The sequence below is a fragment of the Homoserinibacter sp. YIM 151385 genome (assembly GCF_027912415.1).
In the GTDB taxonomy this organism is placed as follows: Bacteria; Actinomycetota; Actinomycetes; order Actinomycetales; family Microbacteriaceae; genus Schumannella.
The window spans coordinates 1,350,903-1,462,790 of record NZ_CP115175.1 but is presented as its reverse complement, the minus strand read 5'-3'; the positions used below and the strand labels follow the sequence as shown (position 1 = coordinate 1,462,790).

Sequence of the window (111,888 nt, the reverse complement as noted above, 5' to 3'; positions counted from 1 at the left end):
CATCACGCCGAGCGGCACGCCGAACGCGACGGCGATGAGCATCGCCATGACGGCGAGCTGCAGGCTCACCGGGAAGCGCACCGCGAGCTGTTCGCCGATCTGCTGCGGCCTCGTGAGCGAGCTGCCGAAGTCGCCGGTGACCGCGCCGCCGATCCATTCGAGGTACTGCGTGTACCAGGGGCGGTCGAGGCCGAGCTGCTGACGGATCGCCTCGAGCACGGCCGGGTCGGGGTTGTCGACCTGGACGAAGTTCAGGGCGGGGTCGCCGGGGATCAGGCGGACCATTCCGAAGGCGAGCAGCGACAGCGCGAAGAGCACGATCGCGGCGGCGAGCAGCCGGCCGCCGAGATACCGCGTCACCGCGTGCCCGTCAGCCGCTGGCACGGCCGCTGGTGGAAGCCGGTTCGGGGGGTCATGGCCTCAGTCTGCGGCTCACGTCACGGCCGTCCCAGGACCAGTCGGCCGACGACCTCGGTGGGCCAGGAGTAACGTGATGTTAACGGGCTCGTTGCAATCGAGGAGGCGCGGGCCGGTCGAAGATCGCGAGGATGTCGGCGGCGTGTTGCGCGAGCGCGCGGCCGAGCTCGAACTTCTCGACGAGCGGGCTCGGAACGTCGCTGGCGAGGGAATCGATGAGCTGGTCGTCGGCGAACAGGTCCGCGAGGCGGGTGTGCTGTCACTCGGTGCGCAGCTCGGCGTCGGCGCGAAGGGTCCGGTGCCCTTCGTGAGGCGGTTCGCCCCTCCCGCGCCGTCCGAGATCGTCGTTCCCGAGATCTCACCGTGGTGCGCGTCTGCCGGGCCTCTGCGCTCGTCGGTACCGCGGGCGACGTCGAACGTGGGCCCGGTGGGGCTCGAACCCACGACCCGCGGATTAAAAGTCCAATGGATGGGGTTTGGGATATCCGCGCAAGGGGCGAAGTGCCCCGCATTCACGGCGATCGTGGGTGCGCTGTGATCACGTCGGATGGCGTGTGATAACGCTGAATTGTGGGCAAAATGTGGGCACGAGCGGCCGCGCTCGTCGCTACTCCAGCAGGCGCCATTCCCGGCGACGAGACTCGTTGAGGTAGCTCTCGATCCACTCGCGGTACTGCTTGTCGATTTCGGCCGGACGGTAGCTAGGACGGCGCTTCGACTCGTGCGTGGCAGCATCCGCTGCACGCTTGAACGCGCTCCACGATGCGTGCGCGTGGACGACGAGCTCGACGGCGCGATCGACCTGCGCGGGCGTCCAGCCGCTCGGGCCGGCACCGGTCGCGAGGTAGAGCCGGTCCACGGTGCCGTGGAATCCCCAGATCGACATGTACTCGATCGAGCCCATCAGGTTGATCACACGTGTCTGGATGTCACGGTCGGGATCGGCGGCGATCCTGATCGACCTGCCGAAACTCATGATGTGGTCAATCTCAACCAACTGGTGATGTGCGTCAGCTCTGATCCTCGATCACCATGTCGAGCCCGTGGTCGGGGTGGTAGCCCCACGACGCGTCGAAGTCGCCCCAATCGCCGGTCTGGCGTCCATCCAGTGCGCGGGTGGCCTCGACCCTCGACTTGATGGCGTCGGTCATCTTGAGTTGCGTGAACATGCACTCGGCGTCCGAGTAGGCGATCCCAGTCGAATCGTCATTGCCCTTGGTGTCGAGCGTGAGCGACATTCCTCCATCCCCGACCTCGACCCCGCTCGCCGTCGATCTCCCGTCCATATTCACCAGGCCGCAACGCCGCCCCGCTTGCTCGATTGCTGTGACACCGCCAGCATCGGCTTCGCTCGACGTAGCCGTGTCATCTCCGGGGCCTCCGGCGGTAGCCAATGCGGCGACGGATCCGCCGAGCAACCCTCCGAGCACGAAGGCGCCGATCGTGATCATCAGCCACGTGCGGTGCGACGGCGACGGGCGCGAGGAAACAGGGCTTCCCCCCGAAATCGCATTTGGAGCGGCTGTGTCTTGTGTGCCCTCGGGCTGCTCGACGTCAGTCATTTCGTTTGTCGGCCCTACGGCGAGAGTAGGTGCTGGTGCTGGTGCTGATGCTGGTGCCGGTGCCGGAGGCGTGAGCATCTCGTCTTGGAATCGATCGGTCCACTGCTCACCGTTCCACCAACGACCGCGGCCCCCGTTAGTCGAGTCGGGGTAGAAGCCTGCTGGCGGATTGGTCACGATGCCTCCTGTGTCGTCCGAATTCTAGGGATCAGTTGCCTGCACCTGACAGTCCCTCGAAAACGTCACGTGGGCCGGAGGGCCACAATGCGGATGGTGTCCGGGGGTCTCGCCGGTATCGATAGCCGTTGCTCCTATCTACAGTCGTGCTGCTCGAGCAAGAAGCTGGAGATTCTGCTGGCCCAGAAGGCGCTCCTGGGCATCGAGGAGACCCCACGCGGCGTGCCTGGGGTCCTGCAGCTGATCGCGCAGGGCTCTCAGCCGCTTTCGGTCGTTGGTCGACAGGTCGTAGTCGAGCGCCGACGCATCGCCGACTGCGGCGAACAGCGTCGCGGCATCCTGGAGATGACGTTCGGGATTGCGGTTGTCGACGATCCAGGCCGCGCCCTTCGCGACGAGCGCGCCGAGCACGTTGGGAACGCCGATCGAGCAGTTCGTGTCATCGGCGAACTCGAGCCGCCAGAGCTCACGCCGGTTGATGGCCTGCTGACCGGCAGGAGCGCGGAAGGCTGGACGCCCGGCAAGCCGCGTGCGGACATGAGAGGGCAGATGATCGGCGACCATGACGTCCACGACTCGAGCGTCCGGATGCCGGAAGCGGTAGGCCGTCGTGTACTCGCTCGCCAGTTCGAAGCCCATCGACGTCAGCCCTGCGGAAACCTCGGTCAGATTCAGGCGGGATGCCAGCACGTCGACCAGGACGTCGGCGTCGGTTGTGGGTCTCGGCGAGGTCAGGCCGGCGGCGCGTGCATGCGCGTAGACCATCAGTCCGCCCACCAGCGTGAGCGAGTGAGAGAGCCCCGCCGCGTGCAGTTCCACGACGCTCCGCCACGCGGGCAACGTCTCGTCACCCGTGAGGCGGACTACGCGATCGGGCTCAGCCATGCGGCTCTCATCTCTTCGAGCGCGACGGCTCCGGCCGCGCGTTCACGGGCATCCGCCGAGATGGCGAGATCGGCGGCCACAACCGAAGCGGGGACCTTCTCGCCTGCAGCCGCGGCGGGCATCGTGTTGGCGAACAGGAAGACGTTGCCGACAGTGTCGGGCACCAGGAAGTTGTCTGCCGCCCAGCCGTCGACCGTCGTTCCGCGTGGCACGTAGCCGTAGAGGCGGCCCTGATCGGGGAGTAGCTCGGTGAAGAGAGTCTCCGTAGCTGATCGTCCTGTGAGCAGGAGGTTCTTGCGGGCCTTCTCGAGGTTGGCCGCGCGGTACCGCCGGATTTTCGTCCGTCCGGCCACCTCCCGCGCCAGCACCTCAGACGATCCGTCACGGATGCGACGCTTCAGTCGCGTTCGTGTGCTCTCGGAGATCCAGTCGACCCGTTGGCCATTGAGGATGAAGAGCAGCGCCCAAGCACCATCGGGGGTGAGGCCGCGCGCCGTGCGTCGGCTGCGCCCGAACGCTTCCGCGCTGTCGACGTCGACCAGCCACTCGCCACTGTCGGTGCGGCGAGCGCTGATCAGGCCATCGGCGACGATCTGATTGGCGCGCCGTTGAGTGACGCCGAGCCGCTTCGCCAGCACGGCGACGGACATGTCGGTCACGTCATACTCCTTCTAGATCTAGAAACAGTGTGACATGCGAACTGGATCACGGCTAGAGTGCAGCGCCGAAGTACTGGCCGGCCGAGACGACGCCGGTCTGGTCTCCAGTTCCGTCTCTTACCCCTTCGTCGGTCGCGAATACTCAAACGAAGGGTTTGTGGTGGTTCTACGCTGCATTTCCGCCGCTGCCGGCCTACGGCCGCTTCCCAACCTCCCGCACTCAACGTTCCTTATGAGTGAGGGAGGTTGGGAAGTAAAGCAGCGGCGGAAATGCAGGGCAAAAGGTGGGATGCAGGAGGAAACAAGGGCATGCGCTCTCGATCGGACCTGAAGCAAAGGATGACTGTCGCCAGCAGTGAATAGCGTTTCAGGATGGCGACGCCGCACGTTCACAAAGACCGGAAGAAGCTCTCTGACCGAGTCGAAGCCTTTGCTGACTCGAGTCTCGCGCAACAGCGGTTGGCTCTCGCGGAACTGCGCGTCGAGTCGGCTGACCGCGACGGGCCGACGTACCTGACGATCGTCGCGATCGTCGTCCCGGTCGCGCTAGTTCTGAGTCCAGTGACTCCAATCGAGGGCAATCCGTGGGGTGCGGCTCTCGTCATTGGTATCGCCGGTATCCCATTCGCCATCGCGCTATTCGTCGCAGAGCGCGTGCTGTCTCGATCGCAGAGGACTGCGTTGATGTGGTTGCGCGCCTATGAGGACGAGCTGGCAAGGCGCCAGCTGATGCGAGGGAGCAGCGGCCGGAAGTGGCGCAGAAGTCACTAGACACTGCACTCCGACGAAGCGAATCGCGTGCTCCGAGAGTCTCGGCGGGCATCCCTCGTAGGCGGGCTACCTTGCGACGATTGACACTCCTATGCTGAACGAGACTCACCTGGGAGGGCTCTTGGCGCGACGCCGCGGCTTCTTTGCCGAACTTCAACACCAGTCTCAGCTCGCTGCAAGAGAGGCCGAGCGCAGACAACGCGCGGCGGCCACCGCAGTAAGACAAGCGGAGGCCGCTCGTCGAGCAGAGCAGCGTGCATATCAGGCGGCCGTTCGAGCGTCGGATGTCGATCGAAGGCGCCTCGAACGAGAGGCGCAGGCCGCTCATGTCGATGCGATGCAGGCTGAAGTCGAAGATCGCAATGCCGAGCTCGCCGACAACTACGCCGAGCTCGAGGGGCTGCTGGCCGCGACCCTCGACGTCGACGACTACGTCGATCTCGAGCAATTGAAGCGCCGGGCTGAACACCCGCCGTTCCCGCGATGGGATCTCGAGACGCCAACTCCTCCGCCCGGTCTGGTGCCGCGTCATCCGGAGCCGGTTCGATGGGCGCCCGCTCCGGTCACCGGGCTCTTCAATCGCCAGAAGAAGATTCAGGAGGCGGCAGCTCAAGCCGAGGCCGACTTCCTTCGCGCACATGAGGAGTGGTGGCGCAACGACCAGCAGTATCCCGCCTACGTCGAGTCCCTGCATCGCGCCCATGTCGACGCGGAGGCTCTGAGGGAGAGGACGCTAGCTGAGGAGCGGGCGAAGTATCAGGCAGCGTGCGACGTTCGTGACCGCGAGGTAGCTGAGCACAATGCCCAAGTCGATCGCTTCATCGCGAACCTCGGATATGGCGACGTCGAGGCAGTCCAGGATTACGTATCCATCGTGCTCGCGAACTCCGTGTATCCGGAAGGGTTTCCGGTCGAGTACGACGCCGGTTTCGACGCCACGACGGCCGAACTGAAGTTGCAGGTCGAGATTCCAGCACCGTCGGATGTTCCGAAGATCAAGTCCTGGCGATATGTGAAGGCTTCCGACGAGATCGTCTCGACCGACCTGTCGGCTCGGGATATGAAGGCGCGGTACGCGAGCATTGTCAATCAGGTGGCGTTGCGAACGCTCCACGAGGTGTTCGAGGCAGACCGGCGGCAGATCGTGAAGTCCATGTCGATCGAGGTCGGCGTGCGAACCAATGACCCCGCAACTGGCCAGACGAGGTTCATTCCGTTCGTCGCGGTGAGCACCGCGCGCGAGACGTTCGTCGCGATCAACCTCTCCGGGATTGTGCCGTCGGCAACCCTCGAGCATCTCGGCGCTGCTACGTCCAAGAACCCATTCGAGCTCGTGGCTGCCAACGGATCTGGAGTCCGCAGAGCCTGATGTCGGATGAGTGGACGTTCAACCCGCCTCCTGGATGGCCGACGCCGCCTCCCGGATGGAAGCCGCCTCTTGGATGGGTGCCGGACCCGTCCTGGCCGTCACCGCCAGACGACTGGTCGCTTTGGCTGCCGGCCGATGCCCCCGTGTCGGCTCCTGAGTCAGCACGATCGGCGATCGACAACCCCGCAAACGCAGGGAATCCTGCCCGCGAGGTTGCCCCAGTGCCAGGAGACACTGACGACGCGCCGCCCGTAGCTCCTGCGTTGACCGAGAACGACAAGATCCGAGCGCTAGAAGCTGAGGTGGCTTCTTTGCGCTCGCAGCTGAGTCAGGCGCCGGCTGCAGAGCCCGCTGCTGTCCCGCTCGACGACGACCGTGTCCTTCAAGACATGGGCATCTACCGCTATCACCACCCGCTCGAGAACGCTGCCGCTTTTCGCGAACGACTCGTAGACCTGCAGTCCAGGATCGTTGAGGTCGCGAAGAGTGGGCGGGCGATCGTCGCGTCGAACCGATTCACTTTCGACAACTCCCTCGCGAAGGGACGAAAGATGTCGGATGACCTCGGGCGCCTGATGTTGCGCGCCTACAACTCAGAGGCGGACAACAGCATCCGGTCGCTGAGGGCAGGCAATGCTCTGACAGCAAAGAGTCGTCTGGAGCGGACGCGGGTCGCGATCGCGAAGCTCGGCGCGATGATGGAGATGCGCATCAGTGACGACTTCCATCATTTGCGGATCGAGGAGATCGAGCTCACCTCCGACTGGCTCATGATGAAGCAAGAGGAGCGAGAAGCGGAACGCGAGCAGCGCGCTCAGCTTCGCGAAGAGAAGCGCGTTCAGAAGGAGCTCGAGGAGCAGCGCGAGAAGCTCGATAAGGAGCGCGGCCATGTCGAGAATGCTCTGGCCGCGGTCAGGGCTGCTGGGGGCGATGCGGCGGACCTCGAGGCAAGGCTCGCGGAGATCGACAGCGCTATCGAGGCCAACGACTATCGCGCCGCAAACATCCGGGCCGGTTACGTGTACGTCATCTCCAACAGGGGCGCCTTCGGCGACCAGGTGGTGAAAATCGGGCTGACGCGCAGGCTCGAGCCGAAGGAGCGCGTGTACGAGCTCGGCGGAGCCTCGGTGCCGTTCCGCTTCGATATCCACACTCTTTTCTTCTCGGAGGACGCCGTAACCCTCGAGAACGAACTCCACAAACATTTCGCTGCCCGCGCCCTAAACCAGGCGAACCCGCGCAAGGAGTTCTTCTTCGCGACTCCCGCCGAAGTCCGTGAAGTTCTCGCGGCCAAGGTCGGCAATTTGCTGGAGTTCACTGAGCACGCGGAGGCCGTCGAATACTTGCAGTCGATCGGCAACTGGCCCGCCGATCGGCGGTGAGTGCTCGCGAGGTCGGAGGTCCCTAGTGAGATAGGCCTCGGGAGGGATCGTTCATGGGAAGCATCACGCCATACGAGACCGGATCCGGCCGTCGATACAGAGTCCGCTACCGGCTGCCGAACCGCTCGCAGACCGACAAGCGCGGCTTCCGCACGAAGCGCGAGGCCGAACTCTTCCTCGCATCCGTCGAAGTCTCGAAGGCGCGCGGCGAGTTCGTCGCGGCGAGCCAGTCGCGGATACTGCTCGCCGAGTGGGCCGAAACGTGGCTCGCGAATCAGGTGCAGCTGAAGCCCTCGACGCGCGCCGGCTACGAGTCGATCATGCGCCACGCGATCCTCCCGCGATGGGGCAACGTGCCGCTCGCCGGACTCACGCACGCTGACATCCAGAACTGGCTGACCGAGGTCTCGACGAAGCTGTCGGCCGGCACGACGCGCAGCTACCACCGCGTGATGAGCATGATCCTGAAGTACGCGGTCCGCGACGGACGGCTCAGCCGCAACCCCGCGGATGGCGTCAAGCTCCCGCGCGCATCGTCCGCGACCGTTGCGGCTACCTCACGCACGAGCAGGTGCACGAGCTCGCCGGCTTCGCGGAGCGGGACGGCACCGTCATCCTCTTCCTTGCCTACACCGGACTCCGGTGGGGCGAGATGGCGGCGCTGCGGGTCATGGACCTCGACATGCTTCGCCGACGCGTCAACGTTGATCAGGCGGTCACAGAGGTCGGTCGCGAGCTGGTCTACGGGACGCCGAAGAACCACAGCCGGCGGAGTGTGCCGTTCCCGACCTTCCTCGCGGAACCGCTCGCAGAACTCTGCGTCGGCAAAGGGCCCAAGCATTTCGTGTTCACGGCACCGATGGGCGGTGCGCTTCGCAATCGGAACTGGCGAGCTCGGACCTTCGACCCGGCGCTGAAGCAGCTGCTTGACGAATATCCGAGCCTCGATCCACTGACGCCTCACGATCTGCGACACACCGCCGCGAGCCTCGCGATCTCGGCGGGTGCGAACGTCAAGGCAGTGCAGAAGATGCTCGGGCACGCTTCTGCAGCAATGACCTTACTTGTCTACGCAGACCTATTCGACGACGACCTTGACGCCGTGGGCGAGGCTCTCAGTCGCAATGGCAATCCCACTTTGTTCAACCAGACTCGCCACGTGCCACGTTCGCCCGGCTCTCCTGGCGCACTCGCATGGGAGGAGCCAAGGTGAGAACGCACGACTCATAATCGTGAGGTCGCGGGTTCGAGTCCCGCCTCAGCTACTTACGGCCTGATCAGAGTTTTCCTTGGTCGGGCCGTCTTGCTTTCGGGACGCGTGGCCACGCCGTGGCCACATTTCAACGTGTACACGACTCGATTTCCGGTTTTCGGACGTCCGCCGAGATGGACCAGCCCAGCAAATCATTGGGTTCGGTCTCCCCGGCACCTCGTTGGGGGCAGACACGTATGGGTAAGGATTTCGAACGCACCGTCGGTGTCGTGAGCTGCTTCTATCGTGCTGCTAACACGAGGAGGGCGGAGCATGACTAACCAACCTGTTGCGGTGTCCAAGCTGAGCGAGGGCGACTCGCGCGAGTCGCAGAACACGCGCGCCGTGAAATGGTTGCTCGAGCAGCCGGGCGGCCCGGTCACAGTGGTCACTCCACGCAAAGACATCCCTAGCCCGGTGATCGAGGCGCTCGTGGGTCGGGCCGGGGTGTCCCATCATTCGTGGAAGGGGTTCAGCGCGGGGTCGTTTCGCGGCGAGCGGGTTCTCTACGCGTGGCCCGACCGAGAGCATCTCAACGATGTGTGGCAATCCGAAGCTGACGCGGTCGCAGTCATCGAATGGAGCGAACGAGAAACCGCCGAGTGGATCGAGGACGTCAGCCCGTTCCAACTACTCTCCGGCACCACCGTCCCACCCACCAAGAAGGAACGAAAGCCCTTGGAGCCTCTTCCGAATGGCGTAGATGCGATCCTCGAGCACATCGCCGCCTGGGCAGCCGGCTACGACTCCGGGTTGAAATGGAACGAAGAGGACAAGCTCAAGGCGGACATGATGAACCGTCCCGCTCGCTGGGCGGCCATCACCGTTGAGCAGGTTCGCGCCAAGTGTCGGGCTCTGGGGATACGTCCCGCGGACGTCGACACGATCGCCGGATATCTTCAGCGTCGAAAAGACGGACGACGCTTTATTGTCCGTAGTTCCTACCGCACGTTCACGTTCGATTGAGCCATCGACGTGGACGCTGCGCTGCACATCGGCTTCGCTACGACCGGAGCCACTCTCCTCGTCACGGTCGGCCTCTTCGCGTGGGACCGTGCCGCGTCGCGTGCAAGCGCCAAGCGCGAACTCAAGCGTCAGCTCGTCGCGCGTGTCCTTGACGCGTTCGAGTCCTCGACCCGAAGTCTCATTCGTCCCGCGTTCGTGCAGGCATGGACCAACGCCGAGCTCGAATACACCCTGCTGTTGCCGCGACTCCTCCTCGACTTGAACGGGCGAGACAGGTTCATTGCGCTCTGGATGCACAGACAGATCCAGCTGATGAGACTTGCGGTCACCAAGCGCGAACGCGTCGCCGCGAGAGCGGTGGTGGCCGAGCGGCTGATCGAGTGGAACGCGGGAACTCGAAAGTCGGCTTGGTTTGCTCAGCAGGTGCGCGAAGACCCACCGAGTTCGAGATTCGCGGTGCCCACCCCCACTCGCATCCGTCAGTTTTCACGAGACAGTTGGGCTTGGGCGCAACTCCTCGCGGCGATGGCGGCCGTGGGCGTCTTGATCAAGAGCGTTGTGTCGAAATGACCTGACGTGGTGCCCGACCCTGCCATCGCGTGTGTCATCGGCGGCTGTGCCGGCGTGCCGTGATTGATCTGCTCAACGCCACCGGCGTGCGACAGATGAAGCGGGCGTGACTATCCGAACGAGATAGATGTCGCGTTGCCCGCTGAGTCGAGCTGAACGGTGATGTCCGCGTAAAGAATCGAATCGTCGCTATCGACGAGTCGAGGAAACATATCTCCCTCTCGGTCCTCATCAATCATCAGGTAGGCGACGTGGCCGTTAAACTCACCGCTTGCTCTGATTTGATGTCCGTCGTCGGTGACGCTGACAGCGGTGAGGCTTTCTAGGGTGTCAACCGAGTAGATTTCGTTCCAATCAGCGTCGTCGACCACGTCAAGCTCCCACAAGTCGAAATGATCGAAGTTGATTTCGCTTCGGTCGTAGGTGCCGTCTGTGGCCGCGGACGGCATCAGCGGAAGGAGCTGTTCGAGCCAGGCGGTGAGGGCTTCGATCTGGGGGATTGATGCGCCCTTGCTCCACCCTGCGGCCAGGCGAGCAGCATTGAAGTTGGCCGCGATCTGGGGTGGTTCCCAGCCCTCCTTCGCGCACAGCCCTTCAACTGCTGCGCGATCGCCGGTAACGAGGATCAGATCCTTCAAGTCACCGCCATTTCGTTTTGCCACCGTGCGGAGCCAGCCACTGTCTGCCGCGCCAGTCTTGGTTTCCTGCTTCCGCGACCCTGACCCGGTTTGCAGGACTTGATCTCGAATCGCCGCAACCGCCTCCTCACCGTCAAGCCGCAAGATTTCGATCTCTGGGTGCTGAGCGAACTGCTTCTCCATTGCCGTCACGAAATCTTCGACGGTCTGTTCCGTCGGCGCTTCGGCTTCGATGCCTATCCTCACGGCTCGCTCGGCTTCCCGCCTGTATGCAGGAAGGCTTGCTTGATAGGCCGAGTGTTCGTGCTCGGCCAACTCCCAAATAACAACATCCGGTACCCAGACGGAGGAGCCGTTCGCGGCTGCGGTGGCGATGACGTCTTCGAGCACGCGAGGACTGAACCTCTTGCCGAAGCAGTTCGTGTCCAGAACCGCTGTCTTCGTCATTGAGCATCCGCCCTATGTGTTGGTTGCCAGAGATGCCAGAAGTGCTGCTGATGCCTTTCCGCCTGCGCTTACGAGCGAAGGCAAATTGCTGGCCACACAGCTTCCACCTTCAACTGTAGAGCGCGGGTGACGCGCGAGGACATTGCCTGAGTGGCTCGCGGTGAACGGCGGTGCTGCTCGCGCCGGACCATCGCGAGTCGCCCAGGCAGTTGAGGTTCTGCTCGGCTTGGTAAGACCCTCGCGGAGCTGAACGAGACGTGCGCGAGCCGAGCCTGGAGCTCAGCTAGTCAGCTCGCGTCCACCATCGCGATGGGCTCCAGGCCCCAGTCCCGAGTGGACCTACCGCCCGCGAAGCGCCACTCCGAGCGGCATTTGTTGCAGAGGATACGGACGTCGTGCTCGCGGAACCCCGGGATATTCTCGTGCTCCTCGACGATCCGCCCGTAGCCGCATGGGCAGAGGAACTCGTAGCGCTCCGTTGTGCCGGCGCCGGCACCCCATCCGCCGTGATCGGCCCCGTCGGCACTGACCTCTTCAGTACGTATGGGCGTCGCCAGCGGTGAGGTGTTCATCCAGTCCGCGATAAGGCGCACCGCCGCGTCGTAGGCCTCGTTCGCGCGCGACACCCCGTGAAGGATCGCGAGCAGTTCGTCCGGCGTGCGCGCGAGACCGTGCTCGCTGTACTGAATGCCCGCGGCGTAGTCGGTCGCGAAGCGGCCATCCCAACCGTCACGCGAGTGCTGGAGAACGAGCCAGTCATGGAAGGGCGCGGCTTGGTCCTCCGCGCTCGGGCGGATCCAATTGTCCTCAGGCGGCTCACCGGCGGTTGCGTGCGCGAGTGCCATCTGTAGGTATTCGTACCCGGCCGGGCGAAAGTGGTGAACTCGCGGCGCCGTCGACCCCTTGCCGATCATCCGACGGACGTAGTCGTGTTCGCGTTCCGACACCCCGATCAGCAGGTTAGGCCCGTCTCCGTCCTGCCCAGCGATCGGGAGACCAAGCGCCGCGGCCGCCCAGATCAGCCGACCGTTCGACACGTACGAGCAGTGCGGACTCAGGAACCACTCCGCGGTGTGCTTCAGCGAGTAGCTACCCACTTCCGGGGTATCGCCGTCAGCACTCGGGGTAAACATGCGGAGCATTTCCGTGATGAGGGCGAGCTCGATGTAGTCAGTTTTGCCGTCGAAGCTCCACGGCGAATCCGAGCGCATCCCGTTCTCTCCGAGGACCGGATCGCCTCCACGCGCTCCGACCACCGGGTGCTGCTCGAGCGTGGCAATCATCCGTCGAGCGCTGACGCGTTCGCCGAGCAGTCCTTGCGCTAGGGGGTGACTCATTTGCCGCAACGCGGCCGTGTACTTGGTGCCGGTGAAAGCCGACCAAGCGCGAGCGTCCTGTTGAAGGGCACGTTTCGCGTTGTCGTCGCTGAATGTCATCTCAATCTCTATTCCGGGCGTAACACCCCACGCTTGCCAGCCCTGTGACATGAGAGAGATCTCAATCCAGCGGGTACTGCGTTCTCTGGATTCCGCAACGGTTGTCCTCGGCGTCTGAGCCGCGTGGGGGCTCAGACTCGGAGAAAGGCAGACCAGACTGCCCACCAACGAGGATACGTGGGCGGCGGAGGCGGTGTCCACGACTTTGCCTATCGATTGCATCGCGGTCTCTCGCGACTGCGGACGGATACATTTCGCCCAATCGCCAGCACTGGGGAAACCCCGTCGCCGGATTGAGGTCAACTGGAGGACGCGCGCCCGTCTTCCTGCACTCGAATGCCGTTTGCCGTCAGCATCTGTTTGACATGATTCGCAGCCCGCGATCGTCGGAATTCCTCCCGCGCCGACCTTGGCATCTCTAGGAGCTGGATCAGCTGGGCGCGTGCGACAAGGATGGCGAGGTCTGTTAGACAGTGGAGGACTGCTGCCTCAGGTTGGGTCTCCCTGTCCGGATGCTTCAGGTCGTTGTTCAGCTTTGCTATCGCCTTTCCGATGCCTACCCGAGTTCCTACCTCTGGCCACTCCAAATCTGCGGCGACCATGCACGCGGTGATTCGCTGCGCAAGCGTGCGTCTCCGTCGATCGCGGTAGTAGTCGATGTAGTCGAGCGCGATGGCCGTCATCATCAGTTGCGGTTCCAGGAACTTCGAGGCGCCGTTTATCACCTCGACGATCGGCTCGATTCCACGACGTAAGAGAGGGTCGCTGTAAAGCCGGGTCCAGCGGCGCATCCCTGCGGCACCAAGTTGCGTCAAACGGAGCCAGGGCAGCGCGAGATCCGCATGATCGACCGCCTCTGAAGCCTGATCGCGCAACGTCCGCCTGAGCCTCACCTCAACTGGGCCGGCGGCTCGGGGCGGTCCGGCTGCCATCCACGTCGGGAACTGGTCGTCGCGGATGTGATGTGACCGCCACGCGATCCGCTCACCCATCACCATCGAGAGGAGAGCTCGGATTGGCCATTGGGCCGTGAGGTGTGCGTCGACGTTGGCAAGCCGTGATGAGGACGTGACTACCTGGGGTGCGCTACGAACCGTGAACTCTTGTCCGTCGATCGCCGACCACGGGGTTCGGGATCGTATCGAGTACGAGAAACCATTCGATCGCCAACGCACTTGCTCCTCGTCGCTGAGCCGGATCACGAGGGGGTCAGCGGGAAAGGCGTCAAGGTTCGTCTGAACTGGCGAGAAGCCGGCGAACTCGGCCAAGCCGTCGATCGCGGAAGACATCTCGCGCACCCGGTAGTCCTCTTTGATTCGGCGCGGCCGTCCGAGGACCGTGGCATTGGCACGTAGCTTACCGGTGAGGAACTGCGCCCCGGAATGCCCCGCCCAACGAACCCCGCTGAGCAGTACCGCGCCCTTGTTGTCAACGAAAAGCAGGGTCGTGGGCGGTGCTTGGTTGCGGAACCAGTCGTCGGCCGTCCGGAACTCGGTCTCACCGGTGACGTAGGGGACGAGCACGGTTGCGCCAAGTCCGGGCTGAAACGTCAACGTGGCGCTCTGAAGCGGTTCATCGTTGTCGACACCATCGAAGAGTTGCCCGACGCGAATGTCGCCGGGATCGAGCGTGTTGGCCATTTCACCTCACCGCCTGCGCCAGGAGTATGGCACGGCCGCAGGTGCCCTAGACATCTCGCATCTGGCGGCTGCGGGATCCAACTCCTCGTCGGTCACGCCGGCAAGTCCAACTCAGTGCCGGGGCCGTCATCGAGCGGTCGCACGGACTGGAGAACGTAGGTTGTGGACTTGCGATCGGTCTCGCCTGAACCCACGCGCGTGTACACGCGGAAGGTCGCTTCTACTTTGCGGCCTTCCACTGCGTCGAGTATTCCGACCTGCTCGCGGACCCGAGGGGTCTCGAACAGCGCGGGGAATCGCCGACCTCCGACGGGGATGAAGTACATGATGCCGCTCGACCACTGGTGGCCGTCGAGCACCCCTGTGGTCGTCAACGGCTCGTCGGCGACTTCTTCGCCTTCCAATCGCTCCAGCAAGAATCGCGCACCGCCTGGCGACAGGTGGATTGGTTCAATTCCGATGCCGCGCTGGCGGAACTCGCCGGTGATCGACCAGTCCTGCTTGACTGTCTGGCGCATAGCGCTGCGGAGCTTCACTCGGGCGCCAAACGGGAGAAGCTGAATCGCCTCATCCAGCGCGTCGTCATTCGGAGACTCGGGGTCAGAGTTGCGGAGCACGATTGCTATTTGGTGCAAGGCCTCCGACTGGAGGTTGCCGTCGTTCCAAACCGCCTCGCTTCCCTGACCGTCGGGGAACGTGTTGTTTGTGTCCGTCACTGGATCCGGGGCGATGAAGGTCGCTTTGACCGAGCCCTCGGCCAGAGCGACCTGTAGGTCGTTTGAGAATGCAGGAAGGTTGAGACGGCCCTTCACGAACTCCCGAACCGTGTCAGACACTCGCGCAACGAATGAACCGAAGGACAACGCGTTGGTCGAATGCCCCTCGACCTTCTCGCCGTCGAGATGCAGTTCGAGGTTGGCTGCCCTCGGCGCAAGCTCGTCCGCTATCGCCTGCTGCAGGGTTGCGTCTCCAGCCACCGCTCCCGTCAAGCTGGCCAACGCGACGTTCGGGTACTCGCTGTCGCGGGCTTCGCGCGCCGCGAGTCGTACTAATTCCTCCAGCGACAAGTTGTCATAGTCAGGCATCGGGGTTCACCACCTCGACATAGCCCTTGGTCAAGCCGGGGATGAGCTCACCGTCATCGCCTTTCACGGTCGACCAGATGCGGCGAAACGTAGCGTCGAGCGCGGGGAGTCCTGGGAGGATCGGGAACGCGTCCACCAGGCCTCCCATCACATGCAGTTTGGGGATCGTGACCGGGATCCTCACGACCACACCCTTCACCTCCAGCAGGGTGAAGAGTGGCGCAACGATGGCCCGATCCAGCTGGTACTGGCTGATCGTAGGACAGACCACGGCGATGTCGACATCTTCAGGCGCCGCCCACGGCTTGTGGGTGACAAAACCTCCGTTGATCCTCAGCCGTGCATCCGGGACGATGCGCCAAATCAGACGAGCGTAGAGGAGGAGCGCGTCGAAGACTAACTGTCGCTCTTCCCCAAACGGGGCACCAACGACGAACCGCTCGTGGATCTCGTCGAAGGTCGTGACGTAGGGGTCAGCTGCGGGCGGGAGAAGCCACGCATTGACCGGGTCCATGTCGGGTAGCACGGGTCCTGATCCTCCACGCAAATTGGTTGCCTGAGCATACTGCGAGAGTCGAGCCGAGGTCACTACCCGCACGCTACGGAACTCCGCCCGTGAAACGGCCGCGTAGTCGATGGCGGAATTACGAGAGAAAGGGTGCGCGACGCGCAATCTGAGGGGGCGCGACGGCGTGGCCACATTTTGGCCACATCCCGGTGTGATCGAAGAGGTATCGACGTCATCAAGACTCGCCGAGATCCTCAACGTATGCAAGGTCACGTGATCATGCATGGCCCCATTGCTCGGCCACCTGCTCGGGCGCACGACTCATACTCGCGAGCCGATTGCCGTCTCGTGGACCCGCGGGCGCTTTGAATCGACCCGTGGCTGCCTCAACGAGGAACTTTGCCTCCGAATGATGTGGGCAAAATGTGGGCAACTCGTGGGCACAAGGACCAAGTTGCGGCCGGCACTGACCCAAAATCGCCGAAAACAAGGGGCAGAACAGGGTGGGCCCGGTGGGGCTCGAACCCACGACCCGCGGATTAAAAGTCCGATGCTCTGCCAGCTGAGCTACAGGCCCGTCGGCTCAAGGGTACTGCGGGCGGCCGCGCGGCGGAGACGCCGGACCGCGGCGCTGGGCGACGAGGCCGCGCGCCTGAGCCGGTCGAGCGCACGCGAGCGGCCCCGCATCAGCGACCCGCACCGCCCCGCACACGCGACGAGGCCCGGCGCCGCCCTCCGCGGCGGCACCGGGCCCCTTTCCGTGCAGTCCGACCTACTCGGCCGGCATCATCACCGAGTCGATCAGGTAGACGGTCGCGTTGGCGGTGTGGACGCCGCCGCAGATGACGTTGGCGTCATCGACCTTGAGCATGTCGCCCGAGCCGGAGACCGTGACCATGGAGCCCTCGGCGGTCTCGTACTCGCCGGAGAGGTCCTCGGGGAGGATCTGGCCGGGCACGACGTGGTAGGTGAGCACCTTGGAGAGCGTCTCGGCGCCCTCGGGGGTGCTGAGCGTCTCGAGGGTCGCGGCGTCGAGCTTCGCGAAGGCGTCGTCGACCGGCGCGAAGACGGTGAACTCGCCGCCGTTGAGCGTGCTCACGAGGTCGACGTCGGGGTTCATCTCACCGGAGACGGCCTTGACGAGCGAGGTGAGGATCGGGTTCGCGGCGGCCGCGTCCGTCACCTGGAGGGTGGACATGCCGACGATCGAGCCGTCGCCGTCCGGGACCTGCGTGGCGTAGTCCTCGCAGCCGGGGCCGACGAGGTCGTCGAAGGCGGCGTTGTCCATGCCGCTGTCGTCGGGCGCCTCCATGCTGGGCTCCTCGGCGGCGGGCTCATCGGCCATCGGCGCACACGCGGCGAGGCCGAGCATGGCGATGCCGGCGATGGACAGTGCTGCGAGCTTGCGGTTGCGGATTCGCATTGCTGGACTCCTCAGTCATGCGAGGGTCTCGGCCCCCGCTGGGTGCAACCCCCGATCGGGGGTGTCTGACGGGGTTTCGGGCCGCCGTGCCCGATCGGTTTGGTCGTCCCGCGAATCCGCAGCATGCGGCCGCCCCTCGCGCGCGTGCTCCTCTGTTGCCGCCCACGGCATCCATTCCGATGCTCGTATGCCACCCGTCGCATCCGGGTACCGCTCCGAAATCCCGACATGCTCATCTCACTTGCGTTGATCGGCCTCATCGGCGGCCTGATCACAGGAATCTCGCCGTGCATCATCCCGGTGCTGCCGGTGATCTTCCTCTCCGGCGGCGCGCAGAGCGCCCGCGCACGGGCGGGTGAGGACGGCGAGGACGCCGACCCGCGCCGCGTCTCCCGCTGGCGCCCCTACGTGGTCATCCTCGGCCTCGTGGTGAGCTTCAGCCTCTTCACGCTCATCGGCTCGCTCGTGCTCGCGCTGCTCAACCTCCCGCAGGACGTCCTGCGCTGGGCCGGCATCGTGGTCCTCGTGCTCATCGGCCTCGGGCTGATCATCCCGAGGTTCCAGCACATCCTCGAGAAGCCGTTCTCGTGGATCCCGCAGAAGCAGGTGGGCACGGAGCGCTCCGGCTTCATCCTCGGCTTCGCCCTCGGCGCCGTGTACGTGCCGTGCGCGGGTCCGGTCCTCGCGGCCATCACGGTCGCCGGCGCGACCGGCCGCATCGGCGTCGACACCGTCGTGCTGACGGTCTCCTTCGCGATCGGCGCCGCGATCCCGCTGCTCATCTTCGCGCTCGCCGGCCGCCGCGTCGCGGAGCGCGTGAAGGCCTTCCGCAAGCGCCAGACGCTCATCCGCACGATCGGCGGCGTCACCATGATCGCCCTCGCGATCGGCCTCGTCTTCAACCTCCCGCAGGTGCTCCAGCGGCTCGTGCCCGACTACACGAGCGCGCTGCAGGACCAGTTCGGCAACTCGGAGCAGATCGCCGAGCAGCTCGACCTCGGCGGGCTCGTCAACGAGCAGAACAAGGAGCTCGACCAGTGCTCGAACGGCGCCGAGGAGCTCGAGTCCTGCGGCACCGCGCCCGACATCAAGGACATCGACGCCTGGTTCAACACGCCCGACGAGCAGCCGATCGCGCTCGACGAGCTGCGCGGCAAGGTCGTCCTCGTCGACTTCTGGGCGTACTCCTGCATCAACTGCCAGCGCAGCATCCCGCACACGGTCGCCTGGGATGAGGCCTACCGGGATGCCGGCCTCGAGGTGATCGGCGTCCACTCGCCCGAGTACGCCTTCGAGAAGGAGGAGCGCAACGTCCGAGCCGGAGCCCGGGACTTCGGGATCGAGTACCCGGTCGCCCTCGACAACTCGCTCGGCACCTGGACCAACTACCGCAACCGCTACTGGCCGGCCCACTACCTGATCGACGCGGAGGGCACCGTCCGCCACATCAAGTTCGGCGAGGGCGGCTACGCGACCACCGAGAAGCTGATCCGCGAGCTGCTGCAGGACGCCGACCCCGACGTCGAGCTGCCTGCCGCGACCGACGTCGGCGACGACACCCCCGACGGCGCCCGGACGACGCCCGAGACCTACCTCAGCGTGGGTCGCGAGCAGAACTACGGCGGCGAGGGCAAGTACGGCTCGGGCGTCGACGACTACGCCTTCCCGGCGAAGCTGGGGCGCGACGAGTTCGCGCTCGACGGCTCGTGGGATGTCGGCTTCCAGTTCGCGACGCCGGCCGAGGACGAGGCGCGCATCCGTCTCGAGTACTCGGCGACGCAGGAGGTCCGCATGGTCCTCGGCGGCTCGGGCAGCGTGACCTACACCGTCGACGGGGGCGAGGAGGAGACCATCGAGGTCGACGGGACGCCCCGCTCCTATCGCCTCCTCGAGGTCGACGGCGCGAAGCAGGGCACCATCGAGGTGACGGCGGCGAAGGGCGTCGAGGCGTACTCCTTCACCTTCGGGTAGGCCTCAGCGGTCGCCCGAGTCGACCCGCTCGACCGGCTGGCGGAGGATCGTCCGGAGCTTCTCCGGGGCGGTCCTCCGTCGGTCGCTGAGGTAGACCTCGTGATGCCGACCCGTCACGCGCAGCCGCTCGGCGGGCACGAACTCCTCGTGCATCCGGCGCAGCGTCTCCGCCTCCTCGTCGAAGGGGCCGACGTGCAGCGTCTGCACGCAGAGGCCCTCGGCCAGCCGCTCCAGCCGCACGTCTCGGAGTCGCGTCGGGGCCGGCTTCGCGCGGGTGGCCTTCGCCTCGATGCCGGACGCGGCATCCTCGAGCATCGACGCGTCGATCCACGGCGGCACCGCGATCATGAGCGTCCAGTCCCAGTCGCGCTTGTCGCGCGCGCTCGTGAACGACGCCATGTCATCCGCCCACCACAGGCCCTCGAGCGGCATGACCCTGGCATCGCGGCCGAGCGCCCGGCTCGCGAACCTCAGCCGGTACGCCAGCGGGTGCAGCGCCTCGAGGGATGCGGTGAAGCTCGGGTCAGCGTTGGGGTCGCCGTGGCCGTCGACCATGAGGTAGCTCAGCTCGGGCACCTCGACCAGCTCGAAGCGCCCGCGCGGCGCGCGGTAGGCGGCGATCTCGCGCCGGAGGTCGAGCGGGCCCGCCGCGCTCAACTCGCGTCCGCGACCTCGTCGTAGACGCCGATGACGTTCCCCTCGCTGTCGCGGACGTAGGCGTAGCGCGCCGTCTCCGACATCGACCGGATCTCGCCGATCAGCTCGCCGCCGTGCGCGATGATCAGCTCGACCGTCGCCTCGATCGACGCGACCGTGATGACGACCGTGGGATGCGGGACCGCGCTGCGCAGGTGGAGGTCGCCGTCGATGCCGCCGCCGGTGCGCAGCATCCCCTCCTCCTCGCCCCACGGCTCGTACTCGAAGCCGAACACCGCCGCATAGAACGCCTGCGCCCGCGCGATGTCGTCGGCCGGGATCTCGAAGTGCTCGACCTTGTCCGCCATGAGGCGAGCCTGGTGGGCACGGGGGATGCGGTCAAGAGCCGGTCTGCGCGTCGCCCGGCGCGTACCCTTGACCGGTGACCGAGCGCATCCACCACCGCCCCGCCCGCCTGCCGGGTGCGGCCTTCGACGCCTTCCAGGGCGGCGAGGATCCGGCGGTCACCCTGCGCCGCGCGCACGAGTCGGCGGCGGCGCTGCTCTCGCGGACCCGCCAGTCCGACGACGAGGGCGTCATCGGCCGGCTCCTCGCCCACACCGACGAGCACGGCCTCGACCTGGTGGCCCGGCTCTGGGCGGTCGCGACGCCGGGCAGCCTGCCGGGCGCGCTCTGGCGCATCCACCTCCTCCGGGCGGCGATCCGCGATGACGCCGCGGGCTCGGCGCTCGCCTTCCGGCACGGGACGGAGCTGCTGCCGACGATCGATCCGGTCGTCGCGGGGGCCGCGACCCCCACGGGGCCGGAGGAGATCCTGCGGCTCGCCGACGACATCCTCCGCGGCGTGTTCCAGGGCGATCTCGCGGATGCGCTCGCCCGCGCCGGCGCCTACTGCCGTCTCAGCGCGGCCGGCTGGCTCGACCTCGCCGACGCTCGCGAGCAGGGCGACCCCGAGCACGCGAGCGCGCTCACCCGCCGCGCCGACCGCCTCGCGGCCATGGGCGAGGAGCTGGAGGACGCCGCCCGCCTCGAGCGCCGCGACGCCCTCGACTGAGCCGGTCGCGCCTCCCGGTCCCCTCGCGCAGGGGGCCGAGAGCTCCCGGACGGCCGGCGCGCGCACGCGATGCGGGAGCTTTCCGCGGCCCGAGGGAGGAGGGGTCGGCAGAGGTGGCGCGAGGTCGATAAACTCGGGGATGCCGGGCCGCAGTAACCCCGGGCTCCAATTTCAGCCGCTTCGAGCGGCCTTCCGCCGAGAGGCGTTCTGCGGCCCGGTCCTCTCATCTCCGGACTCGGCAATCCGATCCCCCGACGACCCCGAACCACTCTCGACACCGGGAACCCGACGCAGACCGCGTCCCCGGTGGACCCGGTTCTCCCGTCGGGGAGGCGAGCCCAGTCGCCTCTCCGACGGTGATCCGGCACGCTCGCAGGCTGCGAGCCCACAACTTCACAGGAGCCGGGGAACACGCCCCGGCAGGTGAGGTGGAAGGCGGTGTGAAATGCTGGTCACCATGACGCACGAGATCGACGGCGATGCCCCGACGGGCTCCCCGGTCTCGCTCGAGGACCTGCTGACGCGCACCGCCGCAGGCGACCGCCAGGCGTTCGCCGAGCTCTACGACCGCATGTCGGCCCGGGTGTTCGGCCTCGTCAAGCGCCTCCTGCTCGACCACGCGCAGTCCGAGGAGGTCTCCCAGGAGATCTTCCTCGAGATCTGGCAGTCGGCCTCCCGCTATGCGCCCGAGAAGGGCGGCGCCGTCGGCTGGATCCTCACGATGACCCACCGCCGCGCCGTCGACCGGGTGCGGGCCTCCCAGGCCAGCCGGGATCGCGATGTGCGCATCGGGGTCCGTGACACGGAACCGGACGTCGACGTGGTCAGCGAGCACGTCGAGATCAGCATCGAGAACGAGAGGGTGAAGCAGGCCATGCAGCGGCTCACGGCACTCCAGCGTCAGGCGATCACCCTCGCCTACTACGGCGGCTACAGCCACAGCGAGGTGGCCCAGCTGCTCAGCGTGCCGATCGGCACCGTGAAGACCAGACTTCGGGACGGCATGATCCGTCTCCGCGACGAGATGGGGGTGACCGCATGACCGACCGATTCCCGGAGGACATCGGCACCTGGTCGGGCGCCTACGCGCTCGGCGCCCTCGACGCTGCCGAGACCGCCCTCTTCGAGCAGTACCTGCTCGAGGCCGAGCAGGCCCGCGAGGAGTCGACCGGCTTCGCCGACACGGCCGTCGAGCTCGGGCTCGCGGTCCGCGCCGAGGCGCCTCCCGCATCCCTCAAGGCGGGGATCATGGGGATGCTGGATGCGGTCCCGCAGCTTCCCGCGCAGGATGCGGTCGTCGAGCCCGCCGCCCCGGTCGCGGCGCCCGAGTCCGCGCCCGAGCTCGTCGCGGCGGCGCCGGCCCCATCGCGGGCCGAGACCCGCGCGAGGGCCCGCTGGTTCCAGCGCCCGGTCGGCGCTCTCGCCGCGGTCGCCGCGGCCGCGGCGCTCATCGCGGGCGGCGGCATCACGGTGAACCTCCTCTCCGGACAGAGCGCGGAGCAGCAGCTCACGGCGCAGGTGGAGCAGATCCGCCAGGCGCCCGACGCGCAGGAGACGACGACCGAGATCGAGCGCGGCGGCACCGTCACCACGGTGTGGTCGGGTGAGCTCGGCCGCTCGGCGGTCGAGGTCGAGGGCCTCGGCCAGCTCAGCGAGGCGCAGCTCTACGAGCTCTGGTACATCGACGAGCAGGGCGCCACGCCGGCCGGGACCTTCTCGATGCCGGCGGACGGCATCCAGCGCGTCGTCCTCGACGGCCGGATGGATGCGGGCGACACGATCGGCATCACGGTCGAGGACGCCCCGGGCGCGACGACCCCGAGCGACGACCTCGTCGTCGCGGTCGCCACCGCCTGACCCACGGTCCCTCCCTCTCGCAAGAGACATGTCTGCGGCGCCGCGGACGGCGATACTCGACCGTCCCGCGCGCCGCAGACATGTCTCGTGCGATGAGTAGGGTCGGGGGGGTGAGCTCTCCCGCACCCTGGCAGCGCGCCGCCGACGCCGCCGGCCTCCTCGACGAGCAGGGCCGGCCCGCCGCGACCGTCTTCGGCGTCATGTCGGCGCTCGCGGCCGAGCGCGGCGCGATCAACCTCGGGCAGGGCTTCCCCGACGAGGACGGCCCCGCCGCGGTGCTGGAGGCCGCGCGGCGCGCCATCCGCGACGGCGCCAACCAGTACCCGCCCGCCCGCGGCGTCGCACCGCTGCGCGAGGCCATCGCGACCCATCAGCGCGAGCGCTACGGCATCCCCGTCGACCCGGAGCGCGAGACGCTCGTGACGGTCGGCGCGACGGAGGCGATCGCGGCATCCCTCCTGGCGTTCGTCGACCGCGGTGACGAGGTCGTCACGATCGAGCCCTACTACGACGCCTACGCGGCGATCATCGGCCTCGCGGGCGGCGTGCACGTACCCGTGCCGACGCGCTTCCCCGACTTCCGGCCCGACCACGACGACCTCCGCCGGGCGATCGGCCCGCGCACCCGCGTGATCCTCCTCAACTCGCCGCACAACCCGACGGGCGCCGTGCTCGACCGCGGGACGCTCGCGCTGATCGTCGAGCTCGCCGAGCGCCACGGCGCGACGATCGTGAGCGACGAGGTCTACGAGCACCTCGTGTTCGGCGCCCCGCACACCCCGGTCGCGAGCCTGCCGGGCGCGTGGGAGCGCACCATCACCATCTCGAGCGCCGCGAAGACGCTCAGCGTCACCGGCTGGAAGATCGGCTGGCTGACGGCCCCACCCGAGCTCGTGGACGCCGTCCTCGCCGTCAAGCAGTATCTGAGCTATGTGGGCGGTGCCCCGTTCCAGCCGGCGGTGGCGCTCGGGCTGGGGATGCTCGACACCTGGATCCCGCCGCTGCGCCGCCAGCTCGACGGCAACCGCGCCGTCCTGACGGGGGCGCTCGAGGCCGCCGGCTTCGCGGTCAACCGGCCGGCAGGCACCTACTTCCTCGTCGCCGACGGGCGCGAGGCGGGGATGCCGGACGCGCGCGCCGCGGCCCGTCGCCTCGTCGAGGAGGCCGGCGTGGTCGCGATCCCGCTCGACGCCTTCGTGCGCCGCGAGTCGGCGGCCGAGCACGCGGGCCTGCTGCGCTTCGCGATCTGCAAGCGGCCGGAGGTCATCGCGGAGGCCGCCGGCCGCATCCGCTCGCTGCCCGGCGCCCGCCCCTGACGAGCGGGACGGCTCGGATCACCCGAACTTGCCGGAGACGTAGTCCTCGGTGGCCTGCACGCTCGGGTTCGAGAACATCGTGGTGGTGTCGTCGTACTCGATGAGCTTGCCCGGCTTGCCGGTGCCCGCGATGTTGAAGAAGGCCGTCTTGTCGGAGACGCGCGAGGCCTGCTGCATGTTGTGGGTCACGATGACGATCGTGTACTGGGTCTTGAGCTCCTCGATGAGGTCCTCGATCGCGAGCGTCGAGATGGGGTCGAGGGCCGAGCAGGGCTCGTCCATGAGGACGACGTCGGGGGAGACCGCGATGGCGCGCGCGATGCACAGACGCTGCTGCTGGCCGCCCGAGAGGCCGGAGCCCGGGCGGTCGAGGCGGTCCTTGACCTCGTTCCAGAGGTTCGCCCCCTGGAGCGACCGCTCGACGAGGTCGTCGGCGTCGCCCTTCGAGATGCGGCGGTTGTTGAGCTTCACGCCCGCGAGCACGTTGTCGCGGATCGACATCGTGGGGAACGGGTTGGGGCGCTGGAACACCATGCCCACCTGGCGGCGCACGAGCACCGGGTCGACGCCCTGGCCGTAGAGGTTCGAGCCGTCGATGAGGACCTCGCCCTCGACGCGGGCGCCGGGGATGACCTCGTGCATGCGGTTGAGCGTACGGAGGAAGGTCGACTTGCCGCAGCCGGAGGGGCCGATGAAGGCCGTGACGGTGCGCGGCTCGATCGTGAGGGAGACCCCCTCGACCGCGAGGAAGCTGCTGTAGTACACGTTGAGGTCGTTGACCTCGATGCGCTTGGACATCTGATTCTCCGGGTTCTGCGGCTATCGGCCGAGCTTGGGCGAGAAGGCCTTCGCGATGATGCGCGCCACGAGGTTGAGCAGCATCACGATGAGGATGAGGGTGAGCGCGCCCGCCCACGCGCGGTCGATGGAGGCGGTCGGGTCGGTGCCCTGGCTCACGTAGGAGTTGTAGACGAACAGCGGCAGGGACTGCATGCGCCCGTCGAGCAGGTCGGTGTTGAGGTTCGCCGTGAAGCCGGCCGCGACGAGCAGCGGCGCGGTCTCGCCGATGACGCGGGAGACGGCGAGCATGACGCCCGTCGTGATGCCGGCGATCGAGGTGGGGAGCACGACCTTGAGGATCGTCAGGTACTTCGGCACGCCGAGCGCGTAGGACGCCTCGCGGAGCTCGTTCGGGACGAGGCGCAGCATCTCCTCGCTCGAGCGCACCACGACCGGGATCATGAGCACGGCGAGCGCGATCGAGCCCGCGATCCCCATCCGCACGCCTGGCCCGAAGAAGATCGTGAAGAGCGTGTAGGCGAAGAGCCCCGCGACGATCGAGGGGATGCCGGTCATGACGTCGACGAAGAAGGTGATCGCCCGGGCGAGCGGACCGCGGCCGTACTCGACGAGGTAGATGGAGGTGAGGAGGCCGACCGGGATCGAGATGACGGCCGCCGCGAGGGTGATGAGGACGGTGCCCCAGATCGCGTGGATCGCGCCGCCGCCGGCGCCCACGACGTTGCGCATCGAGTAGGTGAAGAACTCGAGGTCGAAGCGGTCGAGGCCGTTCGAGACCACCGTGAAGATGAGGGAGATCAGCGGCAGCAGCGCGACGACGAAGGCCGAGACGACGATCGTCGTGATGAGCCGGTCGAGCGCGCGGCGGCCGCCCTCGACGAGGCGCGAGGCGACGTAGATCGCGACCATGTAGATCAGCAGGCCCACGACGACGGTGCCGGCGATGTTGAAGTCGCCGTCGCCCTGCGCCGCGAGCGTGAGGCCGAAGACGACCGCCGAGACGGCCATCGCGCCGGCGAGCATGACCCACGGCGTCGGGGCGGCGAGCCGGCCGGAGGCGTAGGTGTTCGTGATGGCGCTCGAGGGCGCCTGGGTTGCCGCGCTCATCAGTTGGCTCCCGAGAAGTCCTTGCGGCGGTTCACGATGAGCCGCGCGATGGTGTTCACGACCAGGGTGATCGCGAAGAGGATGAGGCCGGTCGCGATGAGCACGTTGACGTTCGCGCCGTAGGCCTCGGGGAAGCTCAGCGCGATGTTCGCCGCGATGGTCGGCGAGTTGGTCGAGCTGATGAGGTTGACGGTGATGATGCTCGAGGACGAGAGCACCATCGCGACCGCCATCGTCTCGCCGAGCGCGCGGCCGAGGCCGAGCATGGCGCCGGAGACGATGCCGGCGCGGGCGAACGGGAAGACCGTCATCCGGACCATCTCCCAGCGGGTCGCACCGAGCGCGAGGGCCGCCTCCTCGTGGAGGACGGGGGTCTGGATGAAGACCTCGCGGCAGATGGCGGTGATGACCGGGAGCACCATCACCGCGAGCACGATGGCGGCGGTGAGGATGGTGCGGCCGGTGCCCGAGACGGGCGGCGCGAAGAGCGGCAGCCAGCCGAGGGTCTCGGAGAGCGAGACGTAGAAGGGGCGGACGATCGGCGCGAGGACGTTCGCGCCCCAGAGGCCGAAGACGACCGAGGGGACCGCCGCGAGGAGGTCGATGATGTAGCCGAGGCCCTGCGCGAGCCGGCGCGGCGCGTAGTGCGAGATGAAGAGCGCGATGCCGATCGCGAGCGGCACGGCCATGATCAGCGCGAGCGCGGCCGACCACAGCGTGCCGAAGATCAGGGGCAGGACGTAGGCGCCGAAGTCGATGCCGCGGAGGATCGAGAGCTCGTCGGTCGGCGTCGTGAAGGCGGGGACGCTCTGGAGGAGGAGGAAGCCGCTCACCGCGGCGAGGACCGCGAGGATGAGCGATCCGGCGGTGAGGGCGCTGCCGGAGAAGATCCGGTCGCCGAGGCGCTTGACGGCCGTGATCTGGCCGGGAGCCGCCGTGCTGCTCATCGTGGCTGGTGCCTCTCGCTGGGGGTTCGGGTGAGGTCGTGCGGGGCGGTCCGGGTCCGGACCCGAGTCTGCCCGGCCCCGGCGCCGGCGCACAAGGCGCCTGCCGGGACCGGGCAGCTCATGGGACTACTTGATCAGCGCGATCGCGGCCTCGGCGTCGGCCTGCAGCGTGTCGGAGATCGGGGCGGAGCCCGCGGCCTCGGCGGCGGCCTGCTGGCCCTCCGGGCTCACGATGTACTCGAAGTACGCCTTGGTGAGCTCGGCGGCGCCCTCGGGGGCCTTGTCGCCGTACTCGGCGCAGCCGATGAGGTACGAGACGAGGACGATCGGGTAGACGCCGGCCTCGGTCGAGGTGCGGTCGAGCTCGATCGCGAGGTCGCCCTCGCCACGGCCCTCGACGAGGGGCGAGGCGTCGACGATCGCGGCCGCGGCCTCGGCGGAGTACGCGACGTACTCCTCGCCGACCTGGACCGAGACGGTGCCGAGGTCGCCGACGCGCGAGGCGTCCATGTAGCCGATGGTGCCGGTGCCGCCGGTCACGGCGTCGACGACGCCGGAGGTCTGCGACGCGGCCTCGCCGCCCTCGAGCGGCCAGACGCCGTCGGCCTCGTCCGTCCACACCTCGGGCGCGGCCTGGCCCAGGTACTCGGTGAAGTTCTCGGTGGTGCCCGAGTCGTCCGCGCGGTGGACCGCGGTGATGTCGAGGTCGGGGAGCTCGACGCCGTCGTTCTGCGAGGCGATCGCGTCGTCCGACCAGTTCGTGATGTCGCCGGCGAAGATGCCGGCGATGGTGGCCGCGTCGAGGTTCAGCGACTCGACGCCCTCGAGGTTGAAGGCGACCGCGATGGGCGAGATGTAGGCGGGGATCTCGACGATGCCCGACTCGACGACGCAGGAGCCGAACTCGCCGGCGGCGATCTCCTCGTCCTTGAAGGCGCGGTCGGAGCCCGCGAAGGCGGAGGCGCCCGCGATGAAGGTGTCGCGGCCCGTGCCGGAGCCGGCCGGGTCGTACTCGATGGTGACGTCGGGGTTGTCGCCCTGGAACGCGGCGATCCACGCCTCCTGGGCCGACTGCTGCGAGGAGGCGCCGGCGCCGACGAGCGTGCCGGTGAGGTCCGAACCGCCGGTCTCCTCCGAGGCGCCGGGCTCGTTGGCCGCGCACGAGGCGAGCGCGAGCGTGCCGACGAGTGCGATGGCGCCGACGGCACCGAAACGCGAGATCTTCACTGTGATTCCCTCCGAGGGAGTGTTCGTGGAATGTGTCGGGCCCACGGGTTCGGGCCCGCGAAGCAAGCTACGAACGATGCGTGACCACATTCAGGGCCGATGGTGAACGGGAGGTGAACGAGCCCGGAACGCTGGGGGCGTCGCCCTACGCGCTCAGCAGGAGGGGCCGTGGACCTCGACCGCGACGATCCCGGACTCGGGGTGGTCGGCGCTGATGTGGACGACGGCGTACTCGCCGACGGAGAGCATGGAGGCGCGCCAGAGCGAGCCGTCGTCGTGCGTCCCGGTGCCGCGGCCCACGGCGGCGAGGATCTCGGGCAGCACAGGGCCGTGACTGCACAGCACGGCCGTCTCGGCCTTGCGGAGGCGCTTCGCGACGATGCGGTCGACGCCGGACTCGCCCTGCTCGTAGGCGTCCTGGCTGATGGCGTCGGTCTGCTTCACGGGGAGGCCGGTGAGGCGCGCGGCCGGCTCGATCGTCGACACGCAGCGGACGGCCGTCGAGGACATGAGCTTCCTCGGCCGGTACGCGGCGATGCCCGGGGCGACGCTCGCCGCCTGCGTGCGCCCGCGATCGACGAGCGGTCGGGTGTGGTCGGGCCCCGACCACTCGCCGTGCGGGGCGGCCTTGCCGTGCCGGAGCGCGATGATCGCGAAGGTGCGCGCGCGGCCCCGCTCCCAGAGCTCGGCGAAGCGCTCCACGATGTCGATGTCGTGGTCGTAGCTCAGGATCTTGCGGGCCCGCGCGAGGCCGACCCACTCGAGCTCTCGGATCTCGTCGTTCGAGGCGAAGGTCGAGTTCGCGAGCGCGTGATCCTCGACCTCCGCGGCCCAGTAGTAGACGGATTTGTCGCGCCCGCTCGGCAGCTGGTACTCGACGACGCCGAGCGGCGCGCCGAGCCCCACGATGAGCCCCGTCTCCTCCGCGATCTCGCGGACGGCGGTCTCGGGCAGCGTCTCGCCCGGGTCCAGCTTGCCCTTCGGCAGCGAGATGTCCTGGTGCTGCGTGCGGTGCACGAGCAGGATGCGCACCTTGCCGTCCTCGACGCGCCAGCACACGGCGCCCGCGGCGAGGACGGGGGAGGATGCGGCGGCGCTCACCGGCGCGGACCCCCGCGCTTGCGGGCGGCGACGCGCTGCATGGTGCGGCTCTGCACGTCGGCGAGCGGCGTGCCGTCCGAGGCGCGGTCGTGGCGGGCCCAGGTGCCGTCCTCGCCGAGCCGCCACGAGGAGCTCTCCTCCGACATGGCGGAGTCGAGGATCTCGTTCACCTGCGTCAGGTGGTCCGGGCTCGCGAGGCGCACGAGCGCCTCGACGCGGCGGTCGAGGTTGCGGTGCATCATGTCGGCGCTGCCGATGTAGATCTGCGGATCGCCGTCGTTCTCGAAGGCGAAGATGCGCGAGTGCTCGAGGTAGCGGCCCAGGATGCTCCGCACCCGGATGTTCTCGCTCAGCCCCTCGACGCCGGGCCGGAGGGCGCAGATGCCGCGCACCACGATGTCCACCTGCACGCCCGCCTGGCTCGCCCGGTAGAGGGCGTCGATGACGGCCTCGTCGACCATCGAGTTGACCTTGATGCGGATGGAGGCCGGGTGGCCCGCGCGCGCGTGCTTCGCCTCCTGCTCGATGTGCTTGACGAGCCCCTTCCGCAGGTGCAGCGGCGCGACGAGGAGCCGCTTGAACTTCTTCTCGATCGCGTACCCGGAGAGCTCGTTGAAGAGCCGGGTGAGGTCCTTGCCCACGACGTCGTCCGCCGTGAAGAGGCCGAGATCCTCGTAGATGCGGCTCGTCTTGGGGTTGTAGTTGCCGGTGCCGATGTGGCTGTAGTGCTTGAGGCCGCCGCGCTCCTGCCGCACCACGAGGGCGAGCTTGCAGTGGGTCTTGAGCCCGACCATGCCGTAGACGACGTGGACGCCGGCCTTCTCGAGCTTGCGCGCCCAGGAGATGTTCGCCTGCTCGTCGAAGCGCGCCTTGATCTCGACGAGCGCGAGCACGGCCTTGCCGGCCTCCGCCGCGTCGATGAGCGCCTCGACGATCGGGCTGTCGCCCGAGGTGCGGTAGAGGGTCTGCTTGATCGCGAGCACGCTCGGGTCGGCGGCCGCCTGCTCGAGGAAGGCCTGCACGCTCGTGGCGAAGGACTCGTAGGGGTGGTGCACGAGCACGTCGCCCCGCGAGATGGAGCCGAAGATGTCGGGCTTCTCGGTGGGGTCGCTCGGGAGCAGCGCGGCGCTCGTGACGGGCACCTGCTTCGGGTACTTGAGCTGCGGGCGGTCGACGCGCGAGAGCTCGAACAGGCCGCCGAGGTCGAGCGGCGCGGGGAGGCGGAAGACCTCCTCCTCCGTGACGTCGAGCTCCTGCATGAGCAGGCTCAGCGTCACCGGGTCCATGTCGTCCGTGATCTCGAGTCGGATCGGCGGGCCGAAGCGGCGCTGCCGGAGCTCCTTCTCGAGCGCCTGGATGATCGACTCGGTCTCGTCCTCCTCGATCTGCACGTCCTCGTTGCGGGTGACGCGGAACTCGTGGTGCTCGAGGATCTCCATGCCGGGGAAGAGCGCGCCGAGATGGTTCGAGATGAGGTCCTCGAGCGGGATGAAGCGCTGGCGGCCCGAGCCGTCGTCGGGGAGCTGCACGAAGCGCGGCAGGTTCTGCGGCACCTTGAGGCGCGCGAACTCGACGCGCTGCGTCTTCGGGTTGCGCACCCGGATCGAGAGGTTGAGCGACAGCCCCGAGATGTACGGGAACGGATGCGCCGGGTCGACCGCGAGCGGCATGAGCACGGGGAAGATCTGCGTCGAGAAGATGTCGTCGAGGGAGGCGCGGTCGTTCTCGTCGAGGTCGCTCCACGATTCGATGTGGATCCCGGCCTCGTCGAGGGCGGGCTTCACGAGCTCGTGGAAGGCGCGCGCGTGCCGCTCCTGGAGCTCGTGGGCGCGGGCGCCGATCTCGGCGAGCACCCGGGTGGGCGGGGTGCCGATGTTCGTCGGGACCGCGAGCCCCGTCTCGATGCGGCGCTTGAGGCCCGCGACGCGGACCATGAAGAACTCGTCGAGGTTGGAGGCGAAGATCGCGAGGAAGTTCGAGCGCTCGAGGAGCGGGATCGTGTCGTCCTCCGCGAGCTCGAGGACCCGCTGGTTGAAGGCGAGCCAGCTCAGCTCGCGATCGAGGAAGCGATCGGCCGGGAGGGTGCCGTCGTCGACGATCGCGGGCTCCGCCTCGTCGTCGTCGAGGAGGTCGGCGGCGACGGTCGCGTCGCCGAGGGGGCTGTCGTTCTCGACCATTGGCCCATTGTGGCACCGCGGCCGGTGACGTGGAGGTGAACAGACGCCGAGACGGGCGGATGCGCCGGTCGCCGGCCTGTGGAGGAGGGGCGGCTCAGCCGCCGACGCGCTCGGCGTCCTCCTCGTGCACGTTGAAGCGGTAGCCGACGTTGCGGACCGTGCCGATGAGCGACTCGAGGTCGCCGAGCTTCGCGCGGAGGCGCCGGACGTGCACGTCGACCGTGCGGGTGCCGCCGAAGTAGTCGTACCCCCACACCTCGCTGAGCAGCTGCTCGCGCGTGAACACGCGCGAGGGGTGGCCGGCGAGGAAGCGCAGCAGCTCGAACTCCTTGAAGGTGAGATCCAGCGGCTTGCCGTGCACCTTCGCCGAGTAGCTCGCCTCGTCGATCACGACGCCCGAGGCGTGGATCTTCGAGGCCGACTTGTCCTGGGCCATGCGCCCGATCACGAGGCGGATGCGCGCATCCACCTCGGCCGGCCCCGCGTTCTCGAGGATGACGTCGTCGGCGTGCCAGTCGGCGGAGACGGCCGTGAGCCCGCCCTCCGTGAGCACGAGCACGAGGGGCACGTCGATGCCGGTCGTCGTGAGGATCTTGCAGAGCGACTTCGCGGCCGCGAGGTCGGTGCGGGCGTCGACGAGGATGAGGTCGCAGCTCGGGGCGCTGACGAGCGCCGCCGGCTGCGCCGGGATGGTCCGGGCGCGGTGGCTCAGCAGCCCCAGTGAGGGCAGGACATCGCTGTCGACCGATGAGGTCAGGATCAGCAGCTGCGCCACGGGTCGTCCTCCAAAGTGCCTACACGGGCAAGTGTAGAGCGCATCCGGAGCTCTGCCCGCCCGCGTCCCCCGTAGCATCGGAGCATGACCGCTCAGGATGCCGCCGACCACGCCGCCGAGGCCCGCCGGACCCTGAGCGTGATCCCCGTCTGGATCGCGGCGCTCGCGGGCGCGATCGTGGTCGGCGTCGCGGCGCGTGAGCACTCGCTCACCTGGATCCCCGTCGTGCTCGCGCTGTGCGTGCTCCTCACCTTCGCGATCCAGCTGGCGCTCAAGCAGAAGGACGGCCTCGTCACCCGGATGACGATCAGCATCGGCGGCGCCCTCGTCGTCCTGGCGCTCGCGACGGGCGTGCTCGCGCTGCTCGGGCTCGCATCCCTCGCGTAGCGCCCGCGTCGCCTAGACTCATCCCATGCTGTTCGCGCTGGAGCTCTTCTTCATCGGCCTCCTCGGCCTCGCGACGCTCGCGATCGGCTTCGTCTCGGTCGTGACGCTGTACGGCCTCTTCCGCGGCCAGCGCTGAGCCGTGTTCGATCTCGACGCGGATCTCCCCGCGGAGCTCGTGCCGCTCGCCTGGCTGATCGGCGTCTGGGAGGGCACCGGCGTCGTCGAGTACGCGACGCCGGACGGCCGGGTGGAGCACGAGTTCGGCCAGCGGGTCGCCTTCACGCGCACCGGCGCCCGCCACCTCGAGTACGCGAGCTCGAGCTGGCTGCTCGGCCCCGAGGGCGAGCGCGGCGAGGAGCTCGCCTCCGAGCTCGGCTTCTGGCGGATCTCGCGCGATCTCGGCGCGGGCGACCCGGGCCCCGCGATGCTCGGCCGTCAGGGCGAGCCGGTCTACACCACCGCCGACTCCGTCGAGACGCTCCGCAACGCGGCCGGCGGCTTCGACCTCGAGGTCTCCCTCGTGCATCCGGGCGGCGTCAGCGAGCTCTACCTCGGGCAGGTCAAGAGCGCCCGCATCGATCTCGCGACGGATGCGGTGCTCCGCAGCGCCGGCGCGAAGGACTACTCCGCCGCGACCCGGCTCTACGGCCTCGTCGAGCAGCACCTGCTCTGGGCGTGGGACATCGCGGCCCTCGGGCAGGAGCTCCGCTCGCACGCCTCGGGAAGGCTCGCGAAGGTTGACTGAGCAGCTCTCGCCCTTCGCCGCGCTCCCCGGCGCGGTCGGCTCGCCGCCGCAGCACTACGGCGACCTGTTCGGCGAGCAGCGCCGGCTCGCCGCGGGGGAGGCGGTCGTCGACCTCTCCGACCGCGCCGTCGTGAGCGTGACCGGCCCCGACCGCCTCACCTGGCTCGACTCCCTCACCTCGCAGCGGCTCACGGGCCTGGCGCCCGGCGACTCGGCCGAGACGCTGCTCCTCGACCCGAGCGGCCGCATCGAGGTCGCGGCGCGCGCGATCGACGACGGCGAGACGCTCTGGCTCCTCGTCGACGGCGGCGCGGGCGAGCGGCTCGCGGCCTTCCTGACCCGGATGCGGTTCACGCTCCGCGTCGAGGTCGCCGACCGCACGGCGGAGCTCGCGACGCTGGGCGCGCTCGGCGAGCCCGCCGCGCTCCTCGCCGCCGCGGCATCCCCCGCGGGCGTCCCACTCGTGTGGCGGGACGCCTGGTCGGGCGTGCAGCCGGGCGGCCACCAGTACGCGCTCGTCGCCGAGCACCCGGGCGCCGGCTGGAACGCGATCGAGGTCCTCGTGCCGCGGGCCGAGCTCCCGGCGCTCGCCGCATCCGGCATCCCCCTCGCGGGCTCGCTCGCGCTCGAGGCGCTCCGCATCGCGGCCTGGCGCCCGCGCCTGGAGGCGGAGGTCGACTCGGCGACGATCCCGCACGAGCTCGACTGGCTCCGCACCGCCGTGCACCTGACGAAGGGCTGCTACCGCGGGCAGGAGACGGTCGCGAAGGTCCACAACCTCGGGCACCCGCCCCGCCGACTCGTGCTCCTGCACCTCGACGGGTCCGACAGCATCCCGGTGCGCCCGGGCGACGAGGTGCTCGCGGGCGAGAAGAGCGTCGGGCGCGTGACCTCGGCCGCCCAGCACCATGAGCTCGGGCCGATCGCGCTCGCGGTCGTGAAGCGCTCCGCCCCGGTCGGTGAGCCGCTCCTCGTCCGCGGCGAGGAGGGGGAGGTCGCGGCCGCCCAGGAGGTCGTGGTGCCGCCCGAGGCGGGCGCGGAGGCCGGCGTGCCGCGGCTCCCGAGACTCGGCGCGGTCCGCAGACCCCGGTCGTGAGCACCGACCCGGCGGCTCGGCTCCGGCGCCTCGAGCGCGGGGTCCGCCGCCGACTGGATGCGCGCGCCGCCCTCCGCCGGGTCTGGACCTCCGGGCCGGCGATCGTGCAGATCGTCGCGGCCGTCGCCGCCGCCTACTCGGTCGCGCACTGGGGGCTCGGCCACGCGGCGCCCATCATGGCGGTGACGGTGTCGATCACCTCGCTCGGCCTCTCGCGGGATGCGCGGCCGCGGCGGGTCGCGATGACGGTGCTCGGGATCGTCCTCGGCATCGCGCTCGCCGACGGGCTCACGCTCCTCATCGGCAAGGGGCTCTGGCAGCTCGTCGTCGTGCTGCTGGTCGTGTTCGTCGTCGGCCGCGCGGTGTTCCCGAACCCCGCCTTCGCGGTCGCGGCCGCGGTGCCATCGGCGCTCGTCGTGCTCGTCCCCGACCCCGAGGGCGGGCCGTTCACGCGGAGTCTCGACGGGCTCGTCGGCGGCGTCATGGCGCTCCTCATCACGGCCGCGATCCCGCGGGATCCGCGCCGGGCGGCCCGCCGGGACGGTCGCGCGCTGTTCTCGGTGCTGCACGAGTCGGCGGCGACGGTCGCCGACGCGCTCGGCACGGCGGATGCGGCGGCGGCCGAGCTCGCGCTGGCCCGGCTCCGGCGCACCCAGCCCCTCGTCGACGCCTGGACGGTGTCGCTCGACAGCGCCGTGCAGGTGTCGCGGATCGCGCCGCTGCTGCGGCGGCATCTGCCCGAGCTGCTCGCGCAGGAGCGGGTGCTCGGCTCGGCGGACCTCACGGCGCGGCACCTTCGCCTGCTCGCGCGGCGCGTGGAGTTCCTCGTGCGGGACGGGCGGCCCCGCCCGGAGCTCGGGCGGCTCGCGGGCGAGATCGCGACGGCGGTGCGGCTGCTCGGCGACGAGGTCGACGACCGCGAGCTCGCGGGGGCGGCGCGCAGCCTCCTCGAGGATGTCGCCCGGCGCCTCGACCCCGTCCGGCTCGTGCCGGGGGCGCCCGTCGTCGACTCGGCGATCGTGCTGCTGCTCCGGCCGCTCGTCATCGACCTGCTCGTCGGCACGGGCGCCCGCGCGGACGACGCCCGGGCCCTCCTGCCGGACTCCTGAGCCGCCTCCCGCCCGTCGCCCGGAGGGCGGGGCATGGGCTCAGAGGACGATGTCGCCGAAGGACTCGAGCTGGCGGCGCTGCTGCGGGAGCGCGCCCGGCTGGGGCTGCAGCCGGTCGGCCGCGGGGAGCGCGCCGAGCTCGAGGCCGGTGAGCTCGGCCACCTCGGCGACCGCGACCTGGAAGGTGCGGAACGGCCCGAGCTCCAGCTCGCCCGACTCGACCGCGCGGGCGCCCAGCAGCGGCCGCTGCTCGAGCAGGTAGGCGGTCGCGCAGAGCGCGCCGTCGGCGACCCAGGCGGCGACCTTCCAGTACGCGAGGGGGATGAGGATGCCGCGGTACTCGGGATCGTCCTCCTCGAAGACGGGGCCGGTGACGACGACCAGTCGCGCATCCGCCGCCTCGGCGGCCTCGAGGAGGTAGTCCTCCAGCCCGAGCCACAGCTCCTTCGACTGGTTGAAGCCGGAGGCCTGCGGGGCGGCGTTCGTGTAGTGGAAGGTGTCGGCGTTCGCCCGCGCGGCCACCGCCTCCTCGCCCCACACCGGGTCCCGGCGGCGCACGAGGTGCCCGCGATCGAGATCGTTGCGGGCGTAGAGCTCGGGCCCGGCCTGCTCCGTCTCGGGGATGCGGTCGTCGAGCCGCCAGTCGTCGCCGCCGCGCGGCACGTCGCGGAGGGCGGCGCCGTCGATCGCGACCGCCGTCCAGGCCGCGAGCCGACGCAGCGGGTCCATCGCGACCGCGAAGTGCGTGTAGTCGAGGGTGGTGAGGGCGCGGGCGGCCGCCGGCGGCGGCACCTCGAGCCCGAGGAAGGCGGGGTCGTATCCGGTCGTCACCCGGCCATGCTGGCATCCCCCGCCGACGCCCGGGTGGACGCCAGGCGGCGGATGCGCGCGGCTCGGCGGCTCAGGCCGGTGCGACCGCCGACCAGTCGAGGGTCAGCTCGCCGAGCCGCCAGCGGGCGCGAGAGTCCCGCACCGGCCGGCCTGCATCCCGCAGCGACTCGACGACGGCGATCCAGCGCTGCGAGGGCCCGTAGACCTGGAGCGGGGCATGCCGAGCCCACAGCGCGTCGAGCTCGGCGAGGAGCTCGTGCACCCGCTCGCCCGGGACGTTGCGGTGGATGAGCGCCTTCGGCAGGCGCTCGTGCACGACCTCCGGCGTCTCGAGCCCCTCCAGGCGCAGGCTCATCGAGAAGGTGCGGGGGAGGCCGTCGGCGCCGAGCTGCACCCAGCTCGCGATGCGGCCGAGCTCGTCGCAGGTGCCCTCGACGAGGATGCCGTCCGGCTGGAGCCGTGCCGTCATCCGCGCCCACGCCTCCGCCACCTCGGCCTCCTCGTACTGGCGGAGCACGTTGAGCGCGCGGATCACGGCCGGGCGGCGGCCGTCGGGCGTCGGCACCTCGAAGCCGCCGACGCGGAAGCTGAGCCCGGGCCGCTCGGCCGCGCTCGCGATCCGCACCCGCTCGGGATCGATCTCGACGCCGACGACCTCCGCGTCCGGGCGGGCGGCGCGGAGGCGGTCGTGCAGCTCCCGCGAGGTCGTGGCGCTCGCGCCGAAGCCGAGGTCGACGACGAGCGGATCGGCGGTGCGGCGGAGGGCGGGATGCCGGGCGATCCAGCGGTCGATGCGGCGGAGCCGGTTCTGCCCGGTCGTGCCGCGCGTGATCCGGCCCTCCGGTCCCGTCGCGCGCGCCATCCCCCCATTCTCATTCCCCGGGAGGGTTTTTCGGCGACGCGCCGGGGCCGCACAGCCGGGCTGCGGTGTGTCGCCGAAAAACCCTCCCGAGGAAGCCAGCGGCGGTGCTCGCTAGGCTGAGGGCATGACCTCGACGCTCATCCTGCTCCGCCACGGCAACTCCGACTGGAACCAGAAGAACCTCTTCACCGGCTGGGTGGATGTGCGCCTCAGCGAGCAGGGCGTCGGCGAGGCGGTGCGCGCCGGCGAGCTCCTCGCGGAGTCGGGCCTGAAGCCCGAGATCCTCTACACGAGCGTCCTCACCCGCGCGATCCAGACCGCGAACCTCGCCCTCGACAAGGCCGACCGCGCCTGGATCCCCGTCAAGCGCTCGTGGCGCCTCAACGAGCGCCACTACGGCGCCCTCCAGGGCCTCGACAAGGCGGAGACGCTCGAGCAGTACGGCCCCGAGAAGTTCCAGACCTGGCGCCGCAGCTTTGACACCCCGCCGCCCGTCCTCGCCGACGACGCCGAGTGGTCGCAGATCGGCGACGAGCGCTACGCCGACGTCCCCGACGCCGACATGCCCCGCACCGAGAGCCTCAAGCTCGTGATCGACCGGATGCTGCCCTACTGGGAGTCCGACATCACGAAGGACCTCGCGGCCGGCAGGACGGTGCTCGTCACCGCCCACGGCAACAGCCTCCGCGCGCTCGTCAAGCACCTCGACGGCGTCAGCGACGAGAAGATCTCCGAGCTCAACATCCCGACCGGCATCCCGCTCGTCTACGAGCTCGACGACGACTTCCGCCCGACCGGCCCCTCGCGCTACCTCGACCCGGAGGCGGCCGCCGCCGGCGCCGCCGCGGTCGCCGCCCAGGGCAAGAAGTAGGCGAGCGGGGCCGGCCGTGCTGCGCTTCGCGGTCTGCGCCTTCCTCGAGGATCTGGCGCTCGGCTCCGAGCTCGACCGCGGCGCCCTGCCGCTCCACGTGACGCTGTTCCCGCCGAGCACGACGGAGGCGGATCAGGGGCAGCTCGAGGCCGCGCTCGAGCACGTGCTCGCCCAGTTCGGCCCCTTCGAGGCGGCGGGCGGCGACGACGAGCTGTTCGGCGCCCGACGGGATGTTGAGGTCACCCTCGTGGAGGACGAGGGCTCGCTCGCGGCGGCCCACGTCGGGCTCGTGCGCGCGCTGAGCCCGCTCGGCGTGCGCGTGCCGGACCCCGCGCACGTCGGCCGCGGCTACCGCCCGCACGTCACCGTCACGGCGGAGGGGGACCGCATCGAGCGTGGCGAGCGGATCGAGCTGGATGCCGTCGCGCTGCTCCTCGACGAGGGCGGCGTCTGGCGGGTCGCGGCCCAGCTGCCGCTCATCTAGAGGAGCAGCCCGCCGAGCTCCCCGAGGAGCGCCTCGAGGTCGACGGGCGCGCTCGTGTCGACGCGCAGCAGCGGCCACGCCCCGAGCGGCTCGAGCCCCTCCCAGGCCTCGCGCCACCTGCCGTGCACCGGATGGCGCGCCGCCTGCCGGGCCTCGACGCGATCCCGGGCGAGCGCCGTCGGCACCTCGCACCAGAGCTCGATCACGCGAGGGGCGCCGGCCGCGGCGAGCCCGCGCTCGAGATGCTCGAGGTCTCCGCGTCGCGCGTCGAACGCGCCGTCGACGACGACCCCGCCGCCCGTCTCGGCGGCGAGCCGCCAGAGCGTGTCGAGCGCGATGCCGCCGAGCCGGCCGCCGTCCGCGTGCGGGCCGAGCATGGCGGCGAAGGCCTCCTTCAGCTCGTCCTTGACGAGCGCCGGGCAGTCGAGGGCCGCGGCGAGCTGCTGCGCGAGCGTCGACTTGCCGGAGCCCGGCAGCCCGGTGACGAGGATCGCGACGGAGGCCATCCGCTCAGCCTAGGCGCGGCCGACGGCTCAGACGTCGGCGGGGATCCAGTCGCCCGTCGCGAGGTACTGGACCTTCTTCGCGATCGAGACGGCGTGGTCGGCGAAGCGCTCGTGGTAGCGGGAGGCGAGGGTCGCGTCGACCGTGTCGGCCGCGGCGCCCTTCCAGGTCTCGCCGAGCACCTTGTCGAAGACGGAGAGGTGGAGGGCGTCGATCTTGTCGTCCTCGTTGCGGATCTCCTCCGCGATGCGGACGTCCTCCGTGCGCAGCAGCTCGACGAGCTTGTTCGCGACCGCGACATCCAGCGCGCCCATCTCGGAGAAGGTGGGACGGAGGGTCTTCGGCACGACCTTCTCGGGGAAGCGGTAGCGGGCGAGCTGCGCGATGTGGGTCGCCATGTCGCCCATGCGCTCGAGCGAGGCGGAGATCCGGAGGGCGCTCACCACGATGCGGAGATCCTTCGCGACCGGCTGCTGGCGGGCGAGGATCGTGATCGCGAGCTCGTCGAGCTCGGCGGCCGCGGCGTCGATGCGCGCGTCGTCCTCGATGACGGTCTCGGCGAGCGAGACGTCGGAGTCGTTGAAGGCAGAGGTCGCGTTCGCGATCGACTCCGCGACGAGCGAGGCGATCGCCACGAGACGGTCCTGGACCTCGGCCAGCTCCTGCTGGAAGACCTCGCGCATGTACCTGACTCCTCTCATCGGGTGGCGTGCTCGCACGCACGCCCCGGCAACCCTGATCGCCGGAGGTGAACGGCCGGTGACGATCACCTGAACTTCCGCGATCCCGGCCCGGAAGGCACGGTACCGGCGTCGGCGGCCCGTGATCGTGGCTCTAATCTAATCCCATGGATTCCGGCTGGCTCGTGGCCGCCGCCCTCGCCTTCGGCCTGCTGCTCGGCGCGGGGCTGGTCATCGCGGTCGTGGTCGCGCACCATCGCGGCCAGCGCGCCGTCGCCGTCATCACCCCGCAGGTGCCGGACGGCGTGGATGCGGTGATCGACGCGCTCGAGTCCGTCGGCATCGTGCTCGACGCCTCGAACAACGTCATCACCTCCTCGCCCGCGGCCGTCTCCTTCGGCCTCGTCTGGAACCAGGCGCTCGTCCACCCCGAGCTGATCGACATCGTCGACCGCGTCCGCCGCGAGGGGGTGCCGGAGAGCGACGAGCTCCACATCACGCGGGGCCCGGTCGGCGCGATGGACCTCCACCTCCTCGTCCGGGTGGCCCGCCTCGGCGCCCGCTACATCCTGCTCCTCGCCGACGACCGCACCGAGTCGTACCGCCTCGACGACGTCCGCCGCGACTTCGTCGCGAACGTCAGCCACGAGCTCAAGACCCCGATCGGCGCGGTCGGGCTGCTCGCGGAGGCCGTCGAGTCCGCCGCCGACGAGCCGGAGGAGGTGCGCCGCTTCGCGCGCCGCCTCACCTCCGAGTCGGCCCGCCTCGCGCGGATCACGAACGAGATCATCGAGCTGAGCCGCCTCCAGGCGAAGGACCCGCTCGGGGACGCCGCGCTCGTCGACATCGGGATCGTCGTCGCGCGCGCGGTCGACGAGAACCATGTCGGCGCCGAGTCGAAGGGCATCGAGCTCGTCCGGAAGGGCGGCAAGCACGTCGAGGTGCTCGGCAACGAGCCGCTCCTCGTGACCGCGGTCGGCAATCTCATCTCGAACGCCATCCGCTACTCGCCCGAGGGGTCCCGTGTCGGGGTCGGGGTCGCGCACCGCGACGGTCTCGTCGAGATCGCCGTCACCGATCAGGGCATCGGCATCGCGGAGGCGGACCGCGACCGCGTCTTCGAGCGCTTCTACCGCGTGGATGCGGCGCGCAGCCGCGTCACGGGCGGCAGCGGCCTCGGCCTCAGCATCGTCAAGCACGTCGTCCAGAACCACGGCGGCGACGTGCGCGTCTGGTCGCAGCCCGGCAAGGGCTCGACCTTCACCATCCGACTGCCGGAGGCGACCGCCCACCCGGCCGGCACCCTGGGAGTCACCGCATGACCCGCATCCTGATCGTCGAGGACGAGGAGTCGCTGAGCGAGCCGCTCGAGTTCCTCCTCCGCCGCGAGGGCTACGAGACCGCGGTCGTCGCGGACGGCCGCTCGGCGCTCGCGGAATTCGAGCGGACGGGCGCCGACCTGGTGCTCCTCGACCTCATGCTCCCCGGGCTCGCGGGCACCGAGGTGTGCCGCGAGATCCGCGCCCGCTCCACGGTGCCGATCATCATGCTCACCGCGAAGGACTCCGAGGTGGACATCGTGGTGGGCCTCGAGCTCGGCGCCGACGACTACGTGACGAAGCCGTACTCCACCCGCGAGCTGCTGGCCCGCCTCCGCGCGGTCCTCCGCCGCCGGACCGACGCGCTGGATGTCGACGAGTCGATCCTCGAGACCGGTCCCGTGCGGATGGATGTGGAGCGCCACTCGGTGAGCGTCGGAGGCGAGGACGTGGCGATGCCGCTCAAGGAGTTCGAGCTGCTCGAGCTGCTGCTCCGCAACGCGGGCCGCGTGCTCACGCGCGGGCAGCTCATCGACCGCGTCTGGGGCGCCGACTACTTCGGCGACACGAAGACCCTCGACGTGCACGTGAAGCGGATCCGCTCGAAGATCGAGGAGGACCCCTCGCAGCCGAAGCTGCTCGTCACCGTGCGCGGGCTCGGCTACCGCTTCGAGGCGTAGCGCGTCCGCTCCGAGGCGGGGCGGACCTACTCGGCCGGGGGCGCCTTCGGGGTGCGCGGCTTCGCGGCCGGCTTGCGGGCGGCCGGCTTGGATGCGGTGGCCGGCTTCGGCGCCGCCGCCGGCTTCTCGCTCGGCGCGGCGGTCGGCGTCGCCGCGGCGGACACGGCCGTGCTCGCGGGCTTCGGCGCGGCCGGGGGCGTCGCGGGTGCGGCGGCGGGCGGCGCGGCCGGAGCGGGCGCGGGCGCCGGCGCCGCAGGTGCGGCGGGCGCCGCGGCCGGCGCCTCGGGCGCCTTCCCGCTGAAGGCGAACGGGCGCGCATCCTCGCCGTGTGCGCGCAGGTAGTGCTGGTGCGCCTTCGTGGCGACGAGCAGGTAGCGCACGAGCACGACCGCGAGCGCGACGACGACGGCGAAGCCGATGAGGGTGCCGATCGCGGTGAAGATCGTCACGACGACGTGGCCGAGGCCGAAGCCGAATCCTGCCGCTCCCACGGTCAGTCCTCCAGCTCGTGCGAGTCCTCGATGACGGTGCCGACCGCGATCGCGACGGTCGCCGCCCAGCTCACCCACATGAGGAGCAGCCGCCAGTCGCGCGGCCCCTGACGGGTCGTCTTGATCAGGCCCACGGCCCCGAAGATCGAGCTGATGAGGCTCGTGTTGAACAGGTACTTGCGCATGGGCCCTCCCGGTCGCGGATCTCCACGCTATCGCGGGCCTCCGGCACGGACACCGCCGGTCTACAGTTGTCCAGCCTGCTCAGAGGATGGGGGCCCGATGCGCCTGCGGATGTCGAGTACCGGCGTGATCGGCGGCGTCCTGCTCCTCGCGGGCGGTGCCGCGATCCTGACCGGCCTCCTGCCGATGGCGGACGCCGTCGCGGTGCTCGAGCGCACCTGGCCGATCCTCCTCTTCGTGGTCGCGATCACGGTCGTCACGGAGCTCGCCGCGGAGGCGGGGCTGTTCTCCGCGATCGCCGAGCGGATGGCGCGCCTCGGCCGAGGCCGCGCGCTCGTGCTGTGGCTGCACGTCGTCGTCTTCGCGGTGCTCGGCACCGTGTTCCTCTCGCTCGACACGACGGCGGTGCTGCTCACGCCGGTCGTCGTCCTCCTCGCGCGTCACAACGGCCTCCCGCCGCTCCCCTTCGCGCTGACGACCGTGTGGCTCGCGAACACCGGCTCGCTGCTGCTCCCGGTCGCGAACCTCACGAACCTGCTCGCGGAGCACGCGCTCGGCTTCTCGGACCCGCTGCGCTTCGCCTCCCTCATGGCGCTGCCGGCGCTCGTCGCGGTCCTCGTGCCGTGCCTCGCGATCGCGCTCGTCTTCCGGCGCGAGCTCGCGCTCCGCTTCGAGCCGGCCGCGCCGCCGCCGCCCGAGGACCGCGTGCTGTTCCGGGTGTCGGCCGTCGTGGTGGCGCTCATCGTGCCGGGGCTCGTCTCGGGGGCGCCCGTGTGGATCCCGGCGGTCGCGGGGGCGCTCGTGCTCCTCGCCGTCTTCGCGGTGCGGCGCCGGCGCGTCATCCGGTTCTCGCTCGTGCCGTGGCAGCTCGTGCTCCTCGCGGGCGGGCTGTTCCTGGTGGTGGAGACGGCGCACGCGCGCGGACTCGCGGCGGCGCTCGCGGGACTCGTGGGGGAGGGCGGGGATGCGGGCGCGCTGCTCCGGCTCGCGGGCCTGGGAGCCGCGGGGGCGAACGCGATCGACAACCTGCCCGCGTATCTCGCGCTCGAGCCGCTCGCGGAGGGCGATCCGGCACGGGTGGCGGCGCTCCTCGTCGGGGTGAACGCGGGCCCGCTCGTGACCCCGTGGGCCTCGCTCGCGACCCTGCTCTGGCACGAGCGGCTCGTGTCGCTCGGCGTCGAGCTCTCGTGGCGGCGCTACGCGCTCCTCGGTCTGCTCGTCGCGCCCCCCACCGTCGCCCTCGCGACCCTCGCGATCCTCCTCTGACCCCGATCCCCTCCCGCCCCGACCCGCCTCCGAGCAACCCCTTCCGAAATGCAGGACGGGCGGGCCTCGCGCCCGGCCGACGTCCCGGGATGCCGGGGCGGGCACCCGACCGATCCTGCATTTCGGAAGGGGTCGGGAGGGTCGGAGTGGTTGGGAGGGGGCAGGCGGGGTCAGCGGGGGTCGCAGGTGGCGGGCCGGGCGGCTGGGAGGATGCCGCGAGCTGACCGGCCGGTCAGCGTCCTGACCGGCCGGTCAGGTACCGTCGCCGGGTGACGACCGCCGACACCCTCCGCGACATCGCCCTCGACGCCTTCACCGCGTCCGGCTACCACGCGACCTCGCTCCAGCAGATCGCGCAGCGCGCGGGCGTGTCCAAGGCGAGCGTCCTCTACCACTTCGCCTCGAAGGAGGTCCTCCTCGAGGCCGCGGTCGGCCCCGCGCTCGACCGGCTCGAGGTGCTCATCGACGGCCTCGAGACCCGCCGCATGTCGGCCGACGGGCGCGAGGACTTCATCCCCGAGTTCGTCGACTTCCTCCTCGCGCACCGCCGCGAGGTCCACATCTTCTTCAACCACTCCGCCCACCTCGAGGACGTGCCGATCATGGCGCGCGCGCAGACGCTCATCGAGCGCATCGCCGCCTACTGCCAGGCGAACGTCGAGACCCCCGAGAGCAAGATGCGGATCGGGATCGGGCTCGCGGGCGCGGCGTACATGCTCGCGGTCGCCGACACCTTCGGCGACGACATCGTGCTGCACACCGACTTCGACCAGGCGCGCGAGCCGCTCATCAGCATCCTCGGCGAGCTCCTCACCGGCACCATCCGCCCCGCACCCGAGCGCGACCCGCTCGCGCCCCACGCCTCCGGCAGCGTCGCCGCGGCATCCGCCACCGCATCCGCCACCGCCGACGTCTGATCCCGGAGACCACCATGGCCACCCTCCTCTACCGCATCGGGCGCTTCGCCTACCGGCACGCGCTCCTCGTGCTCCTCGCCTGGGTCGTCGCCGCGGCCGGCGTCCTCGGCCTCGGCCTCGGGCTCGGGGGCGACAGCGAGGAGTCCTTCTCGATCCCCGGTACCGAGTCGCAGCAGGCGATCGACCGCCTCGCGGGCGTGTTCCCGCAGACGGCGGGCGCGAGCGCGCAGGTCGTGATCCAGGCGCCCGAGGGCGAGACGATCGACGAGGGCGCGAACGAGGAGGCCGTCGAGGAGACCGCCGAGGCGCTGGGCGACCTCGAGGGGATCGCCCAGGCGGTGCCGCCGAGCTCCGAGTACGCGAACGACCCGGTCAGCGACGACCACCGCACGGCCATCATCACCCTCCAGTTCGACGAGGAGGCGATGAAGGTCACCGACCAGCTCCTCGAGGACGTGCAGGCGGCCGCCGATCCGGCGCGCGACGCCGGTCTGAAGGTCGCCTTCGGCGGCCAGGTCTTCCAGGACGTGGCCTACGGCGTCACCCCGACCGAGCTGATCGGCGTCGGCTTCGCGGCGCTCGTGCTCATCATCGTCTTCGGCTCATTCGTCGCCGCGGGCCTCCCGCTCGCGACGGCCTTCGCCTCCCTCATGATCGCGCTCGGCGGCGTGCTCGCGGTCTCGGCCTTCACCGAGATCAGCGCGGCGACCCCCATGCTCGCGCTCATGATCGGCCTCGCGGTCGGCATCGACTACGCGCTCTTCATCCTCTCGAGGCACCGGACCCAGCTCGGGCAGGGCATGGATCCCGAGGAGTCGACCGCGACGGCCGTCGCGACCTCCGGCAGCGCCGTCGTCTTCGCGGGCCTCACCGTCGTCATCGCGCTCGCCGGCCTCCTCGTCGTCGGCGTGCCGTTCCTCGGCGTCATGGGCGTCGCGGCGGCCGTCGCGGTCGTGCTCGCGATGCTCGCGGCCGTCACGATGCTCCCCGCGATCCTCGGCCTCATCAAGGGCCGGCTCGCGCCGAAGCCCGGCTCGCGCGCCGCGCGCCGCGCGACCGCCGATCCGGAGCGCGCCGGCGGCCTCGGCGGGCGCTGGGTGCGGCTCGTGCTGCGTGCGCCCGTGGTCTTCATCGTGGCCGTCGTCGCGGTGCTCGGGACGCTGTCCATCCCCGCCTTCAGCCTCGCGCTCGCGCTGCCGGACGGCGCCTCGGAGCCCGAGACCTCGACCGCGCGCCAGGCCTACGACATGATCGACGAGGCCTTCGGACCGGGCCGCAACGGCGCCCTCGTGGTCGCGCTCGACATCACGCAGTCGACCGATCCGATCGCCGACCTGAAGGCGATCGGCGAGCGGCTCGAGGAGATCCCGGGCGTCGTGTCGGCGGGCGGCGGCGTGCCGAACCCGACCGTCGACACCGGCATCATCCAGGTCGAGGCGGAGACCGGGCCGACCGATCCCGCGACGACGGCGCTCGTGGAGCGCATCCGCGAGGCCGCCCCCGACATCGAGGACGACTTCGGCACCGAGATGTGGGTGACCGGCAACACGGCCGTCCAGATCGACGTCTCCTCGCGCCTCAACAGCGCGCTCGTGCCCTTCGGCCTCATCGTCGTCGGCCTCTCGATCGTGCTGCTCGCGGCCGTGTTCCGCTCGCTGCTCGTGCCGCTCTCCGCGGCGATCGGCTTCCTGCTCTCGCTCATGGCGGCCTTCGGCGTCGTCGTCGCGGTGTTCCAGTGGGGCTGGGGCGCCGAGGCGCTGCACGCGGTGCCCGGCCCGATCCTGAGCTTCATGCCGATCCTGCTCATCGCGATCCTGTTCGGCCTCGCGATGGACTACCAGGTCTTCATCGTCTCGGGGATGCGGGAGGCCTGGATCCACGGCGAGCGGACGAAGGAGGGCGCCCGCCGTGCGGTGATCTCCGGCTTCACGGGCGCCGCACGCGTCGTCACGGCGGCCGCGGCGATCATGTTCTTCGTCTTCGCGGCCTTCGTGCCGGAGGGCGCGGGCGTCATCAAGACGATCGCCCTCGGGCTCGCCGTCGGGATCGCCGCCGACGCCTTCCTCGTGCGCATGACGCTCATCCCCGCCATCATGGCGCTCGCCGGCCGGCACGCCTGGTACCTGCCGCGCTGGCTGGGCCGGGTGCTGCCGCACCTCGACGTCGAGGGGGAGGGGCTCGTCGCCCACCGCCGCGAGGTCGAGTGGGCGGAGCGCACGGACGCGGCGATCGCGCTCGAGGGGCTCGTCGCGGGCGGGGCGGACGGCCGCCGGGTCGGGCCGATCACGGCCGCCGTGCCGCGGGGGGCGCTCGCGCTCGTCGCCGGGCCCGAGGCCGATCGCCGCGCGCTCGCGCTCACCATCTCGGGCCGCCTCGCGCCCGTCGACGGCCTGGCGCAGGTCGACGGCGTCTCGGTCGGGACGGATGCGGCCCGCGCGGCCCGCCGCGTCGCCCTCGCCGATCTCGGCGCCTCGCGCGAGGAGGTCGCGGTCACGGCCGCGGGGCTCGTCGCCGAGCGGCTGCGGCTCACCCTGCCGGTGCGGCGCGCGCATCGGTCGCGCGAGCTCGCGCTCGACGTGCTCGACGCCGTCGACGAGGCGCTCGACTCGGGCGTCTCCGACGCGGCCGCGCGCGCCGGGGCGACGATCCCCGCCGGCCGCCGCCGTGGCATCCGCCCCGAGGCGCCGCTCGCCGGGCTGCCGCCGCTCGAGCGCGCCGCCGTCCTCGCCGCCGCCGCGCTCGCCGAGGGCGCGCCCGTCGCGCTGCTCGACGCGCGCGGGCTCGAGCCGGACGTGCTCGTGCGGCTCGCGCCCGTCCTCGAGGCGCTCGCCGCGCCGGGCGCGACCGTCGCGCTCGGCGTGGACCGCATCCCCGCCGCCCTCGCGCCGCCGTCCGGCGCGCGCACCCGCACCGTCATCGAGCTCCACCGAGAGGGAGTCCAGCTGTGAGCCCCGCCATCCGCACCCGCCGCCTCCGCGCCGTCGGCGTCGTCGCCGCCGTCGTGCTGCCGCTCGCCTTCACCGGCCTCGCCGCCTGGGCGGCCGGCGGCTCCGAGTCGAGCGCGCTCGAGCGCATCCCCGCCGCGATCGTGAACGAGGACGAGATGGTCACCCAGACCACGCCCGACGGCGAGGAGCAGCCCATCCTTGCGGGGCGCCTCGTCGTCACCGAGCTGACCGACCCCGACACGGAGGGCTTCGACTGGCGGCTCACGAACGCCGAGGACGCGGAGGACGCGCTCGAGGCGGGCGAGGTGCAGGCGATCGTCACGATCCCCGAGGACTTCTCGGCCTCCATCGCCTCGCTGCAGGGCGACGACCCGCAGCGCGCCGAGTTCGACATCCGCACCGACGACGCGCACTCCTACCTGGCCGGCTCCGTCGCGCAGTCCGTCGGCGACGGGATGGCGGCGGCGCTCGGCTCGCAGATCACCGAGCAGGTCATCGGCGGCCTGTACTCGGCGATCGGCGAGTTCGGCGGCGCGCTCTCCGAGGCCGCCGACGGCGCCCAGCAGATCGCGGACGGCGCGGGGGAGTCGGCGGACGGCGCGCAGCAGCTCGCCGACGGGACCGCGCAGAGCGCGTCCGGTGCGGGCGAGCTCGCCGCGGGGATCGGGCAGTCGGCCTCGGGGGCGCAGGAGCTCGCGGGCGGCGTGAAGCAGTACACGGGAGGCGTCAGCGGCGTCGCGGGCGGGCTCGGCGAGCTGTCGGCCGGGGTCTCGAACCCGCAGACCGGGCTCCCCGCCGGCATCCGCGCCTACAACGCGAGCCTCCGCGCCGCACAGGCGGACCTCGCAGACGCCGTCTCGCGCGTGCAGCAGAATCCGATCGACCCGGTCGCGCAGACGGATCTCGCGATCGCGAGCGCGACCATCGAGGGGATCCTCGACCAGGGCGGTGCGCCGCTCGAGTCGGGCGCGACGCAGCTCGCGGGCGGCATCCGCCAGCTCTCCAGCGGCGCGCAGCAGCTCGCCCAGGGCGGCGCCCCGCTCGCGAGCGGCACGCAGGAGCTCGCCGACGGCCTCGGCCAGGCCGCGGGCGGCGCGGACGAGCTCGCGGGCGGCCTCGGGCAGCTCGCCGAGGGCCAGCAGGGCCTCGCCGACGGACTCGACCAGCTCGCCGACGGCGGCGGCGAGCTCGCGGGCGGCCTCCGCGAGGGCGCCGAGCAGGTGCCGGCCATGGATGCCGACGAGGCGGCGGACGCGGCCGAGATCGCCGCATCCCCGGTCGGCGCGACCTCCGAGCGCGAGCACGAGACGAGCGAGGTCGGCCCGATCATCGCGACCTTCTTCGGTCCGATCGGCCTCTGGGCGGGCGCGATCGCGATCGCGCTCATGCTGCCGGCCGTCTCGCGGCGCGTCCTCGCCTCGACCGCGGCGACGGGCCGCATCCTCGGCTCCCGTCTCGGCCTCGCCCTCGCGGCGACGGCGGCGCAGGCGGTGCTGCTCGTGGCGCTCCTCCACACGGTCCTCGGGGTCGCGTGGTCTGCGCTGCCGGCGACGCTCGGCTTCTCGCTGCTCACGGCGGGCGCCTTCACGGCGCTCCACCACCTCCTCACGACCTGGCTCGGCCGCACCGGCATCGTCGTCTCGCTGCTGCTGCTCGGACTGCAGCTCGTCGCGACCGGCGGGCTCTACCCGGTGCAGGCGCTCGCCGAGCCGTTCCGGAGCCTCAGCGAGGTGCTGCCGCTCACGGCGGCGGTGCGCGGGATGCAGGGCATCGTCACGGGCGGACCGGCCGGCCCCGTGCTCTCGGCGGCGGCGCTCCTGCTGGTCGTCGGGCTCGCCTCGGTCGGCTTCGCGCACCTCGCGCTCGCCCGCACCCGCCGCGCGCGGGCCCTCGGCCTGGCCGCCTGACGCTCGACCGACCCTCGCGCACCTCGCGCGTCCCGCGAGGGGTCCCATATGACGGGTACGGGAGGCCGAGACCCGTCATATGGGACCCCTCACGGGCGGCCGCCGCGCGCACCGCGCACCTGGGCCTCCTCTGGGCGTCCGCCGGATGCCGGCGGCCGGCTCGGTAGGCTGGGCGCATGCCCGACGATCGAACCGATTTCATCGTCGTCTCCAACCGCCTCCCCGTCGACCGGGTCGTGGATGCGGACGGCGCCACCGCGTGGAAGCAGTCGCCCGGCGGCCTCGTCACCGCGCTCGAGCCCGTCATGCGCGCGGCCGACGGCGCGTGGGTCGGCTGGGCCGGCCAGCCGGACCTCGACCTCGAGCCCTTCGAGAACGAGGGCATCACGATCGTGCCGGTGCCGCTCAGCGAGCGCGACATCGAGCTCTACTACGAGGGCTTCAGCAACGACACCCTCTGGCCGCTCTACCACGACGTCATCGCGCAGCCGAGCTACCACCGCGTCTGGTGGGAGCGCTACGTCGAGGTCAACCGCCGCTTCGCCGAGCGCACCGCCGAGGTGAGCGCGGAGGGCGCCACCGTCTGGGTGCAGGACTACCAGCTGCAGCTGGTGCCGAGGATGCTGCGCGAGCTCCGCCCGGACCTCACGATCGGCTTCTTCAACCACATCCCGTTCCCGGCATACGGCATCTACTCGCAGCTGCCCTGGCGCACGCAGATCATCGAGGGGCTCCTCGGGGCGGACGTGATCGGCTTCCAGCGCGCCGCCGACGCCGGCAACTTCACGCGCGCGATCCGCCGCCTCCTGCCGTACTCGACGCGCGGCTCGATCGTCGAGGTGCCGGACGGCGACGGCACCCGCGAGGTCGTGGCGAAGGCCTTCCCGATCTCGATCGACGCCGCCGCCTTCGAGGAGCTCGCGCAGCGCCCCGAGGTCGTGGCGCGCGCGGCGCAGATCCGGCACGACCTCGGCGACCCCGAGACGATCCTGCTCGGCGTCGACCGCCTCGACTACACGAAGGGGATCGGGCACCGGCTGAAGGCGTACGGCGAGCTCCTCAAGGACAGCCGGATCGATGTCGAGGACACGGTGCTCGTGCAGGTCGCGAGCCCGAGCCGCGAGCGGGTGGAGACGTACCGCCAGCTCCGCGACGAGATCGAGCTGACGGTGGGCCGGCTCAACGGCGACTTCAGCACCATCAGCCACCAGGCGATCAGCTACCTCCACCACGGCTTCCCGCGCGAGGAGATGGCGGCGCTCTACCTCGCGGCCGACGTCATGCTCGTGACGGCGCTGCGCGACGGCATGAACCTCGTCGCGAAGGAGTACGTGGCGGCCCGCAAGGACGAGGACGGCGTGCTCGTGCTGAGCGAGTTCGCGGGCGCCGCGGACGAGCTCAAGGCCGCCCTGCTCATCAACCCGCACGACATCGCGGGCCTCAAGGACACGATCATGCAGGCCGTCGAGATGCCGCGGGCGGACCGTCGCCGTCGGATGCGGTCGCTTCGCAAGCGGGTGCGCGACAACGACGTGGCGCACTGGTCGCGCAGCTTCCTCGACACCCTCCGCCGCGCGAGGGCGGAGTCGTGAGCACGGCGCTGCCCGAGTCGATCGGCCAGGCGGTCGCGGGGCTCGCGCGCGTCCCCCGGCTCCTCGTCGCCCTCGACTTCGACGGCACGCTCGCGCCCGAAGTCGACCGTCCCGAGCAGGCCAGGGCGGTGCCGGCCGCGCGGGATGCGGTGCTCCGGCTCCGCGGGCTGGCCGGCGTCCGCGTCGCGATGGTGAGCGGGCGGGCGCTGAGCAGCCTCGAGCACGTCACCGACCTCCCCGACGACGTGCTCCTCGTCGGCTCGCACGGCATCGAGCTGCGGCTCGACGATCCCGATGACGTGGTCGGCCTCGACGAGCAGGAGCGGCGCGGCGTCGAGGTGCTCCAGGAGGTGCTGGGGGAGGTCGCGGGCGCGATCGACGACGTGTGGCTGGAGGAGAAGCCGGCCGGCTTCGCGCTCCACACCCGCCTCGCGAGCGAGCACGCCTCCCGCGTCGCGCACCTCGTGGCGCTCAGCGAGACGGCGGCCGAGCTCGAGGACCTGACCGTCCGGCGCGGGAAGAACGTGCTCGAGTTCTCGGTGCGCTCGACGACGAAGGGCGAGGCGGTCGAGCATCTGCGGCGCTACACGCGCGCGGACGCCGTGCTGTACGCGGGCGACGACGTGACCGACGAGGACGCCTTCGCGGCGCTCGGCGAGGGTGATCTGGCGCTGAAGAGCGGCCCGGGCGAGACGATCGCCGCCCACCGGGTCGAGGGACCGGAGGAGGTCGCGGCGGTGCTCGCGCTCCTCGCCGAGCTGCGCGCGGTGGCGCATCCGGTCGAGCGCTGAGCCGGAGCGCTGAGCCCGGGTCGCCGCCGCGGTCAGCGGCGGCCGCTCTGAGACCCGTAGAATAGGGAGCGACTCCAGGGCGCACGTCTCCGGCCTTCATCCGGATTCCTGCCGTCCCGACGACCCTCCGCCCGCGACCGCGGGCGGGAGCCGCCTCGACGAACTGGGAGGACCGTCATGCTGGCCCTCCTCTGCGCGTTCGCCCTCCTCGCGGTGCTCCTCCCGGCGCTCACGCGCCGCCTCGGGCGAGGCGTCTTCCTCCTCGCCGCGATCGTGCCCGCGGCGGCGGCCGTGCACGCGGCGCTCGCGATCCCGGATGCCGTGGCCGGCATCCCGCTCCAGGAGCGCGTCGAGTGGGTCGCCCAGCTCGATCTCGCGCTGGCGTTCCGGCTGGATGCGCTCTCGACGACGATGGCCCTCGTGGTGGGCGGCGTGGGGGCGCTCGTGCTCGTCTACTGCGCGCGCTACTTCCGCTCCGACGAGCCGGCGCTGGGACGCTTCGCGGCGACCTTCCTCGCCTTCGCGGGCGCCATGTACGGGCTCGTCGTCGCGGACGACGTCTTCCTGCTCTTCGTGTTCTGGGAGGCGACGAGCGTCTTCTCCTACCTCCTGATCGGCCACGCGACGGGTCGTCGGGCGAGTCGCCGGGCCGCGATGCAGGCGCTCATGGTGACGACCCTCGGCGGGCTCGCGATGTTCGTGGGGCTCGTGGTCCTCTGGCAGCAGACCGGCACCTCCTCGCTCGCAGGGATCGTCGAGGCGGCGCCGGGGGGCGCGCCCGCGATCGTCGGCGCCGCGCTGGTCGTCGTCGGCATCGTGTCGAAGTCGGCGCTCGTGCCCTTCCACTTCTGGCTCCCGGCCGCGATGGCCGCGCCCACGCCGGTGAGCGCCTACCTCCACGCGGCGGCGATGGTGAAGGCGGGCATGTATCTCGCGCTCCGCATGTCGCCGGGTCTCGCCGAGGTGCCGGGCTGGCGCGAGTCGCTCGTCGCCCTCGGCCTCCTCACGATGCTCGTCGGCGCCTGGACGGCGCTGCGGCAGACCGACCTCAAGCTGGTGCTCGCGCACGGCACGGTGAGCCAGCTCGGCTTCCTCGTCGCGGTCGCCGCGATCGGCACCCGCGACGCCGTGCTCGCCGGCACCGCGCTCCTCGTCGGCCACGCCCTCTTCAAGTCGACGCTCTTCCTCGTCGTCGGCGTCGTCGACCACAGCGAGGGCACCCGCGACCTCCGAAAGCTGTCGGGGCTGGGCCGCACCCGGCCGGTCCTGGCGGCGACGGCCGCCGCCGCGATCCTCTCGATGGCGGGCCTCCCGCCGGCCTTCGGCTTCGTCGCGAAGGAGGCCGTGCTCACCTCCCTGCTGGATGCGGGGGAGGCCGGGGATGCGCTGTCCTGGCTCGCGCTCGGCATCATCGTGCTCGGCTCCGCCCTCACCCTCGCCTACGGCGTGCGCTTCCTCTGGGGGGCCTTCGGCACGAAGGCCGGCGTGGAGCGCTGCACGCCCGGCCCGCACGGCCGCGTCGCCGCGCTCTTCGAGGTCGCGCCGATCGCGCTCGCCGCCGCCGGCCTCCTCCTCGGGCCCGTCGCGCACCTCGCGGATCCGCTGCTCGGCGCCGTCGCCGACCGGACGCCCGCGGAGGGCGAGATCGCGCACCTCGCCTTCTGGCACGGGCTGGAGCCCGCGCTCGCCGTCTCGGCGCTCTCGATCGGGCTCGGCGCGCTCGTCTTCGCGCTCATCGGGCGGCGCGTGCCGGGCGCCCCCCAGCCGGAGCAGCTCGCGCCCCGCGCGTACCGCGCCGCGATCCGAGCGCTCGAGGCGACCGCGATCGCCGTCACGCGGAAGACGCAGCGCGGCTCGCTGCCCTTCTACCTCGGCACGATCTTCGTCGTGGTCGTGGTCGCCGCCTCGACCGCGGTCGCCCTCTCGGGCCGCGGGCTCGGCGATGTGCGCGAGTGGGACTCGCCCGCGCAGCTCGCGATCGGCCTCCTCATGGCGGGCGCGGCGATCGCGGCGACCCGGGCCGCGAAGCGCTTCCAGGCGGTCGTGCTCGTCGGCGTCACGGGCCTCGGCATGGCCTCCCTCTTCGGCCTGCACGGCGCCCCCGACCTCGCGCTCACCCAGGCGCTCGTCGAGATCGTGACGCTCGTCGCCTTCGTCCTCGTGCTCCGTCGCCTCCCGGCGCGGCTCGGCGACCAGCACGGCTCCGGCTTCCGGCTCGTGCGCGCGCTCATCGGCGCCGCCGTCGGGCTCGTCATGATCATGGTCGCGCTCGTCGCCGCGGGCGCGCGCGTCGACGTCCCGATCTCGGTCGAGTGGGCGGAGCTCGCGGTCACGCAGGGGCACGGCGAGAACGTCGTCAACGTCGCGCTCGTCGATCTCCGCGGCTGGGACACGATGGGCGAGCTCTCGGTCATCATCGCGGCCGCGACCGGCGTCGCGAGCCTCGTCTTCCTCCGCGGCCGCGCCGACACCCTCCCGCGCGTGGGACGCCGCGAGGCCCGCCAGGCCTACCGCGACCGCCGCGCCGAGCGCCGCACCGCCGCGAGCGAGTCGAGTCGCGGCGCCTGGCTGCTCGCGGGCCGCACCCTCGCCGAGCAGCACCGCTCGATCCTCCTCGAGGTCGTCGTGCGCCTCGTCTTCCACGCCCTCATCGTCCTGTCGATCTACCTGCTCCTCGTCGGGCACAACGCGCCCGGCGGCGGCTTCGCGGGCGGCCTCGTCGCGGGCCTCGCGCTCGTCGGCCGCTACCTCGCGGGCGGACGCTTCGAGCTCGGCGCCGCGGCGCCCTTCGACGCGGGCAAGACGCTCGGCGCGGGCCTCATCCTCGCGGGCGGCACCGCCGCGGTCCCGCTCCTGTTCGGCGTCGACGCGCTCACCTCCTCGTGGTTCACGGTGCCGCTCGGCCCGCTCGGCGAGTTCGACTTCGTGACCTCGACGATCTTCGACATCGGCGTCTACTTCGTCGTCATCGGCCTCGTGCTCGATGTGCTCCGCTCGCTCGGCGCCGAGGTCGACCGCCAGTACGAGGACGGCGACGCCGGCGCCCCCGAGCCCGAGGGGGTGCGCGCGTGAGCCTCTCGCTGACGATCCTGCTCGTCATGGGCGTGCTGTACGCCTGCGGCGTCTACCTCATGCTCGAGCGCAGCATGACCCGCGTCCTCCTCGGCTTCCTCCTCGTCGGCAACGCCACGAACCTCCTCATCTTCTCGATGGCCGGGATGCCGGGGGTCGCACCCATCGCCGACGGCGAGGCGCCCTCGAGCGACATGACCGACCCGCTGCCGCAGGCCCTCGTGCTCACCGCGATCGTCATCACCTTCGGCGTCTCCGCCTTCCTCCTCGCCCTCATCTACCGCTCCTGGCGCCTCGGCCAGGCCGACGAGGTCGAGGACGACGAGGCCGACCTCGCGCTCAGCGCGGGCGGCGTGCCCGAGGAGGAGGCCGCGGTCGACGCCGACACCGACTTCGTCGACGACGAGCACACGGAGGCCGACGAGGCCGCCGACCGCACCGTCGGCAGCCCGAGCCCGCAGGAGGAGGCCACCACATGATCGCCCTCGTGCCCGCCGTCGTCCTCGTGCCGCTGCTCGGCGCGGCGCTCGCGCTCGTCCTCGGCAAGCGCCCCCGCCTGCAGCGCATCGTGTCGATCCTCGCGCTCGTGGTCGTCGTCGCGATCAGCGCCGTCCTGCTCGTGCAGGTGGATGCCGAGGGCACCCTGGTCATGGAGGTCGGCGGCTGGGCGGCGCCCTACGGCATCGCGCTCGTCGTCGACCGGCTCTCGGCCCTCCTGCTCCTCATCTCGGCGATCGTGCTCCTCGCGGTCCTCGTCTTCTCGGTCGGGCAGGGTCTCGCGGACGGGCACGACGAGACGCCGGTCTCGATCTACTACCCGACCTACCTCATCCTCGGCACGGGCGTCTTCAACGCCTTCGTCGCGGGCGACCTCTTCAACCTCTACGTCGGGTTCGAGATCCTGCTCGTCGCGAGCTACGTGCTCATCACCCTCGGCGGCACGGAGGCGCGCATCCGCGCCGGCACGACCTACATCGTCGTGAGCCTCGTCTCCTCGGCGCTGTTCCTCGCCTCCATCGCGCTCATCTACGGCGCGCTCGGCACCGTCAACATCGCCCACATCTCGGTGCGGATGGGCGAGATCGACGGCTCGGTGCAGATCGTGCTCCACGTCATGCTGCTCGTCGCCTTCGGCATCAAGGCGGCGGTGTTCCCGCTCTCCTTCTGGCTGCCGGACTCCTACCCGACGGCGCCCGCACCGGTCACGGCGGTCTTCGCGGGCCTGCTCACGAAGGTCGGCGTCTACGCGATCCTCCGCACCGAGACGCTCATCTTCCCCGGTCCCGACCTCAACTGGCTGCTGCTCGTGATCGCGGGCCTCACGATGGTCGTCGGCGTGCTCGGCGCGGTCGCCCAGACCGACATCAAGCGACTGCTCTCCTTCACCCTCGTCAGCCACATCGGCTACATGGTGCTCGGTGTCGGCCTCGGGACCGCGGAGGGCACGGCGGCCGCGATCTACTACGTCGTGCACCACATCGTCGTGCAGACGACGCTGTTCCTCGCGACGGGGCTCATCGAGCGCGTCGGCGGCACCACCTCGATCACCCGCCTCGGCGGACTGCTCGCGGCATCCCCGCTCCTCGCGATCCTCTTCTTCGTGCCGGCGCTCAACCTCGGCGGCATCCCGCCCTTCTCCGGCTTCATCGGCAAGCTCGCGCTCTTCGAGGCGAGCGCGCTCGAGGGGTCCTGGCTCGCCTGGACGCTCGTCGGCGCGGGGGCCCTCGTCTCGCTGCTCACCCTGTACGCGCTGATCCGCGTGTGGAGCCTCGCCTTCTGGCGCTCCGCACGGGAGGTCGCCGAGCAGCACGACGCGGATGCCGCGGCGGCCGGCGAGGACCCGGTGCGCAGCGGGCACGAGCCCGAGCGCCTCGCGGCCCCCGATGCGCTCCTCGCCGGCGGCACCGCCCCCGTGACGGCGGCCGTGCAGGTGCAGGAGGCGAAGACGACGCCGCGGCTCATGATCGGCGCGACCGCCGGCATGGTGCTCGTGAGCCTCGTGCTCACCGTCGCGGCCGGACCGCTCTACGAGCTCGCGGCCCGCGCGGGCGAGAGCCTGGAGAGCGCCTCCTACATCGCGAGCGTGTTCCCGGAGGGTGCGCCGTGAGCGGGCAGGCCGGGGGGCGCACCCGCGAGGAGAAGCTCGAGATCGGCGCCATCGTGTGGCAGCAGCTCCCGCTCCTCGTCGCCCTCGTCCTGCTGTGGATGCTGCTCTGGGGCACCGTCTCCTGGCTCTCGGTGCTCAGCGGTCTCGCCGTCGCGGTGGTCGTGACGCGCGTCTTCTACCTGCCGCCCGTCGAGCTCTCGGGTCGCACCAACGTGCTCTGGCTGTTCGTGTTCCTCGGGATCTTCCTCTGGGATCTCGTGCGGGCCTCCTTCCAGGTCGCGGCGCGCGCCTTCGACCCGCGCGGCATCCGGGGCAACGCGGTCATCGCGGTGCAGCTGCACACCCGCAGCGACTTCATCGTGACGATCACCTCCGTCGTCGTCTCGCTCGTGCCGGGCTCCATCGTCGTCGAGGTCGACCGCGACCGCTCGATCCTCTACCTCCACGCGCTCGGCGCCCGCACGGAGGCCGACATCGAGAAGGTCCGCCGCGACGTCCTCCGCGTCGAGCGCGGCGCCGTCCGCGCGCTCGGCTCGCGCGCCGATCTGAGGAGGCTCGACGCATGACCGTCCTGCACTGGATCGCGGGCGCGCTGTTCGCGGCGACCGGCCTCCTCGCGGTCTTCCGCGTCGTCCGCGGCCCCTCGATCCTCGACCGCATGATCGCCTCCGACGTGCTGCTCACCTGCCTCATGCTCATCGTCGGGATGGAGATGGTCGTGAACCACCACACGCGCTCGATCCCGCTCATGCTCGTCCTCGCGGCGTCCGCGATCTTCGGCACGGTCGCGGTCGCGCGCTACGTCTCGAAGCAGGATCGCGGCATCCAGGGGGGTGGCGGCTCGTGAGCCTCGACATGCCGCTCGACCTCGCGGCGGCGATCCTGCTCGTGCTCGGCGGCGCGCTGTCGCTCGCGGCGGGCGTCGGCCTGCTCCGGTTCCCGGATGCCCTGACGCGCCTCCACGCCGGCACGAAGCCGCAGATCCTCGGGCTCGTGTTCGTGGTCGCGGCGATCGCGCTCGCCGACCGCAGCTGGTCGACGCTGCTCGCGCTCCTGCCGGTCGTGCTGTTCCAGATGCTCACGGCGCCGGTCGCGGCCCACATGGTGGGGCGCGCGGGCTACCGCACCGGCAACTACCGCGAGGACCTCATGGTGCGGGACGACCTCGCCGACGCCGTCGACGAGGCGAGCCGCCCCGAGCACTAGCCCGCGATGTGGGTTTCTCCGCATTCGCCGCGCGGATCCGCGCGGCGAATGCGGAGAAACCCGCATCGCGGCTCAGCTCGAGAAGCCGCCGTCGGACGTGATGAGCTGGCCCGTCACCCAGCCGGCGTCGGGGGAGAGCAGCCAGGCCACGAGGGATGCCGTGTCGGCCGGGGTGCCGAGGCGCCCCGTGCGCTGACGGGTGAGACCCCATTCCCGGATCGCGTCATCCATCCACCCCGTGTCGATCGGCCCGGGGTTGACGAGGTTCGCGGTGATGCCGCGGTCGCCGAGCTCGACCGCGGCGCCCTGGATGAGCCGGTCGAGCGCGCCCTTCGAGGCGCCGTAGGGCAGGTTGTACGCGACGTGGTCGCTCGTGAGCGCGACGATGCGGCCTCGGCCGGTGCCGGCCCGCGGCCCCTCGGCCTCGAGCCCCGGGGCCTGCGCCGCGAAGTCGCGCACGAGCAGCCAGCTCGCCCGCGCGTTGACCGCGAAGTGGCGATCCCAGCTCTCGACGCTCGTGGAGGCGATGTCGCTGTCGACGCCCTCGGCGTGCGTCAGGACGAGCGCGGTCAGCGGCCCGAGCTCGCCGGCCGCCCAGGGGACGACCGACTGCGCGGCCTGCGCGTCCGCGAGATCGAGGTCGCGGTGCACGACGCGCGCGCCCGCCTGCCGCAGCTCCGCCGCGATCCGCTCGGGATCCTCGGCCGTGCCGCCCAGCCGGAGGTCGTGCTCGGTGCGGTGGGTGAACGCGAGGTCCCAGCCCTCCCGGGCGAGGCGCGCGGCGATCCCCGCCCCGATCGAGGAGGCGCGGCCGACGCCGATGACGAGTGCTCCCGGGCGTCCCATGCCGTCCATCCTGCACCCCCGGCCGCTCTACACTCGTCACATGCCTGAAACACCTGCCGAGGGCGCCGGCGCGCCCGACTGGAAGCCCCGCTCGCGTGTCGTCACGGACGGCATCGAGGCCACGACGAGCCGCGGGATGCTCCGTGCGGTCGGCATGGGCGATGAGGACTGGGAGAAGCCCCAGATCGGCATCGCGAGCTCCTGGAACGAGATCACCCCCTGCAACCTCAGCCTCGCGCGCCTCGCGCAGGCGGCGAAGGAGGGCGTGCACTCGGGCGGCGGCTACCCGCTCCAGTTCGGCACCGTCTCCGTCTCCGACGGCATCTCGATGGGTCACGAGGGCATGCACTTCTCGCTCGTGAGCCGCGAGGTCATCGCCGACAGCGTCGAGACCGTCATGCAGGCCGAGCGCCTCGACGGCTCCGTCCTGCTCGCGGGCTGCGACAAGTCCATCCCGGGCATGCTCATGGCGGCCGCGCGCCTCGACCTCGCGAGCGTCTTCCTCTACGCGGGCTCCATCGCCCCCGGCTGGGTGCGCCTGAGCGACGGCACGGAGAAGGAGATCACGATCATCGACTCCTTCGAGGCCGTCGGCGCGGTCAAGGCCGGCAAGATGAGCCTCGAGGACGCGAAGACGATCGAGTGCGCCTTCGCGCCGGGCGAGGGCTCCTGCGGCGGCATGTACACCGCGAACACCATGGCGAGCGTCGCGGAGGCGCTCGGGCTGTCGATCCCCGGCTCCGCCTCGCCGCCCAGCTACGACCGCCGCCGCGACTACTACGCGCACCGCTCGGGCGAGGCCGTCGTGAACCTGCTGCGCACCGGCATCACGGCGCGGACGATCCTGACGAAGAAGGCCTTCGAGAACGCGATCGCGGTCGGCATGGCGCTCGGCGGCTCGACGAACATCGTGCTGCACCTGCTCGCGATCGCGCACGAGGCGGAGGTCGAGCTGACCCTCGACGACTTCAACCGCATCGGCTCGAAGGTGCCGCACATCGGCGACCTCAAGCCCTTCGGCCAGTACGTCATGAACGACGTCGACCGCCGCGGGGGCCTCCCCGTGCTCATGAAGGCGCTCCTGGATGCCGGCCTCATGCACGGCGACGCGCTCACCGTCACCGGCAAGACGCTCGCCGAGAACCTCGCCGACATCGACCCGCCGAAGCTCGACGGCGCGGTGCTGCGTCAGCTCGACGACCCGATCCACGAGACGGGCGGCCTCACGATCCTCAAGGGCTCGCTCGCCCCCGAGGGCGCCGTCGTCAAGACCGCGGGCTTCGACGCCGCGACCTTCGAGGGCCCCGCGCGCGTCTTCGAGCGCGAGCGGGCGGCGATGGATGCGCTCACGAACGGCGAGATCGCGGCCGGCGACGTCGTCGTCATCCGCTTCGAGGGCCCCAAGGGCGGCCCGGGCATGCGCGAGATGCTCGCCATCACGGCCGCCATCAAGGGCGCGGGGCTCGGCAAGGATGTACTACTCTTGACCGACGGACGATTCTCAGGCGGCACAACCGGCCTGTGCGTCGGCCACATCGCTCCCGAGGCTGTCGACGCAGGTCCCATCGCCTTCGTGAGAGATGGTGATCAGATCCGGGTCGATATCGCAGCCCGGTCGATCGACCTACTGGTCGATCCGGCCGAGCTGGAAGCCCGCCGCGACGGCTGGGCTCCGCTTCCTCCGCGCTATACCCGTGGCGTCCTCGCGAAGTACTCCAAGCTCGTGCGCTCCGCCGCGGAAGGCGCCGTCACGGGGTAGCTCGCGCTCCTCTCACCAGCTCTTCACGACACGAAGGACACCCCCTATGACTGCGGATGCATCCGCTGCGCCCGCCGCGCCGCGCCCTGCCGCGGGCGGCGAGCCGCCCATCCTGACCGGCTCCGGCCAGATCCTCGCCACCCTCGAGAAGCTCGGCGTCACCGACGTCTTCGGCCTCCCGGGCGGCGCGATCATGCCGTTCTACGACGAGCTCATGGCCTCGGAGGCGGTGCGCCACATCCTGGTCCGTCACGAGCAGGGCGCCGGCCACGCGGCCGAGGGCTACGCCGCGGCCTCGGGTCGCGTCGGCGTCGCGATCGCGACGAGCGGTCCCGGCGCCACGAACCTCGTGACCGCGATCGCGGACGCGCACATGGACTCCGTGCCGATGATCGCGCTCACCGGCCAGGTGTTCTCGACCGTCATGGGCACGGACGCCTTCCAGGAGGTCGACATCGTGGGCATCACGATGCCGATCACGAAGCACTCCTTCCTGGTGCGCCGCCCCGAGGACGTGCCCGCGACGCTCGCGGCCGCCTACCAGATCGCGACGACCGGACGCCCCGGCCCCGTGCTCGTCGACGTCACGAAGGACGCGCAGCAGAACTCGGCGCCGTTCATCTGGCCGCCGAAGGTCGAGCTGCCCGGCTACCGCCCCGTCACGAAGGCGCACGGCAAGCAGATCGTCGCGGCGGCGGAGCTCCTGCTCTCCTCGCGGAAGCCCGTCCTCTACGTGGGCGGCGGCGTCATCCGCTCCGGTGCGCACGCCGAGCTGCTGAAGCTCGCCGAGCTGACCGGCGCCCCCGTCGTCACGACGCTCATGGCCCGCGGCGCCTTCCCGGACTCCCACCCGCAGCACCTCGGCATGCCGGGCATGCACGGCTCCGTGCCGGCCGTGCTCGGCCTCCAGGAGTCGGACCTCATCATCTCCTTCGGCGCCCGCTTCGACGACCGGGTCACCGGCAAGGTGAGCGAGTTCGCGCCCGAGGCGAAGATCGTCCACGTCGACATCGATCCGGCCGAGATCGGCAAGATCATGGCGACCGACGTGCCGATCGTGGGGGATGCGAAGGAGGTCATCGCGGACCTCATCGACGCGGTCGGCCAGCTCGGCGGCTCGGCGAAGCCCGACTACGCCGACTGGTGGACGCGCCTCGAGCAGCTGCGCGCCAACTTCCCGCTCGGCTACACGGAGCCGGATGACGGCCTCCTCTCGCCCCAGCACGTCATCGAGCGGATCGGCGCGCTCTCGGGCCCCGAGGCCGTCTACGCGGCCGGGGTCGGCCAGCACCAGATGTGGGCCGCGCAGTTCATCAAGTACGAGCGCCCGCACGCCTGGCTCAACTCGGGCGGCGCCGGCACGATGGGCTACTCGGTGCCCGCCGCGATGGGCGCGAAGGTCGCGGAGCCGCACCGCACGGTGTGGGCGATCGACGGCGACGGCTGCTTCCAGATGACCAATCAGGAGCTCGCCACCTGCACGATCAACGACATCCCCATCAAGGTCGCGATCATCAACAACTCCTCGCTCGGCATGGTGCGCCAGTGGCAGACGCTCTTCTACGACGGCCGCCACTCCTTCACCGACCTGAACACGGGATCGGTCAAGGACGGCGAGCAGACCCGCATGGTGCCCGACTTCGTGAAGCTCGCCGACGCCTACGGCGCCCTCGGCATCCGCGTCACGAAGAAGGAGGAGATCGACGCCGCGATCACGCTCGCGCTCGAGACGAACGACCGTCCCGTCGTGATCGACTTCGTCGTCAGCCGGGACGCGATGGTGTGGCCGATGGTCCCGCAGGGCGTCGGCAACTCGCAGGTCCAGTACGCGCGGGAGCACGCGCCGGAGTGGGAGGACGAGTGATGAGCGCGCATGTGCTGTCGCTGCTGGTCGAGGACAAGCCGGGCCTCCTCACCCGCGTCGCGGGGCTGTTCGCCCGCCGCGGCTTCAACATCAACTCGCTCGCGGTCGGCCCGACCGAGATCCCGGGGCTCTCGCGGATCACGGTCGTCGTGGATGTCGACGAGCTCCCGCTCGAGCAGGTGACGAAGCAGCTCAACAAGCTCGTCAACGTCATCAAGATCGTGGAGCTCGACCCGAACGCCTCCGTGCAGCGCGAGCACCTGCTCGTCAAGGTGCGCGTCGACAACACGACCCGCTCGCAGATCCTTGAGGCCGTGAACCTGTTCCGCGCCCGCGTCGTCGACGTGGCCACGGATGCGCTCGTGATCGAGGTCACGGGCGACAGCGGCAAGGTGCAGGCCTTCCTCCGCGTCCTCGAGCCGTACGGCATCCGCGAGCTCGCCCAGTCCGGCCTGCTCGCGATGGGCCGCGGCCCGAAGAGCATCACCGAGCGCGTCCTGCGCTCCTGACCCCTCTGACCCCAACAAGGAGAGAACCAACAGTGACCGAGATCTTCTACGACCAGGACGCCGACCTGTCGATCATCCAGGGCAAGAAGGTGGCCATCGTCGGCTACGGCTCGCAGGGCCACGCCCACGCCCAGAACCTCCGCGACTCGGGCGTCGAGGTCCGCATCGCGCTCAAGGACGGCTCGAAGTCGACCGCGAAGGCGCAGGAGGAGGGCTTCGAGGTCTCCAGCGTCGCCGACGCCGCCGAGTGGGCCGACCTCATCATGATCCTCGCGCCGGACCAGCACCAGCGCTCGATCTTCGCCGACTCCATCAAGGACAAGCTCACGCCGGGCAAGACGCTCGCCTTCGCGCACGGCTTCAACATCCGCTTCGGCTACATCGACGCGCCCGAGGGCGTCGACGTCATCCTCGTCGCCCCGAAGGCCCCCGGCCACACGGTGCGCCGCGAGTTCGTCGCCGGCCGCGGCATCCCGGACATCATCGCCGTCGAGGTCGACGCGACGGGCTCCGCCTGGGAGACCGCGAAGTCCTATGCGAAGGCGATCGGCGGCACGCGCGCCGGCGTCATCAAGACGACCTTCACCGAGGAGACCGAGACGGACCTCTTCGGCGAGCAGGCGGTCCTCTGCGGCGGCACCTCGCAGCTCGTGCAGTACGGCTTCGAGGTCCTCACCGAGGCCGGCTACCAGCCGCAGATCGCCTACTTCGAGGTGCTCCACGAGCTCAAGCTCATCGTCGACCTCATGTGGGAGGGCGGCATCGCCAAGCAGCGCTGGTCGGTCTCCGACACGGCCGAGTACGGCGACTACGTCTCGGGTCCGCGCGTCATCTCTCCCGACGTCAAGGAGAACATGAAGGCGGTCCTCGCGGACATCCAGTCGGGTGCCTTCGCGGAGCGCTTCATCGGCGACCAGGACGCGGGCGCGCCCGAGTTCACCGAGCTGCGCGCGAAGGCCGAGCAGCACCCCATCGAGGTGACCGGCAAGGAGCTCCGCGCCCTCTTCTCGTGGAAGCAGCAGGACGCCGACTACGTGGACGGTTCGGCCGCCCGCTAGTCACCAGGTGCGATAGACACGTCTGTCACGCGAGGGACCCCGTCATGGCGGGGTCCCTCGTGCATTCCGGGTGTCCGTACCGAGCGGGCTGCGCTGTGGGAAGCGCCGGGAGGACGCCCCGCGGCGCGTAGGATCGCCTCGTGACCAAGACAGCGGTGCACTTCGGTGCGGGCAACATCGGCCGGGGCTTCGTCGCCCAGTTCCTCCACGAGAGCGGCTACGAGGTCGTCTTCGCCGATGTGAGCGACGAGCTCATCGGCGCGCTCCAGGCGCGCTCGAGCTACACCGTGCACGAGGTCGGGCACGACGCACGCGACCACGTCGTCGACGGCTACCGCGCCATCAACAGCCGCGACCACGAGGCGGAGGTCGTGGCCGAGATCGCGCAGGCCGACCTCGTCACGACGGCGGTCGGCGCCCGGATCCTGCCGTTCGTCGCCCCGCTCGTGGCCCGCGGCCTCGCGGCCCGCGCGGAGGGCGCCGCGCCCCTCGTCGTGATCGCCTGCGAGAACGCGATCGGCGGCACCGACATCCTCGCGGAGGCGGTCCGCACCCACGGCGACGCCTCGCGCGCGGTCTTCGCGAACTGCGCGATCGACCGCATCGTGCCGGAGCAGCACGGCGGCCTCGACGTCACGATCGAGTCCTTCTCGGAGTGGGTCGTCGACCGCACCGCCTTCGAGCGCCACCCCGACTGGCAGGGAGCGCCGCCCGAGATCTCGGGGGTGACCTGGGTCGAGGATCTCGCCCCCTTCATCGAGCGGAAGCTCTTCACGGTCAACACGGCCCACGCGACCGCCGCGTACCATGGCACCGACCGGGGCTGGGAGTCGATCCGCGAGGCGCTCGCCTCACCCGAGCTCCAGGCGGAGGTGCGTGCCGTCCTCGACGAGACGAAGCGCCTCATCGTGCTCAAGCACGGCTTCTCGGAGGAGGAGCAGCAGGCGTACATCGAGAAGACGCTCGCGCGCATCTCGAACCCCGAGCTGCCGGACACCTGCGAGCGCGTCGGCCGCGGGCCGCTCCGCAAGCTCTCCCGGCACGAGCGCTTCATCGCGCCGGCCGCGGAGCTCGTCGAGCGCGGCGAGACGGCGTGGGATCTCCTCAACGCGGTGGGCGCCGCGCTCCGCTTCGACGTCGCCGCGGACGCCGAGAGCGTCGAGCTCCAGCAGCTCCTCGCCTCCGGCCGCGACGCCGCCGACCTCGCCGAGACCGTGACCGGCATCGAGCCGTCGCACCCGCTCTTCCCGCACCTGGTCGAGGTCTTCCAGCTGCGCCTGGACCGCTAGGTCCGCCCCGGATGACGGAGCGGACCCCGGATCCCGATCTGGAGCCGGACGACGACGCCCTGCGCTGGGAGGGCGACGAGGAGCTCGGCCGCAGCGGCGTCGAGGACCGCATGGCGGCGGTGGACCGCCGTCGGGCGGGCGCGGACGACGAGGGCGCGGACGGCGGCGACGCCGAGGGCTCGGACGCCGTGGCCGTCGCCTCGGGATCCTCGCGCGGCCAGGGCGGCCGCACCTTCGCGACCGGCCTCTTCGCGCTCGTCTTCCTCCTCCTCACGATCGGCTGGATCCTCACCGTGCAGCAGCGCTTCGGCACGGCCGCGCTCGGCGTGACCGCCGTGCTCGACGGCCTCGGCGACTTCCTCACGATGATCGCGCCCGGCCTGTGGTTCGCGACGACGCTGCACCTCACCCGGGACCGCCGCCTCCGCATCCGCCTCGGCTGGCTCGCGCTCGGCACGGGGCTGCTCGTGCCGTGGCCGATCCTGCCGCTCCTGGTCGGGGCGGCCTCGTGAGCGGCGGGCGGACGCCGGAGGGCGAGGAGCTGGAGCCGGTCGCGATCGAGACCGAGGAGCCCGGCGAGCCGCGCTGGTGGGCGGTCGCGACCTCCCTCGTATTCGCGGTGCTCTTCGCGTATCAGCTGCTCCGCGCGATCGGGAACATGGTGCAGACCACCCAGGTGTACGAGGCCTTCGGCCGGGCCGAGGCGACGCCGTGGCTGTGGATGTCGCTGTGGGTCGCGCTGCCGGTGCTCGGCTTCGCGGGCGCGCTGCTCGTCGCGCGCGGGCGCCCGGTCTTCGACCGCGCGATCGTCTTGACGGCATCCCTCGCGACCGTGTGCGCGCTCGGCGTCGCGCTCGTGTTCGCCGCGTCGACCATCGGCTGAGACCGCCGGCCTAGACGGGCGCGAGCCCCGCGAGCAGCACGAGCGCGATGAGGAGGAGCTGCGCGATCGCGCGCGGCACGAGCGGGATCGCGGCCCGCCCGAAGCGCTCCGGGTCGCGCGCCGCGACCGCGTTCGCCGGGAAGACGGCGACGAGGAACACCGCGAGCGCGATGCCGGCGGCCGCGCGCAGCGGCGCCCAGGGCGCCAGGAGGCCGAGGCCGCCCGCGATCTCGCAGACGCCCGTGAGCGCGACGAGCGCCGCGGGGGAGGGGAGCCCGGGGCGGCGGAGCGCACCGGGGATCATGGCCCGCATCCCGCGGGCGGGGCCGGGCAGGAAGTGCGCGACGCCCATCCCGACGAAGGCCGCGGCGAGGAGGATGCGGAGCGCGAGCAGCGCGATCTCGGCGGCGGTCATGCCCCCATCGTCACACGGCGACCCGCCGTCGGGAGGCCGGCCGCCGCCGCGGTAGGCTCGTCGTGCTCTCGCTCGCGCAGCCGAAGGAATCGAAGAATCGTGGCCAAGCCGGTCGTCCTGATCGCCGAAGAACTGTCCCCCGCCACCGTCGACGCTCTCGGGCCCGACTTCGACATCCGCTCCGTGGACGGCACCGACCGCCCGGCGCTCCTCGCGGCCCTCGCGGGCGCGGATGCCGTGCTCGTCCGCTCCGCGACCCGCATGGACGCCGAGGCGATCGCCGCGGCCCCGCAGCTCAAGGTGATCGCGCGCGCGGGCGTCGGGCTCGACAACGTCGACATCCCCGCCGCGACCACCGCGGGGGTCATGGTCGTCAACGCGCCGACGTCCAACATCATCAGCGCGGCCGAGCTCACGATCGGCCACATCCTCAGCCTCGCGCGCCACATCCCGGCCGCGCACGCGAGCCTCGCCGGCGGCGAGTGGAAGCGCTCGAAGTACACGGGCGTCGAGCTCTACGAGAAGACCGTCGGCATCATCGGCCTCGGCCGGATCGGCGCGCTCATCGCGAGCCGCCTGCAGGCCTTCGGGGTCGAGGTCGTCGCCTACGACCCCTACATCTCGGCTGCCCGCGCGCAGCAGCTCGGGGTGCGGCTCCTCTCGCTCGACGAGCTCGTCGCCGAGAGCGACTTCATCACGATCCACATGCCGAAGACCCCCGAGACGACGGGCATGATCGGCGAGGCGCAGCTCAAGGCCATGAAGCCGAGCGCCTTCGTCGTGAACGTCGCGCGCGGCGGGCTCGTCGACGAGGCGGCCCTCGCGGCGGCCCTCCACGCGGGCGAGATCGCGGGCGCCGGCATCGACGTCTTCACCTCGGAGCCGCCGAAGGACGACCTCCTCACGAGCGCACCGAACATCATCGTGACCCCGCACCTCGGCGCCTCGACCGAGGAGGCCCAGGAGAAGGCGGGCGTCTCGGTCGCGCGCAGCGTGCGCCTCGCCCTCGGCGGCGAGCTCGTGCCGGACGCGGTCAACGTCGCCGGCGGCGTCATCGACCCCTACGTCCGCCCCGGCATCCCGCTCATCGAGAAGCTGGGCCAGGTCTTCGTCGGCCTCGCCGACAGCCCGCTCGCCTCGGTCGATGTGGAGGTGCGCGGCGAGCTCGTCGACTACGACGTGAGCGTCCTGAAGCTCGCGGCGCTCAAGGGGATCTTCTCGAACATCGTCTCCGAGCAGGTCTCCTATGTGAACGCGCCGCTCCTCGCCGAGCAGCGCGGCGTCGCCGTCCGCCTCATCACGGAGGCGACGAGCGAGGAGTACCGCAACGTCCTCACCATCCGCGGCGCCCTCGCGGACGGCACCCAGATCTCCGTCTCGGGCACCCTCACCGGCACGAAGCAGATCGAGAAGATCGTCGAGATCAACGGCTACGACGTCGAGGTGCCGATCGCGCGCCACCACGTCGTGATGCTCTACACCGATCGGCCCGGCATCGTCGCGGTCTACGGCAAGGAGTTCGGGGATGCCGGGATCAACATCGCGGGCATGCAGATCGCGCGCCGCAGCGCGGGCGGGGCGGCGCTGAGCGTCCTCACGATCGACTCGCCGGCGCCGGACGGCCTCCTCGAGCAGGTCGCGAGCGCGATCGACGCGGACCTGCTCCGCGAGATCGATGTCGTCCTCGACTGAGCCCGCCGTCCCGCCTCGGAGGGATGCGCTGGGCCGCGCGGCACTGGTCCTCGCGGTCGCGCTCGCGGCGCTGGTCGTCGTCCAGACGGTGTGGAGCGCGGTCGCGCCCCGGCTGCTCACGATGCCCGTGGAGCTCGGCGAGGGCACCTTCGACGCGCGGTCGAGCGATCCCGGAGCCGTCGCCGCGACGCTCCTCGCCCTGGCGGTCGTCCGGGTGATCCTGGCGGTCGTGACGCTCGCCGTCGGGATCGTCGCCCTGCGCCGTCCGGGCGTCGCCAAGGGGTCGGCCGGTGCGGCGACGGGCGTCGCCTCGCTCGCGCTCGTGCAGGCGGCCGCCGGGTTCGTCGCCGGGGCGCTCGCGAGCGTCTGAGCCCCTGGCCGACCGCGGCGGGCCTGCGTAGGCTCGGTCCCATGAGCGCCCCCACGCCCGCCGCCCCGTCCGCATCCCAGCCGTCGCCGGGCACGCCGGTCGGCTCTCCGCTCGCGAGGGCGGCGATCGCGGTCGCCGGCGTCTCGGTGCTGATCGCGATCGGGCAGTCCGTGTTCGCGACCCTCCTCCCGCTCGTCGCGCAGTCCCTCGCGCTGTCGGTCTCCTCGCTCGGCGCGATGCTCGCCGCGATCGGGCTGGTCTCCGGGCTCATCGCCCTGGTCGGGCTCGTGCTCGGCTGGATCTCGCTCGCGCGTCCGGAGCCGGCGCGTGCGCTCGCCGGGGCGGCGGTCGGCATCGGGGCGGCGCACGTGCTGACGCTCATCGCCTCCTTCGCGGCGCAGTTCGCCGTCGCGTTCGTCTGAGCTCAGCCCGCGCGGGGCCGCAGCACCGCAGCGCGCACGGATCCGCCGCGAGCGGGCCGGCGACGACGTCGTCGACGTGCATGCCGGCCGCCGTGCCGCGTCGCGGGGGAGTCGTGGATGCGGCGCCGGCTCAGCCGCGGCGCGCGGCCCGGAGGGTCTCGATCGCGGCGACCATGGCCGCGGCATCCTCGCGGTCGACGCGGGGCGCCGCGGTCACGTCGAGCAGCGAGGAGAAGTACATCCCGTCGCTGATGAGCAGCACCATCCGCGAGAGCAGCGGGTCGTCGGGGATCGACTCCTCGACGATGGCGCGCCACGCCCGCTCCGCGCGACGGAGCGCCGCGAGGGCCTCCGGGTACCGCTCGTCCTGGGCGATGCGGAGGAGCGCCGTCATCGTGCGGTCGAGGGCGCTGTCGTCGGCGACGGAGACCCGGAGGAAGGCCGTGAGGGGGCCGTCGGGGTCGGCGCGGATGGCCCGGGCGTCCTCGGCGACGAGGTCGTCGAGCCGCGCGACGAGGCCCGCGACGAGCTGCTCCTTCGAGCCGTAGTGGTAGAGGAGGCCGCCCTTCGAGACGCCCGCCCGCTCGGCGACCGCGTCGAGCGTGGCGGGGCGGTCGCCCTGCTCGTCGAGGATCGCGGCGAAGGCGTCGAGGATCGCGTCGCGGTTCGAGGGTCTCGGCATGCCTGAAACTCTACCGTCCAGACGGTATAGTTTCGACTCGTGACACGCACCCAGCCGACCCCGATCCCTGCCGCGAGCCGCGAGCCGGATCCCGAGGCCCCCCGCGCCGGCCGCCGCGAGTGGGCGGCGCTCGTGGTGCTCATGCTCCCCGTGCTGCTGATCTCGATCGACAACACGGTGCTGAGCTTCGCGCTCCCCGAGATCGCGGCCGAGCTGCGCCCGAGCGCCGCCGGCCAGCTCTGGATCGTCGACATCTACCCGCTCGTCCTCGCCGGCCTCCTCGTCGCCATGGGCAACCTGGGCGACCGCTACGGCCGCCGGCGGATGCTCCTCATCGGCGCGAGCGGCTTCGGCGTCGTCTCGGCGCTCGCCGCCGTCGCGCCCGACGGCGCCTGGCTCGTCGCGGCCCGCGCCCTCCTCGGCGTCTTCGGCGCGATGCTCATGCCCTCGACGCTCTCGCTCCTTCGATCGCTCTTCCTCGACCGGCGCCAGCGCCGCCTCGCGATCGCGATCTGGGCGACCGGCTTCTCGGTCGGCTCGGCGATCGGCCCCGTCGTCGGCGGGGTGCTGCTCGAGCACTTCTGGTGGGGCTCGGTGTTCCTCATCGCGGTGCCCGTGCTGCTGCCGCTCCTCGTGCTCGCGCCGATCCTCATCCGCGAGTCGCGCGACCCCGAGCCCGGCCCGATCGACGCCGCGGGGATCGCCCTCAGCATGGCCGCGCTGGCGCCCGTCGTCTTCGCGATCAAGCACGTCGCCACGGAGGGCATCGACCCGCTCGCGATCGCCCTCGCCGCGATCGGCGTCGTGGCGGGAGCGCTGTTCGTGCGGCGGATGCGCCGCCGTCCGAACCCCATGCTCGACGTCGGGCTGTTCGCCGTGCCCGCGTTCGGCGGCGGCGTCGTGATCAATCTCGTGAGCGTCTTCTCGCTCGTCGGCTTCCTGTTCTTCGCGACGCAGCATCTGCAGCTCGTCGTGGGGCTCAGCCCGCTCGACGCCGCCATCGCGCTCGCGCCCGGCGTCGTCACGATGATCGCCTCCGGCCTCCTCGCGGTCGTGCTCGTGAAGCGCATCCGGCCGGCCTTCGTCATCGCGGGCGCGCTCTCGATCTCGCTCGCGGCCTACGTCGTCATGGCGATCACGGGAGGGGATGCGGGAACGGGCCCCGTCGTGCTCGCCTTCGCGCTGCTGGGCCTCGGCATCGGCACGGCCGAGACCCTGTCCAACGACCTCATCATCGCGAGCGTCCCGCCGGCGAAGGCGGGGGCCGCCTCCGCCGTCTCGGAGACCGCCTACGAGCTCGGCGCGGTGCTCGGCACCGCGGTGCTCGGGAGCGTGCTCGCGGCGGCCTACCGCAGCTCGCTCGAGATCCCGGCCGGGATCGGGGCGGAGGATGCGGCGGCGGCCCGCGAGACGCTCGCGGCGGCCGGCGAGGCGGCCGAGCGCGTCGGCGGCGCCGAGGGCGCGGTGCTCCTCGAGTCGGCGCGGCACGCCTTCGACTCGGGCGTGCTCTCGACGAGTCTCGTGGGGGCGGCGCTCATGGCGCTCGCGGTGACGATCTCGCTCGTGGTGCTGCGGCGCGTGCGCGCCTGAGGCGCGTCGCAGACCGGCTCAGACGTCTGCCCTCGTCGTCGAACGACGAGCACGGGCGGCTGAGCCGATCGGCGGCTCGCGCCTAGAGGTCGCTCTCGGTCGACCGCTGCGTGACGCGCTGGCCGGAGGCCGGGTCCACGCCCGAGCGCTCGGTCGTGACGCTCGCACGGCGGCGCGCGAGGAGCGCGATGCCGATCACGACGACGACGACGCCCGCGCCCATGAGGATGTAGCCGACGAGGTCGAGGTCGATCCAGTTCACGGAGACGTCGAGCGCGAAGGTGAGGATCGCGCCGACGACGAAGAGGAAGATGCCGAGTCCGATGCTCATCGGGGTGTCCCTTTCTCGTACGGATCAGGTGCCTCAGACGTTAGACCCGGAGCCGCCCGCCGCCCAGTGGCCACCCGGTCGCGGGCGGGTTCCGCGGTAGGCTCGAGAGCGACCGCGCCCCGTCCGCACGGGCGTCGCGGACCTTTCTGGATGTCACCTGACAATCGCGTGGACGGCCTCCCGGCCGGCCGGGAGGAGTGCGCTGTGCCCCGTCGACTCGACATCGCCGTCATCCGAGGGGACGGCATCGGACCGGAGGTCGTCGAGGAGGCGCTCAAGGTCCTCCGCGCGGCCGTCGGCGACTCGGTCGAGCTCGCGCTCGCCGAGTACCCCTTCGGCGCCGGCCACTACCTCGAGACGGGCCGCATCCTCGATGACGAGGACGTCGCCGCGCTCGCCCGCCACGACGCGATCCTGCTCGGCGCGGTCGGCGGCGACCCCCGCGATGCGCGCCTCGCGGGCGGCATCATCGAGCGCGGGCTGCTCCTCAAGCTCCGCTTCGCGCTCGACCACTACGTCAACCTCCGCCCCACCGTCGTCTACCCGAGCGTGCCGAGCCCGCTCGCCGAGCCCGGCGAGGTCGACTTCGTCGTCGTCCGCGAGGGCACCGAGGGGCCGTACGTCGGCAACGGCGGCAACATCCGCCGCGGCACCCCGCACGAGATCGCGAACGAGGTGAGCGTCAACACGGCCTTCGGCGTCGAGCGCCTCGTGCGCGCCGGCTTCGCGCTCGCCGAGCGCCGCCGCCGCAAGGTCACGCTCGTCCACAAGACGAACGTCCTCACCCACGCCGGCTCCCTCTGGCAGCGGACCGTGGATGCGGTCGCGGCCGAGCACCCGGGCGTCGAGGTGGGCTACCTCCACGTGGACGCGGCGACCATCTTCATGGTCACCGACCCTGCTAGATTCGACGTCATCGTCACGGACAACCTCTTCGGCGACATCCTCACCGATCTTGCGGGCGCGATCAGCGGCGGCATCGGACTGGCGGCCTCGGGCAACATCAACCCCGACGGCGCGTTCCCCTCGATGTTCGAGCCCGTCCACGGCTCCGCACCCGACATCGCGGGCCAGCAGAAGGCCGACCCGACCGCGGCGATCCTCTCCGCATCCCTCCTCCTCGACCACCTCGAGCTGGAGGATGCGGCCGAGCGCATCCGCGAGGCGGTCTCGGCCGACCTCGCCGAACGAGGCGACGCCGCACGCGCCACCTCCGAGGTGGGCGACGCGATCGCGGCCCGGCTCCGAGAAGACCGGCTCCAATAAGACCGAAAGGGTCCGGATCCCGCCCGAGCTTGGCAGGATGGACCTGATCCACGGAAGAAGAGACCGACATGACGATTCCGCTCCAGATGGCCCGCAAGGACCTCGCCTGGGCCGTGACCCCGAACGAGTCCGCGAAGACGGAGGCGGAGCGCGCCGCCGTCCTCGCCGACCCCGGCTTCGGCAACCACTTCACCGACCACATGGTCGACATCTGCTGGTCGGAGCGGGGCGGCTGGCACCGTCCCCGCGTGCAGCCCTACGGCCCCATCCAGCTCGATCCGGCGGCCGCGGTCCTCCACTACGCGCAGGAGATCTTCGAGGGGCTCAAGGCCTACCGCCACGCCGACGGCTCCATCTGGTCGTTCCGCCCGGACGCGAACGGCCGCCGCCTCCAGCGCTCCGCCGAGCGCCTCGCGCTGCCGGAGCTGCCGGTGGAGTACTTCATCGAGTCGCTCGAGCAGCTCATCGCGGTCGACGGCGACTGGGTGCCGAGTGCCCCCGAGACGAGCCTGTACCTCCGGCCCTTCATGTTCGCGAAGGAGGCCTTCCTCGGCGTCCGCGCCGCGAAGAAGGTCAACTACTACGTCATCGCGAGCCCCGCGGGCGCCTACTTCACGGGCGGCGTCGCCCCCGTCTCGATCTGGCTCTCGACCGAGTACAACCGCGCCGGCAAGGGCGGCACGGGCGCCGCGAAGACGGGCGGCAACTACGCCTCCTCGCTGCTCCCGCAGCAGGAGGCGGCCGCGCACGGCTGCGCGCAGGTGCTCTTCCTCGACGCGCTCGAGGGCCGGTATCTCGAAGAGCTCGGCGGCATGAACGTCGTGCTCGTGAAGGCCGACGGCACGCTCGTCACCCCCGACAGCGACTCGATCCTCGAGGGGATCACCCGCGACAGCATCCTGCAGCTCGCCGAGGACCGCGGCCACCGGGTCGAGAAGCGGCCGGTCTCGATCGACGAGTGGCGCGACGGGGTCGAGTCGGGCGAGATCGTCGAGGCCTTCGCCTGCGGCACCGCGGCCGTCGTCACGCCCATCGGCCAGCTGAAGTCGGCGGGGTTCACGATCGGATCCGAGGATGCGGTCGCCGGCGAGCTCACCATGTCGCTTCGGCAGGAGCTCACCGACATCCAGTACGGCCGCCGCGAGGACCCGCACGGGTGGATGCGGAGGCTCGACGCGTGAAGGTCGCGCGCTTCACCAGCCCGGGGGCCGACGGCCCCCGCTACGGCATCGTCGACGGCGAGGACCTCGCGGTCCTCGTCGGCGACCCCATGCTCATGCCCTACGAGCCGACGGGGGAGCGGGTGCCGCTCGCGGAGGCGAAGCTGCTCGCGCCCGTCATCCCGCGCTCGAAGGTCGTCTGCGTCGGCATGAACTACGCCGCGCATCGCAAGGAGATGGGCCATGAGGGCCCCGACACCCCGCTGATCTTCCTCAAGCCGAACACCTCGGTCGTGGGGCCGGGCGACGCGATCCGCATCCCGCCGGTCGAGGGGCGCATCGTGCACGAGGGCGAGCTCGCGATCGTCATCGGGCACGTCGCGAAGCAGGTGAAGAAGGAGAACTGGCGCGACGTCGTCTTCGGGTACACGATCGCGAACGACGTCTCCGCCCGCGACCAGATGTTCGCCGACGGCCAGTGGGCGCGGGCGAAGGGCTACGACACCTTCTGCCCGCTCGGGCCGTGGATCGAGACCGAGCTCGACCCGGCGGACCTCGAGATCCAGACCTGGGTCGACGGGGAGCCGCGGCGCCACGGCCGCACGAGCGACCTGCTCCACAAGATCCCCGAGCTCATCGAGTACATCTCCGACGTCTGGACCCTGCTGCCGGGCGACGTCATCCTCACGGGCACGCCCGACGGGGTCGGCGGATTCCTCGACGGCCAGACCGTCGACATCCGCATCGAGGGGATCGGCACGCTGTCGAACCCCGCCGCGTACCGCGACCCGCGGTGACCGACCCGGTTCTCGTCCACCGCCGGACTCGCGGCGTCCTCGTCGCGGGGCAGGTGCTCAGCGGGCTGGGCATGGGGTCGACCCTCTCGGCGGGCGCCCTGCTCGCGACCCTGGTCTCCGGCTCCGAGGCCTTCTCGGGGGCGGCGACCACGGGATCCACGGTCGGCGCCGCGCTCGCGGCGGTCCCGCTCGCGGCGCTCGCCCAGCGCCTCGGACGATCCTCGGCGCTCGCCGCGGGCGCGCTGACGGCGGCCGCCGGCGCGTTCCTCGGGATCGTCGCGGCCGTGCTCGTCGTCTTCCCCCTGCTGGTCCTCGCCTTCGCGATGATCGGCGTCGGCACGGCCGTCAACCTCCAGTCGCGCTTCGCCGCGACCGACCTCGCCCCGCCCGCACGCCGCGGGCGCGACCTCTCGATCGTCGTCTGGGCGACGACGATCGGCGCCGTCGTCGGGCCGAACACGATCGGCCTCGGCAACCGGCTCGGGCTCGCGGCCGGGCTCCCGGAGCTCGCCGGCCCCTTCCTGCTCACGATCGCGGCGCAGGCGCTCGCGGCCGTCATCTACCTGGTCGGGCTGCGCCCCGATCCCCTGCTCCTCGCCCGCCGGCTCGAGGCCGCGGCCCCCGCGGCGGCGGTCGCGCGGGTGGATGCCGACCGCACGACCGCGCGGGTCGGCATCGCCGTCATCGGCCTCAGTCACGCGACCATGGCCTCCGTCATGGCGATGACGCCCGTGCACCTCACGCACCACGGCGCGACCCTCGAGATCGTCGGCCTCACGATCAGCCTCCACGTCGCCGGCATGTACGCGCTCTCGCCGCTCTGGGGCGTGCTCTCGGACCGTCTGGGTCGCATCCTCGTCATCGGCCTCGGCCAGGCGATGCTCCTCGCGGCGCTCCTGTGCACCTCGATCGGGGCGGAGTCGGAGGCGGCGGTCGTCGTCGGCCTCATCCTCCTGGGCCTCGGCTGGAGCGCGTCGACCGTCTCGGGCTCGGCGCTCGTGGCCGGCGCGACGAGTCCTGAGCACCGGACCCGCATCCAGGGCCGCTCGGATCTCGTGATGAGCGCCTCGGGCGGGCTCGGCGGGGCGCTCGCGGGCGTCGTGCTCGCGCTGCTCGGATATGCCGGGCTCTCGCTCACCGCGATCGCGCTCGTCGCGGTCGCCTCCGCGCTGCTGCTGACGCGGGTGCGGGCGGGCCGGGTGCGGTCGGTCGGCGCATGAGGCGCCTCGCGCCGGGGCTGCTCGCGGCCGCGTTCCTCGCGGCGCTCGCCTGGGGCGTGCACGCGGTCCTGTCGGCGGTGCCGTGGCTGACGGCCGCGCTCGTCCTCGGGGTCGCGGCCGGCAGCATCCCCGCGCTCCGCGCCCGGCTCGACGGCGCGCTCAGGCCGGGCGTCGCGCTCGCGGCGAAGCGGCTGCTGCGCCTCGGGATCGTGCTGCTCGGGCTCCAGGTGTCGCTCGTCGACATCGCGGGGCTCGGCTGGCCGGTCGTGCTCGCGATCGTCGCCCTCGTGGCGCTCGCCTTCCTCGCGACCTGGGGGATCGCGCGGCTGCTCGGGCTGGGTCGCGAGGAGTCGGTGCTCCTCGCCTCGGGCTTCGCGATCTGCGGCGTCTCCGCGATCGGCGCCATGAGCGCCGCCCGCCGCTCGAGCGAGCAGGACGCGGCCGCGCCGACCGCGCTCGTGACCCTCTACGGCTCGCTCGCGATCCTCGTCCTCCCGCTGCTCTCGCCGCTGCTCGGCCTCGACGCGCACGGCTTCGGCGTGTGGGCGGGCGCGAGCGTCCACGATGTCGGCCAGGTCGTCGCGACGGCCGGCTCCGCGGGTGCGGCGGCGCTCGCGGTCGGCGTCGTCGTGAAGCTCACGCGCGTGCTGCTCCTCGCCCCGATGGTCGCGGGCGCCTCGATCGGGACGCGGCGGCGCCTCGCGCGCGCGGGCGGGGAGGCGGACGGCTCGCCCCGGCCGCCCGTCGTGCCGCTCTTCATCGTCGGCTTCGCCGCGCTCGTCGTCCTGGGGACGCTCGTCGAGGTCCCCGAGCCGGTCCTCGCGGTCGCCGGCGGCCTCCAGTCGGCCCTCCTGGCGACGGCGCTCGCGGCGATCGGCGCCTCGCTGCGCCTCGACCGGCTCGTGCGCTCGGGCGGCCGCGCCCTGGCCGCGGGTGCGCTCGCCTGGCTCGCGATCCTCGGGCTCGCGCTCGGCGTCGTCGCGCTCGCCGCCTGAGGCCCCGCCCGCCCCGTCGTCGCGTGCTCGGCCGCGGTCTCTCGAGTGCGGACTCGGAGATCTCGCCTCCGCGCGACCGCCGTCGGCCGGATGAGGGCGATCCTCCGAGTCCCGGTCCGTCGCCGATCCGACGCGAGCCTCCACGGCATCCGGTCCTGGCTCCGCGACCTGCTGGTCTGAGCCGCAACTAGACTCGACCCCGATGTCCGAGCTCCCCTTCACCACCGCGACCGGCACCGACGTCACGGTGCGGTTCTGCCCCTCGCCGACCGGCACGCCGCACGTCGGCATGGTCCGCACGGCGCTCTTCAACTGGGCCTACGCCCGCCACACCGGCGGCCGCCTCGTCTTCCGCGTCGAGGACACGGATGCGGCCCGCGACAGCGAGGAGAGCTACCTCCAGCTCGTCGACGCGCTGCGCTGGCTCGGCATCGACTGGGACGAGGGCGTCGAGACGGGCGGCCCCGCGGGGCCCTACCGGCAGTCGCAGCGCGGCGAGATCTACCAGGACGTCATCGCACGGCTCAAGGCCGCCGGCTTCCTCTACGAGAGCTTCGTCACCCCCGAGGAGATGGAGGCGCGCAACCGCGAGGCGGGCCGCGACCCCCGCCAGGGCTACGACAACCACGAGCGCGAGCTCACCGAGGCGCAGCGCGAGGCGTTCCGCGCAGAGGGTCGCCGGCCCAGCCTCCGCCTCCGGGTGCCGGACACCGAGCTCAGCTACGTCGACCTCATCCGCGGCCCCGTGACCTTCCCGGCCGGGAGCTTCACCGACTTCGTCGTCGTGCGCCCGAACGGCGCCCCGCTCTACACGCTCGTGAACCCCGTCGACGACGCGCTCATGGGGATCACGCACGTGCTCCGCGGCGAGGACATCATGTCCTCGACGCCCCGGCAGATCGCGCTGTATCTCGCGCTCATCGAGATCGGCGTCACGGACTTCGTGCCGCGCTTCGCCCACATGCCGCTCGTGCTCGGGGAGGGGGCGAAGAAGCTCTCGAAGCGCGACCCCGAGTCGAACCTGTTCCACCACCGCGACCGCGGCTTCGTGCCGGAGGGGCTCATCAACGCCCTCGCCCTGCTCGGGTGGTCGATCGCGGCCGACCGCGACGTCTTCACGACCGAGGAGCTCGTCGCGGCCTTCGACATCGCCGACGTCAACCCGAACCCGGCCCGCTTCGACCAGAAGAAGGCCGACGCGATCAACGGGGACCACATCCGCATGCTCGCCCCGGAGGACTTCGAGTCGCGCATCGTGCCCTACCTCGCGGGGCTCGTCGAGCAGCCGCCGAGCCCTGCGCAGGCGGCGATCCTGCGGGAGGCCGCCCCGCTCGTGCAGGAGCGGATCGGCGTGCTGAGCGAGGCGCGGCCGATGCTCGAGTTCCTGTTCACGCCGGACGCGGAGCTCGTCGTCCAGGACGACGCCCGCCCGCGCGAGAAGGACCTCGACGAGGCGCGCCTCGTGCTCGACGCCTCGATCGCGGCCCTCGGGCGACTCGAGGACTTCGCCGCCGAGCCCATCGAGGCGGCGCTGCGCGCGGAGCTCATCGAGGGCGCCGGCCTGAAGCCGCGCACCGCCTTCGGCCCGCTGCGTGCGGGCGTGAGCGGCCGCCGCATCAGCCCGCCGCTGTTCGAGAGCATGGAGATCCTCGGCAAGGCGTCGACGCTCGCGCGTCTCACCGCCTACCGCCGCACCCTCTGAGCGTCCGGCCGTCGGCGCCGACCGCCACCGCATCCCCGTCGTTCCACTCGCAAGAGACATGTCTGTCGCGCCCGGGACGGTGGTGTGCGGCCGTCTGCGCCGCAAGAGACATGTCTCTGGCAGCCACGGCAGCCATGGCCGCCACGCCGACGGGCGGGGGCGGCCGCGTCAGCGCTTGGGGGGTGCGGGCAGCTCGCGCACCGTGCCGGTGCGCTTCGCGATGGCCGTGATGCGCCGCGGCGAGAGCAGCAGCCAGGCCGCGGCCGTGAGGAGCAGGCTGCCCGCGAAGACGCCGGCGCCGAGCCAGCTCACCTCGTCGCGTCCCGCGTACATGGTGTTGAGGTTCCGCAGCGCGCCCGTCGTGAGCACGAGCCCGACGTGCACGACCGTGAAGCCGACGAAGTACCAGAGCACGAACGCGTGCGTGCGCCGCGCCGCGGCATCCCCGAGGAGGCCGGAGGGCCGGCGCCAGGAGGCCGGCCAGCCCGGCGAGAGACGGAGGCCGGTCGCGAGCGCGAGCGGCGCCGCGAGGAACACGGTCGCGAAGTAGGAGAGCTGCTGCAGCGCGTTGTAGTTCACCCAGCCGTGGTGCACGGGCCACTCGAAGGAGGCGTACTGGAGCCCCGCCGAGACGGCGTTCGGCACGACCTCCCAGCTGAGCGGGACGATCCGCATCCACTGCCCGGTCGCGACGAGCAGCACGACGAACGCGAGACCGTTGAGGACGAAGAGGGTGTCGACGACGAGGTGCCACCAGGTGTGGATCGACAGGCGGGCGGGCGCGCCCCGCAGTCTCGGGAAGCGCACGGGATCGCGGGTCCAGAAGGCGGGCGGCCGCACCTTGGAGCGGATGCGCAGCCCCGAGGCGACGATGAAGACGAGGAAGAAGGCGTTGAGCCCGTGCGACCAGTTGAGCCACCAGGGGAAGCCGACGGGGGTGCCGGGCGGCGGCGCCACCTCGCCGGGGTAGCGCGCCAGGAATTCGAGCACGGCGGGCTGCTCGCGCAGCCAGCGCGCGAGGACGACGACGATCGCGCCGGCGACGAGGAGGCCGAGGACGAGGAGGACGAGGCGTGCGCGACGGGAGCGGGGGGCGTTGCGCGGCACGGTTCCAGCTTATCGACGGCACCCCGTGCGCCGCGTCGGCGCGACTGCTCGGATGCGGGCCGCCCCGCACGGCTGCTGCTCATGTGAGCAGAGAGCCCTACTTCCGTTGCATCGGCCGGCCCGATCGCCCTAGCGTGATGGGACCCGCAGCACCGAAGACCAACGGAGGTCGACCTCAATGAAGAAGTCCCTGCTCATCGCCGCCATGGCCGCGCCGGCCCTGCTCGCGCTCTCCGCCTGCTCCGTCACGACGAGCCCCGGCGGCGCCGGCGGCGGGGACGACGACGGCACGCTCAAGGTCGGCTTCAGCCAGGCCACCCAGCAGTCCCCCTTCTACGTGGAGCTCGGCGAGGGCGTCAAGCAGGCCGCCGAGGCCGCCGACGCCGAGCTCAGCTACGTCGACGCCAACGGCGACATCACGAAGCAGAACAACGACATCGAGGACCTCATCACGCAGGGCGTCGACGTCCTCCTCGTCAACCCGGTCGACCCGCAGGGCATCGCGCCCTCGATCGCCGCCGCGAAGGCCGCCGACATCCCGGTCGTCACGGTCGACCGTCCCGCCGAGGGCGCGATCGCGCACGTCGGCCGCGACAACGTCGCGATGGGCGAGCTCGTCGGCGAGGCGGTCCTCGAGGCGCTCGGCGACGAGGGCGGCAAGATCATCGAGATCCAGGGGGATGCCGGCGGCAGCGTCGCGATGGACCGCTCGCAGGGCTTCCACGACGCCCTCGAGGGCGCGTCGGGCATCGAGTTCGTCGAGGGCCCCTACGCCGAGTACATCCGCTCGAACGCGGTGACCGCGATGCAGGACCTCCTCCAGGCGAACTCGGACGTGAAGGTCGTCTACGCCCACAACGACGACATGGCGCTCGGCGCCCTCCAGGTGCTCCAGGAGAACGGCCGCGACGACGTGCTCGTCGCCGGCGTCGACGGGCTCATGGAGGCCGTCGAGGCGATCGCGGACGGCGAGCAGTACGTCGCGACCTCGCTCAACGACCCGATCGCGCTCGGCGCGACCGCCGCGGAGACCGCGATCGCCGCCGCGGAGGGCGAGGACGTGGATGCGGAGATCGACGCCGGCACGGAGCTCGTGACGAAGGAGAACGCCGCGGACTACGTCGGCGACACCCTCTTCGCCCTCGCCAAGAACTGACCCACTCCTCCGGGAGGGCGGCGAACAGCCTCGCCGCCCTCCCGACCCCTGCCCGCGCTCGCGCGAGAAAGCCGTGATCATGACCGAGAAGATGACCGCCGTCCAGATGCACGGCCCGGGCGACCTCCGGGTCGAGCAGGTCGAGATCCCGACGCCGGGCCCAGGCGAGATGCTCGTCGCGGTGGCGGCGTGCGGGGTCTGCGGGTCCGACATCCCCCGCATGAACGTCAACGGCGCCTACCGCCACCCGATCATCTGCGGCCACGAGTTCTCGGGGCACGTGACGCAGGTCGCGGATGACGTGACGGCGTTCCAGGTCGGCGACCTCGTGAGCGTCCCGCCGCTGCTGCCGTGCCGGCGGTGCGAGAGCTGCCTCGAGGGGCACTTCAGCCTCTGCGAGGACTACGACTACTTCGGCAGCCGCCGCGACGGCGCCTACGCCCAGTTCGTGATCGTGCCGGAGGACAACGCGCTGAAGATGCCCGAGGGCCTCGACCCGCGCGCCGCCGCCATGATCGACCCGAGCGCGATCGCGCTCCACGCGCTGCTCCGCACCGGGGTCGGGCCCGGCTCCCGCGTCGCCGTCATCGGCGCCGGCCCCATCGGCCTGTTCGCGGTCCAGTGGGCCCGCATCAAGGGCGCGACGGAGATCCTCGCGGTCGACCTCAACGAGCAGAAGGCCGCCATGGCGGTCGAGGCGGGCGCGACGCACACCGCGAACGGCGACGAGGAGGCGCGCGCCCACGCCGGCAAGGGCTACGACGTCGTCATCGAGTCGGCGGGCGTGCCGCCGACGATCGCGCTCGCCGTGTCGCTCGTGGCGCGTCGCGGGCACGCCGCCTTCATCGGCATCCCGAACTCGACGGTCCAGCTCGAGAAGGCGGTCTTCAGCCACTTCCTCCGCAACGAGGTCACGCTGCACGGCAGCTGGAACTCCTTCTCGGCGCCCTTCCCGGGCCGCGAGTGGACGGAGTCGGCCGAGCGCCTGGCGAGCGGCGAGCTGCGCTGGGAGTTCATGATCACGCACGAGCTGGGGCTCGAGGCGCTGCCCGAGACGATGAAGCAGCTCTTCGACCGGTCTATCTTCAGTTCGAAGGTGCTCTTCCTCCCCAACGAAGCGTGAGCTGATGACGTACTTCCTGTCCATCGACATCGGAACCGAGAGCGCGCGCGCCGCGGTCTACACCGACGCGGGCGTCCGCGTGGGCGACGGCGTCGCGAGCTACCCGACGGCGTTCCCGCGCCCGGGCTGGGCCGAGCAGGATCCGCTGCAGTGGTGGGCGAGCGCGGCGGAGGCCTCGCGGCAGGCGCTCGCCGAGGCGGGGACCAGCGCGGTCGCCGGCATCGGGGTCGCGACGACCTCCTCCTCGGTCGCGGTGCTCGACGAGCACGGGCGGCCGCTCCGCCCGGCACTGCTCTGGATGGATGCGCGCGCGGCGGCGCAGTCGCGGCGGACCGCGGAGGTCGACCACCCGGCGCTGCGCTACGCGGGCGGCTCCGACAGCTCGGAGTGGCTCGTCCCGAAGGCGATGTGGCTCGCGGAGCACGAGCGCGACCTCTACGACCGCGCGGCGCACATCGTGGAGGCCGTCGACTACCTGACCTTCCGGCTGACGGGGGAGTGGGTGGGCTCGCGGCTCAACGCGACCTGCAAGTGGAACCTCGACAGCCGCGACGGCGGGCTCCCGGCGGAGCTCTACGCCGCGCTCGGCGTCCCGGAGCTCGCCGACAAGCTGCCCGCCGACATCCGCGAGGTCGGTGCGCCGGCCGCCCGGATCACCGACGAGGCGGCGGCGAAGCTCGGGCTCGTGAATCGACCCGTCGTCGGCGTCGGCGGCATCGACGCGCACCTCTCGCTCGTGGCCCTCGCGGGGCACAGCGCCAACCCGGTGTCGATCGTCGCGGGCACCTCCAACGCCTTCATCGCGGAGCTCGAGGAGCCCGTCTTCTCGCCGACCATCTGGGGCCCCTACCCGCGCGCGCTGAGCGAGCGCTGGCTCGTCGAGGGCGGCCAGGTCTCGGCCGGCTCCGCGCTGACCTGGCTGGCCGAGCGCGTCCTCGGCTTCGGCCGGGAGCGCATCCAGGCCCTCATCGCGGATGCCGGCGCGATCGCGCCCGGCTCGCACGGCCTCCTCGCGCTCGACAACCTCATGGGCAACCGGACGCCGCTGCGCGATCCCGAGCTGCGCGGCGCCGTCCTCGGCCTCTCGCTCGCGACGACGCCCGCCGAGCTGTACCGGGCCTCGGTCGAGTCGGTCGCCTTCGGCACCCGGCAGGTCCTCGACTCCTTCGCGGACGCCGGGGTCGACACCTCGGACGTGTACCTCACGGGCGGCATCCGGCACAACAGCCTCTGGCTGCAGACGACGGCCGATGTCCTGGGCCGTCCCGTGCATCTCGTCGACGGCGAGAACCTGACCCTCATGGCGTGCGCCGCGATCGGGATGTCGGCCTCGGGCGAGACGGGATCGCTCGCGGCCGCGGCGGAGCGGCTCCGTCCCGCGGCGCGGCGCGTCGAGCCGGACCCCGCGTATCGGGCCGTGCTCGAGGAGTCCTACGCGCTCTACCGGGAGGCGACGACCGTGACGACGGCGCTCCACCATCGGCTCGCGGCCCGCTCGGGGGCGGTGCACTCGTGAACGCCGAGACGGAGCTGCTCGCGGTGCGCGCCGCCGAGCTCTACTACGAGGACGGGAAGACGCAGGACGAGATCGGCGCGATCCTCCACCTCACCCGCTGGAAGGTGGGGCGTCTGCTCACGCAGGCGAAGGAGGCGGGCTTCATCCGCATCGAGATCGTGCACCCCCGCGCCCGCCGGCTGCCGCTCGAGCGCGAGCTGCGCAACCGCTTCGGGCTGCAGGACGCGGTCGTCGTGCCGCGCGCCGGCGCCGAGTCGGAGGCGGAGCTGCGCACGCGCGTCGCCGCGGGTGCCGCCGAGTACCTGACGCAGTTGCGCCCCGTGCCGCGGACGCTCGGCATCAGCTGGGGGCGCACCATGCACGACGTCGCGCAGGCGCTCGGCGAGGGCTGGGCGAACGGCGTCAACGTCGTCCAGATCAACGGGGGCGTGAGCCTCAACCGCCGCGCCTCGACGGCCGCGAACACCGCCGTCACGATCGCCCAGAAGGCGGGCGGCTCGGCGACGCTGCTGCCGAGCCCCGCGATCCTCGAGGAGGCGGAGACCCGCCGCGCGATCGAGCGCGACCGCACGGTCGCGGGCGTGCTCGAGCTGGGGCGCTCCGCGAACGCCTACGTCTTCACGGCCGGGACGGTCGATCCGCGCTCGGTCCTCGTCGAGTCCGGCTACCTCTCGGCCGAGGAGGCCGGCGAGCTGGTCCGCAAGGGCGCCGTCGCGGACGTGCTCGGCCGCTTCATCGACGCGGACGGCAACATCATCGACCCCGCCCTCGACGAGCGGACCCTCGGCCTCGGCATCGAGGACATCCGCGGCGCCGGGACCGCGATCGCGGTCATCTCGGGCGAATCGAAGCACGACATCTGCCGGGTCGTCGTCGCGAGCGGGCTCTGCACCGTCCTCGTGACCGACGACGACACCGCCCAGCACCTCCTGGAGGGAGCCGCATGAGCCCCGACGCGCCGACCACGGCGACCGCCCCCCGCACGACCGCCCCGCGGCTCGAGATGCGCGGCATCCACAAGTCCTTCCCCGGCACGCACGCCTGCAAGGGCACGCGCCTCGAGGTCGCGGCGGGCGAGGTGCACTGCCTCCTCGGCGAGAACGGCGCCGGCAAGTCGACGCTCATGAAGATCCTCGCCGGCTCCTACCTCGCGGACGAGGGCGAGATCCTCGTCGACGGGGCGCCGGTGACCCTCACGAGCCCCGTCGACGGGATCGCGGCCGGCATCGCCGTGATCTACCAGGAGCTCGACCTGTTCCCCGACCTCACGGTCGCGCAGAACCTGTTCCTCGGCCACTCGCCCTCGCGCGCCGGCCTCGTGCTGCGCGGCCGCCGCACGCAGCTCGCGAAGGAGTATCTGGCGCGGGTCGGCGCGACGTTCTCGCCCGACGCGGTCGTCGGCCGGCTGCCGATCGCCGACCAGCAGCTCACCGCGATCGCGCGCGCCCTCACGGTCGACGCCCGCATCATCGTCATGGACGAGCCGACCGCGACCCTCGGCGCCGACGACGTCGAGAAGGTCTTCGCGGTCGTGCGCGGGCTGCGCGCCGAGGGCCGCAGCGTCATCTACATCTCGCACCGCCTCGACGAGGTGACGGCGATCGGCGACCGCATCACGGTGCTCCGCGACGGGCGGGATGTCGCGCGCCACGAGGTCGCGACGACGACGAGCGAGCAGTGGATCGCGGACATGATCGGCGAGAAGCAGCGCGAGCTCACCGAGGTGAACACGCGGCCCGTGCCGAGTGGGGAGCCGGTCCTCGAGATCGAGCGCGCCGCGATCCCGGGCCTCATCGACATCGAGGGCATCCAGGTCCGCGCGGGCGAGATCGTGGGGCTCGCGGGCCTCGGCGGCGCGGGGCGCACGACGCTCCTCTCCGCGATCTACGGCGCCCGCCCCGCGACGACGCGGCTGCGCCTCGACGGCCGCCCCCTGCGCATCCGCGGGGTCCGGGACGCGACCGCGGCCGGCTTCGGCCTCGTGCCCGAGAGCCGGAAGACGGAGGGGCTGATGCTCGGGCTGTCCGTCTCGCGCAACGCCGGCATCGCCTCGATCGACACGGCCCCCTGGCTGGCGCCCCACGCGCGCGGCCGCCGCATCTCGCAGCCCGTGCTCGAGCGGCTCGGCGTCAGGCACTCGAGCCCCCACCAGGCCGTCGGCCAGCTCTCGGGCGGCAACCAGCAGAAGGTCGTCCTCGCGAAGTGGCTCGCCCGCGGCATCCGCGTGCTCCTCCTCGACGAGCCGACCCGCGGCCTCGACATCGGCGCGAAGGCGGACCTCTACCGGCAGGTCCACGCCGTCGCCGAGCAGGGCGCCGCCGTCCTCGTCGCCTCCTCCGAGCTCTCCGAGCTCATGGCGAACGCCGACCGCATCATCGTCCTCCACGAGGGGCGCAAGGTCGGCGAGTTCGACCCGCGAACCGCCTCGGAGGAGACCATCACCCACGCCGTCATCAGCGGAGAGAAGCCATGAACACCCTGAACGCCCCAGCCCCCGCACCCGAGGCGGCCACCGCATCCCCGGCTCGCGAGCTGTGGCGGCGGCGCGGCTCGAGCTGGCTCGTCAAGGGCAACCTGCTCATCGTCTTCGCGGCGCTGTTCGTCGTCGCCTCGCTGCTGTCGCCGAACTTCCTCACCGTCCGCAACCTCGCGAACCTGCTCCAGCAGTCGAGCCTCACCGGCATCCTCGCGGTCGGCATGACCCTCGTCATCCTCACCGCCGGGATCGACCTCTCGGTCGGCTCGACGGCCGCCTTCAGCGGCATGATCGTCGCGATCGCGCTCGACGGCGCGCTGCCGATCCCGGCGGCCGTGCTGCTCGCGCTCATCGTCGGCGTCGGCGTCGGGCTCGTCATGGGCTCGATCGCGGCCTGGATCCGCCTCCCCGCCTTCATCGTGACGCTCGCCGGATTGACGGCGATCCGGGGCGGCGCGTATCTCACGACCGACGGCAAGCCCGTCGGGCAGGACCTCCCCGAGGCCTTCACGATCGTCGGCGGCGGCTACCTCGGCGTCATCCCGATCACGGGCATCGTCTTCATCGTCGTCGCCCTCGCGGCGGCCGCGATCCTGCGGTTCACGACCTTCGGCGAGTACATCTACGCGGTCGGCAGCAACGAGGAGGCGGCGCGCCTCTCGGGCGTGCCCGTCCGCGTCGTGCAGATGGCCGTCTTCGGGATCTCGGGGCTCACGGCGGCGCTCGCGGGTATCCTGCTCACGAGCCGCCTGACCATCGCCCAGCCCACGGCCTTCCAGGGCGCGGAGCTCGACGCCATCGCGGCGGTCGTGCTCGGCGGGGCGAGCCTCTTCGGCGGCAGAGGAGGGATCAGCGGCACCGTGATCGCGGTCTTCCTGCTCTCGGTGCTGAAGAACATCTTCAACCTGATGGGCATCGGATCGTTCTTCCAGATGGTCGCCACCGGCGTCATCCTGGCAGTGGCGCTCATCCTGAACAAGCTGATCGACGCGCGGGCGCGCGCGATCTGAGAGGACCGGACATGACCATGGAGCGAGCCGTCGCCCCCGCCCAGCGGGCGGTCGACATCCTCGGCGGCGACGTCAGCGAGACGGCCCTGCGCGGCTACCTGGAGGGCCTGCCCGGCGTCGACGCCGTCGGCCTGGAGCAGCGCGCCGCCGGGCTCGGCACGCGCTCGATCAAGACGAGCTCGAAGGCCTGGGCCCTCGACCGCATCATCGAGCTCATCGACCTCACGACGCTCGAGGGCGCCGACACCCCCGGCAAGGTGCGCTCGCTCGTCGCGAAGGCCCTCGTCCCCGACCCCGCCGATCGCACCGCGCCCCGCGTCGCCGCCGTCTGCGTCTACGGCGACATGGTGCCGCACGCCGTCCAGGCGCTCGGCGCCGCGCATGGCGACCCCGACCAGGGGCTCGTGAGCGTCGCGGCCGTCGCGACCGCCTTCCCCTCCGGCCGCGCCTCGCGCGACATCAAGCTCGCCGACACGCGGGATGCGGTGGCGCACGGCGCGGACGAGATCGACATGGTCATCGACCGCGGCGCGTTCCTCGCCGGCCGCTGGGGCCAGGTCTTCGACGAGATCGTCGCCGTGAAGGAGGCCTGCCGGAAGGCGGACGGCACCTACGCGCACCTCAAGGTCATCCTCGAGACCGGCGAGCTCACCACCTACGACAACGTCAAGCGCGCCTCGGTGCTCTCGATCCTCGCGGGCGGGGACTTCATCAAGACCTCGACCGGCAAGGTCGCCCCCGCCGCGACCCTCCCGGTGACGCTGCTCATGCTCGAGGTCGTCCGCGACTGGCACCGCCTCTCGGGCGAGCGCATCGGCGTGAAGCCGGCGGGCGGCATCCGCACCTCCAAGGACGCCATCAAGTACCTCGTCACCGTCGCCGAGACGCTGGGGGAGGAGTGGCTCGTGCCGCACCTGTTCCGCTTCGGCGCCTCCTCGCTGCTCAACGACGTGCTGCTGCAGCGGCAGAAGCTGAAGACCGGCGCCTACTCCGGCCCCGACTACGTCACGATCGACTAAGGACCGCATCCCATGAGTTTCCTCGAGTACGCACCGGCCCCCGAGTCGACGTCGATCCTGAAGCTGCGCGACGAGTACGGCCTCTTCATCGACGGCGAGTTCACGGAGGGCCACGGCACCCCCTTCGACACCATCGCCCCCTCCACCGGCAAGAAGCTCGCCACCATGTCGGCGGCGGACGGCTCCGACGTCGACCGCGCGGTCGCCGCCGCGCGTCGCGCCCACGACACCGTGTGGTCGCGGATGCCGGGGAAGGACCGCGGGAAGTACCTGTTCCGCATCGCCCGCCTCGTGCAGGAGCGCGCCCGCGAGCTCGCCGTCGCCGAGAGCCTCGACAACGGCAAGCCCATCAAGGAGACGCGCGACTTCGACATCCCGACGGTCGCCGCCTGGTTCTTCTACTACGCGGGCTGGGCCGACAAGCTCGACTATGCGGGCCTCGGGAAGGACCCCCGCGCGCTCGGCGTCGCGGCCCAGGTCATCCCGTGGAACTTCCCGCTCATGATGCTCGCGTGGAAGATCGCCCCGGCGCTCGCCGCGGGCAACACGGTGGTGCTGAAGCCCGCCTCGACGACCCCGCTCACCGCGATCCTCTTCGCCGAGATCCTCCAGCAGGCGGACCTGCCGAAGGGCGTCGTCAACATCCTCACCGGCCCGGGCTCCATGGGCGGGCAGCTCGTCGCGCACGAGGGCGTCGACAAGGTCGCCTTCACGGGCTCCACGGGCGTCGGCCAGACGATCGCCCGCGCGATCGCCGGCCAGCGCAAGAAGCTCACGCTCGAGCTCGGCGGCAAGGGCGCGAACATCGTCTTCGACGACGCGCCGATCGAGCAGGCCGTCGAGGGCGTCGTGAACGGCATCTTCTTCAACCAGGGCCAGGTCTGCTGCGCCGGCAGCCGCCTCCTCGTGCAGGAGAGCGTGCACGACGAGTTCGTGGCGCGCCTCAAGGAGCGGATGCAGACGCTGCGCGTCGGCGACCCGCTCGACAAGAACACCGACGTCGGCGCCGTCAACTCGGCCGCGCAGCTGAAGACCATCACCGACCTCGTCGCCACCGGCGAGGCGGAGGGGGCCGAGGCCTGGGCGCCCGACTGCGAGCTCCCCTCGGAGGGCTTCTGGTTCCGGCCGACGATCTTCACGAACGTCTCCACGAGCCACACGATCGCGCGCGACGAGATCTTCGGGCCGGTGCTCTCGGTGCTCACCTTCCGCACGCCCGCCGAGGCGATCGCGAAGGCGAACAACACCCCCTACGGGCTCTCGGCCGGCATCTGGAGCGACAAGGGCTCGCGCGTGCTCGCGCTCGCCGACAAGCTCAAGGCCGGCGTCGTGTGGACGAACACCTTCAACAAGTTCGACCCGACCTCGCCCTTCGGCGGGTACAAGGAGTCCGGCTACGGGCGCGAGGGCGGGCTCCAGGGGATCGGCGCCTACCTGCAGCCGGCGGCGGCGGATGCCGCCGCGACCCCGCCCGCCGTCGAGGCGCCCGCCGAGACCCCCGACATCACCGAGGTCGTCGACGAGTCGGTCGAGGCCGGCACCGGCGCCGCATCCCAGGGCGCCGCCGCCGGCGACTCGGCCGGCACCCCGAAGGCCGCCGCGTCGGCCACCGCCACGTCACGGAAGAAGGCCCGCAAGTGACCAGACTCGCCGTCCCCAAGACCTACAAGCTCTACATCGGGGGGAAGCTCCCCCGCTCGGAGTCCGGCAGGAGCTACATCGTGAACTCGTCGACCGGCGACTTCCTCGCGAACGCCTCGCTCGCCTCCCGCAAGGACGCGCGGGATGCCGTGCTCGCCGCCCGCGGCGCGCAGTCCGGCTGGGCGGGCGCCACCGCCTACAACCGCGGCCAGGTGCTCTACCGCGTCGCGGAGGTGCTCGAGGGCCGTCACGCGCAGTTCGTCGACGAGATCACGGCGCTCGAGGGCGTCTCGCGCGCCGCCGCCGCGGCGCAGGTGGACGAGGCGATCGACCGCTGGGTCTGGTACGCCGGGTGGACCGACAAGTTCGCCCAGATCGCCGGCAACGCGAACCCCGTCGCGGGCCCCTACTTCAACCTCTCGGTGCCGGAGGCGACGGGCGTCGTCGCGGTCGTCGCTCCGCAGGACAGCTCGCTGCTCGGCCTCGTCAGCGCCGTGGCACCCGCGCTCGTCGCGGGCAACACGGTCGTCGTGATCGCGAGCGAGGCGTTCCCGCTCTCGGCGATCAGCCTCGCCGAGGTCCTCGCGACGAGCGACGTCCCGGGCGGCGTGCTCAACATCCTCACGGGCTCGCCCGCCGAGATCGCGCCCTGGCTCGCCTCCCACGCGGATGTCGACGCGCTCGACCTCGTCGGCGCGGGAGCGCTCGACTGGGTCGCGCTCGAGACGGCCGCCGTCGACACCGTGAAGCGCGTCGCGTGGCCGGAGGACGGCCCGGACGCCGCCGCGCCCTCGATCGAGCGCATCCGCCAGTTCACCGAGACGAAGACCGTCTGGCACACGAAGAGCATGATCTAGCCGCACGAGGCTGATCGCCCCCTGTCCCGCCGCGCGCCCTGCCTGGGGTCGCGCGGCGGGTCGTTCTCGTTCCGGGCGCCCCCGCCCACCCCCGCCTCCTCATGTGCATTTCTCCGCGTTCGCCGCGTGGATCCGCGCGGCGAACGCGGAGAAATGCACCTCGGGAGGGGGCGGGGCGTGCGCGGATGAGCAGTCTGGACGCCGCTTCGCGCGCGTCCGCTGATCGCGTTGACCCTGCGGGCGGTCGCCGCTTGACTCCCTGGAACGCGCACTTGTGTCACGGACGTGAGCAGATGCTCACCGAATGCAATGGAGTATTCACCCGCCATGCTCGCCTACGAGTTCACCGCCGGGCCCGCCCTCGCCCTCGTCGAGCGGCCCGCGCCCGCGGCCCAGCCCGGCGGTGTCGTCCTCGACGTGGTCGCGGCCGGCATCTGCGGCACCGACCTCAAGATCCTGCGCGGCGAGCACCGCCTCTACCCGGAGGGGACGGTCCGCATCCCCGGCCACGAGCTCGTCGGCCGCGTCCGGGAGAACGCCTCCGGCCGCCCCGGGCTCGAGCCGGGCGCGCTCGTCGCGGTCGCGCCGAACATCGCGTGCGGGCGCTGCGCCCCCTGCCGCGCCGGCCGCGGCAACCTCTGCGCCGACTACGAGGCTGTCGGGCTCACCTTCGACGGCGCCTTCGCGGAGCGGATCGCGATCCCCGCCCGCGCGGTCGAGCAGGGCAACCTGCTGCCGGTGCCCGACGGCGTCGACCCGGCCGTCGCCGCGCTCGTCGAGCCCATCGCGGCCGTGCTCCGCGGGCTCCGCGCGATCGGACTGCGCGCCGAGGACCGGCTCCTCGTGCAGGGCGCCGGCCCCATCGGGCTCATCGCGGTGCTCCTCTCGCGTCAGCTCGGCGTCGGCCGCGTCATCGTGAGCCAGACCTCCGCACCGCGGCGCGAGCTCGCGCTCCGGCTCGGCGCGGATGCGGCGATCGACCCGCGAGCCGAGGACCTCGTCGGGCGCGTCCGGGAGGAGACCGACGGCCTCGGGGCCGACGCGGTCCTCGTGAGCACCCCGGCGCCCTCCGCCTTCGCCGCCTCGCTCGAGGCCGCCGCGGTCGGCGGGCGCATCAACTTCTTCGCCGGCCTCCCGAGCGGCGCCGGGGTGATCCCGCTCGACGCCAACCTCGTCCACTACCGGGAGCTGACCGTGACGGGCTCCACCGCGAACACGACGGCCGACTGCGCCGACGCGCTCGCGCTGCTGCTCGCGGAGCCGGAGCGCTACGCCCCCATCGTCACCCACCGCCTCCCGCTCGCGCGCCTCGACGAGGCGGTCGAGGAGCTGCGGGCCGGCCGCGCCCTCAAGGCGGTGGTGCTGCCGTGAGCCGGAGCGCGGAGCCCGTCTACGTCGCCTGCGACGCGGGCACGACCCTCGTCAAGGCCGGCGTCGTCGACGAGCGCGGCCGCATCCTCGCGAGCGCGGGCGTCCCGAGCCGGCTCAGCACCCCGCGCCCGGGGATCGTGGAGCAGGATCTGCTCGAGATCGAGCGGCAGGCGCACGAGGCGATCGGGCGGGCCGTCGCCGAGTCGGGGCGCGCGGCCGACATCGCGGGCGTCTCCTTCTCGAGCCAGATGGCCGGCATCGGGGCGGTCGGGCAGGACTTCGAGCCGGTGGCGCCCTTCGACTCCTGGCTCGACTCGCGCTGCGCCGTCGACATCCTCGAGCTCTCGGACGCGGCGGCCGAGATCACGCGCATCTCGGGCGGGCCGCCGACCTACTCGCACGGCACGAAGCAGCGCTGGATGAAGCGCGAGCGACCCGAGGCGTACCGCAGGACGGCCGCGTTCCAGATCCCGGCATCCTTCCTCGCGGCCCGGCTCGCCGGCCTCCCCGCGAGCGAGGCGCACATCGACGCCTCGAACCTCGGCTTCACGAACCTCGCCGACACGCAGGCCCGGCGCTGGTCGCCGGAGCTGCTCGAGTTGCTCGGCCTCGACGAGGAGCTGCTGCCCCGCATCGTCGAGCCGACCGAGCTGATCGGGGAGGTGGACGCGCGCGGGAGCGCCGCGACCGGCATCCCCGTCGGCACGCCGATCGCGGCGGGCGGCGGCGACCAGCCGGTCGGCTCGCTCGGCGCCGGGATCGTGGAGCCCGGGCAGGCCTCCGACTCGGCCGGCACCGCGAGCCTCCTTCTTATGGCGCTCGACCGCTGGGCGCCCGACACCGAGCGGATGTCGCTCGTCACGGGGCCCTCGATCGTCCCCGGCCAGTACGTCAGCTTCGCGTACATCAACGGCGGCGGCCTCGGCACCGAGTGGCTGCGCCGCGAGGTGCTCCAGCACCCCGGCAGCTCGGAGGAGGCCTTCGCCGAGCTCGAGGCGCTCGCGGCCGCCGCGCCCCTCGGCTCGGGCGGGCTGCTGTGGCTGCCGCACTTCCAGGGCGGCGTCACCCCGGCGCGCCCCCACCTCCGCTCCGGCTGGGTCGGCCTCACGGCCGGCCACGGGCGCGGCCACCTGTACCGCGCCATCCTCGAGGGCATCGCGTTCCAGTACGCGGAGTGGGCGGATCGCGCCCCCGCGACGACGGGACGCCCGCTCTCCGAGGTGCGCGCCATGGGCGGCGGCTCGCGCTCCGAGCTGTCGATCCGCATCAAGGCGGACGTCCTCGGCGTGCCCTTCGTGCGCATGCCGAAGGCCGAGACCGCGCTGCTCGGCGGCGCGCTCATCGCCCAGGCGGCCACGGGCCGCATCACCGACCTCGGCGCCGAGGCCGCGAGCCGGCACGACCTGCCGGCCGCGACCCGGCCCGACCCCGCGCGCCACGCCCGCTACCGCGAGCTGCGCTCCATCTTCGACGAGCTCGCCGAGAGCGCCGACCCCGTCTTCCGGCGGCTGCAGCGCTTCTCGGAGCACGACGAGCACGACGACTGACCCGCACCACCGATCACCCGTCATCACAGAGAAGAGAACGCTCATGGCCATCGATGTCCAGAAGCTCCACCGCACGCTCGCGGTGCCCGCCCTCGCCGCGGGCGCCCTCGTCGTCCTCGCCGGCTGCGCCACGCCCGCGGGCGGCGGCTCCGGCGACGGCGCCGTCAAGGTCGGCATCACCGTCTCGAACAGCACCAACCCCTTCTTCGTCGCGGAGTCGCGCACGGCCGAGGAGACCGCGAAGGCCGCCGGCGCCGAGGTCATCTCGCAGGAGGCGGGGGAGGACGTGCAGACGCAGTCCAATCAGATCGACCAGTTCATCACCTCCGGCGTCAGCTTCATCGTGATCGACCCGGTCGACTCGGATGGCGTCGGGCCGGCGGTGAAGCGCGCGATCGACGCCGGCATCCCCGTCATCGGGATCGACTCGGTCACGAAGAACGCGACCGTCTCGATCACGACGAACAACACGCAGGCCGGCGAGGTCTCCTGCGTCTCGCTCGCCGAGCAGCTCGGGGGCGAGGGGAAGATCGCGATCCTCGACGGCACGCCCATCTCGGCGGTCGCCGACCGCGTCACCGGCTGCAAGGCCGCGCTCGAGGACTACCCCGGCATCGAGATCGTCGCCGAGCAGCGCGGCGACAACAGCCGCGACAAGGCGCTCCCGGTCGCGACCGACATCCTCACGGCGAACCCCGACATCGACGGTGTCTTCGCGATCAACGACCCGACCGCGGCGGGCGTCCAGCTCGCGGCCGAGCAGAAGGGCCTCGACATCATCATCACCTCGGTCGACGGCGCGAAGTCGGCGGTCGACGTGATCCTCGCGGGCGGCATGATCACCGCGACGGCCGCGCAGGACCCGGCGGCGCTCGCGAAGCAGGGCGTCGAGACCGGCCTCGCGATCCTCGACGGCACCGACCCGGAGAGCGACCTCATCGAGCTGCCGACCGAGCTCATCGACGCCGACTCGGCGCCCGACTACACCCCCTGGGGCTGAGCCGGTGACGGTCGAGGTCGAGCCCCGCACGGTGGTGCGCCTGCGCGGGATCGTCAAGAGCTTCGCGGGCACCACCGTCGTCGACGGGGTCGACCTCGACCTGCTCGCGGGCCGCGTGCACGTGCTGGCCGGCGAGAACGGCGCCGGCAAGTCCACGCTCATGAAGGTGCTGGCCGGCATCCACGCGCCCGACGCCGGGACCGTCGAGGTCTCGGGTCGGGCGGTGGGCGGCGGCGTCCGCGCCGCGCAGGAGGCGGGCGTCGCGCTCGTGCACCAGGAGCTCCTCATGGCGCCGAACCTCACGGTCGCCGACAACCTCGCGATGGGCCGCGAGCACCGCGGCCCGCTCGGGGTCCTGGACCGGCGGCGCACCCGCCGGCTCGCCCGCGAGCAGCTCGACCGGGTGGGCGCCCGCTTCTCGGAGCTGGAGCGCGTCGAGCGCCTCAGCACCGGCCAGCAGCAGCTCATCGAGATCGCGCGCGCCCTCGCGACCGACCCGCAGGTGCTCATCTTCGACGAGCCGACCGCGGCGCTCTCCGCGCGGGAGACCGCGAACCTGTTCCGCATCGTGCGCGAGCTGCGCGAGGCGGGCACGGCGATCGTCTACATCACGCACCGCATGGACGAGATCGAGGAACTCGCCGACACCGTGACGGTGCTGCGCGACGGCCGCCTCGTCGAGACCCTGGATGCCGAGACGGCCACGCCCGAGGCGATCGTCACGCGCATGGTCGGGCGCCCCATCGAGACCCTCTTCGCGGACTCGGCGCGGACGCCCGGCGCGACCGTGCTCGAGGTCGAGGGCCTCGGCGACGGCGACGGGATCGGGCCGTGCGACCTGCGCGTCCGCGCGGGCGAGATCGTCGGCATCGCCGGGCTCGTGGGCTCCGGCCGCAGCGAGTTCGCGCGCCTCGTGTTCGGGGCCGACCGGCATGCGAGCGGCCGCGTCTCGGTCGACGGGCGGCGCGTCGACGCGCAGAGCCCGCGCGCCGCCGTCCGCTCCCGCATCGCGCTCGTCCCCGAGAGCCGCAAGGACCAGGGCCTGGTGCTCGGGCGCAGCATCGCCGACAACATCATCATGGCGAGCTTCCGGCGGGTCGCCCGCGGCGGCGTCATCCGCCGGCGGGCGGTCGCGGATGCCGCGGCGGCCGAGCGGGAGCGCCTCGGCATCCGCGGCGGCGCGGCCGATCGCGCCGTCCGCGAGCTCTCCGGCGGCAACCAGCAGAAGGTGCTGCTCGCGAAGTGGCTCCAGACCGACCCGCGCGTGCTCATCCTCGACGAGCCCACGCGCGGCGTCGACGTCGGCGCCAAGGCCGACATCTACCGCATCATCGACGACTGCGCCGCCCGCGGGATGGCGATCGTCGTCATCTCGTCCGAGCTGCCCGAGCTGCTCGGCCTCGCGGACCGCATCGTCGTGATGCGCCGCGGCGCCTTCGTCGCCGACCTCGACAACACCGATCTCACCGAGGAGACCGTCATGGAACACGCCTTCGGCCTCGCGGACGGCTCCGCGACCGCCTCCATCCCGACCGCCGAGGAGGCGCGACGATGAGCACCGCCACGACCGCGCCGAGCGCCCCCGAGCAGAACGCGGCCCGCGCCGCGCACGGCCCGGTGCGCACCTTCTTCGAGCGCAACGACCAGCTCGGCGTCGGGGTCGCCCTGATCGCGCTGATCGCGCTCATGGCGATCATCGCGCCCTACTTCTGGACGGTCCAGAACCTCGTCGAGGTGGCCCGGCAGGTGAGCGCGATCGCGATCCTCGCCGCCGGGGGCACCTTCGTCATCCTCACGGCCGGCATCGACCTGTCGGTCGGCTCGGCGCTCGGCGTCGCCGCCATGGTCGCGATCGTCGCGAGCGACCAGTCGCTGCCCGCGGTCGCCTCGATCCTGCTGGCGCTCGCCGCGGGCGCCCTCATCGGCGCCATCAACGGGGTGTTCGTCGCGAGGTTCGCGCTGCCGGCGTTCATCGTGACGCTCGCGGCCCTGACCTATCTGCGCGGAGTCGTGTACGTCGGCACCGGCGGCACCACCCTCATCCCCGCGCAGGTCGAGTACTCCTGGATCGGGCAGGCCGGCGTGCTCGGCATCCCGTACGCGGTCATCATCATGGCGATCGTCTACCTCGCGGGCTGGTTCCTGCTCAACCGGACCGTCTTCGGCCGCCAGCTCTACGCGATCGGCGGCAATGCGGAGGCGGCCCGCCTCAGCGGCATCCCGGTGCGCCGGGTCATCATGGCGACCTACGTCATCTCGGGGCTGTGCGCCGGCATCGCCGGGCTCATCGTCGCCTCCCGCCTCGAGAGCGCCGTCCCCGATCTGGGCTCCGGCTACGAGCTCAACGCGATCGCGGCGATCGTCCTCGGCGGCACCTCCCTCATGGGCGGCCGCGGCTCGCTCATCGGCACCCTGATCGGCGCGCTCTTCATCGCGGTGCTCTCGAACGGGATGACGCTCATGAACGTGCAGTCGTTCTACCAGCAGATCATCATGGGCGTCGTGATCCTCGCGGCCGTCCTCATCGACCGCCTCCGCCGCCGGGGTCGGACGAGCTGAGCAGGCGGGGGATGCCGGCCGCGGCATCCCGGGACTCGCGAGGGACGGGGTCATGGACGACCGGACGACGGTGCGCGCCGCGTACCTGTATCATCGCGCCGGGCTGACGCAGGCGCAGGTGGGCGACCGCCTCGGGCTGAGCCGCGCGAAGGTGAACCGCCTGCTCGCGAGCGCGGAGCGCCGCGGGATCGTGCAGGTGCGCATCGCGCACCCGCTGAGCCGCGCGACCGAGGCGGAGGTGGCGCTGGAGGCGCGCTTCGGGCTGCGGGATGCGGTCGTCGCGCAGACGGCGGCGGAGGACGAGCACGACGAGGGGCTGCGGCTCCTCGCGGTCGCGGCGGCCGGCGCCCGGTTCCTCGCCTCGCTCGAGCTCGCCGGCTCGGCGATCGCGGTCGGCTGGGGCACGACGATGCAGGCGGTCGCGGAGGCGCTCGACGACGGCTGGGCGAGCGGCATGGAGGTGCACCAGCTCAACGGCGCCGTGCCGGTGAGCGGCTACGCGAACGGGGCGGGCGAGATCATGGCGCGCTTCGCCCGGCTCGGCGGCGGGGAGGCCCATGTGCTCCAGGTCCCGGCGGTGGTCGGGACCCGCGAGGTGCGGGCGGCGCTCGAGAGCGACCACAGCGTGCGCGCCGCGCTCGAGGGCGCGGCCAGGGCGCCGGTCGCGATGTTCTCGCTCGGCCGCCTCACCCGGGAGTCGGTGCTCGTCTCCTCGGGCTACATCGCGCCGCGCGGCATCGACGAGCTGGGGGCGGCGGGGGCCGCGGGCGACGTGATCTCGCGCTTCATCCGCGCCGACGGCTCGCTCGCCGACCCGGATCTCGATGCGCGCACGATGGGCGTCGAGCTCGGGACGCTCCGCGCCCGTGAGCGCTCGATCGGGATCGCGGCCGGCGTCGCGAAGACGAGCGCGGTCCGCGCGGCGCTCGCGGGCGGCTACCTCGACACGCTCGTCGTCGACGAGGCGCTCGCGCGGGCGCTCCTCGAGGGGGAGGCCGCGTGACGCCGGGCGGCGGCCCGGCCCGGTTCGGCGGAGCCCGTCGGGTACGGTAGAGTATCGAGTCGGCCCGGTTCTCCGGGTGCCACCATGGGGTATGGTGTAATTGGCAACACGGCGGTTTCTGGTACCGTTGTTCTTGGTTCGAGTCCAGGTACCCCAGCGCAGTGCCCACATCAAGCGCAGTACCTGCACCACATGAAAGCCCCGCTCAGCGGGGCTTTTCTCGTTCGTGCGCATCCGCTCGGAGCAGCAGCGCCGAGAGCATGTCGACGGCGAGCTCCTCGATCTCGTCGCGGCTCCAGCCGCGCTCGACGGCGAAGGCGTTCCAGAGCTCGGGGCTGAGGAGGCCGCCGACGATGTCGCTCGCGCGCTCAGGCGGCACCCGCAGCCCGTGCAGCATGCCGACGAGCGCCTCCTGGTCGCGGCGTCGGCCGGACTCGTGCTCGCGCATCTCGGCGGCGAGCTCGGGGTCCTCGATCGCGGCTCGCGCGGTCACGCGCCAGAGCGGCGCGGCGCGCTCGGCGAGGGCGACGAGCTCCGCGACGAGGATGCGGAGTTGCGCCCGCGGATCGGGCTCGGCCGCGAGCCGCGCCGCCCAGTCGAGCTCCGGGACGCTCCCGCCGCCGTCGCCCCCGAGGACGGCGCGGGCGGCGACGGCGCGGAGCAGGGCGGGCTTGGCCCCGACGGCGAGGTAGACGGTCTGCACGGAGACGCCCGCCGCGTGCGCGACGGCGCTCATGGCGGTGCCGGCGTAGCCGCGCTCGACGAGCAGCCCGGCCGCGGCGTCGAGGATCCTGGCGCGGGTGCGCTCGCGCTCCCGCTCGCCGCGGGCCCGGCGCGCCGTGGCGTCGTAGCGCCTCGGGGTGCGCGGATCATCCTCGGTCATGGTTGAATTCTAGTTGGATTCGACATCCAACGAGATTGTGAGACGACATGGCCACGTTCCTCTTCGCGAGCACGCCGCTCTACGGCCACGTCGCGCCGCTCATCGCCGCCGCGCGGCACCTCGCCGAGGCGGGGCACCGCGTCATCATGCTCACCGGCTCCCGCTTCGCCGAGGCCGTCACGGCGGCGGGCCTCGAGTTCGAGCCGCTCCCCGGACGTGCCGACTTCGACGAGCGCGACCTCGCCGCCTACCTGCCCGACATGGACCGCTACCGCGGGGTCGCGCTCTCGCAGTACCAGCTTCAGCACACCTTCATCCACCCCATGGCGGAGCAGTGGGCCGGCGTCAGCGCCATCCTCGACCGGGCCGCCGTCGACACCGTCGTCGTCGACCACCTCTTCGCCGGCGTGGTCCCGCTCCTCACCCGGCCGCGGGGTCGGCGGCCCGCCGTCGCCGCGCTCGGGATCGGGCCGCTCGCGCAGCTCACCCGCGACGCCGCACCGGCCGGCATGGCGCTCGCGCCGTCCTCGACCCCGCTCGGCCGGCTCCGCAACCGCGCGCTCAACCTCCTCGTCACGAAGCTCGTGTTCCGGCCGACGCAGCAGCTCGCCAGGCGCCGCTACCTGGAGGCGACCGGCACGCCGCTTCCCGCCGACTTCCCCTTCATCCTCGACCTGTCCGGGCGCTTCGACCGCCTCCTGCAGCTCGGCCCCCGCGAGTTCGAGTACCCGCTCAGCGACCTCGCCCCCGGCGTGCGCTTCGTCGGCGCGCTCGACACGAGCCGCTCCCGCGAGGCGCCGCCCCTGCCCGCGTGGTGGCCGGAGCTCGACGACGGGCGCGCGATCGTGCACGTGACCCAGGGCACGGTCGACAACGGCGACTTCTCCTCGCTCGTCCGGCCGACGCTGGACGGGCTCGCCGGGTTCGACGGGCACGTGGTCGTCAGCACCGGCGGCGCGCCCATCGCTTCTCTCGGCGAGCTGCCGTCGAACGCGCGCGCCGCCGAGTTCCTGCCCTACGACCTGCTCCTGCCGCGCCTCGGCGCGCTCGTCACGAACGGCGGGTACGGCACCGTCCTCCTCGCCCTCCGGCAGGGCGTCCCCCTCGTCGTCGCGCCCGGCGCCGAGGACAAGCCGGAGGTCGCCGCGCGCGTCGACTTCTTCGGAGTCGGCGTCAACCTGCGCACCGCCCGCCCGACTCCTGACGCCGTCGGGGATGCGGTGCGCGCCGTCGTCGACGGGAGCGGGCACCGCGAGCGCGCCCAGGCCATCGCGGAGGCGATGCGTCGCGTGGAGCCCCTCGAGCTCATCCGCGAGGAGCTCGAGTCGATCACGGTCGGCGGCGCGGACTCCGGCGGGCGCTGAGCCGCGGGTCGCCGAGCGCCATGGCCCGCGCTACCCGGCGAGCTCGGCGGCGTCCTCCGCGTAGACGACCGGGCGATCCGGCGTGCCGTCCCCGAGGCGGCGGCGGATGACCTCCACCGCCTCCGCGCTCCGGTCGACGAGCACGCAGCGCCGACCGAGCGCGCGCGCCGCGGCGCCCGTCGTGCCGCTGCCGGCGAAGAAGTCGAGCACCCAGTCGCCCTCGCGGCTGGAGGCCTGGATGATGCGGCGCAGGATCCCCTCGGGCTTCTGCGTCGGGTAGCCCGTCTTCTCGCGGCCCGTGGGGGAGACGATGGTGTGCCACCAGACATCGGTCGGCAGCTTGCCGAGGGCGGCCTTCTCCGGCGTGACGAGCCCGGGGGCCATGTAGGGCTCGCGGTCGACCGCGGCGCTGTCGAAGTGGTACCGCTCCGGGTCCTTGACGTAGACGAGGATGTTGTCGTGCTTCGCGGGCCAGCGCGACTTCGCGCGCCCGCCGTAGTCGTAGGCCCAGATGATCTCGTTGAGGAAGCACTCGCGGCCGAACAGCGCGTCGAGCAGCACCTTCGCGTAGTGCACCTCGCGGTAGTCGAGGTGCAGGTAGAGGGTGCCGTCGGGGGCGAGGAGCCGCCAGGCCTCCTCGAGGCGCGGCTCGAGGAAGGCCCAGTAGTCGTCGAAGCGGTCGTCGTAGGCGCTGACCAGCCCCTTCACGGTCTCGTAGCTGCGCCCCTTGAAGCCGACCCGGCCTCCCGTCGCCGAGCGGACGGTCGAGATGGTGCGCCGCACCTGCTGGCGTCCGGTGTTGAAGGGCGGGTCGAGGTAGACGAGCTGGAAGGCGCCGTCCGGCAGCGTCTCGATGACGGGGAGGTTGTCGCCGCGGATGACGAGATCGGGGCCCTCGGGGCTCCAGCTCGGCGGGGCGGCGGCGGTCATGGCACGAGCCTAGATCGCGGGTCGGGCGCGGCCGGGTCACCCTGCCGCTCGCCGCAGGATCCGGGCCCCGGGCTCGGCCGCCGGCCGCCGGCCGCCGGCGACCGTGCGCGACGCGGCAGCTACTCCTGCGCCTCGGCCCGACCGGCCCGCCAGTAGCCCATGAAGGCGACCTGGCGGCGGTCCATGCCGAGCTCCGTCACGAGGTGGCGGCGGAGGGTCTTGATGACGCTCGACTCGCCGGCAAGCCAGGCGTAGAAGTCGGCGCCGGCGTCCACGGGGGAGTCCCAGAGCAGCTCGACGTCGACATCCACCTCGGCCACCTCCTCGGGCACCTCGCGGAGCGCGGGGGCGAGGAGCTCGCGGTGGCTCGCGGTGAAGTCGCGGACGGCCGCCTCGAGGCGCTCGCCGTGCACGGCCCCGTCCCGCGCGATCCAGGTGACGCGCTCGGCGTTGCGGCTGAGGGGGAGCGCGTCGGCGGCGCTCGGGACCTCGATGAAGGCGACGGGCGCCACGTGCTCGGGCAGGCCCTCGAGGATCGCGCAGATGGCGGGCGCGGCCGTCTCGTCGCCCGCGAGCAGGACGCGCGTCGCCGGCCCCGGACGCCAGTCGATGCCGCCCGCGGAGTGCAGGCTGCGCGCGTCGGGGCCGACGACCACGACCTCGTCGCCGAGCTCGACCCGGTTGATCCACTGCGCCGCGGGGCCCTCGTCGCCGTGGTTGACGAAGTCGACGTCGAGCTCGCGGTCGGCGGGTCGCGCCCCGCGCACGGTGTAGGTGCGGAAGGGGTTGCGCTGCTCGAGCGGCATCTCGCGGAGCCGCGAGTACCAGATGTTGCCGCTCTCGTTGTCCTCGTGCTGGCCGAAGTCGTGGAGCACGCCCTCGAGCGGGAACACGATCTTGATGCGCTGATCCTGCGCGTCGGTCCCGATCCAGCGCAGCTCGTCGGCCGTGAAGGTCACGCGGACGAAGTGCGGCGCGAGGCGCTGGATGCGGGCGACCCGCACGGTGTAGCAGCGGTAGCTGGGCCGATCTTCCCGGACGAGCGGGACGTCGTCGGCGTAGGTAAGCATTACCTAAGTCTGACACATCCCGGGCATCGGTCACACGTCGAGCGTCTCCCCGGGCTGGAGGCCGAAGAACTCGCCGCCCGCCTCCTCGGTCATCGTCCGGATGCGCTCGAAGGCCATCTGGTTGCCGAACTGCGAGTTCACGAGCTCGTGGATCGCGAAGGAGCGCGCGGGGCGCACCGCGCGCACGTAGTCCATCGCCTCCGCGATCTTCATCCACGGCGCGCTCGCCGGCACCGCGAGCGTGCCGACCGCCACGTCCTCCGGCACGGTGAACGAGTCGCCCGGGTGCAGCAGCTCGCCGTCGACGAGGACCGCCACGTTGTCGACGAGGGGGATCGAGGAGTGGATCTCGGCGTGCGTCCCGCCGAGGAAGCGCAGCGAGAAGGGGCCGGCCTCCACCGTCTCGCCCGGGTGGACCGTGCGGACCTCGAGGCCCTCGGCCGCGGCGGCGGACGCCACGGCGGCGGTGCTGACGACGAGGACGCCGGGGTTGCGCTCCACGATGCGGCGCAGCTGGTCCGGGGTCCAGTGATCGGGGTGCTCGTGCGTGATCACGACCGCGACCACCGCGCCCGACTCGGTGACGGGCGTCGAGAAGCCGCCCGGGTCGATGACGATCTGGCGTCCCGCCTTCTCGAGGACCAGGCAGGCGTGCTCGTGCTTCGTGATCTGCATGGCGCTGACGCTACTCCCGCGACCCGGACGCGCGCGGTGCCCGGCTCGAAGGCTCAGCTGATGCCATGATCGGCGCATGCCGTCACGGGAGCCGCAGCCGAAGCCGAAGCGCGTCGTCGTCGCGATCAACCCGAACGCCTCCTTCGGCTCGACCCGGGCGATCGGGCCCGCGCTCGTCCGGACGCTCCGCGCGAGCGGCCACGAGGTCCAGAGCATCACCGAGCCCGACTACGAGCAGGCGGTCGCGACCGCGCGCGAGGCGGTGCGCCGCCGGCCCGACGCGCTCATCGTCGTCGGCGGCGACGGGATGGTGAACCTCGGCGCCGGGCTCGTCGCCGGCACCAAGGTGCCGCTGGGCCTCGTGCCCTCCGGGACCGGCAACGACATGGCGCGCGCCCTCGGCATCCCGCACGACGACACGGAGGCCGCGATCCGCCACCTGCTGGGGGCGCTCCAGCGGCCGCCGCGTGTCATCGACGCGGCGCGCGCGAGCTGGTCGCACGCCGACACCCGCGAGACGGGGGAGCGCTGGTTCGCGTGCGCCATGAGCGCCGGCTTCGACGCGATCGTGAACGAGCGCGCCAACCGCATGGAGCATCCGAAGGGCGCGAGCCGCTACATCATCGCGCTGCTCGTCGAGCTCGCGCGGCTCCGCCCCATCCGCTACCGGCTCACCCTCGACGGGCGCGAGATCGAGACGGAGGCGAGCCTCGTCTCCCTCGGCAACGGCCAGTCGCTCGGGGGCGGGATGCGGATCACGCCCGACGCCCGCCTCGACGACGGACTCCTCGACGTGATGATCGTCGAGCCGCTGTCGCGAGGCCGCTTCCTCCGGCTCTTCCCGCGCGTCTTCAAGGGCACCCACGTCTCGCATCCGGCCGTCCGGATCGAGCGCGCGCGCCGCGTCCGCATCGAGGCCGACGGGGTCGCCGCGTACGGCGACGGCGAGCGCTTCGCGCCCCTCCCGGTGGACGTCGAGCTGGTGCCGGGAGCGCTCCGCGTCCTCGCGTGAGCCGGGCCCCGCCTCGATTTGGGAGAGCGCTTCGGCATGTGGCATACTCGAACGGTTGTCGCGAGGCCCCATCGTATAGAGGCCTAGTACGCCGCCCTCTCACGGCGGTAACGCGGGTTCGAATCCCGCTGGGGTCACCACCTTGCAGCACGTCGAAGCCCGGTCAGTTCCTGACCGGGCTTCTTCTGTTCCCGGGCTGCGCTGATCGCGCGCCCGCGGTTCTCCACAGGCATGGATTGCTTCCGCGAGCCCGGCACGGACGCGTCTACCATGAACTGAAATAGGTTCTCGTGGAGGCTTTCGATGTCGCGTTTGCGCTTTCTCGCTCCTCTGGTCGCGCATCGCACGCGCCGACCGGCCATTGCGCTGTTCCTCGTCACGACGCTCGGAGTCGGCTCGGCGCCGATCGCTGCCTCGGCGGAGCCGGCCGGGTCGGCCAGTGTGCTCGGCCCGAGCGTGGCGCGCGCCGGCACGACCCTGGTCGAATCGACCGAGATCCCGGGCTGTGCCGACCAGGTGATCGAGGCCGACGGCTCGGCAGCGGAGGCGCGCGAGCTCTGCTCGGCGACGCTCGTCACGAGCCAGGGGCCGGTCGAGACGGCGAGCGCGATCGAGATCCGGGACGAGGCGGCGTCGCTCGGCTGGTCCGTCGCGGAGACCGAGCGCGCCGCCGCCGCGGCCGCGAGCGGCGCCATCCGCTCGAGGACCTGGGTGCAGACCTACTGGGGAGCATCGAACTGGGAGCGGCACGAGGGGCGCACCTATTGGGACGGCTCGCGAGCCTGGGTCGCCAGCTACCGGGGCAAGACCGGACGCCATGTCTGCCACACGGAGGGTTCGTGGGCGATCGGATGGGTGATCACCCCGGTGCGCTGCACCAAGCCCAAGGCCGCTGCCGCGGCGGACGCGTACTACCGATTCGATGCGCAGATCCTGTTCAAGGGCAGCCCGATCACGCTCGGCGTCGCGATGCACTACCAGATGTCCCGAACGGGCGCCGTCAAGCAGTGGAAGATCGGTGGCTGAGCTGCGCGACGAGGACGCGGCGGATCGCCTCCGCGTCTACCCGGTCCTCACCCGCTGGCTGATCGGGGGCGTCGTGCTCGAGCTGCTGCTGTTCCTCGTGCCGCTCGCGCCCTTCGCCGTGCCGTTGCTGGCGCTCCTCACCCCGCTCCACCGGTCCCGGTGGCGGCTTGCAGTCTTATGGGTGCTCGCGGTCATCATCGCCTACGTGGTCGTGGCTCCGTTCATCATCGACTGGACCGGGTTCTTCATCCCCGACGACGGGTCCGGCGGGCCGTGAGCGGCCTCGAGTCCGAGAGCGATGTGGGGGAGCGACGATGGGTCCGCTGATCGGAGTGCGCGACGTGCTCGTCGCGGCCGGGAGCGGCGTCGTGATGGCCTCATTCGCGCGGGTCGTCGACCCCGAGGCCGGCTGGTCGCTGCTCGTGCTGCTGATCGGCGTGCCCGCCGTGAGCCTGGCGGCGACGGCATCCCGTGCGGCTCGCGCGCGGCGGGGCGCCGCTGTGCCGGCCGCGCCTCTGCCGGCCGCGCCGGTGCCGCCGCCCGCGGAGCGGCTCGACGTCGACGCGATCGAGCGGCGCCTGCTGACGCCCGGGGACGTCATGGGGTGGATCGGCGCGGGTATCGTGATCGCCGCCTTCAACAACGTCGCCAGTCCGGAGGACGTGTGGATGAGCTTGCTGCTCCTCGTCGCCTCTCCGGTGCTCGGCCTCACCTCGACCGCGGTCCGAGCGGCGCGAGCGCGGCGCCGTAACGAGGATGGTCGACCGCGATGACCATGCAGCGGGGGTCGGGTCGGCGCCGCGCGTCGACCCTGACCTCCGCACCGATCCGACCCTGACGCGCTGGCTGATCGGCGGCGTCGTGCTCGAGCTGCTGCTGCTCTTCGTGCTGCTCGCGCCCTTCGCCGTGCCGTTGCTCGCGCTCCTCACCTCGCTCCGCCGTTCCCGGTGGCGGCGGGGAGGCCCGTGATCCGGGCGAGGGATGCATGCGACACCCGGGCGGTGTGGCGCGTCTCGCGGTAGTGCGCATTCCGTAGTAGTGTCCATCGCGGAAGGAGGTCCGCGGATGGACACCACACAGCTGCTCAAGGGCGTGCTCGACCTCGCCGTGCTCGCGGCCGTCCAGCATGAGGACGGCTACGGCTACGACATCGTGCGGCGGCTGCGCGCCGCCGGGCTCGAGGAGGTCGGCGACGCCTCCGTGTACGGGACGCTGCGGCGCCTCTATGGCGCCGGCGCGCTCTCGAGCTACGTCGTCCCGAGCGACGGCGGCCCGCACCGCAAGTACTACGGCATCAACGCGGAGGGGCGCACCATGCTCGCCGCGCAGCGCGCCGACTTCGCCGCCTTCTCGGCGACCATGGCGGGCCTGCTCGATGCCCCGCCCGAGACCGCCCTCCCCAAGATCGGAGCCACCCGATGAGCGCCATGCCCGACACCGTCCACCTGCCGAGCGAGATCGCCGGCTTCGCCGCCGCGGTGCGCTCGGCGCTCTCCGACCTGCCTCGCGAGGAGGTCGACGAGCTCGTCGACGGCCTCGAGGCGGACCTGCTCGAGCGGGCCGACGAGGGCGGCGCCGACCTCGGCGATCCGATCGTCTACGCGGCCGAGCTGCGCGCCGCCGCCGGCCTCCCGCCGCGTGTCGAGCGGGCGCGCGGTCCGGTCGCGGCCGGCCGGCGCCTGCGCGACCGCCTGGCGGCACTCGTCGCGAGCGACGTCGAGACCTCGTCCCGCCTCGGCCGTGCGCTCCGCTGGAGCCGCGACCTCCTCCTCTCGCTGCGCCCCGTCTGGTGGGTGCTGCGCGGCCTCGTCGTCGGCATGATCGCGGTCGTGCTCACCTCCTCGTGGGGCGACCAGCCGATCACCTTCTGGAAGGTCGTCGTGGTCGGCACCGCGGTGCTCGTGAGCGTCCAGCTCGGGCGAGGTCGGTGGATGCCGTTCCGCTGGATGCGGGGCGCCCTCGTCGCGGTCAGTGCGGCCGCCGCGATCGCGCTGCCCTTCCTCGCCGCGGGCACGATCTCCTCGATCAACGAGACCACGAGCGCCGCGAACGCCTACTACGACGTCGGGATGATGGAGGCGCAGTCGATCGCCATGACGAACGGCGGCACCGAGGTGTCGAACATCTTCGCCTACGACGCGCAGGGGAAGCCGCTCGAGAACGTGCAGCTCTTCGACCAGGACGGCAACCCGCTCGCCACGAACCGCTACCCCGACGACCTCGGCTACCTGTGGGCGCCCGACAACGCGATCCTCGTGCCGAGCGAGGACGTGCCCGGCGGCGACGGCTGGAACGTCTACCCGCTGCAGCACGTGCGGGAGAGCGCGCTCGCCGACGACGGCACCCTGCGCCCGAACGCGCGGCGCCAGGACGCGATGCTGCCGTTCCGGATGGTCCGCCCGCTCGCCGGGCACGAGGCCGAGGCCGCGGCCGAGCCGATGACGGCCGACGGCGTGCCGAAGCTCGAGGCGACGCCGCGCCCCTCGCCGAAGGGCTGACGCCACCTGCCCTGCCCCGCCATGTGGGTTTCTCCGCATTCGCCGGAGGGATCCGCGCGGCGAATGCGGAGAAACCCACCTCAGGGGCGGGGCTGGCTCGAGCCGACGGCGGTCGTGCGGTCCGACGGGGAGGGCTGGGAGGGCTCGGCCGGGCCCGCTGCCGAGACGCCCGAGGCGGCGGCGAGGTGGGGCTTCAGCGACCACTTGTCGATGAGGGCGAGTGCGAGCGCCGAGACGATGAAGGTCAGGTGGATCATCACCTGCCAGAAGACGCCGTCGCCCGTGTAGTTCTCGCCCGTGACGGTGTCGCTGGCAGCGCCGGGAGCGCCGAGGTCCCCGACCTCGATGAAGGTCTTGAGCAGGTGGATCGACGAGATGCCGATGATCGCCATCGCGAGCTTGACCTTCAGCACGTTCGCGTTGACGTGCGAGAGCCACTCGGGCTGGTCGGGGTGGCCGTCGAGGTCGATGCGCGAGACGAAGGTCTCATAGCCGCCGATGATGACCATGATGAGCAGGTTCGCGATCATGACGACGTCGATGAGCCCGAGGACGGCGAGCATGACCGTGGCCTCGCTGATGTGGGCGGGGTCGGCGACGACCTCCTCGATGAGGTGCCAGAGCTCGACCATGAAGACGACGACGTAGACGAGCTGCGCGACGATCAGCCCGAGGTAGAGCGGCGCCTGCAGCCATCGGCTGAAGAAGATGAAGTAGCCGATCGCGATCTGTCCGGTGCGGGGCGGGCGGAACTCGGGCATGCGTGTGCGCTCCTGGATGTGGGGTGGAGCACTAGGATAGGCGGAAGCGAGAGGGAGTATCCCGTGCCTCGCATCCCGTCAGGACGGACCCCGATGATGCGGTCCCGGGATGCGGTCGCGATCGGCGAGAGCCGTCGCGGGGGAGAGACTGTCGAGTCTTCAGCCTGCCTCACCTCTCAGAAGGATCTCCCGTGACTGAGCTCGCCCTGCCCCTCTGGTTCGAGATCGGCACGTACATCGTGCTGCTCCTGATCCTCGCGACCGACGTGTTCCTCGCCTACCGCCGCCCGCACGTGCCCTCGACGCGCGAGTCGGCGCTGTGGATCGGCTTCTACGTGACGCTGGCGCTCGTCTTCGCCGGCCTCATGCTGTGGCTGGGGGATGCGGAGCACGCGGGGCAGTTCATCGCCGGCTGGCTGACCGAGTACAGCCTCTCGATCGACAACCTCTTCGTGTTCCTGCTGATCATGGCCAACTTCGCGGTGCCGAGGAAGTACCAGCAGGAGATCCTCATGGTGGGCATCATCCTGGCGCTGATCTTCCGCGGGATCTTCATCGTGATCGGCGCGCAGCTCATCGAGAACCTGAGCTGGATCTTCTACATCTTCGGCCTGTTCCTCCTGTTCACGGCGGCGCAGCAGGCCTTCTCGGGCCGCGAGGACGACGAGCAGCGCGAGAACTTCCTGATCCGCTTCCTCCGCAAGCGGATCGCGATCACCGACGAGTACGACGGCGGGAAGATGCGGACCGTCGTCGACGGCAGGAAGGTCTTCACGCCGGTCCTCGTCGTCTTCATCGCCCTCGGCACGACCGACCTCGTCTTCGCGATCGACTCGATCCCGGCGATCTTCGGCATCACGCAGAGCCCGTTCATCGTGTTCACGGCGAACGTGTTCGCGCTCATGGGCCTGCGGCAGCTGTACTTCCTGCTCGGCGATCTCGTCGAGAAGCTCGCCTACCTCAAGTACGGCATCGCCTTCATCCTCGCCTTCATCGGCGTGAAGCTGTTCTTCCACGCGCTCCACGAGAACGAGCTGCCGTTCATCAACGGCGGTCGGCACGTCGAGTGGGCGCCCGAGATCGACACCTTCGTCTCCCTCGGGGTCATCATCGGGGCGATGGCGGTCGCCGTGATCGCGAGCCTCGTGAAGCTCCGGATCGACGAGAGAGCCGAGTCGCGCTCGAACCCTTGATAGCGTGATGCCCACGTGCTCCGGCGGATGAGATCGGGGGTGGGCGCGCGACCATGATCGAGGTCGACATCCAGGGTGCGACGCTGCGCGTCGCCAGCTCCTCCGCATCGAGCGTCGGGATGGTGCGCGCCGTCAACGAGGACGCCTTCGTCGACGCGCATCCGGTCTTCGCGATCGCCGACGGCATGGGCGGGCATTCGCGAGGCGACCGCGCGAGCCGCGAGATCGCGCTGACGCTCGAGGAGCTCGCGGCGCGCGAGGATCCGATCGGTCCGGAGGACGTGATCGACGCGATCCGCGACGCCAACGACCGCGTGCGCGCACTGGCCGCGGCGGACGGCCCGAACGTGGTCTCCGGCTCCACGCTCGTGGGCGTCGCCCTCGTGACGGCCCTCGGCGGCCACGCCTACTGGATGGCCTTCAACATCGGCGACTCGCGCATCTACGCCTGGGACGGCCGTCGTCTCGAGCAGCTCAGCGTCGACCACTCGGTGGTGCAGGAGCTGGTCGAGGCCGGCCACATCACGGAGGAGGAGGCGCGCCGGCATCCCGACCGCAACGTGGTGACGCGAGCGATCGGCGGCACGTCGACCGTGGATGCGGACGTGTGGATGCTCCCGGCGACCGAGAGCCGCGCCTTCCTGCTCTGCAGCGACGGCCTGACGAAGGAGCTCGAGGACGAGCAGATCGCCGACATCCTGGCGGGCCACGGCGGCTCGGCCGACGACCCGACGGTCGCGCAGGCGCTCGTCGGCGCCGCGGAGGCCGCCGGGGGAAGCGACAACGTGACCGTGGTCCTGCTCGAGTCCGTGAACCGGGAGGCGGCGGCGAGCGACACCGTCGACCGCTTCTCGCGCACGGCGGAGCGCTTCGAGGACACGCGGCCGAGGGTGTGAGGAAGCAGCGCAGCATGATCCGATACCTGCCCGGCCGCCCGGGCGGCCACCTCCTCGTGACCGAGGGCGGCCGCCTCGTCCTCGTCGCGACCGGCCAGACCGCCGCCGACCCCGCGGGGCTCTCGGCGGCGCTCCGCGAGGGGGATGCCGTGGGCGCCCTGCTCGGGCTCCTCACCTCGAAGGGGCTCGCCGCGACCCCCGAGTTCGCGATCGTGGTGCCCGAGTCGGAGACGGATGTGCGCTGCATCGTCCGCGGCGGGATGACGGTCGAGCTCGAGACGGAGTCGGGCGCGGTGCTGCTCGAGGGCACCGGCCGCTCCACCTGGCGCGAGGACCGCGTCGACGGCGTGCGGGCGCTCGCCGTGCAGTCGCCGCAGGAGCTCAAGGCGAAGACGATGCTGCCGCTCGGATCGGGTGCCGCCTGGGCCGCGGGCGCGGTCATCGCGGGTGTCGACCCGGCTGCGGCGGAGCCGGCGGCCGAGACCGCGGCGGCCGCCGCGCCGGAGCCTGCCCCGGGGCCGACGCCGGACCCGGTCGAGGTCGCGCCGGAGGCGGAGCCGGCGCCGGCGGTCGTGGACGACCCGGCGCCTGAGCCCGAGCCCGAGCCGGAGGCGGAGCCGGAGCCGGCCGCAGAGGCGGAGCCCGCGGCGGAGCCGGAGCCCGAGTCCGCGGAGGAGTCCTTCCCCGAGCACACCATGGTCGAGCCGGCCGAGTCCGAGCCCGAGTCCGAGTCCGAGACGGAGGCGGCGCCCGAGACGGCGGCCCCCGAGACGGAGGCCTCCGGGCAGCCCGAGCCCGCCGACGAGATCGAGGACCGCACGATCGTCCGCGAGCCGGGCCGGTCGACCGAGCCCGCCGAGCCGCTGGCCGATGACCTCGACGAGCTCGAGAGCACCGTGGTCCGCCATGTCGCGGTGGGCGAGGGCGAGCCGGATGCGGGCGCGGCCGACCACGACGGCTTCACGATCATGAGCGCCGACGTGGCCGAGATCCGCCGCCGCGCCGCCGCCGCCGCGGCCGGTCCCGGCGCCGATCCGGCACCGGCGACCGCCCCCGCGCCCGGCATGGTCGGCACCGGGATGCCGCCGGCCGCCGCCCCCGGCGCGCCGGCTTCCGCACC

General features: G+C 71.6%; 111 protein-coding genes, 3 tRNA genes and 2 pseudogenes (2 of these 116 running past the window's edge). 78 read left to right on the top strand and 38 right to left on the bottom strand.

Features of this window, described 5'->3' with window-relative positions:
- Positions 1-360, bottom strand: the start of a protein-coding gene (locus OF852_RS07135) for an ABC transporter permease (protein WP_271118485.1). The gene continues 588 nt to the left of window position 1, outside the view; only the first 360 of its 948 coding nucleotides appear in the window; it begins with the start codon at positions 358-360; the stop codon falls past the left edge of the window.
- Positions 361-493: 133 nt separating this feature from the next.
- Between OF852_RS07135 and OF852_RS07130 the strand changes: the two genes are divergently transcribed.
- Positions 494-955 (top strand): hypothetical protein, encoded by a 462-nt coding sequence (locus OF852_RS07130; protein ID WP_271118484.1) that lies wholly within the window; start codon positions 494-496, stop codon positions 953-955.
- A gap of 69 nt (positions 956-1,024) precedes the next feature.
- Here OF852_RS07130 and OF852_RS07125 read toward each other — a convergent pair whose 3' ends face one another.
- The 5 genes and pseudogenes from OF852_RS07125 to OF852_RS07110 all read right to left on the bottom strand — a co-directional run bounded on the left by OF852_RS07125 (position 1,025) and on the right by OF852_RS07110 (position 3,700).
- Positions 1,025-1,414 (bottom strand): hypothetical protein, encoded by a 390-nt coding sequence (locus OF852_RS07125; protein WP_271118483.1) that lies wholly within the window; start codon positions 1,412-1,414, stop codon positions 1,025-1,027.
- A 13-nt stretch (positions 1,415-1,427) separates the two neighbouring features.
- Positions 1,428-1,979, bottom strand: coding sequence for a hypothetical protein (locus OF852_RS07120; protein ID WP_271118482.1), 552 nt, complete (start codon positions 1,977-1,979; stop codon positions 1,428-1,430).
- A 102-nt stretch (positions 1,980-2,081) separates the two neighbouring features.
- Positions 2,082-2,156, bottom strand: a pseudogene (locus tag OF852_RS14025) (hypothetical protein); the annotation flags it as partial.
- A 138-nt stretch (positions 2,157-2,294) separates the two neighbouring features.
- Positions 2,295-3,041 (bottom strand): hypothetical protein, encoded by a 747-nt coding sequence (locus OF852_RS07115; protein ID WP_271118481.1) that lies wholly within the window; start codon positions 3,039-3,041, stop codon positions 2,295-2,297.
- The gene (locus tag OF852_RS07110) at positions 3,020-3,700 is read right to left on the bottom strand and encodes a hypothetical protein (protein ID WP_271118480.1); all 681 of its coding nucleotides are present in this window, start codon (positions 3,698-3,700) and stop codon (positions 3,020-3,022) included. The genes OF852_RS07115 and OF852_RS07110 overlap by 22 nt, the downstream gene beginning before the upstream one ends.
- Before the next feature lie 372 nt (positions 3,701-4,072).
- Between OF852_RS07110 and OF852_RS07105 the strand changes: the two genes are divergently transcribed.
- From OF852_RS07105 to OF852_RS07075, 7 genes and pseudogenes are all read left to right on the top strand, one after another.
- Positions 4,073-4,471 carry a hypothetical protein gene (locus tag OF852_RS07105; protein WP_271118479.1) on the top strand — a complete coding sequence of 133 codons (399 nt, stop codon included), beginning with the start codon at positions 4,073-4,075 and terminating at the stop codon, positions 4,469-4,471.
- A 91-nt stretch (positions 4,472-4,562) separates the two neighbouring features.
- Positions 4,563-5,840 (top strand): hypothetical protein, encoded by a 1,278-nt coding sequence (locus OF852_RS07100; RefSeq protein WP_271118478.1) that lies wholly within the window; start codon positions 4,563-4,565, stop codon positions 5,838-5,840.
- A 263-nt stretch (positions 5,841-6,103) separates the two neighbouring features.
- Positions 6,104-7,222 (top strand): DUF4041 domain-containing protein, encoded by a 1,119-nt coding sequence (locus tag OF852_RS07095; protein WP_271118477.1) that lies wholly within the window; start codon positions 6,104-6,106, stop codon positions 7,220-7,222.
- 53 nt (positions 7,223-7,275) lie between these two features.
- Positions 7,276-7,677, top strand: a pseudogene (locus OF852_RS07090) (Arm DNA-binding domain-containing protein); the annotation flags it as partial.
- 116 nt (positions 7,678-7,793) lie between these two features.
- Positions 7,794-8,435, top strand: coding sequence for a site-specific integrase (locus OF852_RS07085; RefSeq protein ID WP_271118476.1), 642 nt, complete (start codon positions 7,794-7,796; stop codon positions 8,433-8,435).
- A 333-nt stretch (positions 8,436-8,768) separates the two neighbouring features.
- Positions 8,769-9,440: a hypothetical protein gene (locus tag OF852_RS07080; RefSeq protein ID WP_271118475.1), complete on the top strand. Its 672-nt coding sequence runs from the start codon at positions 8,769-8,771 to the stop codon at positions 9,438-9,440.
- Between the two features lie 9 nt (positions 9,441-9,449).
- The gene (locus OF852_RS07075; RefSeq protein ID WP_271118474.1) at positions 9,450-10,010 is read left to right on the top strand and encodes a hypothetical protein; all 561 of its coding nucleotides are present in this window, start codon (positions 9,450-9,452) and stop codon (positions 10,008-10,010) included.
- A 110-nt stretch (positions 10,011-10,120) separates the two neighbouring features.
- On the opposite strand, the gene OF852_RS07070 is transcribed toward OF852_RS07075, so the two are convergent.
- The 7 genes from OF852_RS07070 to OF852_RS07040 all read right to left on the bottom strand — a co-directional run bounded on the left by OF852_RS07070 (position 10,121) and on the right by OF852_RS07040 (position 17,187).
- The gene (locus OF852_RS07070) at positions 10,121-11,095 is read right to left on the bottom strand and encodes a hypothetical protein (RefSeq protein ID WP_271118473.1); all 975 of its coding nucleotides are present in this window, start codon (positions 11,093-11,095) and stop codon (positions 10,121-10,123) included.
- 287 nt (positions 11,096-11,382) lie between these two features.
- Positions 11,383-12,531, bottom strand: a complete 1,149-nt coding sequence (locus tag OF852_RS07065) for a hypothetical protein (protein ID WP_271118472.1) — start codon at positions 12,529-12,531, stop codon at positions 11,383-11,385.
- Positions 12,532-12,830: 299 nt separating this feature from the next.
- Positions 12,831-14,171: a hypothetical protein gene (locus OF852_RS07060; RefSeq protein ID WP_271118471.1), complete on the bottom strand. Its 1,341-nt coding sequence runs from the start codon at positions 14,169-14,171 to the stop codon at positions 12,831-12,833.
- Positions 14,172-14,263: 92 nt separating this feature from the next.
- The gene (locus OF852_RS07055; protein WP_271118470.1) at positions 14,264-15,256 is read right to left on the bottom strand and encodes a hypothetical protein; all 993 of its coding nucleotides are present in this window, start codon (positions 15,254-15,256) and stop codon (positions 14,264-14,266) included.
- Entirely contained in the window at positions 15,249-15,782 is a 534-nt protein-coding gene (locus OF852_RS07050) for a DUF6932 family protein (protein ID WP_271118469.1), read from the bottom strand. The genes OF852_RS07055 and OF852_RS07050 overlap by 8 nt, the downstream gene beginning before the upstream one ends.
- Positions 15,783-16,268: 486 nt before the next feature.
- Positions 16,269-16,341 (bottom strand) — tRNA-Lys (locus OF852_RS07045).
- 195 nt (positions 16,342-16,536) lie between these two features.
- Entirely contained in the window at positions 16,537-17,187 is a 651-nt protein-coding gene (locus OF852_RS07040; RefSeq protein WP_271118468.1) for a fasciclin domain-containing protein, read from the bottom strand.
- 228 nt (positions 17,188-17,415) lie between these two features.
- On the opposite strand from OF852_RS07040, the gene OF852_RS07035 reads away from it, so the two are divergent.
- On the top strand, positions 17,416-19,158 hold the full coding sequence (locus tag OF852_RS07035; protein WP_271118467.1) for a cytochrome c biogenesis protein DipZ: 1,743 nt from the start codon (positions 17,416-17,418) through the stop codon (positions 19,156-19,158).
- Between the two features lie 3 nt (positions 19,159-19,161).
- Here OF852_RS07035 and OF852_RS07030 read toward each other — a convergent pair whose 3' ends face one another.
- Together OF852_RS07030 and OF852_RS07025 are read right to left on the bottom strand one after the other, a co-directional pair.
- On the bottom strand, positions 19,162-19,815 hold the full coding sequence (locus tag OF852_RS07030; RefSeq protein WP_271118466.1) for a GyrI-like domain-containing protein: 654 nt from the start codon (positions 19,813-19,815) through the stop codon (positions 19,162-19,164).
- Positions 19,812-20,162, bottom strand: a complete 351-nt coding sequence (locus tag OF852_RS07025; RefSeq protein ID WP_271118465.1) for a VOC family protein — start codon at positions 20,160-20,162, stop codon at positions 19,812-19,814. The genes OF852_RS07030 and OF852_RS07025 overlap by 4 nt, the downstream gene beginning before the upstream one ends.
- A 74-nt stretch (positions 20,163-20,236) precedes the next feature.
- Between OF852_RS07025 and OF852_RS07020 the strand changes: the two genes are divergently transcribed.
- From OF852_RS07020 to OF852_RS07005, 4 genes are all read left to right on the top strand, one after another.
- Complete coding sequence (locus tag OF852_RS07020; protein WP_271118464.1) at positions 20,237-20,869, top strand: DNA-directed RNA polymerase subunit beta; 633 nt, start codon at positions 20,237-20,239, stop codon at positions 20,867-20,869.
- A 445-nt stretch (positions 20,870-21,314) separates the two neighbouring features.
- Entirely contained in the window at positions 21,315-21,911 is a 597-nt protein-coding gene (sigK, locus tag OF852_RS07015) for an ECF RNA polymerase sigma factor SigK (protein ID WP_271118463.1), read from the top strand.
- Positions 21,908-22,726, top strand: a complete 819-nt coding sequence (locus OF852_RS07010; RefSeq protein ID WP_271121083.1) for an anti-sigma factor — start codon at positions 21,908-21,910, stop codon at positions 22,724-22,726. Before sigK ends, OF852_RS07010 begins: the two co-directional genes overlap by 4 nt.
- Before the next feature lie 110 nt (positions 22,727-22,836).
- The gene (locus tag OF852_RS07005; RefSeq protein ID WP_271121082.1) at positions 22,837-24,042 is read left to right on the top strand and encodes an aminotransferase class I/II-fold pyridoxal phosphate-dependent enzyme; all 1,206 of its coding nucleotides are present in this window, start codon (positions 22,837-22,839) and stop codon (positions 24,040-24,042) included.
- Between the two features lie 18 nt (positions 24,043-24,060).
- On the opposite strand, the gene pstB is transcribed toward OF852_RS07005, so the two are convergent.
- From pstB to OF852_RS06970, 7 genes are all read right to left on the bottom strand, one after another.
- Positions 24,061-24,840 carry a phosphate ABC transporter ATP-binding protein PstB gene (pstB, locus tag OF852_RS07000; RefSeq protein WP_271121081.1) on the bottom strand — a complete coding sequence of 260 codons (780 nt, stop codon included), beginning with the start codon at positions 24,838-24,840 and terminating at the stop codon, positions 24,061-24,063.
- Between the two features lie 21 nt (positions 24,841-24,861).
- Positions 24,862-25,950 (bottom strand): phosphate ABC transporter permease PstA, encoded by a 1,089-nt coding sequence (gene pstA, locus OF852_RS06995; RefSeq protein ID WP_271121080.1) that lies wholly within the window; start codon positions 25,948-25,950, stop codon positions 24,862-24,864.
- Complete coding sequence (gene pstC / locus OF852_RS06990; RefSeq protein ID WP_271121079.1) at positions 25,950-26,897, bottom strand: phosphate ABC transporter permease subunit PstC; 948 nt, start codon at positions 26,895-26,897, stop codon at positions 25,950-25,952. The genes pstA and pstC overlap by 1 nt, the downstream gene beginning before the upstream one ends.
- Before the next feature lie 126 nt (positions 26,898-27,023).
- Positions 27,024-28,124, bottom strand: coding sequence for a phosphate ABC transporter substrate-binding protein PstS (locus tag OF852_RS06985; protein WP_271121078.1), 1,101 nt, complete (start codon positions 28,122-28,124; stop codon positions 27,024-27,026).
- Positions 28,125-28,277: 153 nt separating this feature from the next.
- Positions 28,278-29,225: an NUDIX hydrolase gene (locus OF852_RS06980; RefSeq protein WP_271121077.1), complete on the bottom strand. Its 948-nt coding sequence runs from the start codon at positions 29,223-29,225 to the stop codon at positions 28,278-28,280.
- Entirely contained in the window at positions 29,222-31,402 is a 2,181-nt protein-coding gene (locus OF852_RS06975) for an RNA degradosome polyphosphate kinase (RefSeq protein WP_271121076.1), read from the bottom strand. Before OF852_RS06975 ends, OF852_RS06980 begins: the two co-directional genes overlap by 4 nt.
- A gap of 94 nt (positions 31,403-31,496) precedes the next feature.
- Positions 31,497-32,177 carry a response regulator transcription factor gene (locus tag OF852_RS06970; RefSeq protein WP_271121075.1) on the bottom strand — a complete coding sequence of 227 codons (681 nt, stop codon included), beginning with the start codon at positions 32,175-32,177 and terminating at the stop codon, positions 31,497-31,499.
- A gap of 84 nt (positions 32,178-32,261) precedes the next feature.
- Between OF852_RS06970 and OF852_RS06965 the strand changes: the two genes are divergently transcribed.
- The 4 genes from OF852_RS06965 to OF852_RS06950 all read left to right on the top strand — a co-directional run bounded on the left by OF852_RS06965 (position 32,262) and on the right by OF852_RS06950 (position 35,514).
- A complete protein-coding gene (locus OF852_RS06965) occupies positions 32,262-32,564 on the top strand; it encodes a hypothetical protein (RefSeq protein ID WP_271121074.1) in 303 nt (100 codons plus the stop codon).
- A gap of 139 nt (positions 32,565-32,703) precedes the next feature.
- Positions 32,704-33,309 (top strand): FABP family protein, encoded by a 606-nt coding sequence (locus OF852_RS06960; RefSeq protein ID WP_271121073.1) that lies wholly within the window; start codon positions 32,704-32,706, stop codon positions 33,307-33,309.
- Complete coding sequence (ygfZ, locus tag OF852_RS06955) at positions 33,302-34,405, top strand: CAF17-like 4Fe-4S cluster assembly/insertion protein YgfZ (protein ID WP_271121072.1); 1,104 nt, start codon at positions 33,302-33,304, stop codon at positions 34,403-34,405. The genes OF852_RS06960 and ygfZ overlap by 8 nt, the downstream gene beginning before the upstream one ends.
- Positions 34,402-35,514: an FUSC family protein gene (locus tag OF852_RS06950; protein WP_271121071.1), complete on the top strand. Its 1,113-nt coding sequence runs from the start codon at positions 34,402-34,404 to the stop codon at positions 35,512-35,514. The genes ygfZ and OF852_RS06950 overlap by 4 nt, the downstream gene beginning before the upstream one ends.
- A 39-nt stretch (positions 35,515-35,553) precedes the next feature.
- Here OF852_RS06950 and OF852_RS06945 read toward each other — a convergent pair whose 3' ends face one another.
- Both OF852_RS06945 and OF852_RS06940 read right to left on the bottom strand, forming a co-directional pair.
- Entirely contained in the window at positions 35,554-36,345 is a 792-nt protein-coding gene (locus OF852_RS06945) for a DNA/RNA non-specific endonuclease (protein WP_271121070.1), read from the bottom strand.
- Positions 36,346-36,415: 70 nt separating this feature from the next.
- Positions 36,416-37,207, bottom strand: a complete 792-nt coding sequence (locus OF852_RS06940; RefSeq protein ID WP_271121069.1) for a class I SAM-dependent methyltransferase — start codon at positions 37,205-37,207, stop codon at positions 36,416-36,418.
- A 124-nt stretch (positions 37,208-37,331) separates the two neighbouring features.
- Between OF852_RS06940 and OF852_RS06935 the strand changes: the two genes are divergently transcribed.
- Entirely contained in the window at positions 37,332-38,078 is a 747-nt protein-coding gene (locus OF852_RS06935) for a phosphoglyceromutase (RefSeq protein WP_271121068.1), read from the top strand.
- 16 nt (positions 38,079-38,094) lie between these two features.
- Positions 38,095-38,562 (top strand): 2'-5' RNA ligase family protein, encoded by a 468-nt coding sequence (locus OF852_RS06930; RefSeq protein ID WP_271121067.1) that lies wholly within the window; start codon positions 38,095-38,097, stop codon positions 38,560-38,562.
- Here OF852_RS06930 and OF852_RS06925 read toward each other — a convergent pair.
- Complete coding sequence (locus OF852_RS06925) at positions 38,559-39,068, bottom strand: AAA family ATPase (protein WP_271121066.1); 510 nt, start codon at positions 39,066-39,068, stop codon at positions 38,559-38,561. The genes OF852_RS06930 and OF852_RS06925 overlap by 4 nt on opposite strands.
- A gap of 27 nt (positions 39,069-39,095) precedes the next feature.
- A complete protein-coding gene (phoU, locus tag OF852_RS06920; protein ID WP_271121065.1) occupies positions 39,096-39,749 on the bottom strand; it encodes a phosphate signaling complex protein PhoU in 654 nt (217 codons plus the stop codon).
- A 164-nt stretch (positions 39,750-39,913) separates the two neighbouring features.
- Here phoU and OF852_RS06915 point away from each other — a divergent pair, with 164 nt between their 5' ends.
- Positions 39,914-41,068 (top strand): sensor histidine kinase, encoded by a 1,155-nt coding sequence (locus OF852_RS06915; RefSeq protein ID WP_271121064.1) that lies wholly within the window; start codon positions 39,914-39,916, stop codon positions 41,066-41,068.
- Entirely contained in the window at positions 41,065-41,745 is a 681-nt protein-coding gene (locus OF852_RS06910) for a response regulator transcription factor (RefSeq protein ID WP_271121063.1), read from the top strand. Before OF852_RS06915 ends, OF852_RS06910 begins: the two co-directional genes overlap by 4 nt.
- 26 nt (positions 41,746-41,771) lie before the next feature.
- On the opposite strand, the gene OF852_RS06905 is transcribed toward OF852_RS06910, so the two are convergent.
- A complete protein-coding gene (locus OF852_RS06905) occupies positions 41,772-42,236 on the bottom strand; it encodes a hypothetical protein (protein ID WP_271121062.1) in 465 nt (154 codons plus the stop codon).
- Between the two features lie 2 nt (positions 42,237-42,238).
- A complete protein-coding gene (locus tag OF852_RS06900) occupies positions 42,239-42,421 on the bottom strand; it encodes a hypothetical protein (RefSeq protein WP_271121061.1) in 183 nt (60 codons plus the stop codon).
- A 109-nt stretch (positions 42,422-42,530) separates the two neighbouring features.
- Here OF852_RS06900 and OF852_RS06895 point away from each other — a divergent pair, with 109 nt between their 5' ends.
- The 12 genes from OF852_RS06895 to mnhG all read left to right on the top strand — a co-directional run bounded on the left by OF852_RS06895 (position 42,531) and on the right by mnhG (position 58,225).
- Positions 42,531-43,685 (top strand): SLC13 family permease, encoded by a 1,155-nt coding sequence (locus OF852_RS06895; RefSeq protein ID WP_271121060.1) that lies wholly within the window; start codon positions 42,531-42,533, stop codon positions 43,683-43,685.
- A gap of 269 nt (positions 43,686-43,954) precedes the next feature.
- Positions 43,955-44,602 carry a TetR/AcrR family transcriptional regulator gene (locus OF852_RS06890; protein ID WP_271121059.1) on the top strand — a complete coding sequence of 216 codons (648 nt, stop codon included), beginning with the start codon at positions 43,955-43,957 and terminating at the stop codon, positions 44,600-44,602.
- 14 nt (positions 44,603-44,616) lie between these two features.
- Complete coding sequence (locus OF852_RS06885; RefSeq protein ID WP_271121058.1) at positions 44,617-47,550, top strand: MMPL family transporter; 2,934 nt, start codon at positions 44,617-44,619, stop codon at positions 47,548-47,550.
- Complete coding sequence (locus OF852_RS06880; RefSeq protein WP_271121057.1) at positions 47,547-49,457, top strand: YhgE/Pip domain-containing protein; 1,911 nt, start codon at positions 47,547-47,549, stop codon at positions 49,455-49,457. Before OF852_RS06885 ends, OF852_RS06880 begins: the two co-directional genes overlap by 4 nt.
- Positions 49,458-49,633: 176 nt before the next feature.
- The gene (gene otsA / locus OF852_RS06875) at positions 49,634-51,049 is read left to right on the top strand and encodes an alpha,alpha-trehalose-phosphate synthase (UDP-forming) (protein ID WP_271121056.1); all 1,416 of its coding nucleotides are present in this window, start codon (positions 49,634-49,636) and stop codon (positions 51,047-51,049) included.
- Positions 51,046-51,840, top strand: coding sequence for a trehalose-phosphatase (gene otsB / locus OF852_RS06870; protein WP_271121055.1), 795 nt, complete (start codon positions 51,046-51,048; stop codon positions 51,838-51,840). Before otsA ends, otsB begins: the two co-directional genes overlap by 4 nt.
- Before the next feature lie 177 nt (positions 51,841-52,017).
- Positions 52,018-54,912: a Na+/H+ antiporter subunit A gene (locus OF852_RS06865; protein WP_271121054.1), complete on the top strand. Its 2,895-nt coding sequence runs from the start codon at positions 52,018-52,020 to the stop codon at positions 54,910-54,912.
- Positions 54,909-55,391 carry a Na(+)/H(+) antiporter subunit C gene (locus OF852_RS06860; RefSeq protein WP_271121053.1) on the top strand — a complete coding sequence of 161 codons (483 nt, stop codon included), beginning with the start codon at positions 54,909-54,911 and terminating at the stop codon, positions 55,389-55,391. Before OF852_RS06865 ends, OF852_RS06860 begins: the two co-directional genes overlap by 4 nt.
- Positions 55,388-57,019, top strand: a complete 1,632-nt coding sequence (locus tag OF852_RS06855; protein ID WP_271121052.1) for a Na+/H+ antiporter subunit D — start codon at positions 55,388-55,390, stop codon at positions 57,017-57,019. The genes OF852_RS06860 and OF852_RS06855 overlap by 4 nt, the downstream gene beginning before the upstream one ends.
- Positions 57,016-57,585, top strand: a complete 570-nt coding sequence (locus tag OF852_RS06850; protein WP_271121051.1) for a Na+/H+ antiporter subunit E — start codon at positions 57,016-57,018, stop codon at positions 57,583-57,585. The genes OF852_RS06855 and OF852_RS06850 overlap by 4 nt, the downstream gene beginning before the upstream one ends.
- Complete coding sequence (locus tag OF852_RS06845; protein ID WP_271121050.1) at positions 57,582-57,866, top strand: monovalent cation/H+ antiporter complex subunit F; 285 nt, start codon at positions 57,582-57,584, stop codon at positions 57,864-57,866. The genes OF852_RS06850 and OF852_RS06845 overlap by 4 nt, the downstream gene beginning before the upstream one ends.
- Positions 57,863-58,225 (top strand): monovalent cation/H(+) antiporter subunit G, encoded by a 363-nt coding sequence (gene mnhG / locus OF852_RS06840; protein WP_271121049.1) that lies wholly within the window; start codon positions 57,863-57,865, stop codon positions 58,223-58,225. Before OF852_RS06845 ends, mnhG begins: the two co-directional genes overlap by 4 nt.
- Positions 58,226-58,297: 72 nt before the next feature.
- Here mnhG and OF852_RS06835 read toward each other — a convergent pair whose 3' ends face one another.
- A complete protein-coding gene (locus tag OF852_RS06835) occupies positions 58,298-59,071 on the bottom strand; it encodes an SDR family oxidoreductase (protein WP_271121048.1) in 774 nt (257 codons plus the stop codon).
- 40 nt (positions 59,072-59,111) lie between these two features.
- On the opposite strand from OF852_RS06835, the gene ilvD reads away from it, so the two are divergent.
- The 7 genes from ilvD (at position 59,112) to OF852_RS06800 (ending at position 66,433) form a co-directional block, all read left to right on the top strand.
- On the top strand, positions 59,112-60,830 hold the full coding sequence (ilvD, locus tag OF852_RS06830; protein WP_271121047.1) for a dihydroxy-acid dehydratase: 1,719 nt from the start codon (positions 59,112-59,114) through the stop codon (positions 60,828-60,830).
- Between the two features lie 46 nt (positions 60,831-60,876).
- Entirely contained in the window at positions 60,877-62,694 is a 1,818-nt protein-coding gene (locus OF852_RS06825) for an acetolactate synthase large subunit (protein ID WP_271121046.1), read from the top strand.
- Positions 62,694-63,203: an acetolactate synthase small subunit gene (gene ilvN, locus OF852_RS06820; RefSeq protein WP_271121045.1), complete on the top strand. Its 510-nt coding sequence runs from the start codon at positions 62,694-62,696 to the stop codon at positions 63,201-63,203. Before OF852_RS06825 ends, ilvN begins: the two co-directional genes overlap by 1 nt.
- Positions 63,204-63,235: 32 nt before the next feature.
- Positions 63,236-64,261: a ketol-acid reductoisomerase gene (ilvC, locus tag OF852_RS06815; RefSeq protein WP_271121044.1), complete on the top strand. Its 1,026-nt coding sequence runs from the start codon at positions 63,236-63,238 to the stop codon at positions 64,259-64,261.
- A 140-nt stretch (positions 64,262-64,401) separates the two neighbouring features.
- The gene (locus OF852_RS06810) at positions 64,402-65,550 is read left to right on the top strand and encodes a mannitol-1-phosphate 5-dehydrogenase (protein WP_271121043.1); all 1,149 of its coding nucleotides are present in this window, start codon (positions 64,402-64,404) and stop codon (positions 65,548-65,550) included.
- A gap of 11 nt (positions 65,551-65,561) precedes the next feature.
- Positions 65,562-66,062 (top strand): hypothetical protein, encoded by a 501-nt coding sequence (locus tag OF852_RS06805; protein WP_271121042.1) that lies wholly within the window; start codon positions 65,562-65,564, stop codon positions 66,060-66,062.
- Positions 66,059-66,433: a hypothetical protein gene (locus OF852_RS06800; protein WP_271121041.1), complete on the top strand. Its 375-nt coding sequence runs from the start codon at positions 66,059-66,061 to the stop codon at positions 66,431-66,433. Before OF852_RS06805 ends, OF852_RS06800 begins: the two co-directional genes overlap by 4 nt.
- Before the next feature lie 10 nt (positions 66,434-66,443).
- On the opposite strand, the gene OF852_RS06795 is transcribed toward OF852_RS06800, so the two are convergent.
- Complete coding sequence (locus OF852_RS06795; RefSeq protein ID WP_271121040.1) at positions 66,444-66,848, bottom strand: DoxX family protein; 405 nt, start codon at positions 66,846-66,848, stop codon at positions 66,444-66,446.
- Positions 66,849-66,947: 99 nt separating this feature from the next.
- Between OF852_RS06795 and serA the strand changes: the two genes are divergently transcribed.
- The 3 genes from serA to OF852_RS06780 are packed head-to-tail and all read left to right on the top strand — an operon-like array spanning position 66,948 to position 69,332.
- Positions 66,948-68,540 carry a phosphoglycerate dehydrogenase gene (serA, locus tag OF852_RS06790; protein ID WP_271121039.1) on the top strand — a complete coding sequence of 531 codons (1,593 nt, stop codon included), beginning with the start codon at positions 66,948-66,950 and terminating at the stop codon, positions 68,538-68,540.
- Positions 68,524-68,910 carry a hypothetical protein gene (locus OF852_RS06785; RefSeq protein WP_271121038.1) on the top strand — a complete coding sequence of 129 codons (387 nt, stop codon included), beginning with the start codon at positions 68,524-68,526 and terminating at the stop codon, positions 68,908-68,910. The genes serA and OF852_RS06785 overlap by 17 nt, the downstream gene beginning before the upstream one ends.
- A 41-nt stretch (positions 68,911-68,951) precedes the next feature.
- A complete protein-coding gene (locus OF852_RS06780) occupies positions 68,952-69,332 on the top strand; it encodes a hypothetical protein (protein ID WP_271121037.1) in 381 nt (126 codons plus the stop codon).
- A 130-nt stretch (positions 69,333-69,462) separates the two neighbouring features.
- On the opposite strand, the gene OF852_RS06775 is transcribed toward OF852_RS06780, so the two are convergent.
- Entirely contained in the window at positions 69,463-70,014 is a 552-nt protein-coding gene (locus tag OF852_RS06775; protein WP_271121036.1) for a TetR/AcrR family transcriptional regulator, read from the bottom strand.
- A gap of 63 nt (positions 70,015-70,077) precedes the next feature.
- Between OF852_RS06775 and OF852_RS06770 the strand changes: the two genes are divergently transcribed.
- Complete coding sequence (locus OF852_RS06770; RefSeq protein WP_271121131.1) at positions 70,078-71,604, top strand: MFS transporter; 1,527 nt, start codon at positions 70,078-70,080, stop codon at positions 71,602-71,604.
- 82 nt (positions 71,605-71,686) lie between these two features.
- Here OF852_RS06770 and OF852_RS06765 read toward each other — a convergent pair whose 3' ends face one another.
- Positions 71,687-71,935, bottom strand: a complete 249-nt coding sequence (locus tag OF852_RS06765) for a DUF6458 family protein (RefSeq protein WP_271121035.1) — start codon at positions 71,933-71,935, stop codon at positions 71,687-71,689.
- 204 nt (positions 71,936-72,139) lie between these two features.
- On the opposite strand from OF852_RS06765, the gene OF852_RS06760 reads away from it, so the two are divergent.
- The 6 genes from OF852_RS06760 to gltX all read left to right on the top strand — a co-directional run bounded on the left by OF852_RS06760 (position 72,140) and on the right by gltX (position 79,075).
- The gene (locus OF852_RS06760; RefSeq protein ID WP_271121034.1) at positions 72,140-73,201 is read left to right on the top strand and encodes a 3-isopropylmalate dehydrogenase; all 1,062 of its coding nucleotides are present in this window, start codon (positions 72,140-72,142) and stop codon (positions 73,199-73,201) included.
- 86 nt (positions 73,202-73,287) lie between these two features.
- Positions 73,288-74,382 carry a branched-chain amino acid aminotransferase gene (locus OF852_RS06755; RefSeq protein WP_442908659.1) on the top strand — a complete coding sequence of 365 codons (1,095 nt, stop codon included), beginning with the start codon at positions 73,288-73,290 and terminating at the stop codon, positions 74,380-74,382.
- A complete protein-coding gene (locus OF852_RS06750) occupies positions 74,379-75,158 on the top strand; it encodes a fumarylacetoacetate hydrolase family protein (RefSeq protein ID WP_271121032.1) in 780 nt (259 codons plus the stop codon). Before OF852_RS06755 ends, OF852_RS06750 begins: the two co-directional genes overlap by 4 nt.
- The gene (locus tag OF852_RS06745) at positions 75,155-76,378 is read left to right on the top strand and encodes an MFS transporter (protein WP_271121031.1); all 1,224 of its coding nucleotides are present in this window, start codon (positions 75,155-75,157) and stop codon (positions 76,376-76,378) included. The genes OF852_RS06750 and OF852_RS06745 overlap by 4 nt, the downstream gene beginning before the upstream one ends.
- Entirely contained in the window at positions 76,375-77,373 is a 999-nt protein-coding gene (locus OF852_RS06740) for a YeiH family protein (protein ID WP_271121030.1), read from the top strand. Before OF852_RS06745 ends, OF852_RS06740 begins: the two co-directional genes overlap by 4 nt.
- Positions 77,374-77,575: 202 nt before the next feature.
- Positions 77,576-79,075 (top strand): glutamate--tRNA ligase, encoded by a 1,500-nt coding sequence (gene gltX / locus OF852_RS06735; protein ID WP_271121029.1) that lies wholly within the window; start codon positions 77,576-77,578, stop codon positions 79,073-79,075.
- A 168-nt stretch (positions 79,076-79,243) separates the two neighbouring features.
- Here the strand turns inward: gltX and OF852_RS06730 are convergent, their stop codons facing one another.
- The gene (locus OF852_RS06730; RefSeq protein ID WP_271121028.1) at positions 79,244-80,182 is read right to left on the bottom strand and encodes a cytochrome b/b6 domain-containing protein; all 939 of its coding nucleotides are present in this window, start codon (positions 80,180-80,182) and stop codon (positions 79,244-79,246) included.
- Between the two features lie 178 nt (positions 80,183-80,360).
- On the opposite strand from OF852_RS06730, the gene OF852_RS06725 reads away from it, so the two are divergent.
- The 16 genes from OF852_RS06725 (at position 80,361) to OF852_RS06650 (ending at position 98,617) form a co-directional block, all read left to right on the top strand.
- A complete protein-coding gene (locus tag OF852_RS06725; protein WP_271121027.1) occupies positions 80,361-81,338 on the top strand; it encodes a substrate-binding domain-containing protein in 978 nt (325 codons plus the stop codon).
- Between the two features lie 79 nt (positions 81,339-81,417).
- Positions 81,418-82,461 carry a galactitol-1-phosphate 5-dehydrogenase gene (locus OF852_RS06720; protein WP_271121026.1) on the top strand — a complete coding sequence of 348 codons (1,044 nt, stop codon included), beginning with the start codon at positions 81,418-81,420 and terminating at the stop codon, positions 82,459-82,461.
- 4 nt (positions 82,462-82,465) lie between these two features.
- On the top strand, positions 82,466-83,977 hold the full coding sequence (locus OF852_RS06715; RefSeq protein WP_271121025.1) for an FGGY-family carbohydrate kinase: 1,512 nt from the start codon (positions 82,466-82,468) through the stop codon (positions 83,975-83,977).
- Positions 83,974-84,924 (top strand): sugar-binding transcriptional regulator, encoded by a 951-nt coding sequence (locus tag OF852_RS06710; protein ID WP_271121024.1) that lies wholly within the window; start codon positions 83,974-83,976, stop codon positions 84,922-84,924. Before OF852_RS06715 ends, OF852_RS06710 begins: the two co-directional genes overlap by 4 nt.
- Positions 84,921-86,450 (top strand): sugar ABC transporter ATP-binding protein, encoded by a 1,530-nt coding sequence (locus tag OF852_RS06705; RefSeq protein WP_271121023.1) that lies wholly within the window; start codon positions 84,921-84,923, stop codon positions 86,448-86,450. Before OF852_RS06710 ends, OF852_RS06705 begins: the two co-directional genes overlap by 4 nt.
- Positions 86,447-87,463: an ABC transporter permease gene (locus tag OF852_RS06700; RefSeq protein WP_271121022.1), complete on the top strand. Its 1,017-nt coding sequence runs from the start codon at positions 86,447-86,449 to the stop codon at positions 87,461-87,463. Before OF852_RS06705 ends, OF852_RS06700 begins: the two co-directional genes overlap by 4 nt.
- Positions 87,464-87,474: 11 nt before the next feature.
- Positions 87,475-88,482, top strand: a complete 1,008-nt coding sequence (gene deoC, locus OF852_RS06695; protein WP_271121021.1) for a deoxyribose-phosphate aldolase — start codon at positions 87,475-87,477, stop codon at positions 88,480-88,482.
- Positions 88,483-88,494: 12 nt separating this feature from the next.
- The gene (locus OF852_RS06690; RefSeq protein ID WP_271121020.1) at positions 88,495-90,123 is read left to right on the top strand and encodes an aldehyde dehydrogenase family protein; all 1,629 of its coding nucleotides are present in this window, start codon (positions 88,495-88,497) and stop codon (positions 90,121-90,123) included.
- Complete coding sequence (locus tag OF852_RS06685; RefSeq protein WP_271121019.1) at positions 90,120-90,980, top strand: aldehyde dehydrogenase family protein; 861 nt, start codon at positions 90,120-90,122, stop codon at positions 90,978-90,980. The genes OF852_RS06690 and OF852_RS06685 overlap by 4 nt, the downstream gene beginning before the upstream one ends.
- Before the next feature lie 309 nt (positions 90,981-91,289).
- A complete protein-coding gene (locus OF852_RS06680; protein WP_271121018.1) occupies positions 91,290-92,351 on the top strand; it encodes a zinc-binding dehydrogenase in 1,062 nt (353 codons plus the stop codon).
- Positions 92,348-93,898, top strand: coding sequence for a xylulokinase (locus OF852_RS06675; RefSeq protein ID WP_271121017.1), 1,551 nt, complete (start codon positions 92,348-92,350; stop codon positions 93,896-93,898). The genes OF852_RS06680 and OF852_RS06675 overlap by 4 nt, the downstream gene beginning before the upstream one ends.
- A 43-nt stretch (positions 93,899-93,941) precedes the next feature.
- Positions 93,942-94,898, top strand: a complete 957-nt coding sequence (locus OF852_RS06670; protein ID WP_271121016.1) for a substrate-binding domain-containing protein — start codon at positions 93,942-93,944, stop codon at positions 94,896-94,898.
- A gap of 4 nt (positions 94,899-94,902) precedes the next feature.
- A complete protein-coding gene (locus OF852_RS06665; RefSeq protein ID WP_271121015.1) occupies positions 94,903-96,453 on the top strand; it encodes a sugar ABC transporter ATP-binding protein in 1,551 nt (516 codons plus the stop codon).
- Positions 96,450-97,457 (top strand): ABC transporter permease subunit, encoded by a 1,008-nt coding sequence (locus OF852_RS06660; protein WP_271121014.1) that lies wholly within the window; start codon positions 96,450-96,452, stop codon positions 97,455-97,457. The genes OF852_RS06665 and OF852_RS06660 overlap by 4 nt, the downstream gene beginning before the upstream one ends.
- Before the next feature lie 52 nt (positions 97,458-97,509).
- On the top strand, positions 97,510-98,460 hold the full coding sequence (locus OF852_RS06655; protein ID WP_271121013.1) for a sugar-binding transcriptional regulator: 951 nt from the start codon (positions 97,510-97,512) through the stop codon (positions 98,458-98,460).
- A gap of 85 nt (positions 98,461-98,545) precedes the next feature.
- A tRNA-Gln gene (locus tag OF852_RS06650) sits at positions 98,546-98,617 on the top strand.
- A 48-nt stretch (positions 98,618-98,665) separates the two neighbouring features.
- On the opposite strand, the gene OF852_RS06645 is transcribed toward OF852_RS06650, so the two are convergent.
- Entirely contained in the window at positions 98,666-99,343 is a 678-nt protein-coding gene (locus OF852_RS06645; protein ID WP_271121012.1) for a TetR/AcrR family transcriptional regulator, read from the bottom strand.
- A gap of 47 nt (positions 99,344-99,390) precedes the next feature.
- Between OF852_RS06645 and OF852_RS06640 the strand changes: the two genes are divergently transcribed.
- Positions 99,391-100,707, top strand: coding sequence for a glycosyltransferase (locus tag OF852_RS06640; RefSeq protein WP_271121011.1), 1,317 nt, complete (start codon positions 99,391-99,393; stop codon positions 100,705-100,707).
- Positions 100,708-100,737: 30 nt separating this feature from the next.
- Here OF852_RS06640 and OF852_RS06635 read toward each other — a convergent pair whose 3' ends face one another.
- The 3 genes from OF852_RS06635 to OF852_RS06625 all read right to left on the bottom strand — a co-directional run bounded on the left by OF852_RS06635 (position 100,738) and on the right by OF852_RS06625 (position 103,382).
- Positions 100,738-101,637: a DNA-methyltransferase gene (locus OF852_RS06635; RefSeq protein ID WP_271121010.1), complete on the bottom strand. Its 900-nt coding sequence runs from the start codon at positions 101,635-101,637 to the stop codon at positions 100,738-100,740.
- A gap of 119 nt (positions 101,638-101,756) precedes the next feature.
- Positions 101,757-102,707 (bottom strand): siderophore-interacting protein, encoded by a 951-nt coding sequence (locus OF852_RS06630; RefSeq protein ID WP_271121009.1) that lies wholly within the window; start codon positions 102,705-102,707, stop codon positions 101,757-101,759.
- Positions 102,708-102,737: 30 nt separating this feature from the next.
- Positions 102,738-103,382, bottom strand: coding sequence for an MBL fold metallo-hydrolase (locus OF852_RS06625; RefSeq protein WP_271121008.1), 645 nt, complete (start codon positions 103,380-103,382; stop codon positions 102,738-102,740).
- 76 nt (positions 103,383-103,458) lie between these two features.
- Here OF852_RS06625 and OF852_RS06620 point away from each other — a divergent pair, with 76 nt between their 5' ends.
- The 8 genes from OF852_RS06620 (at position 103,459) to OF852_RS06585 (ending at position 107,918) form a co-directional block, all read left to right on the top strand.
- A complete protein-coding gene (locus OF852_RS06620) occupies positions 103,459-104,394 on the top strand; it encodes a diacylglycerol/lipid kinase family protein (protein ID WP_271121007.1) in 936 nt (311 codons plus the stop codon).
- Between the two features lie 64 nt (positions 104,395-104,458).
- A tRNA-Glu gene (locus OF852_RS06615) sits at positions 104,459-104,534 on the top strand.
- Between the two features lie 163 nt (positions 104,535-104,697).
- Complete coding sequence (locus tag OF852_RS06610; RefSeq protein WP_271121006.1) at positions 104,698-105,420, top strand: hypothetical protein; 723 nt, start codon at positions 104,698-104,700, stop codon at positions 105,418-105,420.
- Positions 105,413-105,697 carry a hypothetical protein gene (locus tag OF852_RS06605; protein ID WP_271121005.1) on the top strand — a complete coding sequence of 95 codons (285 nt, stop codon included), beginning with the start codon at positions 105,413-105,415 and terminating at the stop codon, positions 105,695-105,697. The genes OF852_RS06610 and OF852_RS06605 overlap by 8 nt, the downstream gene beginning before the upstream one ends.
- Before the next feature lie 37 nt (positions 105,698-105,734).
- On the top strand, positions 105,735-106,193 hold the full coding sequence (locus OF852_RS06600; RefSeq protein WP_271121004.1) for a hypothetical protein: 459 nt from the start codon (positions 105,735-105,737) through the stop codon (positions 106,191-106,193).
- Positions 106,177-106,389, top strand: coding sequence for a hypothetical protein (locus OF852_RS06595; RefSeq protein WP_271121003.1), 213 nt, complete (start codon positions 106,177-106,179; stop codon positions 106,387-106,389). The genes OF852_RS06600 and OF852_RS06595 overlap by 17 nt, the downstream gene beginning before the upstream one ends.
- 96 nt (positions 106,390-106,485) lie before the next feature.
- On the top strand, positions 106,486-106,842 hold the full coding sequence (locus tag OF852_RS06590; protein WP_271121002.1) for a PadR family transcriptional regulator: 357 nt from the start codon (positions 106,486-106,488) through the stop codon (positions 106,840-106,842).
- Positions 106,839-107,918, top strand: coding sequence for an HAAS signaling domain-containing protein (locus OF852_RS06585; protein ID WP_271121001.1), 1,080 nt, complete (start codon positions 106,839-106,841; stop codon positions 107,916-107,918). Before OF852_RS06590 ends, OF852_RS06585 begins: the two co-directional genes overlap by 4 nt.
- Before the next feature lie 80 nt (positions 107,919-107,998).
- Here the strand turns inward: OF852_RS06585 and OF852_RS06580 are convergent, their stop codons facing one another.
- Positions 107,999-108,679 (bottom strand): TIGR00645 family protein, encoded by a 681-nt coding sequence (locus OF852_RS06580; RefSeq protein ID WP_271121000.1) that lies wholly within the window; start codon positions 108,677-108,679, stop codon positions 107,999-108,001.
- Positions 108,680-108,870: 191 nt separating this feature from the next.
- Here OF852_RS06580 and OF852_RS06575 point away from each other — a divergent pair, with 191 nt between their 5' ends.
- The 3 genes in view from OF852_RS06575 to OF852_RS06565 are tightly spaced (at most 53 nt apart) and all read left to right on the top strand, a layout consistent with a single transcriptional unit that may run on beyond the window.
- Positions 108,871-109,872 (top strand): TerC family protein, encoded by a 1,002-nt coding sequence (locus tag OF852_RS06575; protein WP_271120999.1) that lies wholly within the window; start codon positions 108,871-108,873, stop codon positions 109,870-109,872.
- A 53-nt stretch (positions 109,873-109,925) separates the two neighbouring features.
- Positions 109,926-110,768: a PP2C family protein-serine/threonine phosphatase gene (locus tag OF852_RS06570; RefSeq protein ID WP_271120998.1), complete on the top strand. Its 843-nt coding sequence runs from the start codon at positions 109,926-109,928 to the stop codon at positions 110,766-110,768.
- 14 nt (positions 110,769-110,782) lie between these two features.
- On the top strand, positions 110,783-111,888 hold the 5' portion of the coding sequence (locus tag OF852_RS06565; RefSeq protein WP_271120997.1) for an FHA domain-containing protein. Its footprint extends 355 nt past the window's final position; the window shows 1,106 of its 1,461 coding nt (coding positions 1-1,106); it begins with the start codon at positions 110,783-110,785; the stop codon falls past the right edge of the window.

Excerpts from the sequence above, each read along its gene's own strand:
- OF852_RS07130 (WP_271118484.1), top strand. The coding sequence starts at position 494 with ATGTTAACGGGCTCGTTGCAATCGAGGAGGCGCGGGCCGGTCGAAGAT.
- OF852_RS07120 (WP_271118482.1), bottom strand. The coding sequence starts at position 1,979 with ATGACTGACGTCGAGCAGCCCGAGGGCACACAAGACACAGCCGCTCCA.
- OF852_RS07115 (WP_271118481.1), bottom strand. The coding sequence starts at position 3,041 with ATGGCTGAGCCCGATCGCGTAGTCCGCCTCACGGGTGACGAGACGTTG.
- OF852_RS07105 (WP_271118479.1), top strand. The coding sequence starts at position 4,073 with ATGGCGACGCCGCACGTTCACAAAGACCGGAAGAAGCTCTCTGACCGA.
- OF852_RS07100 (WP_271118478.1), top strand. The coding sequence starts at position 4,563 with ATGCTGAACGAGACTCACCTGGGAGGGCTCTTGGCGCGACGCCGCGGC.
- OF852_RS07070 (WP_271118473.1), bottom strand. The coding sequence starts at position 11,095 with ATGACGAAGACAGCGGTTCTGGACACGAACTGCTTCGGCAAGAGGTTC.
- OF852_RS07065 (WP_271118472.1), bottom strand. The coding sequence starts at position 12,531 with ATGACATTCAGCGACGACAACGCGAAACGTGCCCTTCAACAGGACGCT.
- OF852_RS07060 (WP_271118471.1), bottom strand. The coding sequence starts at position 14,171 with ATGGCCAACACGCTCGATCCCGGCGACATTCGCGTCGGGCAACTCTTC.
- OF852_RS07055 (WP_271118470.1), bottom strand. The coding sequence starts at position 15,256 with ATGCCTGACTATGACAACTTGTCGCTGGAGGAATTAGTACGACTCGCG.
- OF852_RS07040 (WP_271118468.1), bottom strand. The coding sequence starts at position 17,187 with ATGCGAATCCGCAACCGCAAGCTCGCAGCACTGTCCATCGCCGGCATC.
- OF852_RS07035 (WP_271118467.1), top strand. The coding sequence starts at position 17,416 with ATGCTCATCTCACTTGCGTTGATCGGCCTCATCGGCGGCCTGATCACA.
- OF852_RS07025 (WP_271118465.1), bottom strand. The coding sequence starts at position 20,162 with ATGGCGGACAAGGTCGAGCACTTCGAGATCCCGGCCGACGACATCGCG.
- sigK (WP_271118463.1), top strand. The coding sequence starts at position 21,315 with ATGCTGGTCACCATGACGCACGAGATCGACGGCGATGCCCCGACGGGC.
- OF852_RS07010 (WP_271121083.1), top strand. The coding sequence starts at position 21,908 with ATGACCGACCGATTCCCGGAGGACATCGGCACCTGGTCGGGCGCCTAC.
- pstB (WP_271121081.1), bottom strand. The coding sequence starts at position 24,840 with ATGTCCAAGCGCATCGAGGTCAACGACCTCAACGTGTACTACAGCAGC.
- pstA (WP_271121080.1), bottom strand. The coding sequence starts at position 25,950 with ATGAGCGCGGCAACCCAGGCGCCCTCGAGCGCCATCACGAACACCTAC.
- pstC (WP_271121079.1), bottom strand. The coding sequence starts at position 26,897 with ATGAGCAGCACGGCGGCTCCCGGCCAGATCACGGCCGTCAAGCGCCTC.
- OF852_RS06975 (WP_271121076.1), bottom strand. The coding sequence starts at position 31,402 with ATGGTCGAGAACGACAGCCCCCTCGGCGACGCGACCGTCGCCGCCGAC.
- OF852_RS06965 (WP_271121074.1), top strand. The coding sequence starts at position 32,262 with ATGACCGCTCAGGATGCCGCCGACCACGCCGCCGAGGCCCGCCGGACC.
- OF852_RS06940 (WP_271121069.1), bottom strand. The coding sequence starts at position 37,207 with ATGGCGCGCGCGACGGGACCGGAGGGCCGGATCACGCGCGGCACGACC.
- OF852_RS06935 (WP_271121068.1), top strand. The coding sequence starts at position 37,332 with ATGACCTCGACGCTCATCCTGCTCCGCCACGGCAACTCCGACTGGAAC.
- OF852_RS06925 (WP_271121066.1), bottom strand. The coding sequence starts at position 39,068 with ATGGCCTCCGTCGCGATCCTCGTCACCGGGCTGCCGGGCTCCGGCAAG.
- phoU (WP_271121065.1), bottom strand. The coding sequence starts at position 39,749 with ATGCGCGAGGTCTTCCAGCAGGAGCTGGCCGAGGTCCAGGACCGTCTC.
- OF852_RS06915 (WP_271121064.1), top strand. The coding sequence starts at position 39,914 with ATGGATTCCGGCTGGCTCGTGGCCGCCGCCCTCGCCTTCGGCCTGCTG.
- OF852_RS06910 (WP_271121063.1), top strand. The coding sequence starts at position 41,065 with ATGACCCGCATCCTGATCGTCGAGGACGAGGAGTCGCTGAGCGAGCCG.
- OF852_RS06900 (WP_271121061.1), bottom strand. The coding sequence starts at position 42,421 with ATGCGCAAGTACCTGTTCAACACGAGCCTCATCAGCTCGATCTTCGGG.
- OF852_RS06895 (WP_271121060.1), top strand. The coding sequence starts at position 42,531 with ATGTCGAGTACCGGCGTGATCGGCGGCGTCCTGCTCCTCGCGGGCGGT.
- OF852_RS06885 (WP_271121058.1), top strand. The coding sequence starts at position 44,617 with ATGGCCACCCTCCTCTACCGCATCGGGCGCTTCGCCTACCGGCACGCG.
- otsA (WP_271121056.1), top strand. The coding sequence starts at position 49,634 with ATGCCCGACGATCGAACCGATTTCATCGTCGTCTCCAACCGCCTCCCC.
- OF852_RS06865 (WP_271121054.1), top strand. The coding sequence starts at position 52,018 with ATGCTGGCCCTCCTCTGCGCGTTCGCCCTCCTCGCGGTGCTCCTCCCG.
- OF852_RS06855 (WP_271121052.1), top strand. The coding sequence starts at position 55,388 with ATGATCGCCCTCGTGCCCGCCGTCGTCCTCGTGCCGCTGCTCGGCGCG.
- OF852_RS06845 (WP_271121050.1), top strand. The coding sequence starts at position 57,582 with ATGACCGTCCTGCACTGGATCGCGGGCGCGCTGTTCGCGGCGACCGGC.
- OF852_RS06835 (WP_271121048.1), bottom strand. The coding sequence starts at position 59,071 with ATGGGACGCCCGGGAGCACTCGTCATCGGCGTCGGCCGCGCCTCCTCG.
- ilvD (WP_271121047.1), top strand. The coding sequence starts at position 59,112 with ATGCCTGAAACACCTGCCGAGGGCGCCGGCGCGCCCGACTGGAAGCCC.
- OF852_RS06825 (WP_271121046.1), top strand. The coding sequence starts at position 60,877 with ATGACTGCGGATGCATCCGCTGCGCCCGCCGCGCCGCGCCCTGCCGCG.
- ilvN (WP_271121045.1), top strand. The coding sequence starts at position 62,694 with ATGAGCGCGCATGTGCTGTCGCTGCTGGTCGAGGACAAGCCGGGCCTC.
- OF852_RS06805 (WP_271121042.1), top strand. The coding sequence starts at position 65,562 with ATGACGGAGCGGACCCCGGATCCCGATCTGGAGCCGGACGACGACGCC.
- OF852_RS06795 (WP_271121040.1), bottom strand. The coding sequence starts at position 66,848 with ATGACCGCCGCCGAGATCGCGCTGCTCGCGCTCCGCATCCTCCTCGCC.
- OF852_RS06785 (WP_271121038.1), top strand. The coding sequence starts at position 68,524 with ATGTCGTCCTCGACTGAGCCCGCCGTCCCGCCTCGGAGGGATGCGCTG.
- OF852_RS06780 (WP_271121037.1), top strand. The coding sequence starts at position 68,952 with ATGAGCGCCCCCACGCCCGCCGCCCCGTCCGCATCCCAGCCGTCGCCG.
- OF852_RS06775 (WP_271121036.1), bottom strand. The coding sequence starts at position 70,014 with ATGCCGAGACCCTCGAACCGCGACGCGATCCTCGACGCCTTCGCCGCG.
- OF852_RS06765 (WP_271121035.1), bottom strand. The coding sequence starts at position 71,935 with ATGAGCATCGGACTCGGCATCTTCCTCTTCGTCGTCGGCGCGATCCTC.
- OF852_RS06755 (WP_442908659.1), top strand. The coding sequence starts at position 73,288 with ATGGCCCGCAAGGACCTCGCCTGGGCCGTGACCCCGAACGAGTCCGCG.
- OF852_RS06740 (WP_271121030.1), top strand. The coding sequence starts at position 76,375 with ATGAGGCGCCTCGCGCCGGGGCTGCTCGCGGCCGCGTTCCTCGCGGCG.
- gltX (WP_271121029.1), top strand. The coding sequence starts at position 77,576 with ATGTCCGAGCTCCCCTTCACCACCGCGACCGGCACCGACGTCACGGTG.
- OF852_RS06725 (WP_271121027.1), top strand. The coding sequence starts at position 80,361 with ATGAAGAAGTCCCTGCTCATCGCCGCCATGGCCGCGCCGGCCCTGCTC.
- OF852_RS06720 (WP_271121026.1), top strand. The coding sequence starts at position 81,418 with ATGACCGAGAAGATGACCGCCGTCCAGATGCACGGCCCGGGCGACCTC.
- OF852_RS06715 (WP_271121025.1), top strand. The coding sequence starts at position 82,466 with ATGACGTACTTCCTGTCCATCGACATCGGAACCGAGAGCGCGCGCGCC.
- OF852_RS06705 (WP_271121023.1), top strand. The coding sequence starts at position 84,921 with ATGAGCCCCGACGCGCCGACCACGGCGACCGCCCCCCGCACGACCGCC.
- OF852_RS06700 (WP_271121022.1), top strand. The coding sequence starts at position 86,447 with ATGAACACCCTGAACGCCCCAGCCCCCGCACCCGAGGCGGCCACCGCA.
- deoC (WP_271121021.1), top strand. The coding sequence starts at position 87,475 with ATGACCATGGAGCGAGCCGTCGCCCCCGCCCAGCGGGCGGTCGACATC.
- OF852_RS06690 (WP_271121020.1), top strand. The coding sequence starts at position 88,495 with ATGAGTTTCCTCGAGTACGCACCGGCCCCCGAGTCGACGTCGATCCTG.
- OF852_RS06680 (WP_271121018.1), top strand. The coding sequence starts at position 91,290 with ATGGAGTATTCACCCGCCATGCTCGCCTACGAGTTCACCGCCGGGCCC.
- OF852_RS06670 (WP_271121016.1), top strand. The coding sequence starts at position 93,942 with ATGGCCATCGATGTCCAGAAGCTCCACCGCACGCTCGCGGTGCCCGCC.
- OF852_RS06660 (WP_271121014.1), top strand. The coding sequence starts at position 96,450 with ATGAGCACCGCCACGACCGCGCCGAGCGCCCCCGAGCAGAACGCGGCC.
- OF852_RS06655 (WP_271121013.1), top strand. The coding sequence starts at position 97,510 with ATGGACGACCGGACGACGGTGCGCGCCGCGTACCTGTATCATCGCGCC.
- OF852_RS06645 (WP_271121012.1), bottom strand. The coding sequence starts at position 99,343 with ATGACCGAGGATGATCCGCGCACCCCGAGGCGCTACGACGCCACGGCG.
- OF852_RS06640 (WP_271121011.1), top strand. The coding sequence starts at position 99,391 with ATGGCCACGTTCCTCTTCGCGAGCACGCCGCTCTACGGCCACGTCGCG.
- OF852_RS06635 (WP_271121010.1), bottom strand. The coding sequence starts at position 101,637 with ATGACCGCCGCCGCCCCGCCGAGCTGGAGCCCCGAGGGCCCCGATCTC.
- OF852_RS06630 (WP_271121009.1), bottom strand. The coding sequence starts at position 102,707 with ATGCTTACCTACGCCGACGACGTCCCGCTCGTCCGGGAAGATCGGCCC.
- OF852_RS06625 (WP_271121008.1), bottom strand. The coding sequence starts at position 103,382 with ATGCAGATCACGAAGCACGAGCACGCCTGCCTGGTCCTCGAGAAGGCG.
- OF852_RS06620 (WP_271121007.1), top strand. The coding sequence starts at position 103,459 with ATGCCGTCACGGGAGCCGCAGCCGAAGCCGAAGCGCGTCGTCGTCGCG.
- OF852_RS06610 (WP_271121006.1), top strand. The coding sequence starts at position 104,698 with ATGTCGCGTTTGCGCTTTCTCGCTCCTCTGGTCGCGCATCGCACGCGC.
- OF852_RS06600 (WP_271121004.1), top strand. The coding sequence starts at position 105,735 with ATGGGTCCGCTGATCGGAGTGCGCGACGTGCTCGTCGCGGCCGGGAGC.
- OF852_RS06595 (WP_271121003.1), top strand. The coding sequence starts at position 106,177 with ATGGTCGACCGCGATGACCATGCAGCGGGGGTCGGGTCGGCGCCGCGC.
- OF852_RS06590 (WP_271121002.1), top strand. The coding sequence starts at position 106,486 with ATGGACACCACACAGCTGCTCAAGGGCGTGCTCGACCTCGCCGTGCTC.
- OF852_RS06585 (WP_271121001.1), top strand. The coding sequence starts at position 106,839 with ATGAGCGCCATGCCCGACACCGTCCACCTGCCGAGCGAGATCGCCGGC.
- OF852_RS06580 (WP_271121000.1), bottom strand. The coding sequence starts at position 108,679 with ATGCCCGAGTTCCGCCCGCCCCGCACCGGACAGATCGCGATCGGCTAC.
- OF852_RS06570 (WP_271120998.1), top strand. The coding sequence starts at position 109,926 with ATGATCGAGGTCGACATCCAGGGTGCGACGCTGCGCGTCGCCAGCTCC.